This window comes from Vibrio sp. Vb1729 (genome assembly GCF_033338655.1).
Taxonomy (GTDB): Bacteria; Pseudomonadota; Gammaproteobacteria; order Enterobacterales; family Vibrionaceae; genus Vibrio; species Vibrio alginolyticus.
This window is the reverse complement of sequence record NZ_JAWOTB010000007.1, coordinates 1-99,599: the sequence shown is the minus strand read 5'-3', so window position 1 is coordinate 99,599 and position 99,599 is coordinate 1. Positions and strand designations below refer to the sequence as shown.

At 44.9% G+C, this 99,599-nt stretch carries 86 protein-coding genes, 1 tRNA gene and 1 riboswitch; of the genes, 53 read left to right on the top strand and 34 right to left on the bottom strand.

Annotated elements, in window-relative coordinates; genetic code table 11:
* Window positions 1-818 precede the first annotated feature (818 nt).
* Window positions 819-2,150, bottom strand: a complete 1,332-nt coding sequence (locus R7E29_RS03640) for a cation:proton antiporter (RefSeq protein ID WP_171343301.1) — start codon at window positions 2,148-2,150, stop codon at window positions 819-821.
* Between the two features lie 191 nt (window positions 2,151-2,341).
* On the opposite strand from R7E29_RS03640, the gene metH reads away from it, so the two are divergent.
* Complete coding sequence (metH, locus tag R7E29_RS03635; protein ID WP_213906773.1) at window positions 2,342-6,022, top strand: methionine synthase; 3,681 nt, start codon at window positions 2,342-2,344, stop codon at window positions 6,020-6,022.
* Between the two features lie 86 nt (window positions 6,023-6,108).
* Here metH and lysC read toward each other — a convergent pair whose 3' ends face one another.
* A complete protein-coding gene (gene lysC / locus R7E29_RS03630; RefSeq protein ID WP_017821324.1) occupies window positions 6,109-7,461 on the bottom strand; it encodes a lysine-sensitive aspartokinase 3 in 1,353 nt (450 codons plus the stop codon).
* A 101-nt stretch (window positions 7,462-7,562) separates the two neighbouring features.
* A riboswitch (Lysine riboswitch) is annotated at window positions 7,563-7,741 on the bottom strand.
* Between the two features lie 220 nt (window positions 7,742-7,961).
* Between lysC and R7E29_RS03625 the strand changes: the two genes are divergently transcribed.
* Window positions 7,962-9,083: a pyridoxal-phosphate-dependent aminotransferase family protein gene (locus R7E29_RS03625; protein ID WP_054575331.1), complete on the top strand. Its 1,122-nt coding sequence runs from the start codon at window positions 7,962-7,964 to the stop codon at window positions 9,081-9,083.
* A 59-nt stretch (window positions 9,084-9,142) separates the two neighbouring features.
* On the opposite strand, the gene R7E29_RS03620 is transcribed toward R7E29_RS03625, so the two are convergent.
* From R7E29_RS03620 to R7E29_RS03605, 4 genes are all read right to left on the bottom strand, one after another.
* Window positions 9,143-10,924, bottom strand: coding sequence for a PglL family O-oligosaccharyltransferase (locus R7E29_RS03620; protein ID WP_054575330.1), 1,782 nt, complete (start codon window positions 10,922-10,924; stop codon window positions 9,143-9,145).
* Between the two features lie 67 nt (window positions 10,925-10,991).
* Window positions 10,992-13,814 (bottom strand): excinuclease ABC subunit UvrA, encoded by a 2,823-nt coding sequence (gene uvrA / locus R7E29_RS03615; RefSeq protein ID WP_206958318.1) that lies wholly within the window; start codon window positions 13,812-13,814, stop codon window positions 10,992-10,994.
* A 149-nt stretch (window positions 13,815-13,963) separates the two neighbouring features.
* Window positions 13,964-14,836: a UTP--glucose-1-phosphate uridylyltransferase GalU gene (gene galU, locus R7E29_RS03610; RefSeq protein ID WP_005381239.1), complete on the bottom strand. Its 873-nt coding sequence runs from the start codon at window positions 14,834-14,836 to the stop codon at window positions 13,964-13,966.
* Between the two features lie 159 nt (window positions 14,837-14,995).
* Window positions 14,996-15,640 (bottom strand): LuxR C-terminal-related transcriptional regulator, encoded by a 645-nt coding sequence (locus tag R7E29_RS03605; protein WP_033907423.1) that lies wholly within the window; start codon window positions 15,638-15,640, stop codon window positions 14,996-14,998.
* Window positions 15,641-15,917: 277 nt separating this feature from the next.
* On the opposite strand from R7E29_RS03605, the gene R7E29_RS03600 reads away from it, so the two are divergent.
* The 26 genes from R7E29_RS03600 (at window position 15,918) to tldD (ending at window position 46,512) form a co-directional block, all read left to right on the top strand.
* A complete protein-coding gene (locus R7E29_RS03600; RefSeq protein ID WP_005381235.1) occupies window positions 15,918-16,457 on the top strand; it encodes a single-stranded DNA-binding protein in 540 nt (179 codons plus the stop codon).
* Window positions 16,458-16,699: 242 nt separating this feature from the next.
* Entirely contained in the window at window positions 16,700-18,709 is a 2,010-nt protein-coding gene (gene csrD / locus R7E29_RS03595) for an RNase E specificity factor CsrD (RefSeq protein WP_005381201.1), read from the top strand.
* A gap of 11 nt (window positions 18,710-18,720) precedes the next feature.
* Window positions 18,721-20,166 carry a hypothetical protein gene (locus tag R7E29_RS03590; RefSeq protein WP_005387799.1) on the top strand — a complete coding sequence of 482 codons (1,446 nt, stop codon included), beginning with the start codon at window positions 18,721-18,723 and terminating at the stop codon, window positions 20,164-20,166.
* Window positions 20,163-20,813, top strand: coding sequence for a type II secretion system protein GspM (gene gspM, locus R7E29_RS03585; RefSeq protein ID WP_005381197.1), 651 nt, complete (start codon window positions 20,163-20,165; stop codon window positions 20,811-20,813). Before R7E29_RS03590 ends, gspM begins: the two co-directional genes overlap by 4 nt.
* Entirely contained in the window at window positions 20,806-21,138 is a 333-nt protein-coding gene (locus R7E29_RS03580; protein ID WP_005381196.1) for a hypothetical protein, read from the top strand. The genes gspM and R7E29_RS03580 overlap by 8 nt, the downstream gene beginning before the upstream one ends.
* Window positions 21,139-21,158: 20 nt before the next feature.
* Window positions 21,159-22,799, top strand: a complete 1,641-nt coding sequence (mshL, locus tag R7E29_RS03575; RefSeq protein ID WP_005388471.1) for a pilus (MSHA type) biogenesis protein MshL — start codon at window positions 21,159-21,161, stop codon at window positions 22,797-22,799.
* 44 nt (window positions 22,800-22,843) lie between these two features.
* Window positions 22,844-23,689 carry an ExeA family protein gene (locus tag R7E29_RS03570; RefSeq protein WP_053303467.1) on the top strand — a complete coding sequence of 282 codons (846 nt, stop codon included), beginning with the start codon at window positions 22,844-22,846 and terminating at the stop codon, window positions 23,687-23,689.
* On the top strand, window positions 23,686-24,780 hold the full coding sequence (locus R7E29_RS03565) for a tetratricopeptide repeat protein (protein ID WP_318082403.1): 1,095 nt from the start codon (window positions 23,686-23,688) through the stop codon (window positions 24,778-24,780). The genes R7E29_RS03570 and R7E29_RS03565 overlap by 4 nt, the downstream gene beginning before the upstream one ends.
* Window positions 24,777-26,501 (top strand): GspE/PulE family protein, encoded by a 1,725-nt coding sequence (locus tag R7E29_RS03560; RefSeq protein WP_005381188.1) that lies wholly within the window; start codon window positions 24,777-24,779, stop codon window positions 26,499-26,501. The genes R7E29_RS03565 and R7E29_RS03560 overlap by 4 nt, the downstream gene beginning before the upstream one ends.
* A gap of 8 nt (window positions 26,502-26,509) precedes the next feature.
* Complete coding sequence (locus R7E29_RS03555) at window positions 26,510-27,733, top strand: type II secretion system F family protein (RefSeq protein WP_005381186.1); 1,224 nt, start codon at window positions 26,510-26,512, stop codon at window positions 27,731-27,733.
* Between the two features lie 3 nt (window positions 27,734-27,736).
* On the top strand, window positions 27,737-28,198 hold the full coding sequence (locus tag R7E29_RS03550; protein WP_031781206.1) for a hypothetical protein: 462 nt from the start codon (window positions 27,737-27,739) through the stop codon (window positions 28,196-28,198).
* 291 nt (window positions 28,199-28,489) lie between these two features.
* Window positions 28,490-28,963 (top strand): type II secretion system protein, encoded by a 474-nt coding sequence (locus tag R7E29_RS03545; RefSeq protein ID WP_115386317.1) that lies wholly within the window; start codon window positions 28,490-28,492, stop codon window positions 28,961-28,963.
* Between the two features lie 68 nt (window positions 28,964-29,031).
* The gene (locus R7E29_RS03540) at window positions 29,032-29,265 is read left to right on the top strand and encodes a type II secretion system protein (RefSeq protein WP_005388453.1); all 234 of its coding nucleotides are present in this window, start codon (window positions 29,032-29,034) and stop codon (window positions 29,263-29,265) included.
* Between the two features lie 115 nt (window positions 29,266-29,380).
* Window positions 29,381-29,860 (top strand): type II secretion system protein, encoded by a 480-nt coding sequence (locus tag R7E29_RS03535; RefSeq protein WP_213904081.1) that lies wholly within the window; start codon window positions 29,381-29,383, stop codon window positions 29,858-29,860.
* Window positions 29,857-30,456, top strand: coding sequence for a type II secretion system protein (locus tag R7E29_RS03530; protein WP_230238635.1), 600 nt, complete (start codon window positions 29,857-29,859; stop codon window positions 30,454-30,456). Before R7E29_RS03535 ends, R7E29_RS03530 begins: the two co-directional genes overlap by 4 nt.
* Window positions 30,456-31,169, top strand: a complete 714-nt coding sequence (locus tag R7E29_RS03525) for a PilW family protein (RefSeq protein WP_025504117.1) — start codon at window positions 30,456-30,458, stop codon at window positions 31,167-31,169. The genes R7E29_RS03530 and R7E29_RS03525 overlap by 1 nt, the downstream gene beginning before the upstream one ends.
* Window positions 31,159-31,593, top strand: a complete 435-nt coding sequence (locus R7E29_RS03520; RefSeq protein WP_064368795.1) for a hypothetical protein — start codon at window positions 31,159-31,161, stop codon at window positions 31,591-31,593. The genes R7E29_RS03525 and R7E29_RS03520 overlap by 11 nt, the downstream gene beginning before the upstream one ends.
* Window positions 31,594-31,597: 4 nt before the next feature.
* A complete protein-coding gene (locus R7E29_RS03515) occupies window positions 31,598-35,524 on the top strand; it encodes a DUF6701 domain-containing protein (protein WP_230238636.1) in 3,927 nt (1,308 codons plus the stop codon).
* A gap of 151 nt (window positions 35,525-35,675) precedes the next feature.
* The gene (locus R7E29_RS03510; RefSeq protein ID WP_005381144.1) at window positions 35,676-36,719 is read left to right on the top strand and encodes a rod shape-determining protein; all 1,044 of its coding nucleotides are present in this window, start codon (window positions 35,676-35,678) and stop codon (window positions 36,717-36,719) included.
* A 150-nt stretch (window positions 36,720-36,869) separates the two neighbouring features.
* On the top strand, window positions 36,870-37,766 hold the full coding sequence (gene mreC, locus R7E29_RS03505) for a rod shape-determining protein MreC (protein ID WP_005381142.1): 897 nt from the start codon (window positions 36,870-36,872) through the stop codon (window positions 37,764-37,766).
* Window positions 37,756-38,244, top strand: a complete 489-nt coding sequence (gene mreD / locus R7E29_RS03500; protein WP_005381141.1) for a rod shape-determining protein MreD — start codon at window positions 37,756-37,758, stop codon at window positions 38,242-38,244. The genes mreC and mreD overlap by 11 nt, the downstream gene beginning before the upstream one ends.
* A 4-nt stretch (window positions 38,245-38,248) precedes the next feature.
* Window positions 38,249-38,818 (top strand): Maf family protein, encoded by a 570-nt coding sequence (locus tag R7E29_RS03495; protein WP_005381139.1) that lies wholly within the window; start codon window positions 38,249-38,251, stop codon window positions 38,816-38,818.
* An 18-nt stretch (window positions 38,819-38,836) separates the two neighbouring features.
* The gene (rng, locus tag R7E29_RS03490) at window positions 38,837-40,306 is read left to right on the top strand and encodes a ribonuclease G (protein WP_005381138.1); all 1,470 of its coding nucleotides are present in this window, start codon (window positions 38,837-38,839) and stop codon (window positions 40,304-40,306) included.
* Between the two features lie 12 nt (window positions 40,307-40,318).
* On the top strand, window positions 40,319-44,200 hold the full coding sequence (locus R7E29_RS03485; protein ID WP_017636191.1) for a YhdP family protein: 3,882 nt from the start codon (window positions 40,319-40,321) through the stop codon (window positions 44,198-44,200).
* A gap of 33 nt (window positions 44,201-44,233) precedes the next feature.
* A complete protein-coding gene (locus R7E29_RS03480; protein WP_005381136.1) occupies window positions 44,234-45,055 on the top strand; it encodes a carbon-nitrogen hydrolase family protein in 822 nt (273 codons plus the stop codon).
* Between the two features lie 11 nt (window positions 45,056-45,066).
* Complete coding sequence (gene tldD / locus R7E29_RS03475) at window positions 45,067-46,512, top strand: metalloprotease TldD (protein WP_005381134.1); 1,446 nt, start codon at window positions 45,067-45,069, stop codon at window positions 46,510-46,512.
* A 66-nt stretch (window positions 46,513-46,578) separates the two neighbouring features.
* Here the strand turns inward: tldD and R7E29_RS03470 are convergent, their stop codons facing one another.
* Window positions 46,579-47,955, bottom strand: a complete 1,377-nt coding sequence (locus R7E29_RS03470; RefSeq protein WP_005381133.1) for a PhoH family protein — start codon at window positions 47,953-47,955, stop codon at window positions 46,579-46,581.
* Window positions 47,956-48,516: 561 nt separating this feature from the next.
* Here R7E29_RS03470 and rapA point away from each other — a divergent pair.
* Entirely contained in the window at window positions 48,517-51,426 is a 2,910-nt protein-coding gene (gene rapA / locus R7E29_RS03465) for an RNA polymerase-associated protein RapA (protein ID WP_005381132.1), read from the top strand.
* A gap of 109 nt (window positions 51,427-51,535) precedes the next feature.
* Here rapA and R7E29_RS03460 read toward each other — a convergent pair whose 3' ends face one another.
* A complete protein-coding gene (locus tag R7E29_RS03460) occupies window positions 51,536-52,801 on the bottom strand; it encodes an NRAMP family divalent metal transporter (protein WP_005381130.1) in 1,266 nt (421 codons plus the stop codon).
* A 342-nt stretch (window positions 52,802-53,143) separates the two neighbouring features.
* Here R7E29_RS03460 and R7E29_RS03455 point away from each other — a divergent pair, with 342 nt between their 5' ends.
* Together R7E29_RS03455 and R7E29_RS03450 are read left to right on the top strand one after the other, a co-directional pair.
* Entirely contained in the window at window positions 53,144-53,896 is a 753-nt protein-coding gene (locus R7E29_RS03455) for a pseudouridine synthase (protein WP_054577141.1), read from the top strand.
* Between the two features lie 103 nt (window positions 53,897-53,999).
* On the top strand, window positions 54,000-54,962 hold the full coding sequence (locus R7E29_RS03450) for a D-2-hydroxyacid dehydrogenase (RefSeq protein WP_054577140.1): 963 nt from the start codon (window positions 54,000-54,002) through the stop codon (window positions 54,960-54,962).
* Window positions 54,963-55,051: 89 nt separating this feature from the next.
* On the opposite strand, the gene yjgA is transcribed toward R7E29_RS03450, so the two are convergent.
* Window positions 55,052-55,579: a ribosome biogenesis factor YjgA gene (gene yjgA, locus R7E29_RS03445; protein WP_005381124.1), complete on the bottom strand. Its 528-nt coding sequence runs from the start codon at window positions 55,577-55,579 to the stop codon at window positions 55,052-55,054.
* A gap of 110 nt (window positions 55,580-55,689) precedes the next feature.
* Between yjgA and pmbA the strand changes: the two genes are divergently transcribed.
* Entirely contained in the window at window positions 55,690-57,033 is a 1,344-nt protein-coding gene (gene pmbA / locus R7E29_RS03440; RefSeq protein ID WP_054577139.1) for a metalloprotease PmbA, read from the top strand.
* 64 nt (window positions 57,034-57,097) lie between these two features.
* On the opposite strand, the gene mgtE is transcribed toward pmbA, so the two are convergent.
* The 11 genes from mgtE to R7E29_RS03385 form a co-directional block, all read right to left on the bottom strand.
* Window positions 57,098-58,456: a magnesium transporter gene (gene mgtE, locus R7E29_RS03435; RefSeq protein WP_005381121.1), complete on the bottom strand. Its 1,359-nt coding sequence runs from the start codon at window positions 58,454-58,456 to the stop codon at window positions 57,098-57,100.
* A 148-nt stretch (window positions 58,457-58,604) separates the two neighbouring features.
* A complete protein-coding gene (locus R7E29_RS03430) occupies window positions 58,605-58,880 on the bottom strand; it encodes an HPr family phosphocarrier protein (RefSeq protein ID WP_005381120.1) in 276 nt (91 codons plus the stop codon).
* Window positions 58,881-58,882: 2 nt separating this feature from the next.
* On the bottom strand, window positions 58,883-59,746 hold the full coding sequence (rapZ, locus tag R7E29_RS03425) for an RNase adapter RapZ (RefSeq protein WP_054577138.1): 864 nt from the start codon (window positions 59,744-59,746) through the stop codon (window positions 58,883-58,885).
* Window positions 59,747-59,760: 14 nt separating this feature from the next.
* Window positions 59,761-60,207, bottom strand: coding sequence for a PTS IIA-like nitrogen regulatory protein PtsN (gene ptsN, locus R7E29_RS03420; protein ID WP_005381116.1), 447 nt, complete (start codon window positions 60,205-60,207; stop codon window positions 59,761-59,763).
* Between the two features lie 2 nt (window positions 60,208-60,209).
* Entirely contained in the window at window positions 60,210-60,497 is a 288-nt protein-coding gene (gene hpf, locus R7E29_RS03415; protein ID WP_005381114.1) for a ribosome hibernation promoting factor, read from the bottom strand.
* A gap of 24 nt (window positions 60,498-60,521) precedes the next feature.
* Entirely contained in the window at window positions 60,522-61,991 is a 1,470-nt protein-coding gene (locus R7E29_RS03410) for an RNA polymerase factor sigma-54 (protein ID WP_005381112.1), read from the bottom strand.
* 50 nt (window positions 61,992-62,041) lie between these two features.
* A complete protein-coding gene (gene lptB / locus R7E29_RS03405; RefSeq protein WP_005381111.1) occupies window positions 62,042-62,767 on the bottom strand; it encodes an LPS export ABC transporter ATP-binding protein in 726 nt (241 codons plus the stop codon).
* A 1-nt stretch (window position 62,768) separates the two neighbouring features.
* Window positions 62,769-63,263, bottom strand: a complete 495-nt coding sequence (lptA, locus tag R7E29_RS03400; protein ID WP_005381109.1) for a lipopolysaccharide transport periplasmic protein LptA — start codon at window positions 63,261-63,263, stop codon at window positions 62,769-62,771.
* Window positions 63,244-63,807, bottom strand: a complete 564-nt coding sequence (gene lptC / locus R7E29_RS03395) for an LPS export ABC transporter periplasmic protein LptC (RefSeq protein ID WP_005381106.1) — start codon at window positions 63,805-63,807, stop codon at window positions 63,244-63,246. Before lptC ends, lptA begins: the two co-directional genes overlap by 20 nt.
* Window positions 63,808-63,893: 86 nt before the next feature.
* On the bottom strand, window positions 63,894-64,865 hold the full coding sequence (gene kdsD, locus R7E29_RS03390; protein ID WP_005381104.1) for an arabinose-5-phosphate isomerase KdsD: 972 nt from the start codon (window positions 64,863-64,865) through the stop codon (window positions 63,894-63,896).
* 29 nt (window positions 64,866-64,894) lie between these two features.
* Window positions 64,895-65,860, bottom strand: coding sequence for a calcium/sodium antiporter (locus tag R7E29_RS03385; RefSeq protein WP_005381102.1), 966 nt, complete (start codon window positions 65,858-65,860; stop codon window positions 64,895-64,897).
* Window positions 65,861-66,234: 374 nt separating this feature from the next.
* Here R7E29_RS03385 and mlaF point away from each other — a divergent pair, with 374 nt between their 5' ends.
* The 8 genes from mlaF to R7E29_RS03345 all read left to right on the top strand — a co-directional run bounded on the left by mlaF (window position 66,235) and on the right by R7E29_RS03345 (window position 71,676).
* On the top strand, window positions 66,235-67,038 hold the full coding sequence (gene mlaF, locus R7E29_RS03380; protein WP_054577137.1) for a phospholipid ABC transporter ATP-binding protein MlaF: 804 nt from the start codon (window positions 66,235-66,237) through the stop codon (window positions 67,036-67,038).
* The gene (mlaE, locus tag R7E29_RS03375; RefSeq protein ID WP_005381100.1) at window positions 67,028-67,819 is read left to right on the top strand and encodes a lipid asymmetry maintenance ABC transporter permease subunit MlaE; all 792 of its coding nucleotides are present in this window, start codon (window positions 67,028-67,030) and stop codon (window positions 67,817-67,819) included. The genes mlaF and mlaE overlap by 11 nt, the downstream gene beginning before the upstream one ends.
* 2 nt (window positions 67,820-67,821) lie before the next feature.
* Complete coding sequence (gene mlaD, locus R7E29_RS03370) at window positions 67,822-68,310, top strand: outer membrane lipid asymmetry maintenance protein MlaD (protein ID WP_005381099.1); 489 nt, start codon at window positions 67,822-67,824, stop codon at window positions 68,308-68,310.
* Between the two features lie 2 nt (window positions 68,311-68,312).
* Window positions 68,313-68,951 (top strand): phospholipid-binding protein MlaC, encoded by a 639-nt coding sequence (gene mlaC, locus R7E29_RS03365; protein ID WP_033907408.1) that lies wholly within the window; start codon window positions 68,313-68,315, stop codon window positions 68,949-68,951.
* The gene (locus R7E29_RS03360) at window positions 68,951-69,271 is read left to right on the top strand and encodes a lipid asymmetry maintenance protein MlaB (RefSeq protein ID WP_005381093.1); all 321 of its coding nucleotides are present in this window, start codon (window positions 68,951-68,953) and stop codon (window positions 69,269-69,271) included. The genes mlaC and R7E29_RS03360 overlap by 1 nt, the downstream gene beginning before the upstream one ends.
* Before the next feature lie 3 nt (window positions 69,272-69,274).
* Entirely contained in the window at window positions 69,275-69,529 is a 255-nt protein-coding gene (gene ibaG, locus R7E29_RS03355) for a BolA family iron metabolism protein IbaG (protein WP_005381092.1), read from the top strand.
* Window positions 69,530-69,538: 9 nt separating this feature from the next.
* The gene (gene murA, locus R7E29_RS03350) at window positions 69,539-70,795 is read left to right on the top strand and encodes a UDP-N-acetylglucosamine 1-carboxyvinyltransferase (protein ID WP_005388419.1); all 1,257 of its coding nucleotides are present in this window, start codon (window positions 69,539-69,541) and stop codon (window positions 70,793-70,795) included.
* A gap of 155 nt (window positions 70,796-70,950) precedes the next feature.
* Window positions 70,951-71,676, top strand: a complete 726-nt coding sequence (locus R7E29_RS03345; RefSeq protein ID WP_005381088.1) for a 1-acylglycerol-3-phosphate O-acyltransferase — start codon at window positions 70,951-70,953, stop codon at window positions 71,674-71,676.
* Between the two features lie 85 nt (window positions 71,677-71,761).
* On the opposite strand, the gene R7E29_RS03340 is transcribed toward R7E29_RS03345, so the two are convergent.
* The 6 genes from R7E29_RS03340 to arcA form a co-directional block, all read right to left on the bottom strand.
* Window positions 71,762-72,151: a RidA family protein gene (locus tag R7E29_RS03340; protein WP_005381087.1), complete on the bottom strand. Its 390-nt coding sequence runs from the start codon at window positions 72,149-72,151 to the stop codon at window positions 71,762-71,764.
* A 130-nt stretch (window positions 72,152-72,281) separates the two neighbouring features.
* A complete protein-coding gene (pyrI, locus tag R7E29_RS03335) occupies window positions 72,282-72,743 on the bottom strand; it encodes an aspartate carbamoyltransferase regulatory subunit (protein ID WP_005381086.1) in 462 nt (153 codons plus the stop codon).
* Window positions 72,744-72,758: 15 nt separating this feature from the next.
* Window positions 72,759-73,688 (bottom strand): aspartate carbamoyltransferase, encoded by a 930-nt coding sequence (gene pyrB, locus R7E29_RS03330; protein WP_005381085.1) that lies wholly within the window; start codon window positions 73,686-73,688, stop codon window positions 72,759-72,761.
* A gap of 86 nt (window positions 73,689-73,774) precedes the next feature.
* Window positions 73,775-73,870, bottom strand: a complete 96-nt coding sequence (locus R7E29_RS03325; RefSeq protein WP_005381084.1) for a hypothetical protein — start codon at window positions 73,868-73,870, stop codon at window positions 73,775-73,777.
* A 99-nt stretch (window positions 73,871-73,969) separates the two neighbouring features.
* A complete protein-coding gene (locus tag R7E29_RS03320) occupies window positions 73,970-74,974 on the bottom strand; it encodes an ornithine carbamoyltransferase (protein ID WP_318082401.1) in 1,005 nt (334 codons plus the stop codon).
* Window positions 74,975-75,130: 156 nt separating this feature from the next.
* Window positions 75,131-76,351 carry an arginine deiminase gene (gene arcA, locus R7E29_RS03315; protein ID WP_005381082.1) on the bottom strand — a complete coding sequence of 407 codons (1,221 nt, stop codon included), beginning with the start codon at window positions 76,349-76,351 and terminating at the stop codon, window positions 75,131-75,133.
* 583 nt (window positions 76,352-76,934) lie between these two features.
* Between arcA and rraB the strand changes: the two genes are divergently transcribed.
* Both rraB and R7E29_RS03305 read left to right on the top strand, forming a co-directional pair.
* Window positions 76,935-77,348: a ribonuclease E inhibitor RraB gene (gene rraB / locus R7E29_RS03310; protein WP_054577136.1), complete on the top strand. Its 414-nt coding sequence runs from the start codon at window positions 76,935-76,937 to the stop codon at window positions 77,346-77,348.
* A gap of 154 nt (window positions 77,349-77,502) precedes the next feature.
* Window positions 77,503-78,303, top strand: coding sequence for a glycosyl hydrolase 2 galactose-binding domain-containing protein (locus R7E29_RS03305; RefSeq protein ID WP_054577135.1), 801 nt, complete (start codon window positions 77,503-77,505; stop codon window positions 78,301-78,303).
* Window positions 78,304-78,322: 19 nt separating this feature from the next.
* Here the strand turns inward: R7E29_RS03305 and R7E29_RS03300 are convergent, their stop codons facing one another.
* The 5 genes from R7E29_RS03300 to pepA all read right to left on the bottom strand — a co-directional run bounded on the left by R7E29_RS03300 (window position 78,323) and on the right by pepA (window position 84,979).
* Window positions 78,323-79,228, bottom strand: coding sequence for a bifunctional helix-turn-helix transcriptional regulator/GNAT family N-acetyltransferase (locus R7E29_RS03300; protein WP_213886860.1), 906 nt, complete (start codon window positions 79,226-79,228; stop codon window positions 78,323-78,325).
* Between the two features lie 115 nt (window positions 79,229-79,343).
* Window positions 79,344-79,748, bottom strand: a complete 405-nt coding sequence (locus R7E29_RS03295) for a DUF2061 domain-containing protein (protein WP_005381078.1) — start codon at window positions 79,746-79,748, stop codon at window positions 79,344-79,346.
* Window positions 79,749-79,950: 202 nt separating this feature from the next.
* Entirely contained in the window at window positions 79,951-82,809 is a 2,859-nt protein-coding gene (locus R7E29_RS03290) for a valine--tRNA ligase (RefSeq protein ID WP_054577134.1), read from the bottom strand.
* Window positions 82,810-82,905: 96 nt separating this feature from the next.
* Window positions 82,906-83,355 (bottom strand): DNA polymerase III subunit chi, encoded by a 450-nt coding sequence (locus R7E29_RS03285; protein ID WP_031777270.1) that lies wholly within the window; start codon window positions 83,353-83,355, stop codon window positions 82,906-82,908.
* 115 nt (window positions 83,356-83,470) lie between these two features.
* The gene (gene pepA / locus R7E29_RS03280) at window positions 83,471-84,979 is read right to left on the bottom strand and encodes a leucyl aminopeptidase (RefSeq protein ID WP_005381073.1); all 1,509 of its coding nucleotides are present in this window, start codon (window positions 84,977-84,979) and stop codon (window positions 83,471-83,473) included.
* Window positions 84,980-85,180: 201 nt separating this feature from the next.
* On the opposite strand from pepA, the gene lptF reads away from it, so the two are divergent.
* Together lptF and lptG are read left to right on the top strand one after the other, a co-directional pair.
* Window positions 85,181-86,281 carry an LPS export ABC transporter permease LptF gene (gene lptF / locus R7E29_RS03275; RefSeq protein ID WP_005381072.1) on the top strand — a complete coding sequence of 367 codons (1,101 nt, stop codon included), beginning with the start codon at window positions 85,181-85,183 and terminating at the stop codon, window positions 86,279-86,281.
* Window positions 86,282-86,284: 3 nt separating this feature from the next.
* Complete coding sequence (lptG, locus tag R7E29_RS03270; RefSeq protein ID WP_005381071.1) at window positions 86,285-87,355, top strand: LPS export ABC transporter permease LptG; 1,071 nt, start codon at window positions 86,285-86,287, stop codon at window positions 87,353-87,355.
* Between the two features lie 86 nt (window positions 87,356-87,441).
* Here lptG and R7E29_RS03265 read toward each other — a convergent pair whose 3' ends face one another.
* Window positions 87,442-87,921: an RDD family protein gene (locus R7E29_RS03265; protein WP_005381070.1), complete on the bottom strand. Its 480-nt coding sequence runs from the start codon at window positions 87,919-87,921 to the stop codon at window positions 87,442-87,444.
* A 184-nt stretch (window positions 87,922-88,105) separates the two neighbouring features.
* Complete coding sequence (locus R7E29_RS03260; RefSeq protein ID WP_005385537.1) at window positions 88,106-89,374, bottom strand: DUF2254 domain-containing protein; 1,269 nt, start codon at window positions 89,372-89,374, stop codon at window positions 88,106-88,108.
* Window positions 89,375-89,601: 227 nt separating this feature from the next.
* Between R7E29_RS03260 and R7E29_RS03255 the strand changes: the two genes are divergently transcribed.
* Both R7E29_RS03255 and R7E29_RS03250 read left to right on the top strand, forming a co-directional pair.
* Window positions 89,602-90,267 carry an SDR family NAD(P)-dependent oxidoreductase gene (locus tag R7E29_RS03255; protein ID WP_054577133.1) on the top strand — a complete coding sequence of 222 codons (666 nt, stop codon included), beginning with the start codon at window positions 89,602-89,604 and terminating at the stop codon, window positions 90,265-90,267.
* A 190-nt stretch (window positions 90,268-90,457) separates the two neighbouring features.
* Window positions 90,458-90,542: transfer RNA gene (locus R7E29_RS03250), tRNA-Leu, on the top strand.
* Between the two features lie 246 nt (window positions 90,543-90,788).
* On the opposite strand, the gene R7E29_RS03245 is transcribed toward R7E29_RS03250, so the two are convergent.
* Window positions 90,789-92,072, bottom strand: a complete 1,284-nt coding sequence (locus R7E29_RS03245) for a carbohydrate-binding protein (protein ID WP_054577132.1) — start codon at window positions 92,070-92,072, stop codon at window positions 90,789-90,791.
* Between the two features lie 247 nt (window positions 92,073-92,319).
* Between R7E29_RS03245 and R7E29_RS03240 the strand changes: the two genes are divergently transcribed.
* The 7 genes from R7E29_RS03240 (at window position 92,320) to R7E29_RS03210 (ending at window position 99,006) form a co-directional block, all read left to right on the top strand.
* Window positions 92,320-92,625, top strand: coding sequence for a PTS sugar transporter subunit IIB (locus R7E29_RS03240; protein ID WP_025767645.1), 306 nt, complete (start codon window positions 92,320-92,322; stop codon window positions 92,623-92,625).
* 87 nt (window positions 92,626-92,712) lie between these two features.
* The gene (locus tag R7E29_RS03235) at window positions 92,713-94,047 is read left to right on the top strand and encodes a PTS sugar transporter subunit IIC (protein ID WP_005381064.1); all 1,335 of its coding nucleotides are present in this window, start codon (window positions 92,713-92,715) and stop codon (window positions 94,045-94,047) included.
* A gap of 51 nt (window positions 94,048-94,098) precedes the next feature.
* Window positions 94,099-94,410, top strand: coding sequence for a PTS lactose/cellobiose transporter subunit IIA (locus R7E29_RS03230; RefSeq protein ID WP_031777269.1), 312 nt, complete (start codon window positions 94,099-94,101; stop codon window positions 94,408-94,410).
* Window positions 94,411-94,422: 12 nt separating this feature from the next.
* On the top strand, window positions 94,423-95,745 hold the full coding sequence (locus R7E29_RS03225) for a 6-phospho-beta-glucosidase (protein WP_213906775.1): 1,323 nt from the start codon (window positions 94,423-94,425) through the stop codon (window positions 95,743-95,745).
* An 18-nt stretch (window positions 95,746-95,763) separates the two neighbouring features.
* Entirely contained in the window at window positions 95,764-96,519 is a 756-nt protein-coding gene (gene chbG, locus R7E29_RS03220) for a chitin disaccharide deacetylase (RefSeq protein WP_054577130.1), read from the top strand.
* A gap of 104 nt (window positions 96,520-96,623) precedes the next feature.
* Entirely contained in the window at window positions 96,624-97,622 is a 999-nt protein-coding gene (locus tag R7E29_RS03215; protein WP_017636173.1) for a LacI family DNA-binding transcriptional regulator, read from the top strand.
* 130 nt (window positions 97,623-97,752) lie between these two features.
* Complete coding sequence (locus R7E29_RS03210) at window positions 97,753-99,006, top strand: HD-GYP domain-containing protein (protein WP_005381029.1); 1,254 nt, start codon at window positions 97,753-97,755, stop codon at window positions 99,004-99,006.
* Window positions 99,007-99,599: the final 593 nt, after the last annotated feature.

Genomic DNA, 99,599 nt, shown 5'->3' with positions numbered 1-99,599 from the left:
GGTAGTTCAGTTGGTTAGAATACCGGCCTGTCACGCCGGGGGTCGCGGGTTCGAGTCCCGTCCACTCCGCCACTTATATTAAGCCTCAGTCGAAAGACTGAGGCTTTTTTCGTTCTGGTTCCCCCGACTTACCTGAAACTCACTTTCATATTGAAACCTTGCATCTAGAGTTACGCTACCCTCTTCACATGGTTTTAATATCGTCGTGAACGAGCTAGCATGTAACTCTGTGCCTTAGTCTTAGCCTTATTCCGATACCAAGCTCTAACCAAAGCTCCTTTTATTCGATATTAGAAAATCTAGTTATATGACAGAGCTTAATTGTTTGAGGTGTCGCTTGTTTCTAATTTGAAAACAGGAGGACTTTGAATACAAGTTTAGTCTCACTGAGTTCAAGAGGGAAGGGATTTAAACTTCCGTTAAGGCTTTGCTACCTGGGTGCTAGCTCAGTTTTATCTCGGTGAGGTTTCTAACCCGTTTGGGTTCTGAACGCAATCACCCTAAATGTCTCTTTCTCATAAAAACACAAACTCGCTCATTGCTAAGTATTGTGGAAGTTTAACTTTGATGTTTGCGAGGAGCCTATATTGCCAAGGGAAGAGAAGTGATACAGATGAAAATGGGCAAATTAAAAGACTCGTTTATGAATACTATCTATCGGCAATAGTTAGTATCTATGAAAGTGTAGCGTAGCGATTCTTAGTATATTTGAAGGTATATCAAAGAATAAGGAGCATTCGTCCTTGAAGGGGAGTCTGAAAATTAGTTATGAAAAAAGCAGCTAGGTAGCTGCTTTTTATCTATTAAGTAACGTGTCTTTAAGAGTCCACTGGCTCCGTATGTTCCGGAGTGGTTATTGCTTGGTTATTCTCTTCCATCTTCTTCTCTTCTGCTTTTGCTTTTTCAATCATTGGGGTGATTGTTGAGCCTTGAATGAGGATAGAGAAAACAACGACGGAGTAGGTCATTACAAGAATAATCTCTTTTACATCGATTAACTTATCTTGAATCACCCAAATACCAGATGGAATGGAAAGTGCCATTGCCAATGCAAGGCCCCCGCGTAAGCCGCCCCACGTCAAAATACGTACTGACCACGGGTTATATTTTCTGTAACGCTTAAAGCCAATGTACGAGAGAAATACGCTTAAATAGCGAGCTGCTAGTACAAGAGGGACTGAAATAGCCATCATGATCCAGTCTTCTTTGTGGAATTCAAACAGCAGCATCGACATGCCGATCAGTAGGAATAACACGCCATTCAAGAACTCATCAACAAGCTCCCAAAAATGGTCAAGGTGATCTTCACTCTCTTTTGAAAAGCCAATAAAGCGTGTCCAGTTGCCAATCATAATACCGGATACAACCATTGCGAGTGGGCCTGATACATGGATGTATTCAGCAAATGCGTAACCTGCTGTTGGGACACCAATGGTAAGTAACAATTCCATTGAGTGATCATCGGTGGCACTGATCAAGTAGTGGAATAGCAAACCGAGGACGAAACCATATGTGATACCACCGATAGCTTCTTGGATGAAGAGTAAGGTGACACTACCTACAGTTGGTGCCTCAGTGCCAAATGCAATCGTAAATAGAGTGACGAAGATAACCAAACCGAAGCCATCATTGAAGAGCGATTCTCCTTCAATCTGAGTGGAGATACGTTTAGGAGCATCGAGTTTTTTCACAATAGCCAATACAGCGATTGGGTCAGTTGGCGATATTAGAGCACCAAATAGTAAGCAGTAGACCAAATCAAATTGGATGCCAATTAACTGACAAAACCCATACAGCGTAAATCCAATAAAGAACGTAGAAAACAGTGTAGCTCCAAGGGCTAAAACAGTGATCTCCCACTTTTGATCTTTAAGGTTCGGGAGTTTGATGCCTAGTCCACCAGCAAATAGTAAGAAGCCAAGAATGCCTTTGAGCAAGAAATCTTCGAAGTTAATCCTTGTGACCGTCTCCGTCGCAATTTCGGTGAGATGGAACCAGTTGTTTTGACCCGCAATTAAGATTAGAAGTGAAAGCACCATTGAACCTGCGGTAATCGCAATGGTGGTTTGCATCTTTCCTATCTTGCTGTTTACAAAAGCAATTAGCATCGCAGCTGCGGATAGAAAACATAAAGTATGATAGACCGACATAGAGCTCTCTATTTGTAACATTTTATGAATGGAATTCTCGGCTGATGCTGCTTAAATAGCAAACATTTTTTCGTGATTATTTTGCAAGTTAAGAAGGATATAAAATAATCATTAATTCTACGTTTAGACGTCTAGACTCCTGAAGTTTGTGTGATAGGATGGAAAGATAACTAAAGGAATGAGGCTGTACTGTGGGAAGTAACGTAAGACAACAGATTGAAGCTCAATTGAAGCAACGTATTCTTTTGATTGATGGTGGTATGGGAACCATGATTCAAGGGTACAAACTTGAAGAGCAAGACTATCGAGGAACGCGCTTTGCGGATTGGCATTGTGATCTAAAAGGTAACAACGACCTGTTGGTTCTAAGTCAGCCTCAACTTATCAAGGAAATTCACGCTGCATATTTAGAAGCGGGTGCAGATATTCTTGAGACCAACACGTTTAACGCAACAACCATTGCGATGGCTGACTACGAGATGGAAAGCCTAAGTGAAGAAATTAACTTTGCAGCTGCCAAGCTTGCACGTGAAGTTGCAGACGAATGGACCGCAAAAACACCCGATAAACCGCGTTATGTCGCAGGGGTTTTAGGGCCGACAAACCGAACTTGTTCTATTTCTCCTGATGTAAATGACCCCGGATATCGAAATGTTTCTTTCGACGAGTTAGTTGAGGCTTACTCTGAATCGACTCGTGCTCTAATTAAAGGTGGTTCTGACCTTATTCTTATCGAGACCATCTTCGATACGCTTAACGCTAAGGCTTGTTCATTTGCTGTTGAAAGTGTGTTTGAAGAGATGGGGATTGAGTTACCTGTGATGATCTCGGGGACTATTACTGATGCTTCCGGTCGGACATTATCCGGTCAAACCACAGAAGCGTTTTACAACTCATTACGTCATGTTAAACCGATTTCGTTTGGTTTGAACTGTGCACTTGGTCCAGATGAGCTGCGTCCTTATGTTGAAGAGCTCTCTCGTATATCAGAATCTTTTGTTTCCGCTCACCCAAATGCTGGGCTTCCGAATGCATTCGGCGAATACGATTTGTCGCCAGAAGATATGTCTAAGCATGTTAAAGAGTGGGCTCAAAGTGGCTTTTTAAACTTGATTGGTGGGTGTTGTGGTACAACTCCTGAGCACATTCGCCAAATGGCACTCGCGGTTGAAAATATCGCCCCTCGTCAATTACCTGAACTTCCCGTTGCTTGTCGCTTGTCTGGCCTAGAGCCACTCGCTATTGATAAAGACTCTTTATTTATCAATGTCGGTGAGCGTACGAATGTAACCGGTTCTGCGCGTTTTAAGCGCTTAATTAAAGAAGAGCTGTACGATGAAGCGCTCGATGTGGCTCGTCAACAAGTTGAAAATGGCGCTCAAATTATCGATATCAACATGGATGAAGGCATGTTGGATGCACAAGCTTGTATGGTTCGCTTTTTAAACCTTTGTGCGTCAGAACCTGAAATCTCAAAAGTACCAATCATGGTTGACTCTTCCAAGTGGGAGGTTATTGAAGCCGGTCTTAAGTGCATCCAAGGCAAAGGCATTGTTAACTCGATCTCTCTCAAAGAAGGCAAAGAGAAATTCGTTGAACAAGCTAAGTTGATCCGCCGTTACGGTGCGGCTGTGATTGTGATGGCGTTTGATGAGATTGGGCAAGCAGATACACGTGAGCGCAAAGTAGAAATTTGTACCAACGCTTACCGAATTCTTGTTGATGAAGTGGGCTTTCCACCAGAAGACATCATTTTTGACCCAAACATTTTTGCCATTGCTACGGGGATCGAGGAGCATAATAACTACGCGGTGGATTTCATTGAAGCCGTTGGCGATATCAAACGTGATTTACCACATGCGATGATCTCGGGTGGTGTTTCTAACGTCTCATTCTCTTTCCGTGGCAATAACTATGTACGTGAAGCGATTCACGCGGTGTTCCTCTACCACTGTTTTAAAAATGGTATGGATATGGGGATTGTGAATGCGGGTCAGTTAGAAATCTACGATAACGTGCCTGAAAAATTGCGTGAGGCTGTGGAAGATGTCGTTCTTAACCGTCGTGATGACGCCACTGAGAGATTGTTAGATATCGCGGCGGAATATGCAGGCAAAGGGGTAGGTAAAGAGGAGGATGCCTCTGCACTTGAGTGGAGAACTTGGCCTGTTGAAAAGCGCTTAGAGCACGCGTTAGTGAAAGGAATAACTGAGTTCATCGTTGATGATACCGAAGAGGCTCGTGTCAACGCTTCAAAGCCATTAGAGGTGATTGAAGGCCCATTAATGGATGGGATGAACGTCGTCGGAGACTTGTTTGGTGAAGGTAAAATGTTCCTTCCTCAGGTCGTAAAATCTGCACGAGTGATGAAGCAAGCAGTCGCGCATCTGGAGCCCTACATCAATGCAGAAAAGCAGGTGGGACAAACAAACGGTAAGATTTTGCTAGCGACGGTCAAAGGTGATGTACATGATATCGGGAAAAATATCGTTGGCGTTGTATTGCAGTGCAATAACTACGAAATTATCGATCTTGGTGTCATGGTTCCTTGCGAAAAGATCTTAAAAGTAGCGCAAGAAGAAAACGTCGATATTATTGGTTTATCAGGGTTGATCACGCCTTCATTAGACGAAATGGTGCATGTTGCAAAAGAGATGGAGCGTCTCGACTTTAACTTACCTCTTCTCATCGGTGGCGCAACAACGTCAAAAGCCCATACAGCAGTTAAGATTGAGCAAAATTACAAGCATCCAGTGGTTTACGTGAACAACGCCTCACGTGCAGTGGGCGTATGTACTTCTCTTCTGTCAGATGAACGTCGCCCTGAGTTTGTTGAAAAACTTGAAGCTGATTACGAACGAGTACGTGATCAACATAATCGAAAGAAACCGAGAACCAAACCAGTGACATTAGAAGCGGCTCGAGCGAATAAAGTTGCTATCGATTGGGAAGCTTACACCCCTCCAGTGCCTGTTAAGCCTGGCATTCATATCTTCGATGATTTTGATGTGGCTATATTACGTCAATACATCGATTGGACACCATTCTTTATGACTTGGTCACTTGTGGGTAAGTATCCAACAATTTTCCAACATGAAGAAGTTGGTGAAGAAGCAAAACGTTTATTCGAAGATGCCAACGAGTTACTTGATCGAGTTGAGCGAGAAGGCCTGTTAAAAGCGCGTGGAATGTGTGGCTTATTCCCTGCTGCGAGCGTGGGGGACGACATTGAAGTTTATGCTGATGAAACTCGTACCGACGTTGTGAAAGTATTACGTAACTTGCGACAACAGACCGAGAAACCAAAAGGATTCAACTATTGTTTATCCGACTACATCGCACCTAAAGAGTCGGGTAAACATGATTGGATAGGGGCATTTGCTGTCACTGGTGGTATTGGTGAACGAGAGCTTGCTGATGAATACAAAGCACAGGGAGATGATTACAACGCAATTATGATTCAAGCGGTGGCGGATCGCCTAGCCGAAGCGTTTGCTGAGTATTTGCATGAGCGTGTCCGTAAAGAAATTTGGGGTTATGCAGCTGATGAAGATTTATCTAACGATGATCTCATTCGTGAAAAATACCAAGGTATTCGCCCTGCGCCGGGTTATCCCGCGTGTCCTGAACATACTGAAAAAGGACCGCTTTGGGAGTTACTTAATGTGGAAGAGAACATTGGTATGACTCTAACCTCCAGCTATGCAATGTATCCGGGCGCGTCAGTCTCTGGTTGGTATTTCTCTCATCCTGACTCACGTTACTTTGCGATCGCACAGATCCAAGAAGATCAGCTAGAGAGTTACGCCGATCGTAAGGGGTGGGATAGGATCGAGGCTGAAAAATGGTTAGGGCCAAACATTAACGGTTAAATTGATGTTTACCTCGTCCAAATGTAACAACTAATGAAACGACAAAGGGCTGCAAATACGCAGCCCTTTGTTTTATTGAGTTGAACTTACTTCTCAAACAACTCAGTGTGGAGTTTTTGTATGGCTTGTTTCGATACCGATTCATGGAGCAAGAAGCATAAGTTGTGAGGGCTAGCGCCATAACAAATCATGCGTAGGTTAAAATCTTCTAGCGTGCCAAAAACCTGTTTCGCGTAGCCTTTACTCTCACTCATGTTGTTTCCAATGAGAGCAACGAGGCATAGGTCATGTTCAACTTCTACCTTACATAACTCTTCTAACTCTTCTCGTGCAGCTTGCGGCAGCTGTGGTGCTCCGCCAGAGGTATCAGTTTGATCAAGTGTTAACGATACACTGATTTCAGATGTCGTGATCAAATCGACAGAGATCTTATGCTTTGCAAGGATCTCAAAGACCTTTGCTAAAAAACCGTATGCGTGGAACATATTGGCGCTGCGTAGCGTTACCATGGTTTGGTTACAACGCAAAGCTAGCGCACGGAATAACGGTGAGCTTTCGACTTGGTGGCGAATCCAAGTTCCCCCTTTTTCTGGCTCTTTCGATGACCCTACAAATACCGGAATGTCGTGGCGCAATGCAGGTACTAGCGTAGAAGGGTGAAGGATTTTAGCGCCAAAGTTAGCCATTTCTGAAGCTTCACTAAAGCTGATCTCGGGAATTGGTGAGGCTTTTGGTGCAATTCGCGGGTCTGTTGTGTAGATTCCCGGAACATCAGTCCAGATTTCTAGCCCTGCCGCTTTAACGCTCTCAGCAATTAAGGCGGCGCTGTAATCGCTGCCCCCTCGACCTAATGTTGTTGTATTACCGGCTTCGTCAGATCCTATGAAGCCTTGAGTAACAACAACGGATTGTTGGCAAAGTGGTACGAGTTTATCTTGCGCAAGCGTCGAAATTGCTTCAATGTTTGGCTCCGCGCGACCAAAGTTGTCATCAGTACGCAGCACATCGCGGATATCAAAGCGCACTGCTTGAATGCCTCGCTCACACATTAACTGAGTTAGAATGTGCGTCGACATGAGTTCACCACATGCGACTAAATGATCGGTTAACTTCGCACTAGCTTGGATAGATGCAGCCTCGGCCAGGCTGGTTACGGTATCTAATATGCCATACACCTCGGCAGCAGTTTTCGTGCTGTCTTCGAGCTGAGTTAAAATGGCGTCATGAATGTTGGCCAGATTTTGCAGCAGCTCAGTACGGTGCGTTTGATCCTGAACGCCGTTGGCGAGTTCTACCAATAGGTTGGTGACGCCAGAGCAAGCGCTGCTCACGACCAGGCGAGTATTTGGATTGTTTTCGATAATGGTGGCGCAACGACTCATTGCCTCAAAGTTGGCAACACTGGTTCCACCGAATTTAGCTACGTTAAATGCGCTCACTGCGTTCTCCCACGACTTCCTAAAAAATTGTACATCCAATGTTTAGTGAGAAAAGGAACAGAGCAAAAAGAGAGGTATTTAGAATGCTATTTGAAAAATTTACCCTCAGAAGCCCTTCATCAGACTGCGCTGATGACAGTTGATGGGATTCAGCCCAATTCAACCGACAAGTCAAATCCTGCAACTTTGACTTACCTCGGCACTACTCCCCCTCAATGATTGGTGTTGGAATTGCGGTTCCACAAATCATCTACCTGGGTAGCGCTCCTCTTCTACATAAAGCTCAAACATTGAACGGTTTTGAGGCCTTAATGTCAATCAATATTTCAACCTTTATAGTGTTTTTTATTAACGATTTTGTGACACTGGTTTGACCTCCATACTTACGGCTAATTGCTGATAGAGGAAAAATCTATTAGGGTGAAGAACCCTACACCTGAGCCATGTTATTGAATAGAACTTTTAGAATGCTCAGGATAAAAGATAATCAAGGAGCTGACATGTCGATCCAAAGCTTTATTCCACCTCACCGTATTTTAATGGGACCTGGTCCTTCTGATATTTATCCTCAAGTGTTACAAGCACTAAGCCGTCCTACTGTAGGTCACCTTGATCCTCTGTTTATCGGTATGATGGATGAGCTCAAGCAGCTATTGAAGTATGTCTTTCAAACTGACAATGAGTTCACTATTGCGGTTTCAGCGCCAGGTAGTGCAGGGATGGAAACCTGCTTTGTAAACTTGATCGAGAAAGGCGATAAAGTGATCGTCTGCCGTAATGGTGTATTTGGTGAACGCATGCGCGAAAATGTCGTCCGTGCTGGTGGTGAAGTTGTTATCGTCGATGATGAATGGGGGACGCCTGTTTCCATTGATAAAGTCGAGCAAGCATTCGAACAGCACCCAGATACAAAAGTTCTTGCTTTTGTGCATGCGGAAACCTCAACTGGTGCAGTCAGTGATGCTCAAGCATTGGGTAAGCTGGCGAAACAGCATAATGCATTATCTATTGTTGATGCGGTGACATCGCTTGGTGGTGTGCCGTTAAAAGTGGATGAATGGCAACTGGATGCGGTTTACTCTGGTAGTCAAAAATGTTTGTCATGTGTACCTGGGCTCTCACCAGTGACGTTTTCTCCTGCCGCGATTGAAAAGATTCAAGCAAGAACAACACCAGTACAGAGTTGGTTCCTCGATCAGAGTTTAGTTTTGGGGTATTGGAGTGGAGAAGGCAAGCGTAGTTATCATCATACGGCGCCAGTTAATAGCTTGTATGCGCTTCATGAAGCTTTATTGATACTGAAAAATGAAGGATTAGAAAACGCTTGGGCTCGTCACCAACTGATGCATGAAAAACTCAAAAATGGCTTACAAAAGTTAGGCTTTGAATTTGTTGTGGACGAAGCCCATCGGTTGCCACAATTAAATGCGATTTACGTGCCTGAAGGAATTGATGAAGCAAAAGTTCGTGCTCACTTGCTAGAAACCTATAACCTAGAAATTGGTGCAGGCCTTGGGGCATTAGCTGGTAAAGCGTGGCGTATTGGCTTAATGGGTTACGGCGCTCGATCTGAAAACGTTGCGCTGTGCTTAAAAGCGTTAGAAGAGTCACTCACTGAATAAAATCATACAGCAATGAGATGAAGAAAAGCGAAGGTCATCCCTTCGCTTTTTTGTACTTATTACTCTTCACCTGAAGTGGGGGCTGGTGAGGCAGAGATTGCTTGAGAAGGTGGTTGGTAATTGACGTCACTGAAATCAATCTTCGGGAACAAAAACTGCGCTTCAGCTCTAATTTGCTCCGCTTTACTTGAGTCATCTAAGCCTTGGTAGGCCAAAATCAAATTATTATAAAATGCAGGGCGAGGCTTATCTTTGATGATTTTTAGCGACCAATCGATATAAGGCTGAATCAAGGTTGCGTCTTGTTGGTACAGCCCAATGTTTAAAAACGTGCTATAAACATCCCAATCAAATCTGTCTTTCCAAACCACAGGGTTACTGACTTGATTCAGAATATCAGGATTAGTTGGCCTAGTGGTCTCAAACTTCGTCAATACATAGTTCGTATGCAATGCGCTTACCATGTAAAACGTAAACGCAACGGGAAGTACCAAACTAAAAACACGCAGCAAGCTTTTGGTTACATTACTAAAGCCGACTTGTCGATAACGAGAGACGCGCTGATCGACCCAGTACAGCAGGATAACGAAGATCAACCAATGCACGAGAGAGTGGTAGAAAGGGTATTCCAGTTGCGAGTGCAATACGATAGGTATAAACAAGGCCAGCAACGCAAGACGAGTTCCGCGTTTGGCTTGATAGATTCGATACAGTACCAGTGCCATCGCTAAGAAGATGCCGAGTATTGGCAGCAAGCCACCTTCTACTCCCCAGTAAAGCAGCTCGTTATGCGGATGATCCATGGCTGGCAAACCAGCTGGGTAATTCTCATTTAGGGCATGTTGACGAGCCGTATACAGCATGTACTCAGATTCAAACTTACCATATCCATAACCAGTAAAAGGCTTTTCAATCACCATGTCTAATGTTTGCGGAAAAGTATACGCTCGAGGAGACTCCATATTTACTTTTTCTGCGGCTAACCCACCTCCATCAGGAAAGGCAAGATGCATGACAACGACTGAGAGTAAGAGCCCACTTACAAGTGACACAACCCAGCGGATAAAGCGCCCTTTGGTTGCAAAGCGGTACATGTATGGAATGACCAACAACACGGCGATGACCGAGGCTAACCAACCAGTGCGTGAAGCCAACGCCACAATTAGTGGTAAAGTTAAAACTGGTACGGCATAGAGAAGGTAAACATCGCTTAACTTACGATCGTATTTGTAGGGCTGACGTGCAAGTAAATAGCTGGCAATCACCAACCCTGTCGCAAGAAAGCTGGCCATTACATTGGGCTGTTGGAAAATACCATAAGGACGATTGGCCACCGTGTCGTAACCAAACGGATTGCCTGGTTTGAGATACAGATATTGTGTCAAACCAAAAATGGCTTCGATAACAACCGCAAGGACAATGAACCATAATAGGCGTTGGCGATGTTTATTACTGAAATGAAATTGTTGTAAGACAATAAAGAACAGGACACCACACCACAGGCCAATGAGCTTATTGGCAGCCAAACTGCTATTCGCATTTGGGTACAGAATGGGCACCGTCATGATAAGAGCACTAATGAACAAGCCGATGGTTAGTTTTGAGTAACGTAGTACTCGATTATTCGCAAGTTGGTAACACCCAATGCCTAATGCAAAGCTAAAAGCAATCCAAGTTGTCGCATTGAACGAAAGCGAAAGCCCCGAACCGCCGGGGTTGGGCATGAAAAAGTGCATTGCCAACACAAATAGTGTTGCCAAGGCAATGAGAAACTTGCGATTGAGGGGAACCTGTACTTTTTCGGGAGAAAGCTTTGTTCCACTTACATGTATAGTAGCCATAGTTATTGCGTTGTTTTGAATGAAAAAAGACCAGCACTTGCTGGTCTCGATACTTTACCTGTTTTTTCTACTTCAACATAGGCTTGAGGAAGTGAGCTGTGTGCGAACCCTCGATTTGCGACACATCTTCCGGAGTGCCTTGAGCGATTATCTCGCCGCCACCCTGACCCCCTTCAGGACCAAGATCGATAATCCAGTCCGCAGTCTTAATGACGTCCAGGTTATGCTCGATCACCACGACAGTATTTCCGTGGTCGCGAAGTCTGTGCAGTACAGTGAGCAACTGCTGGATATCATGGAAGTGAAGGCCGGTTGTTGGTTCATCCAAAATGTACAAGGTTTTTCCTGTATCACGTTTGGATAGCTCTCGCGCCAGTTTCACACGCTGTGCTTCACCACCGGAGAGTGTTGTTGCCGCTTGACCCAATCGTATGTACGACAAACCGACATCCATCAGTGTTTGTAGTTTGCGAGCGATGGCAGGAACTGGATCGAAGAAGGTGCGTGCATCTTCGACCGTCATTTCTAGCACTTCATCAATAGTTTTACCTTTGTAACGTACTTCGAGCGTTTCACGGTTGTAGCGTTTACCTTTACACACATCACATGGCACATAAACATCTGGTAGGAAATGCATTTCTACTTTGATAACACCGTCACCCTGACAGGCCTCACAACGACCACCGCGTACGTTAAAACTAAAACGGCCCGGTTTGTAACCGCGAGAACGCGACTCCTGTGTGCCTGCAAACAGTTCACGGATTGGTGTAAAGATCCCCGTATAGGTTGCAGGGTTAGAGCGAGGTGTACGGCCAATTGGGCTTTGATCGATATCGATGACTTTATCGAAGTGCTCTAGACCTTTAATCGATTTATAAGGTGAAGGCTGAGCCGTTGTCGCTCCGTTAAGTTGGGTATGCGCAATTTTAAAGAAAGTATCATTAATCAGCGTTGATTTACCTGAGCCAGATACTCCTGTAATACAGCTGAATAACCCAACAGGAATTGAAAGATTAACGTTTTTAAGGTTATTACCTGTAGCGCCTAATAGCTCAACCGTTTTTTTCGGATCTCGCGGCGTGCGATCTTTCGGTACTGCGATTTCTTTAACACCACTTAAGTACTGACCTGTCAGAGAATTCGGATTCGCGACTATCTCTTCCATGGTGCCTTCCGCAACAACATTACCACCATGTACGCCAGCACCAGGACCAATATCTATGACATGATCTGCACAGCGAATCGCATCTTCATCGTGTTCTACCACAAGTACGGTATTACCTAAATCGCGCAAATGAGTCAGTGTTTTTAGGAGTCGTTCGTTATCACGCTGGTGGAGGCCAATCGACGGTTCATCTAAGACGTACATGACACCAACAAGACCTGCACCAATTTGGCTTGCTAAACGAATACGTTGAGCTTCACCGCCTGATAAGGTTTCTGCACTGCGTGATAAGTTTAGGTAGTTCAAACCGACGTTAACTAAGAATTGCAGGCGGTCGTTGATTTCCTTCATCACTTTTTCAGCGATTTGGGCGCGTTGACCTTCCAGTTTCAAGGAATGGAAGAATTCCAATGCATCAGCAATGCTGAGTTCAACAATCTCAGGTAGTGTCGTATCAGCAATAAACACGTTACGTGCTTCAAGGCGTAGACGAGTACCGCCACAGCTTGAACAAGATTTAGTGGAGATGTATTTTGCAAGCTCTTCACGGACAGAGTTGGATTCTGTATCACGATAGCGACGTTCTAGGGTATTCAGAATACCTTCGAATGGATGGCGTTTAACGCGAATATCGCCACGATCGTTGATGTATTTAAACTCAATCTCAGTACGACCTGAGCCCTTTAGAATGACATCTTGCGTTTTCTTTGGCAGAGAATTAAAAGGGGCATGGAGGTCAAAACCATAATGATCGGCCAATGAGGTGAGCATTTGGAAGTAGTAGTAGTTCTTTTGATCCCAACCGCGAATCGCACCTTGTGCCAAGCTTAATGAATCATCTTGAATGACTCGGCTTGGATCGAAGTATTGCTGCACACCCAAACCATCACAAGTGCCACATGCACCAGCAGGGTTGTTGAATGAGAAAAGTCGCGGCTCTAACTCTTGCATGCTGTAACCACATTGTGGACAAGCGAAGTTGGCGGAGAAAATAATCTCTTCACCGTCGCCATCCATTGGCGCGACAACTGCAATTCCGCCTGATAATTCGAGTGTTGTCTCGAAAGATTCGGCCAAGCGCTGTTGTAAGTCTGGACGAACTTTAAAGCGGTCTACCACAACTTCAATGGTGTGCTTTTTATGTAGTTCAAGGATTGGAGGATCGGAAAGATCGCAAGTTTCTCCATCAATACGCGCACGAATAAAGCCTTGAGCCGCTAAGTTCTCAAGCGTTTTAACATGCTCACCTTTACGTTCTTTGACAATAGGCGCCAATAGCATCATTTTGCTGCCTTCCGGCATCTCTAGGACTTTGTCCACCATTTGGCTGATGGTTTGCGCAGCAAGAGGGGCATGGTGCGTTGGACAGCGGGGTTCGCCCACACGAGCATACAATAGACGTAAGTAGTCGTAGACTTCGGTAATTGTACCGACGGTTGAACGCGGGTTATGAGAAGTAGATTTCTGTTCAATAGAAATCGCAGGTGATAACCCTTCAATGTGGTCGACATCGGGTTTTTCCATCAGAGACAAAAACTGACGAGCGTAGGCAGAGAGAGACTCTACGTAGCGTCGTTGGCCTTCTGCATACAATGTATCGAAAGCGAGAGAAGATTTACCGGAGCCACTTAGTCCAGTAATGACAATCAGTTTATCGCGAGGGATTGTAAGATTAATGTCTTTAAGGTTATGGGTTCGGGCACCGCGAACTTCTATTTTATCCATCGTTTTTGCTCTATGTATAACCAAGTGGGGCAAGTATTACATAGTGTGAGAAATGTGCAAAGAAAATTACTGGATAAAAAAACAGTAAAGTAAAAAGCCCAGCGTTGTGCTGGGCTTTCGATACAGTAATTTCGTACTATAACGATGCTTTATACTGCTTTTTGTGTTGCGTGCTTACCTAGCTCAGAGGTTTTTTCATCTTTTAGATACAGGTTTTCAAAACAATAGTTAGTTGCTTCGATGTAACCTTCAACGCTACCACAGTCAAAGCGTTTGCCCTTGAATTTGTAAGCCAATACACAGCCCGCTTTTGCTTGTTTTAGCAGCGCGTCAGTGATTTGAATTTCACCACCTTTACCTGGTTCGGTGTTTTCGATCAGTTCAAAAATATCGGGAGTCAGGATGTAGCGACCAATGATCGCAAGGTTGCTAGGTGCCGTGCCTTTCTCTGGTTTTTCTACCATGTCGTCTACGCGGTAGATGTCGTCTTTGATCATTTCACCAGAGATAACGCCGTATTTGTGCGTTTCTTCGGCTGGTACTTCTTGCACTGCAACGATAGAACAGCGGAACTGTTTAAATAGTGCCACCATCTGAGCCAGTACGCCCTCTTGCTCGTTCACACAAAGGTCATCAGCAAGAACAACAGCAAATGGCTCATCGCCTACCAATTCTCGTCCAGTTAGAATCGCGTGGCCCAAGCCTTTCATTTCGCGTTGACGTATATAAGTGAAGTTTGCAGATTCAATGATTTCACGGATATCTACCAACAGCTCTTCTTTGTTGGTACCGCTAATCTGATGTTCCAGTTCGTAGTTCTTATCAAAGTGGTCCATGATCGAGTGCTTGCCACGACCTGTCACAATACACATGCCGTTCATACCAGCTTGGATTGCTTCTTCGACACCGTATTCAATAAGCGGTTTGTTCACGACTGGCATCATCTCTTTTGGCATAGATTTCGTTGCCGGTAGGAAGCGTGTGCCATAGCCTGCAGCAGGGAACAGACATTTTTTTATCATTGGGGGAATATCCTATCTCGTTTTTATCAAGAATCTGCGCATAACTTTAACACGAGAGGTATCAATGAATCATGAATAAAGTAGGAAAAAATGTGAGACTCGGTGCGGAAAAAAGATGAGCGACTCGTCATTTCAGTTATCAGAGCCGCTCACATTGCATCACGACATTAAGTTTTGGTCTGCCCAGGCGATTGCCTGTACTCGGTTCTTTACGGATAGCTTTTTGAATATCTGATACAAGTGCGATTTGATGGTGAATTCACTGACGAATAACTCTTCGGCCATCTGACTGTTCGAGGCGCCAGCTTGTAGGCAACGCAGTACTTGTAGCTCACGAATGGTTAGGTCTACCGTAGCTGGTGCAGTATGAGTATTAATGACATTGCGGTAATAGTGTAAAAGTTGACTGGTTACATTACGCGGCAGCCAGTTTTGACCGTTAACAATGCCTTTTAACCCTTCTCCAATTTGCTCTAGCGTATCTTCAGAATAAAACACACCTTTTAATTGACCAAATGAAAGAAGTTCATCCGTGGTTAGTCTTTTAGGCACGTTGAAGACAACGGTTTCAAAGTTTTTCCATACAAGAGGCAAGTTTTTGATCGATTGAACAAGTGATTTATGTTCACTGAAGTCTATCAGTAGAATTTTATTACGGTGTTGTGGCTTGGCTTCCATGAGTGCTTCGGTTGAAATCACCGGGATGCTCATATCAATGTACTTTTCGAGTGCCGCCACTTTTTTTTGCGCATTATCTTCCATACTGATCAGAAATAGCTTTCTTGCGTAAGCCGACTTTCTCACGTGTTCCAATCTCCCTGGGTTCAATAGAAGCCATAAACTGGCATTAAAGAGAGGCCATAACCATCGCTTTACTGAATAAATGCGTTCGAATTCAAAGCTTCACGAAACGATGTCTGCAACGCGAATCAAAAATGCTACACACGTAAGTTGAAATACGATTTGGGTTCTAGAGGGTGACTCAATAGATCACAATGGTATTAGACTTTAATCAAAACATTAAAGCGTGCTATTCTAATGCGCTAAAATTTTATATATCCAGAGTGAAACGGAGCACATCATGGCCAGCCGTGGAATTAACAAAGTTATTTTGGTGGGGAATCTAGGTAACGACCCTGAAATTCGTTACATGCCGAATGGCGGTGCAGTAGCAAACATTACTATTGCGACTTCTGATTCATGGCGTGATAAAGCGACTGGCGAACAGCGCGAAAAAACGGAATGGCACCGTGTTGTGTTGTTCGGCAAACTTGCGGAAGTAGCAGGTGAGTACTTGCGTAAAGGCTCTCAAGTCTACATTGAAGGGCAACTGCAAACTCGCAAATGGCAAGATCAAAGTGGTCAAGATCGCTACTCAACTGAAGTCGTTGTTCAAGGCTTCAATGGTGTGATGCAAATGCTTGGCGGTCGTGCTCAAGGTGGCGGCGCACCTATGGGCGGTCAACAGCAGCAACAAGGTGGATGGGGTCAGCCTCAACAGCCAGCTCAGCAGCAGTACAATGCGCCTCAGCAACAGCAACCACAACAACAGGCTCCGCAGCAATCACAGCAGCAGTACAATGAGCCACCAATGGATTTTGACGACGATATCCCGTTCTAAATTCTGCTTATGCTTGAATCGAAAAGGCCGCGAATATCGCGGCCTTTTTTATTGTCGCAATCTAATGATCTCACAGGCTTATCTTGGCAAGGTTAGGCGTAACAATAAAACTTATCAATGAGTGTGATTTTCTTTATGCTCCAGCCTCTCACTATCAGACTAATCCGATTGTTTGATGAACTCTTATCAAGTATAAATATTTCAATAAGGTATATGATGAATAAAAAAGGAATTTGGTATTCATGAGGTATACCCCAACTCTTAAGTTAAGCACACGGCTGGTGGCCTTCGTCACCATGATCGTTATCTGCGCCATGTTTATCTTGTTTGTCGGTGGCACCCTCTCTTTTAAACGTCTTGGGCAGGAATATCTCACCCATTATTTAGAAGGGATCGTAGAGGTGGTCGACAAGGAGATGGAAGATCCTGACGCCGCTTATTCTATGCAGCGCTGGATGCCGAAAATGCTGCAGGCTTCCAATATTGTCGAAATGACGTTGTCGACCAACAACGCCGTTGTTTATCGCTTCAAAGATACTTCTCATCAAATGGAAGCGTCAGTCTTGTTTGAGGCTGAGTACCAGTTGACTCACAATCAAGATTACACGATTCACTTTAAAGCAATTCCCCCTTACTTAGGTTACAGCTACTCAATGCAGGCGCTTTGGTCGATCACGCTTGCCGTTATATTGATCATCTTCTGCTTAATGCGCGGCGTGGCATGGCTTAAGGAACAATTAGAAGGCTCCGAAATGCTCGAAGAGCGAGGCAGAATGATCCTGGCTGGTAGGGTGGAGCAGTATGCCAAAGGTGACAAAAAAGAATGGCCTTACACCGCCAGTGAAGCGCTCGATGTATTAATCGAAGAGTTACAAGATGCGCGTCAAGAGCGAAGCCGATTTGATACCTTTATTCGAACTCAAACCTTCCTTGATAAGCTAACCGGTACCGCTAACCGAGTGTTATTTGATAGCAAGTTGGAATCGGCGTTACTAGAAAGTGGGGCTCGCGGCGCCGTGTTGCTAGTTCGTATTCAAGACTGGAAACTGGTTGAAGAAGAGCAAGATAAGCAAATTACGGATGAGTTTATTGTTGAAGTTGGGAGTTTATTGTCCAATTTAGTTCAACGATACCCAGATGTTGTATTTTCCCGTTATTACGATGCTGATTTTGCGCTTTTTCTACCGCACCAAAGTGCGAAAGATGTGGCTAACCTCGCCTCGCAATGCATTCGCCAGTTAGAAAAGTTAATGCCGCCAGAGCCACTTGATCCAGACAACTGGTGCCATATTGGCATCACCACTTATAAAGAAGGTGAGCGACACAGCCAAATCATTGATGAAGCCGAGACTGCTTTGCGTAGTGCGCAACTACAAAATAACAATAATTGGAGTCGCTTCAAAAAATGGAACCACGATGAAGAAGCTCGCGGAAGTGTGAGGTGGAGAACGTTATTTGACACAGCACTTACACCTGAAAGTGTGATACTCTACGCACAATCTGTGCACCCAATAAGTGACGCGACGCATAAAAAATCATTATATGAAGAGTTAACATGTCGGATTCGCGATCCTGAGAATGGGATTGTTAAAGCGTCTCGGTTCATTTCTGCGATCAGACAGGTTGGTTATGAAGCGCAAATGGATAAGTCGGTTATTAATAAATTCTTAAGAGAGTTTAAGGATAATTTTGATAACTCAAGATCGTATGCGCTCAATTTGAATGTAACGCCATTTTCTAACCGAGAGTACTTTAAATGGTTTCGTGATGAACTCTTACAGTTGTCACGTGAGCAGAGAAAGTGTCTCAGTTTTGAGTTTGTTGAAGCACAATTTGTAAGACACTTAGACTTTATGCGACCAGTCGCTAAAATGCTGGCCGGTTTAGGGTGCCACTTAATGGTTGGGCAGGCTGGGCGTACCATCGTCAGCACTCACTATTTAAAAGAAGTGGACATTCGTTACCTTAAACTTCATCGCAGTTTAGTAGCAAAAATCGACCAACGACATGAAAACCAGCTATTTGTCCGCAGTATGCTAGGTGCGGCGGCAAACAGTAAAACTAAAATTATAGCAGTGGGAATTGAGAATCAGAACGAGCTCAACACATTAATTGAGCTCGGGGTTTATGGTGGGCAAGGGCGTTACTTTTCTGCGGAGCAGCAGTTTCTTCCTCGTCCCCAAGCGTTGCCGAATTCTCAATCAGAATCCCAAGTTAAATTGGGAAGACGAAATCGCTGGCGGAAAAAATAAAGATAATAATCATGGATTTCAAAGCACTATTCGACAAGCTTAAGCGATCATCTAGTGGTGATCGCTCCTGCTTTTTGGTTATTCAGCCAGACGCCGTTTATTTATCATCTTCAATCAAAAGTAGTCGTCCATACCAATTTGATATTTCTGAGTCCAATTGGGAAAAAGCCGTTGAGCAAGCATTGAGCGTTGCAGCGAGTGCGTATGATTCATTAACGGTTATTCTTTCTCATAACTATTACCAGATGTACCAAATCGACAAACCGGTCATGCCGCGTCAAGAATGGCCAGCCGCATTACCGTTTTTGTTGAAAGAACTGATCTCTGAGCGTGCTATCGACATTATTGCCGATGCGGTCGAGTTACCGAATTCAACCAAAGTGCAAGCATACGTCTTATCGCGAAAAATATTGGATAAGATTGTGTTACTGGCCAGTCGAGCCCAGTTACCATTAGAAGCCATTCTTCCTGAAGACGATATTTGGGGAGAGACTGCTGGTGAACTAGGAAACTTCCTATTATTACAACGCAGTGTGCGTGGTCATTTCCGTATAAGCGCTTTTGTCGAAAATACTATTGCGTTCCACCGCTCTATTCGCAGTGTGACGCCACCGTTAACGGGGGTTCCGTCTAGCGATTTACAGATGGACAGTCTGTCGTTAGAACTGCAACGTTCGATTGATTATCTTTCATCTCAGTTACGCCACGTGCAATTACATCAATTGAAAGTGTGCTGCGATGAAGAGGATGAGAGCGAGCTTGTTCAGGCTCTGAACTACCGTTTAAGTACTAAGGTTTCACCGTTATTACCACCAGAACATGAGCTATCAGGACATGTTTTGGCTGACACTGCGGCTACTTCAAATACTCGACGCGTCAACTTATATCCCGATTACTTAAAGCCGAAAAAAGAGCTCCTGACGCTAAAAAATATCGCGTTATCTTGGGGCGTTGCGGCGGCTGCAATTCTATTTTCTTACGGTTATGTCACTTGGCAGAGCAGCGGTTTGGAAGATGAGATTGCTATTGTAAAAAGTAAAGGCGATATCATGAAGTCAGAGCTTGAACGTTATCAAGTCAAGCTACGTAAGCATCAACCTGACAATAATAAGCTGGCAGCTAAAGCCCGCTTAGAGCGTGAAGTCAAGGCGAAGCGAGACTCGCTTAAAGCTGTCGGGAAATACGATGACTCGCAACGCACGGGTTACTCTGGCGTGATGCAATCATTAGCGAAGCTAGGAAACCAAGAAATTTCTTTGTCCGAAATTCGAATCAATACCCATACCTTAGACCTGAAGGGACTAGCGAAAAAACCGAGCTCAGTGCCAAATTGGGTCAGCCAATTTAAAAATGAAATTAGCTTGGTTGGCCGAACGTTTGACGACGTCAAAATAGGTCGAAATGATAAGGATATTGTGACGTTTGAACTAAAAACGCGCGAGGATAAAGAGAAATGAACGAATTCTGGCTCTCATTAGAAGGGCGCTTTGGCGAAATGAGTACGCGTGAAAAAGTGCTCACCGCATTGTGCGGTTTAGTTGTCGTGATCATGTTGCTCTTTACGCTGGTATTGGAGCCAAAGCTTAACGAGATCATCAGTAATGAGAGGCAACTAAGTAATTTAAAGCAAGCCAATCAAAAGATTGAAATCGATACGCTACGTATTCAGGCGCAACTTAAGAAAGATCCAAATGCTGAGATTGATCGCGCGATATCTAATCTGTTAGCTGAGAGTCAGCATCTTTCGATGCAATTAGCGGAGATCATCGAGCATCTTATTACACCTTCGCAAATGGCTGAGCTGCTTGAAAATGTGTTGGAGCAGCAAAGTGGCATTCACCTTTTGTCTCTGCAAACCTTGCCATCTGAGCCAATAACGGAAGATAAAGAAGCATCGCAATACTCTGGTTACTACGTGCATCCTGTTCGTATGGAACTGACTGGTGACTATTTTTCTATTGCTAATTATCTGAATAAATTGGAGAGCCTTCCTGCGAGTTATTACTGGCGCAGCTTTAGTTATAAAGTCGAAGAGTACCCGAAAGCGAAGCTTGTGTTAGAAGTCTACACACTAGGATCTAGAGAGGAGTTTATTGGTGGTTAACAAACTCATCATCTCATTGCTTGTTATGGCAGCGGCAGGAACCGCTTGGGCAAACCAGGACCCAACGGCCCCACTTGGTTGGGAAAAGCCAGCGGTTGAAACGTCAGCGAAACCAAAAGTTAAACGGTACCGACTGCCTAAGCTCAACAGTATTGTGTGTAAGCCAAGTACTGATTGTATCGCGATTATGGATAACAAACTTGTCGAAAAAGGCGAGCTATTTAAGGGTTATCGCGTCGCGAGCATTAATAGTGAATTTGTAACTTTAAAGCGTGGTAACCGTCAGTGGGACCTAGAGCTTTTTGATTTAAACGTAAAACAATAATAACCAGAGCCCGATCAGATATGCGCAAATTAGTTGTAGGAATAACGATTGCTTCTTTAATGGGATGTTCAATGGGTCATCGGAATCCAGTGGAAGTTAAAGAAGCGCTCAATGAATCGATCAATCAAGCGAACAGCCGCACATTGGAAGAAATCCCTTCTTCTGTTGAGGCAGACTTGATGCCAAATTTAGACTCGAACGTTGCATCAGAGCAAGGCACCTCGAAGCGTTTTCGTATTCAGGCGAATGCGGTCGATGCAAGAAGCTTTTTCGCCTCATTAGTGAAAGGCACTGAGTACAGCGTGGCGATTCACCCATCGGTACAAGGTAATATCACTGTCAACTTGTCAGATGTGACATTGGATGAAGTTCTGAATGTCGTACAGAATATGTATGGCTATGACGTGGTGAAGTCTGGCAAAGTTATTCAAATCTACCCAGCAGGTATGCGTACTGTGACCATTCCAGTCGATTACCTGCAGTTCAAGCGTTCTGGTCGCTCATTAACCAGCATTGTTACGGGCTCTGTAACCTCGGCTGGTACGTCTAATTCTGGTGGTAGCTCAGACAGTTCTGACTCGTCAGACTCTAACAATGGAAACAACAACGATAGCTCGACCACATCTACGGGTGGTACACGCATTGAAACCATCACTGAGAGTGACTTCTGGCCTATGCTGCAGCAAGCTGTTGCGAATCTAATTGGTTCAGGCAAAGGGCAAAGTGTGGTTGTAACGCCACAAGCGGGAGTTATTACGGTTCGAGCATTTCCTGATGATATTCGCGAAGTACGCGAGTTCTTAGGTGTATCGCAGGAGCGCATGCAGCGCCAGGTCATTCTTGAAGCTAAAATCCTAGAAGTGACGTTGAATGATGGCTACCAACAAGGCATCAACTGGTCAAACTTATCGGCGTCAATTGGTAACTCGGGTAGTATCGTAGTCAACCGCCCTGCGTCGACATTACCACCATTGGATGCGATTGGCACGCTATTGGGCGGTCAAACTAACGTGACTATTTCGGATGGTAACTTCAATGCAGTGTTGAGCTTCATGTCTACGCAAGGTGACTTGAACGTCCTTTCGAGCCCTCGTATTACCGCTGCCAACAACCAAAAATCTGTCATCAAAGTGGGTACCGATGAGTACTTTGTTACCGAGCTATCGAGCAATGCAGGCAACGGTGAAAACTCAAATGCAGTTCCTGAAGTGGAACTGACGCCATTCTTCTCGGGTATTTCCCTCGATGTGACTCCGCAAATTGATAACAAAGGCAATGTGTTCCTGCATGTTCACCCCGCAGTTATTGAAGTCACGGAAGAAGTGAAGCAATTGAACTTGGGCGGAGATTTCCAAAACATCCAACTGCCATTAGCGAAAAGCTCTATTCGTGAATCAGACTCGGTTATTCGTGCTAAAGATGGCGATGTTGTGGTTATCGGCGGTCTGATGAAACAGCAAAATCGTGAGCTTGTTTCTAAAGTCCCATTTTTGGGCGATGTACCAGCACTGGGGCATTTGTTCCGCAACGTGAATAACGTAACTGAGAAAACAGAATTGGTCATCTTGCTAAAACCGACCGTAGTTGGCGTGAACTCTTGGCAGAAAGAGCTAGAGCGCTCTCGTGATCTGCTGCAAGAGTGGTTCCCAGATGCGCAATAAGCGCTGGGAAAGGTTCTGTTTTTCAATAGGTTTGTGATTCGAGTATGTACTTGTCACACTTTGGATTCCGAGTTCAGCCTTTTTCGTTAACCCCAAATACAGAAATGTTCTTGGGGTTAGTCCCTCACTATGAGGCGATCCAAACCATCCTAGCTGCCGTGCAAATGGGAGAAGGGGTGATTAAGGTGACGGGAGAAGTAGGCACTGGAAAAACCATGGTATGCCGTAAGCTGATCGAGCAGATTGAATCTGAAGTTGAGCTTATTTACTTACCCAATCCAGTGTTGAATGGGGAACAGTTGCAGTTTGCTGTCGCCAGAGAGTTGGGTATCGAGAACGATGATCCGCTGCGTATCGTTTCCCTCATTCAAGAGCACTTGATTCAAGTACATTACTTGGGAAAGAAAACCGTCTTGATCGTTGATGAAGCGCAAGCTCTTTCCCCACAAGCTTTAGAAACATTACGTCTATTTGGCAACTTAGAAACGGAACAAGATAAGCTCATTCAATTGGTGTTATTCGGACAACCTGAGTTGGATGAAAGATTGGCTAACCATGAGCTAAGGCAGTTTCGTCAACGCATTACGTTTAGCTGCCAGTTACGTCCTCTCTCTATCGATGAAGGCGTGGCTTACATCAATAATCGTTTAGATAAAGCAGGCAATGGGGCGCACATTTTTTCTATTGAACAGAAAAAAGCGATTTGGCGTTCATCCATGGGGATTCCGCGCTTGATAAACCAAATTAGCCACAAGTCGTTGCTTGCTGCATTTAATGAGCGTTGCACACTATTGAAAAATCATCACGTTTACGCCGCTATGCACGATACGTTTGATGCCCGTAAACCTAAGTTTAAAACACCCGTATTTTGGGGATGGAGTCAACCTTGAGTGCCATCAATAAAGCATTATCAGAACTTGCTGAAAAAACATCGCCGTCAGAGCTTACTTGTGCGGAGATTCCAAGAGTCTCACGCAGTAAACCTTGGCTTTGGCTTGTCGCCGGTTTTTCGTTAAGCCTTGCGGTTGGTAGCTGGGCGGTCTCTCGCGGTCCTGTCCCGTCAGGCGAGCTATCACAGTTTCAAACCGACGCTATGCCACTGTCGTCTGTGAATGTCTCACCAATTGTTTCATCGGAGCGCACTCACTCGCCAACGAGTAAAATGACGCCCGATACAACTCAAGTGGTTTACACCAAACCAGCCACACAGCCGGTAGCGCAACAGCCTCACATGCAAGAGACTGATAGGTTCACGCTAAGATCTGAGATAAATATCGCCTCTGAAGATGAAGTTTTACTCGCGCAGTTAGCAACGATGCCGAGCGAGGAGCAATACGATCACGTAACCCGCACGACATCAGAAAACAGCTCAATGCGTATTGAGCAGGTTGAGCTTACACATCGTCAATTATCTCTTAAAGCGGTTAGCCGAGCGGAAAAAGCACTGGATGCTAACGATATGCAAACGGCGTTATCGGCTTATGCCGAGGCGTTGCGTTATGAGCCAATGAATGCAGACACGCGTCAAAAGTTATCAGCGTTGTACTTTGGTAAAGGTGACACGCGTAAAGCATATGAGATTATTCAAGAAGGCATCAACCTAGATACGAACAACCAAGTACTCCGCTTGGCCTTGTCTAAGTTGTTAGTGAAAGCTAATCAACCTGAAGCGGCGCTGAGCCCGCTTGTTCATTTGCCTCCAGTACCAAGTCGAGATTACTTGGCGATGCGTGCGGCATTGGCACAAAAACACAAGCAAAATGACATTGCGCTTGAGAGCTATCAACTCCTAACTCAGCGTGAGCCGGAAAACGCGCGCTGGTGGTTAGGTTTGGCTATTCAACAAGAGCGCGCCCTGGCTTTTACTGCCGCGATTAACTCTTACAACCAAGCTCTGGGTAAAGTTGGCATTTCGAATCAATCGCAAGCATTTATCCGTGACCGTTTGAGCATCTTGAAAGAGTTGGAGAGCGCACAATGAAAATTCAGTTGAGAAAACGCTTGGGCGATCTTCTGGTTGAGGAAGGTATCGTCTCTGAAGAACAAATCCAGCAAGCACTAAACGCACAACGCAGTACCGGGCAGAAGTTAGGGGATGCGTTAATTGACCTTGGCTTTATTACTGAAAAGCAAATGTTGGACTTCTTGTCTCAGCAGCTTGGTTTGCCACTGATCGATCTTGGTCGTGCACCTGTGGATGCCGAAGCCGTGCAGATTTTACCTGAGGTACACGCTCGTCGCTTACGTGCGATGGTCGTTGCTCGAAATGGGGACACCCTGCGCGTTGCTATGAGCGACCCTGCGGACTTGTTCATTCAAGAATCATTGATGAACTTGTTAGGTCAATACAACCTTGAGTTCATTGTTGCTTCAGAGCGTCAGCTTATTTCAAGCTTTGACCGTTATTACCGCCGTACTAAAGAGATCGCCTCCTTTGCTGAACAGCTGCATGAAGAGCATAAAGATGTACAAAGCTTTGATTACGGTATTGATGAAGCCGATAGTGAAGAGGTTACCGTTGTAAAGCTGGTTAATTCCATGTTTGAAGATGCGGTACAGGTTGGAGCTTCGGATATTCATATTGAGCCAGACGATCAAGTGTTGCGTTTGCGCCAGCGTATTGATGGCGTATTGCATGAAACGCTCTTAAATGAAGTGAACATTGCATCGGCTTTGGTTCTTCGACTGAAGTTGATGGCACACCTAGATATTTCTGAAAAGCGCTTGCCACAAGATGGCCGATTCAATATCAAAGTTCGTGGCCAATCAATTGATATTCGTATGTCGACGTTACCAACGCAGTACGGAGAATCTGTGGTAATGCGTCTGCTTAACCAGTCCGCTGGTTTGCGTCCGTTAGAAGAGTCAGGCTTGCCGCCAGACTTGCTTGCTCGCTTACGTCGACAGTTGGCGCGTCCGCACGGCATGATTTTGGTTACCGGGCCGACAGGTTCCGGTAAAACCACCACGCTTTACGGCGCATTGAGTGAGCTCAACGAACCTGGGAAAAAGATCATTACAGCAGAGGACCCGGTTGAATATCGTCTGCCTCGCATCACTCAGGTACAGGTTAACAGCAAGATCGATCTAACTTTCTCGCGTGTTCTTAGAACCTTTTTACGTCAAGACCCAGACATAATTCTTGTTGGTGAGATGCGTGACCAAGAGACGGTAGAAATTGGTCTGCGAGCTGCACTAACGGGGCATTTAGTATTGAGCACTCTCCACACCAACGATGCTGTCGACAGTGCGTTACGCATGATCGATATGGGGGCGCCGGGGTACTTGGTTGCTAGTGCGGTTAGAGCCGTGGTGGCGCAGCGTCTTGTGCGCCGAGTTTGCCCAGATTGTAAAACAGAAGACCACTTAGATGAGTCTCGCCAGCAGTGGTTAGCTGGGCGTTTCCCAAATCAAGTTAGCACCATTTTTTATAAAGGCGCAGGTTGCCAAAACTGTAACTTGACTGGTTATCGAGGCCGAATCGGTGTGTTTGAAATGCTCGAACTTGAGCAAGAGATGATGGATAAATTGCGAGCCAATGATGCGGTTGGTTTTGCGCAAGCCGCGCGCCGCTCAGAAAACTATAAGCCACTGCTTGCTTCTGCAATGGAACTGGCGCTACAAGGCACCGTCAGTTTGGATGAAGTGATGACCCTAGGTGAGGGTGATGCTTCTGGTAAGACTGATCCCATTTTCATATAGGTAAGTGAATGCCAACTTTTCGTTATCAAGGCCGCACGCTAGACGGCTCATCCACTAACGGCAAAATCGAAGCAGTGAACTCAGAAGCTGCGGCGGAAGCATTGATGAACAAAGGGGTCATCCCGCTCAATGTACGGTTAGAGAAAGAGTCGGCAAAAAGCCAAGTGAGCTTGTCTAAGCTGTTTGTGCCTGCTATTCCGTTGGAAGTAATTATTCTTTTCTCTCGCCAGTTGTTTAGTTTGACTAAAGCTGGCGTACCTTTGCTGCGCTCTATGCGTGGCTTGTTGCAAAATTGCGAAAACAAACAGCTCAAAGAGGCGCTAGAAGATGTCGTTTCTGAACTGAGTAATGGCCGAGGTTTGTCTTCTGCGATGCAGCAACACAGTAAAGTATTCAGCCCACTGTTCGTTTCTATGATCAACGTCGGTGAGAATACGGGTCGGCTTGACCAAGCGCTATTGCAACTGGCGAATTACTACGAACAGGAACTTGAGACTCGCAAACGCATTAAAGCGGCGATGCGTTATCCGACGTTTGTTATTATCTTTATCACCATCGCCATGTTTGTATTGAATATCTTGGTGATCCCTGAGTTTGCATCGATGTTCACGCGCTTTGGGGTTGAGCTACCATTGCCGACGCGTATTTTGATCGCGACTTCTAATTTCTTTGTTAATTATTGGGTGTTGCTGGTTGTGGCAATGATTGGCGCGTTTACTGTATTCAGAGCGTGGGTGGCGACGGCTGATGGTCGGGAGAAGTTCGATAAGTTTCGGCTTCGGCTGCCAATTGTAGGCGATATCGTTAATCGTGCGCAGCTTTCTCGTTTTGCCAGAACCTTCTCGTTGATGCTGAAATCAGGGGTGCCACTTAACCAGTCTTTGGCTTTGGCCGGGGAAGCCTTAGGGAACCGTTTTTTAGAAAACCGAATTCTTGAGATGAAGTCTGCAATTGAAGCGGGTAGCACCATTTCAGTGACGGCCATCAACAGTAAAATATTCACCCCATTGGTGATTCAGATGATTGCAGTAGGTGAAGAAACTGGTCGTATTGATGAGTTGCTGCTGGAGGTGTCGGACTTTTACGATCGAGAAGTCGATTACGATCTAAAAACGCTGACCGCAAGAATAGAACCATTACTTTTGGTGATTGTCGCAGGCATGGTCATGGTGCTGGCATTGGGTATCTTCCTACCAATGTGGGGAATGCTCGACATTATCAAAGGCGGCTAATAGGTGGTTGAAAATCAAAGCCGAGCAACGCTTATTGTGTTTGGGGTTATTGCTACGATTATGGCGGTGGGTTTGGCGGTCAAATTACGTCCTGTGACCGAGCAAGCACAAGTGACTGGGGCTAAGTTGGCGAGAGTTTGGATGCAAGATAGTGTTCAGCGTTATCGTCAAGCTTGGCTAGTACAAGGCGAGCCAGAACATATGCTGATGGATGGTTTTAACCTTACTATGACTGAGGACGGGTTAGTGTCTCCCTTTACTCAGCAAGGTGTATTAGATTGTGGTTATTGGCTAGCGGTGCATTACCCCCAACGTAAAATAATGACCAACAAGTTAATAGATATCAGTGGAGCCATCAAAACTGATCGTTATGTCTGTCACTACACTTATGAAAATGGTCAGTCGATTGTAGTTATCTCAACTGCTAATCAACTGAAAATAGACGTCGAAATGTCGGCAGAGTGAATTTTTTGACACCTAATCACTATAATTGGTAATGAAAGTCGGTATAATGCAATCATTACCATAAGTAACAGGCTGTAATAGTGGGTAAACAATAATGTGTTTTTCTCATTGCAGCATGAACTGAATAATGGCGAATCGTCATTCTGCTCAAGCGGTAGATACAGTATCCACTTCACGGTCAGTTTTAGTGAACGTTGCTGCCCCAAACCGTTTTGACAATATCCAAAATGGTCGCGTGACCTAAACAAAACTTTGCAGTTGTACTGCATGCTTACATAGAGAGAGTAAACAATGAAAAGACAAGGTGGTTTCACCCTTATCGAATTGGTAGTGGTAATTGTAATCCTAGGTATTCTAGCGGTAACTGCAGCACCACGTTTCCTTAACCTACAAGATGATGCTCGAGCTTCTGCACTTCAAGGTCTGAAAGGCGCGATTGATGGGGCTTCAGGCATTGTATATGGTAAGGCAGCAATCAAGAGCCAAGAAACTGGTGAAAATGGAGCGATTAGTGTTGCTGGCTCAACTTTACAGCTGGATTATGGTTACCCTGAAGCAACTACAGAGGCTCTTAAGCTAGCGGTCGATGGTATTGATTCTGGAGACTGGGAGCTTATTGCAGACAATAGCGATAAAGATCCTGCAAACATGGTATACGGCATTAAAGGCTACAGTAAGAGCTGTGTTAGATACACTGCTGCTACAGGTGATAACACTCCAGCGAAAACTGAGATTGTTGCTAGTTCTGCAGTATGTACTAAGTAATACATTGATAAAAGGCCAGCTAGTCTGGCCTTTATCTCTCTACTTTGGTTAATTTCGGAATAGTTCATATGCGTAAATCATCGGGTCTTAGTGCAATAGAGTTTGTCGTTGTGCTGATTATCTTAGGTGTGATCGGTTATGTGGTATTACCAAGATTTATCAGTTTTGAACCAGAAACTTATGAAGCAAAGTGGGAGCAAACTAAGCAAACCGCCGAGCACGTTTCTGAAACGCTAAGCAACAAAGAAACGTACGATCGAATTGAAGAAGAGATTGGCCGTTCAAAAGGGCAAAATAACTAGACATTGGTTGTTTGTTCGTCTGTTCACACTTCGAATCGAAAAGTTACAAACCTATCATTAATCTCATAATTTCATCGTATACTTATTTCGCTTGTTCTAAGCCTAAGGTTGGGTTATGAAAATTCGCAGCTCTGCATTAGGGTTCACGTTAATGGAGTTAATCCTCGTGATTGTTCTCCTCTCTATCCTTTCACTTTTTGCAGCCAGCCGTTTTATGGGCTCAGGCAGTTTTTCTGCATATGCATTACAAGAACGCGTGATTTCTGTGATTCGCCAAGTGCAGGTGAATCGTATGCAGTCGAATGCTACAAGTCCTGATAACAACTTTCGTTTACAAGTTTCTAGCTCATGTGTTGGTTCGGTTGCTGCCTGTGCACTAACAGGCAGTGCACGAGATGCTCGTAGTGACGTGGTTATCGATAAGTCCGCAAGGTTTTCCGTTATCAGCGGTGCCGCAAATACAATTAATTTTAACCTTCTCGGCAATCCTGTAAGTGGTGCTGTAAACATCTTAATTGAAGATAAGCATGGTCGAAGCCGCTGCCAAGTTGAAATTAATTCTCAAGGTTATGTTTCTAAAGGTACATGCTCATGAAGAAATCTAGTGGCATGACTTTAATAGAAATGATCATCGCGATTGTTTTGATGGGCATTGCGATGGTGGCGTTTACTTCTTTTCTTGTCCCTCAAATTCGAGATTCCGCCATCCCTCATTATCAAACCCGCGCGGCCGCATTAGGCCAAGGTTTCATGTCACAGATTCTTTCACGAGGCTTTGACCAGTGGAGTGACTTTGATGGTGGTACTGTTCGATGTGGTGAGTCTAAAGACAGCCCTCATCCCGATAATCCTTTGAATTTATGTTCTTCGACTTTAGGTGTGGATACTGACTACGGAGAGGATGCATCAAATCCGAGCTCTTTCAACGATGTCGATGACTATATCGGGTGTTGGAGCACATCTACAACGGCTTCTCAGTGTGATGGTATCCCTAGAGGGAATATTAGTGATGTACTTGGTGAGGATAGTACTGAGCAGTACAAAAACTTTAGATTAGAAGTTAGCGTTGCCTATGATGATCTGACGGATAAAACTCCCGATGAAATAACCGAATACAAAAAAGTAACATTACGGATTTTTGCGGGGAACACGCAGCCTCTTACTTTAACAGCTATTAAGGGGAACTACTGATGAAAGATCGTGGTTTCACCTTAATGGAAATGATAGTTACGATTGTGGTCGGCAGTTTCATCATGTTGGGGATAGCTGGCTATGTCCAGTTAGGAATGAAAGGATACGCTGATACTATCGATCGCCAACGAATACAAACGCAGGCTCAGTTTGTTTTAGAAAAGATGACGCGTGAAATCCGCCATGCTGTACCTAATAGTTTTCATGTTCCAAAGGATGCTTCCCATTGCTTAGAGTTTGTTCCGATTGAGTATTCTGGTTTTTACACGTTTAAGAATAATGACTTAGAGTTTTTGCTAGGTAATGACTCAACGCTTAATCCTATTCCTGCGAATCGCAGGATGGTGATCAATCCAAGCCGATATGAAGATTTGCAATCAACTTCTTCGCAAAATATAGCCATTGGTGGTTTAGCTAAAACAGGTAAGGTTTTTGTTGTTACAGGGGCGGCAAGTACGATTACGGGCTCCTCTGTTTCTAGCCGTCTTTATATTTATCAAGATAAGTCGGAGGTTCGCTACTGTTTCGATGCCAAGCAAGTTACGCGAAATGGTATTACGGTTGCGGATAGTGTCGATACGTCCGTAAGTGGTATGCGTTATCTAGAGCCTACTCTGCAACGAGGTGGTTTAGTTCATATAAATCTAGAGTTTGAGCAGGATGGTGAACGTAGTGTGTATCAACAAGATGTGCAGGTGCTCAATGTCCCATAGAAGAAACTCCAGCGGAAATGTACTAATCATCGTGTTATTCGTCATTATTGTAATGGGATATTTGGCTTCCTCTTTAATGAAAGTGACATGGTCGAATCAAAGCGGATTAACAAGAGAGTTTTTGGGAACAAAAGCTTGGTTTGTTGCTCAGTCTGCAAATGAGTGGGCATTGACCAAGATGTATCCGTTAAATGCCAGTACAACAGATATCGCGACCGTATGCAGTGGGGAGGTCAGCGGTGCCGTTCCGCTGGTAGCTGTGGGAAGTGGGTGCAAGGTTAATGCGATGGCATGTACAAATATAGGTACTTTCAATGAGGGTACCCCTGATGCTGAATCTCTTTTTAAGGTGCAGGCCACGGCAACGTGTGGTTCTGGGGCTACACAGGTACAGCGCCAGCAAGAGGTTTGGGTAAAGGATTAGAATAATGAAAAAGACCATACTATTTTTAATTTCGCTATCACTGTCTGCCTTTTCGTATGCTAAGGCAGTGACACATGATTTGGCCGACTTGGGGGTCAATATTTGTGATGATAGTGGTGCTGGTCAACTCGATGGTACGGTTTACCGCTGTAGCACCGGTAGTCTAACGCTGAGGAATGGTGACTCCGTCATCTATAGTGGTAACTCTGGCGGTAAACCGATCACACTAGAAGTTATGCATGGTGATATTATGCTTAAAGGTAATAATAGCGTAGGGAGCAAGCAGCAGAGAATCAACCTGAAAACTTCAAGCGCATCTTCGAGTTTGCAAGTGATGAAGCCATCTGAAAATAAAAAGAAAGACTCAAATGGCCATAGAGACATAGGAATTAAAAATGGCAGCACAGTCTGGGGTGACATATATGCTCACAACGATGTGACGATCCAAAACAGTGTTATCCGGGGCAACATCACCTCTGATGGTGGTGATGTAACCACTAAAGCTTCCGGGAATAAGATCTTTGGTAACGTCACGGCTTTACATGCGGTTACTATCAAGCAAGCCTTAGTCTGTGGCACGCTGGAATCTAAAGGGCACACGGTTACAGTTAAAAACTCAAAAAGTAATGGTAAAGGCAGTCAAAAAGGTGTTTTTGCCTTACGCGATGCTATTAAGTCTCATAGACGTCCAGTACTCAAACAGGCAGACATCTGCGGCTCGATTAACCCAACTACAAGTCCTGATAAGCAGAGTGACATTTATTGTGGAGTGAATGAGCCTGATTGCGATTATGCTCCCAATAAGTGCCCAGTTTTATATGTTAAATCGATTTGTGGTTGGGATCCGGAACCAGAGCCGGAACCACTTCCCGAACCAAAACAATGTATTGATGTTGAGGTCTTTGAGCAAGAATCTGACCTTGAGAAAAAATGGGCAACTATGGGTTACTTTAGCGGGGATTATGATGGACAGGATGGTGCAGAGCCTAAACCATTTATTCACAAGAATCGGTTGAGAATAACCAACAATGTACAGGGCCAAGCTGCGGTTGGCGCATACAACTATATATTTCCATCAAGTAACAACATTGTTGAAGTTGAATTTGACCATTTTGCGTACGATGGTAACCGTAACAACACTGGTGCAGACGGGGTTGCGATTGTTTTTTCGGATGCAAGTGTTCTACCATCTACTGGTGCATTTGGTGGGCCGTTAGGGTATGGAGTGAAACCTGACGACGGCGGTATCGAAGGATTTGCTGGAGGGTGGATTGCTTTTGGTATTGATGAATATGGTAATTTCTCTAACGAAGGCAGCTATTATCAAGATAAAAATCCGCTTGATAGCAGTCCGGGACAGAATGACCATTCAATAACAATACGAGGCTCGGGTGAGAAAAAAGGCCCTGGCGAATATATTGATACGAGCAACCATCGTATAGGTACGTTCCCTGAAGGATGGTTCGGTGGATATCGCTTTATTAAAAAGAACAGTAAGGTTGGCAAGCTCGATGATGAGTCAAAGGACGAAATTCACCGTTATCGGATGACGATTGATTCACGGGCTATCGATGGTAGAGATGCCGGGGTTTATGTCTCTATCAAAAGAGCCAGCTACCAAGGTAACCTCAAAGTTGATGTTGATGATAGAGGGAAACTAAAAAGCGATAACCTAAATTGGGAGGACATTATTGATTCTTTCAATATCATGCAAGGTTTTGCTCAATCGACTGCTCCAAGTGAATTTCGAGTGTCTGTAGCGGGCTCTACTGGGTTAGTAAAAAATGTGCATGAAATTGATAACTTTCAAATATGTGCTGATGAGTTCCAACCACTAACAGAAGGTATACATCATTTTGAGTTTGATTATTCTGGAGTTGGCAGCACATGTCAGCCGTCTGATGTAATTCTACGAGCATGTATGGATAAAGACTGTGATACGCTTTATCCTGGTTCAATAACCGATGCCGAAGATTTGCAAGTGACCCTTTCTCCTAGTGCGGGTCATGAGGTTGCTAATTGGGTACAAAGTTCACCGATTAGCTTTAAGGGGTCAACTCACCTTCAGCTGCAAGGCGCAAAAGCGGGTTTCGTGACCATCGGCATTGCAAATACCCATGGTGTTCACCAGTTCGGTTTTGAGGATACACGTTGTCGAATTAATGGCGATGAGCTTTCGGCTGAAAAATGTAAGATTGAATTCCATGGTAATACGTTATCTATCGTTGCTGAAGATGTTATTGCTAACAAGGAGTCTTCAGATAGCAACTATTTTGAATTTTGTTCATCTAGTTCAGCAACAAACACTACTCGTGATATTAAGTTGAGCATGACGTATGACGTTGCTCCTAAAGAGCAACCAAGTGTTACGCTAAATTATAAAAAGAGCGACGGGAATAGTACGCCTGTTTGGAGCTCTGACCAAACTATTTCAGGCCCAGAGGATGATCCCGCCTATCTTAGAGATGTTTACTTTGATAATAATGGTCGAGCTAAGTTTAAGTTTACCTATCCTGAAGCAGGTAAAGTTTCGTTTAATGCATCTGTTGAAGGAATCGAAGACTCCAAAGGAGTTGGCACATTTGTAAGCTATCCACATCGCCTCCAAGCAACCGCAAGTGGGCGGTGCGGTAGTAAATCTGGGTGTGATAGAGGGTTTATCGCCGCTGGTGAGGAATTTACTATAAGCATCACTGCTTTGCAGTATAGTGAAGATGGTAAAGGTGGCATGCCAGCTAAAAATTACAAAGAAGAACAAATGGTTGTGTCAAATGAAGTAGTATATCCTGCTATAAGCGCCGGCGGGAAAAAAGCAGAACTTCTCACAGATACATATCAACATATCGCCTCTGATGATGCCAAAACGTCATTTTCTCAAACTGTGTCTGAGGTAGGTGCGTTCAAATTTTCAATAAGTGCTCCTGAAGGTAATGTTGAAAATACGTCTCTCTACCTTAGTAAGAGCTCATTCTTGATTCAACCAGCGACCATTACTCTCGGGCGTTTCTATCCGAAGTTCTACAAGTTGCGTGGGCAACATTGGGACTATGCAGGAAGTCAAAGCTTTAACTATATGAATCAAAACTTTGATTCTATGTGGTATGAAGTAGAGGTATTGGCTGGTGGGGATGCTCCAAAATCAGTAGAAAATTATAAATACTTCAACAAAGAACATGTAGCATCTTTTGAGTTGAGTGATTCGTTGAATCGGTTTAATGCTCAGGGTAATTTAACACCTTCTTGGGTAGACGCTTTGGGAAGCATTCAACGCTTCACACTGACTCCCCCATTAAGTGGTAAATGTAATGCGATAGAAGGCTTATGTTGGATGAAAAAGACTCCTGCTGCAGGTTACGAAGATGGACCTTTTAATCTTAATGGCAACACCATAAAAGCGACAGATATAAAGGTTGGCGTGGCAATAGAGCCAGATCCTATATCGGTGTATGGTAATCCAGTTCTTTCTATTCAACCCGACATCCGCTTTGGTCGCGTTGATCTAGATGATGTCGGTGGCAACCAGAGTTCGACGTTGAGAGTGCCACTTCGAGTTGAGTACTGGAATGGTAGCCGTTTTATTGCTAACTCTGATGACAGCCAAACTAAAGTGTTTGGAGAAATTGAAGATGACTCTCAGGTGCACATTTGGCCGACAGATAATAGTGCAAAAGAGGTAACTCTAGGCGATGGCGGGACTGTTTCTTCAGGTTCTTCTCGCTCTATTACTGCAACTCAAGCTGAATCATATCGCCAGCAAACGCGCGTTTGGTTAGATCTTGATGATTCAAAAAATGGCTTACCTTGGCTCAAGTACAACTGGGACAATAAGAAAGCTGGTGAAGAAAACCCATCCTCCGTCGTCACCTTCGGTATTCATCGAGGTAACGATCGCGTGATTTACCGTGGTGAGCCAGGGTTAACCGGACAGTAACAACTTAGGTTTTTGCCCTTAAGTTAGGAAACTGCAAGAAATTGAGGCTTTCTGCTCATGTTTGTGTACCAATACCTTGCTGTGACAGCGAGGCATTGGTACATTTAGAGCAATTTTTGTCTTCTATATTTTTGCAGGATGAGCGAAGAGTATGTTTAAGAAACTTCGTGGCATGTTTTCTAACGATCTATCTATCGATTTAGGTACAGCCAACACTCTAATTTACGTAAAAGGGCAAGGAATTGTCCTTGATGAACCTTCTGTAGTTGCTATTCGTCAAGATCGTGTAGGTTCTGCAAAAAGCGTTGCTGCAGTCGGTCACGCAGCAAAACAGATGCTTGGTCGTACACCTGGCAACATTTCCGCTATTCGCCCAATGAAAGACGGCGTAATCGCTGACTTCTACGTAACCGAAAAAATGCTTCAGCACTTTATCAAGCAAGTGCACGATAACAGCATCCTAAAGCCAAGCCCACGTGTTCTTGTTTGTGTTCCTTGTGGTTCTACCCAAGTTGAACGTCGCGCAATTCGTGAATCAGCACTTGGTGCTGGTGCGCGTGAAGTTTACCTAATCGACGAGCCAATGGCGGCGGCAATTGGTGCTGGTTTACGCGTATCTGAGCCGACAGGTTCAATGGTGGTCGATATCGGTGGTGGTACAACTGAAGTTGCCGTTATCTCTCTAAACGGTGTGGTTTACTCATCGTCTGTACGTATCGGTGGTGACCGCTTTGATGAAGCTGTGATCAACTACGTACGTCGTAACTACGGCAGCTTGATTGGTGAAGCAACGGCTGAAAAGATCAAACACGAAATCGGTTCTGCTTACCCTGGTGATGAAGTTCAAGAGATTGAAGTTCGCGGTCGTAACCTTGCAGAGGGTGTGCCACGCAGCTTTAGCTTGAACTCAAACGAGATCCTAGAAGCGCTTCAAGAGCCGCTATCTGGCATCGTATCAGCAGTCATGGTTGCACTAGAACAGTGTCCACCAGAGCTTGCTTCAGACATTTCTGAAAACGGTATGGTACTAACCGGTGGTGGTGCACTACTTAAAGACCTAGACCGTCTACTAATGGAAGAAACTGGTATTCCTGTGGTTATCGCGGAAGATCCACTAACGTGTGTTGCGCGTGGTGGCGGTAAAGCACTAGAAATGATCGACATGCACGGTGGCGATCTGTTCTCTGAAGAATAAAGGTTTAGGTGAAGCTCATGTCGGGCTTCACCTTCATTTCTGCTCTCTCTGTAATTCAAACATGCTCCATACCTAAAAGTATTTAGTTAAGTATTTTTAGGTTGCCAAGTAAGGCTCAATAATCATGGAAGCAATCAGGTCAAAAACAAGATGAAACCGATTTTCGGCAGAGGTCCGTCTCTGCAATTACGTCTGTTTTTTGCTGTCATCGTGTCGGCGAGCTTAATGCTGGCCGATAGTCGTCTAGATACGTTTTCCAACGTTCGATACCTACTAAACAGTATGGTTGCACCGATTCAGTACGCAGCGAATTTACCTCGTAGTATGTTCGATGGCGTATTTGAACGTTTTAATTCTCATCAGGCATTGGTTGAAGGCAATCGCAGCTTAAAGCGAGAAGTGCTACGTCTGAAAAGCGAGCTTATCTTGCTCGACCAGTATAAAGAAGAAAACCAACGCTTACGTAAGTTGTTAGGATCTTCATTTGTCCGTGATGAAAAGAAAGTCGTGACAGAAGTAATGGCGGTTGATACTTCACCTTATCGTCATCAAGTGGTGATCGATAAAGGCCGTATTGATGGTGTTTACGTTGGTCAGCCTGTTATCAATGAGAAAGGCATCGTTGGTCAGGTCACGTTTGTCGCAGCGCACAACGCACGTGTTCTGCTGCTAACGGACGCGAAAAATGCAATTCCTGTCCAGGTGATCCGCAATGATATCCGAGTGATCGCATCGGGCAATGGTGAAATGGATGAAATCCAACTGGAGCACATTCCAACCAGCACAGATATTCAGGTTGGTGATTTATTGGTGACATCCGGTTTAGGTGGTATTTACCCTGAAGGATATCCAGTCGCGACGGTTACCAATGTGGATCACGATACGCGTCAAGAGTTCGCCTCAATCAAGGCTGAGCCGGTTGTGGAGTTTGATCGCTTACGCTACCTACTGCTGATTTGGCCGAATGAAGACCGTCAACACAAAGTACTGCGGTCCAATGTAGATGAAGGGTTAGAGCAAGAACAAGAGGTAACCGATGGCCAATAATGTATTGAGTAGCCGAATGGTGATTGGCGTCAGTTTCTTCGTTGCGCTGGTACTGCAAACCATTCCATGGCCAGGTGTGTTAGATGTGTTACGTCCGTCATGGTTGTTCCTTGTCACGTGTTATTGGGTGTTGGCACTACCGCACCGAGTGAACGTCGGAACTGCGCTAGTGTTGGGCTTATTGTGGGATATCTTGATCGGCTCAACGCTTGGAATTCGTGGCATGATGATGTCGATCGTTATCTACCTTGTGGCGCTGAATTTCCTGTTGATTCGCAACATGGCATTGTGGCAACAGTCGATTTTAATTGCCTTTTTTACTGCGTTATTGGAAGTTTTGATATTCTGTGGGGAATATTTGAACCAGGACGTAGTATTTAATCCATTATCTCTGTGGACGGCGGCAATAAACTGTATACTTTGGCCATGGATGTTTTTATTAATGCGACGAGTTCGTCGTGCATGGCACGTAAGGTAAAGCGGTGAAGAAAAGCTTATCTCTCGTTCTCGCATCGGGTTCTCCGAGAAGAAAAGAGCTGCTTGCTCAACTGGGTTATGATTTTGAGATCGTATTGCCTGATATTGAGGAAGCCAAACAGGCTCATGAGCAAGCACGAGATTACGTGTTGCGTCTTTCTTTGGAAAAAGCTCAGGCAGGCTTAGCGTTGGCTAAGCCTGATTCCGTTGTATTGGGCTCTGATACGGTCGTAGTATGCGATGACCGTGTGCTAGAAAAACCAAAAAGTTTTGAAGATTCAAAGCGTATGCTTACTGACTTATCGGGTCGTCGTCATCAAGTGATGACTGCGGTGAGCGTTGTATCATCGGAACAACAACATTCAGTGGTCGTTACCACTGACGTGTGGTTCAAACCACTGACTCACGAAGAAATCGAACAATATTGGCAGTCAGGAGAGCCATGCGATAAAGCTGGAAGTTATGGTATTCAGGGACTCGGAGGGCGATTTGTCACCCGAATCGAAGGCAGTTATCACGCTGTAGTAGGCTTACCTTTGTTCGAAACCGATCAGCTAATTCAAGAATTTTTATAATTGTTTTGAGGTGTGCACATGAGTGCAGAATTGCTGCTTAACGTGACCCCGAGTGAAACTCGTGTGGCCATGATTGAAGGTGGAGTACTACAAGAAATACATATCGAGCGCGAATCGCGTCGCGGTATTGTGGGCAATATATACAAAGGCAAAGTAAGCCGAGTGTTACCAGGTATGCAGGCGGCTTTCGTCGACATTGGTTTAGATAAAGCGGCGTTTTTACATGCGTCAGATATTGTTCCTCATACCGAATGTGTGGCAGAAAACGAAAAACAGCAGTTTCAAGTCCGTGATATCTCTGAGCTGGTACGCCAGGGACAAGACATTGTTGTGCAAGTGGTCAAAGATCCGCTCGGCACAAAAGGTGCGCGTTTAACGACGGATATCACCTTACCTTCGCGTTATCTTGTTTTTATGCCGGGGGCCAGCCATGTCGGTGTTTCGCAGCGTATTGAAAGTGAAAAAGAGCGCGAGCGTTTGAAAAAGGTGGTGAACCATTACTGCGATGAGCACGGTGGTTTTATCATTCGTACCGCGGCAGAAGGCGCTGATGAAAAAGAGCTATCTCAAGATGCGGCATTTCTAAAGCGTTTGTGGCTAAAAGTCATGGAGCGTCGCTCAAAATACAAAACGCGTTCAACACTTTACGGTGAACTCGGCTTAGCTCAACGCATTCTGCGTGACTTTGTTGGCACAGAGCTCGATAAGATCATGGTCGACTCCCGCCTTGAATACGAGAACCTGAAAGAATTCACTTCTGAGTATGTACCGGAGTTAACAGATAAGCTTGAGCTTTACGAAGGTGACAAGCCAATCTTTGACATGTACGACACCGAAAACGAAATTCAGCGTTCTTTAGAGCGCAAGGTCGAGCTAAAATCGGGCGGCTATTTGATCATCGATCAAACCGAAGCCATGACCACCATCGACATCAACACGGGTGCATTTGTTGGCCGTCGTAATCTCGAAGAGACTATCTTCAATACCAATATAGAGGCAACGCAAGCTATTGCGCGTCAGCTACGTTTACGTAACCTCGGCGGTATCATCATTATTGATTTTATCGATATGGCATCCGAAGAGCATCGTCAGCGAGTACTTACCTCACTGGAAACGGCGCTGGCGAAAGACCGAGTAAAAACCAACATCAACGGCTTTACCCAGCTTGGCTTAGTTGAAATGACGCGCAAGCGCACACGAGAAAGTATTGAACATATCTTGTGTTCTGGCTGTCCTACTTGTGAAGGCCGTGGCAGCGTGAAAACGGTCGAAACCGTATGCTTTGAGATATTACGCGAGATTACTCGTGTGAACCGTGCTTACGACGCCGATAATTTTGTCGTGTACGCATCGCCGTTTGTTGCTGAAGCGCTATTGGGCGATGAGTCTCATGCGTTGGCAGAGCTCGAAGTATTTATTGGCAAGCAAGTGCGAGTTCAGGCTGAACCCCTGTACATTCAGGAACAGTTTGACGTCGTAATGATGTAATTTGGAACATTTGTGAATTCTGGTGTTAACCGTTTTGGGCGTTTTTGTGCGTGGAGTTTAGTTACTGTATTGGTGTTATTAGCCATATTAGTAACCACGCTTCGCGTCACACTGCCGCAACTTAACCATTTCCAAGATGAGATCAAAACCTGGGTCAAACAAGGCACAGGTTTTGACGTTTCTATTGCTAATGTCGCAGGGACGTGGCGCAATAATCATCCCTCAATTGCGTTACTGGGTTTAGAGGCAAATCTACCAAACGTGCAAGATGCACGCTTCGCTGTTGAAGAAGTCCAAATTGAGTTCGACCTTATTCAATCTCTTTTTCAACTTAAACCTGTAGTTGCAGACCTTACCATTCATAACCTCGCTTTAGACATTCACACGGTAGACATTCTGCCGACTTCTCATCGTCAAGATCCGAAGCCTGAAGTGGATAAGAGCGAAGTGAAACTCATTGACCAACTCGACTCACTTCTTTTACGTCAGTTCGAAGACTTCACTATTAGCGATTCACGGATTTGGTATAAGTCGGTGTCTGGTGAAACTCGCCGTTTAGATATTGAGCAGCTTCGTTGGAGCAATCAAGGGAAACGTCACGTAGCCGAAGGCACGGTTAGCATTGCCGATGTTCGCCTGAACTCATTGTTAGTAAGCGCTAACTTTAAAGATCATGGCTCGTTGCGCGATGTATCTGGTGAGTTTTACGTGAGTGCTCAAGATGTCTCGGTCACACCTTGGCTGACCACTTACATGCAAGAAGAGTCAGGAGCAGAGTCGGGTAAAGTCAGCTTAAATACTTGGCTAACGCTCAAACATAGCCAACCGCATGATGCTTATGTTGAATTGCTGCCTTCCGAGTTGGTGTGGAATGAAGATGGACATCATGAGCTGTTTATTGAGTCTGGAATTTTCAATCTTCGACCAGATAAACAAGGCTGGAAAGTAAATGGTCACTCACTTCAGATCAGAACCGATAATACCCCTTGGCCAGAGCTAGACGTCGCGTTTGATTGGCAACCAAACGGCTGGATGCTTAATCTCTCTCAACTCGACATAGAAGCACTCATTCCGCTCATCAAGCTGGCTCCAGAGTCAGAGTCGACCAGTGACCTTATTAACAAACTAGCACCGAAAGGTCGGGTCGAAGATGTCCGATTGTCAATGAACGGTGGTTTAGACACCTTACGCTACTCGGCTGAACTGGATGAACTCGCGATGACACAATGGGAGCTCCTACCCGGGTTTCATCACGTACAGGGCAGCGTATCGGGGGATGTGAATCAAGCTAAAGCAAAAGTCACCGTCATTGATGATGTCTTTCCGTACGGCGATGTATTCCAAGCTCCGCTGAATATCAAACAAGGTGAAGTCGATATTATCTGGCAGCAAGATGATGCGGGTTGGCGTTTGTGGGCGGATAAAGTGACGGCAGCAACGCCTGATCTTCAAGTCTTGGGGGCATTCCGTCTTGATTTTCCAAAAGAACAAAGCCCATTTTTATCGTTCTATGCCGAAGCGGATCTCTACAACGCGGGTGAGACATGGCGCTATCTACCGACTCTGGCACTTGGACAAGACTTGACCGACTATCTTTCGACCGCGATTCAGGGCGGTAAAGTGAACACAGCGAAATTGTTGTGGTATGGCGAGTTAGGTGATTTTCCTTACAAAGAACATAATGGCATGTTCCAAGCTTGGGTTGGATTAAAAGACGCGAAATTTAGCTTTGATACGGCATGGCCAACCATCACGGATTTGCAGCTAGACTTGCTGTTTGAAAATGATGCCATGTATTTGGATTCAAAATCAGCCACACTAAATGGCGTTCATGCCAAGCGTATCACTGGGCGAATCCCTGAGTTGGCAGAAGGTGGACACATCGAGATTGAAGCGAAAGCAAGCGCGCCGGGTAATGAAGTCCGTGACTACATGATGGCGACGCCATTAGTGGATTCAGTCGGTGCCGCATTGACAGCGCTGCAAGTGAGTGGGCCCGTTTACTCTGAGTTTCAACTCAACATACCGTTTGATTTTGAGAAAGACTCTCGCGCTTGGGGTTATGCCGATTTAACAGAAAATCGTGTTGATATTGAAGCGCCGCCAATGACGCTTGAAAACGCCACAGGACGTATCACCTTCGACAATGATGTGGTTACCACATCGGGTTTGTCGGCCGAATTATTACAACAGCCTATCTCTCTTGATTTCCATGGAGAGAGTGCGGAGCAAGGCTACAACGTGACAATTAATACACTAGGAGATTGGGATGTCGAACCGCTCAAACCCTATGTCGGTGAGCGTTGGTTAAACCTTGTTTCTGGCCATGCGCCGTGGCAAATGGATATTGACTTGCAACTCAATGATGTTGGTTTCACTTATCAGCTTGAAGTGCTGGCGCAGCTAAATCGTCTGGCTAGTCAATATCCTTATCCTTTAGCGAAAAAAATTGGTGAGTCTGGGCAAGCGAAACTGCAAGCATCCGGCAACCAAGAGAGTATTTCAGCACGACTACAGATCCCAAATGTGAAGTATCAAACTGAGATAGATATCGCTGGCGATGTCCCGGTTCTGACTGCGACTCATTTAATGGTTGGCAAAGGTGGCTTCCGGATTAGTCCTATTGTCGGGTACGATGCTTCGGTGCGTGTCGAAGAACTGAATTTAGACCAATGGGCGGAGCTTGCGCAGGTCTCTGAGAGCAAGCCTTCATCGTCTGTTTTGGCAAGCATGAAAACGCCGACCATTCCATTGCCGACACGCATTGAAGTTGAAACGCCAAACTTACAGCTCGGTGGGATTGAGTTTCATGATGTGGATTTTTCAGCAAGCAAGAAAAATTTGAGTTGGCAACTCGATGTGGACAGTCAAGAGGTTAAAGGGAAAGCTAACTATCTGAAACCCTATGATCTATCGGTCTCTTTAGAGCACTTGCATCTGTACATCCCAGGGTTTGAAGAGATGACCAAAGAGCGCAGCTCAATCTTTGCGAGTGAAGATCAAAACGCACCTTTGATTACCAATTTTGACCGCAAGTTTCACGCTGAGATGCCAAACTTAACTTTGAACATTGATGATTTTTGGCTGCAAGGCTACAAAGTGGGCAAAGTGAATGTTGATTTGCAGCGTCGCCAGAACCGCTTGGAGTGGAAAAATATCACCTTTAGTAGCGGCAAAAACCGCATTGATATGAGTGGTTGGTGGGACCTGACGAAAGAGAGTAGTCATTCCAACTTAACCATGAAAATGAAAGGTGATAACAACACCGATCTTATGGAGCGCTTTGGTATTACATCAGGCATTCAACAAGCACCATTTGAGATCAATGCCAATATGGAATGGGACGGCGCACCTTGGTCAATGAAGACACAAACCTTGCAAGGAAACGTCTCAACGGAATTTGGTAAAGGCGTGATCAGTGAAGTTAGTGGTGCGGCACGCTTGTTAGGCTTGTTTAGCTTGGATTCTATCATCCGTAAGATGCAGCTCGACTTTACCGACGTATTCGATAAAGGCATGGCATTCAACTCGATCACGGGAACGGGCAAAATCCAAGACGGTGTGTTTATCACCAATGATATCGTAATGGATGCGTTAGCAGGGGAAATGCAAATCCGCGGCATCGCTAATATGAACAGCAGAATGGTTGATGCGGAAGTGAAATTCACACCAGACATCACATCAGGCCTACCAATGCTGACCGCGTTTGCCGTTGCGCCTCAAACTGCTTTGTATGTCTTGGCCATCTCTACGGTGATATCTCCGGTGGTTGAGGTCTTCACTCAAGTCAATTATGAAGTGAAAGGCCCACTAGATTCACCAACGGTGAAAGAAATTTCGCGAAGTAAAGGTGAATATAAGCTGCCAGAAAAACTGCGTGAACAGGCCAAATAACTCACCGAATATAATGGAATAGGGAGGAAACACATGGAGCGTGTTGGCATTATTCAAATGACTTCGGGTCCGGATATTAACGCGAATTTGGACTTCATTGAAAAACAGTGTGCTTTAGCGAGCAAGCAAGGTGCCAAACTTGTTCTTACTCCTGAAAATACAGTGCTATTTTCCAGTCGCGAAGCTTATCATCAACATGCAGAGCCACTTGGCAGTGGCATGATTCAACAGCGGCTCTGTGAAATCGCTAGAAAGAACCAGTTAACGCTAATTGTCGGAAGCATGCCCATTCAAACCGCAAAAGGTGTCACCACCACAACACTTGTATTTCCGCCGCACGGTAAATGCATTGCTCACTATGACAAACTGCATATGTTTGATGTCGACGTAGCCGATGGTTATGGTAGTTATCGTGAGTCGGATACGTTTATGGCGGGTAATCAAATAGTCGTTGCGGAAACTGATATCGGCAGTGTTGGATTGAGTATTTGTTATGATTTACGTTTCCCAGAACTTTATAAAGTATTGCGTCAAGAAGGGGCGGATATCATTGTGGTGCCCGCTGCGTTTACCGCTGTGACGGGGCAAGCTCACTGGGAAGTATTATTGCGAGCTAGAGCGATTGAGACACAATGTTGGATTTTGGCAAGCGGACAAACTGGAACGCATCCATGTGGACGAAAAACATGGGGACACTCAATGGTCGTTGACCCTTGGGGACGTATCCATAAACAGCTTCAGGATGAAGTAGGTTTATTGGTGACTGAGATAGATTTGTCACAAAGCCAACAAGTAAGGCAGAATATGCCGCTGACTCAACACAGTCGCTTTCAAAATGAATTGAGACGGAAATAAAAGAGCTAACTATGAGCACAAACCAAATAGAACAGGCACTCCTTGCCCCAAATGGTCTGACAGAACAAGACATTGCTGACACGCTTGCCAGCATTGCGACGCGCCAGATCGATTATGCGGACATTTACTTTCAGTCCAGCTGGCATGAGTCTCTGGTTCTAGAAGACAGCATCATCAAAGATGGCTCTTTTAACATTGATTGTGGTGTTGGTGTCCGTGCAGTAACTGGCGAGAAAACAGGCTTTGCCTACTCTGATCAAATCCAGCCTGAAGGCCTGAAGCAGAGTGCAATGGCGGCGCGCGGTATTGCTCAGCAAGGGCAAAATGGCAAAGTCCAAGCGTTTAAACGCACCGAAAACCAAGCGTACTACGCGGCTGTGAATCCACTAGCTGAATGGGAAAAGCAGCAAAAAACAGAATTACTCAAATCTCTAGATGCTTACATCCGCACTAAAGAACCATTGATTAAAGAAGTTTCGATCAGCATCAGCGGTGTGCATGAGCAGATGCTTGTTGCGGCAACAGACGGTACTTATGCAGGCGATATTCGTCCTTTGGTGCGTTTGTCTATTAGCGTGCTCGCACAAAAAGGTGAACGACGTGAACGCGGTAGTGCTGGTGGCGGCGGCCGTTTCGGTTACGATTTCTTTTTAACGGAAAGCAATGGTGTGAAACAAGCTTTTCATTACGCAGACGAAGCGATTCGCATGGCGTTAATCAACCTTGAAGCAGAAGCCGCACCAGCTGGCATGATGCCAGTGGTATTGGGTTCTGGCTGGCCTGGCGTGTTGCTACACGAAGCGGTAGGTCATGGCCTAGAAGGTGACTTTAACCGGAAGGAATCTTCGGTTTTCTCTGGCAAAATGGGTCAACAAGTGACGTCTTCGTTGTGTACCATCGTCGATGATGGCACGTTAAAAGACCTTCGTGGTTCACTGAATGTGGATGATGAAGGGGTAAACGGTCAGTACAACACGCTTATCGAGAATGGTGTGCTGAAAGGCTATATGCAAGACAAGCTAAACGCGCGGCTAATGGGTGTAAATCCAACGGGTAACGGTCGTCGTGAATCGTATGCACACTTGCCAATGCCTCGTATGACCAACACCTACATGCTTCCAGGTGAACATACGCCAGAAGAAATTATCTCGACGGTCGAGAAAGGGTTGTATGCGCCAAACTTTGGTGGCGGCCAGGTGGACATTACTTCGGGTAAGTTTGTGTTCTCTGCATCGGAAGCGTACTTGATTGAAAACGGTAAAATTACGCGCCCTGTTAAAGGTGCGACGTTGATTGGCTCAGGTATCGAAGCAATGCAGCAAGTGTCTATGGTCGGTAACGACCTAAGTATCGACAAGGGCGTTGGCGTATGTGGTAAAGCAGGTCAAAGTGTGCCAGTTGGTGTTGGTCAGCCGACCTTGAAGCTGGACTCACTGACAGTGGGTGGCACGGAGTAACTCAGTCGAATCGTTATAAAAAGAGCGCTCATTAGAGCGCTCTTTTGCTTTGTGAGTCGGTGTCAATTACAGGTTTTCTTCAGCAAATTCCGCCAAGCGGCTACGAACCACGCCGTTGAGGTGAATATTTGCGCTGCCTTCAAAGTTCTTGAAGCGCTCAACCATGTACGTCAATCCTGATGTCACTGGGGTGAGGTAATGAGAGTCAATCTGCGCCAAGTTACCGGAGCAGACGATTTTGGTTCCTTCGCCACAGCGGGTAATGATGGTTTTGATTTGTGATGCAGTGAGGTTTTGACACTCATCAAGCAGTACAAACGCATTTTGAATCGAACGGCCACGCATAAAGTTGATCGATTTAAATTGAATGTTGGCTTTATCGCAGATGTACTTCAATGAGCCTTCAGTGCAGTGATCGTGTTTATGTAGTGCTTCCAAGGTATCGGTCACCGCCGCTAACCACGGCATCATTTTCTCCTCTTCGGAGCCGGGTAAGAAGCCGATGGATTCACCGATATCTGGCGTGTTACGTGTTACGATAATTTTATCGAACATGCTTTTTTCAATGGTTTGCTCCAATGCTGCTGCCATTGCCAGTAATGTCTTACCACTACCCGCCGCACCCGTTAGAATCACCAAGTCAATTTCTGGATCGAGTAAGGCATCTAACGCCATTCCCTGGTAGATATTTTTAGGTGTGATGTCCCAAGCCTTACGATGCATTAGACGTTCGCGGCTCAGGTCGAGAAGCGTTAGCTTGTCTTCATTGATGGTTTCTACGCGACCAGCAAAGTCACTGTCTTCATCAATAACGTATTGGTTGATAAAGGTTGGGTCGAAGGGTTCGCGACTGAGTTTGTGGTAAGTTTTTCCGCCCAGAGCATAGCTTTCTACTTCCTCAATACCGCTCCAGAAATCACCTTCACGCAATTGAAAGCCTTTGGTTAGGTATTGAATGTCGTCAATCAGTTGGTCGGTTCTATAGTCCTCAACAAAGCGTACACCAGCCCCTTTGGCTCGCAGACGCATGTTGATGTCTTTCGTGATCAGTACCACTTCACGTGGTGCACGTTTATTTTGCAGATAAAGCACCGCGTTGAGAATACGGTTGTCACCGGCTTTGTCGGCGAAGGCTTTGACAGTTTCCTGCAGTTCAAAATCCGCCAAAATGGAAATAGTACCTTGGTCGGGGTTGTCTTTAGAAACAGGAATGCCTTCAGAGATTTCATCTGGCGTTGCTTCTTTAAACAAATCTTCCAAGGTGCGAATAGCCACGCGCGCATCTCTTGCAACGTCGCGCTTACTGTCTTTGATTCGGTCGAGTTCTTCCAACACGGTCATGGGGATAACGACATCGTGTTCTTGGAAAGAGAAGATGGCAAAGGGTTCATGAAGAAGAATGTTGGTATCGAGTACAAACAGTTTCCGATCGGTATCGCCCATAGCGTCTCCTTGCCGTAGTACGGCTCTGCATGCGAGTTGTTAGGTCGTTTCCAAATAGGTGTGAAGTGACCTAACTCTGATTGCTTGCAATAGAGGTTGTCGGGCTGATGTCGGCTAGTGTGCAACCGAGTAGCAAGACAACTTACTGCAAACCCGTGTTGATCCTAATCGTGTACTAACGCGCTTAAATCATATGCAATGGTTTTAAACGCCCCTCATTAGAAGTATACGTAATATTTACGTTCTACAACTTAATAATTGGCATGAGTATTTTACAATTTGATTGCATTTAGAGTTTGGGAAAAAAAGTTTCTGCTTGGTGCGGTTTCGGCGTGACCTAAATCACAGCTTCAAGTAAGATTAGCGACCTTTTTCTGCGTATAGGCTACGTCCGATTTATCATGTTGAGCTGGCTTAAAAAATACTCAGTTCATACTGAAATGACGAATGCTATCGGCATAGCAGAAGCCAGAATCAGATCTAAACTATTATCCATGCCCACGGGCATGAGTAGACCAACAAGAAACACGAATCAAGAACTAATAACGAGGTAGTCAATTCATGACATTTGCTTTGGGGCAGCGCTGGATTAGCGATACGGAAAGCGATTTAGGTTTAGGTACCGTTGTAGCAATGGATGCTCGTACTGTGACATTGATGTTTGCAGCGTCAGAGGAAAACCGAGTTTACGCACGTAACGATGCACCTGTTACCCGAGTCACCTTTAATGTTGGGGATGTCATCGATTGCCAAGAAGGTTGGTCTCTAAAAGTAGAAGAAGTACTGGAAGATGAAGGTCTTTACACCTATTTCGGTACTCGTGAAGACACGCAAGAAACCGCTGTTGTTCTGCGTGAGATTTTCCTTAGCAACCAAATTCGTTTTAACAAACCTCAAGATAAGTTGTACGCCGGTCAAATCGACCGTATGGACAACTTTGTTCTGCGTTACCGTGCGCTAACCAACCAGTTTGAGCAGCATAAGAGCCCAATGCGTGGCCTATGTGGTATGCGTGCAGGTTTGATCCCTCATCAGCTTTACATCGCGCACGAAGTTGGCCGTCGTCACGCGCCACGCGTCTTGTTGGCGGATGAGGTAGGTTTGGGTAAAACCATCGAAGCGGGCATGATCATCCACCAACAAGTTCTGTCTGGTCGTGCCGAACGCATTTTGATTGTGGTGCCTGAAACACTGCAGCATCAATGGCTGGTTGAGATGATGCGTCGTTTCAATCTGCATTTCTCTATCTTTGACGAAGAGCGCTGTATCGAAGCGTTTGCGGATGCAGAAAACCCATTTGATACTCAGCAATATGTGCTGTGTTCTTTGGATTTCCTACGCAAGAGCCGCAAGCGTTTTGAACAAGCACTGGAAGGTGAATGGGACCTACTGGTTGTCGATGAAGCGCATCACCTTGAATGGAGCCAAGATAAACCGAGCCGTGAATACCAAGTGGTAGAAGGCTTGGCTGAACGTACTCCAGGTGTGTTGCTACTGACTGCAACGCCAGAGCAGCTTGGTCGTGAGAGTCACTTTGCTCGTCTGCGTTTGTTGGATCCAGACCGCTTCTATGATTACGAAGCATTCGTTGAGGAAGAAGAGCAATACGCACCCGTAGCAGATGCGATTACTTCACTCTTTTCCGGTGAAAAGCTACCTAATGAAGCAAAAAACCAGATCACTGAGTTGTTGTCTGAACAAGACGTAGAACCACTTTTCCGCATTATCGAAAGTGAAGCGGACGAAGAAGCTAAAGCGTCGGCACGCCAAGAGCTGATCGATAACTTGATGGATCGTCATGGTACAGGGCGTGTTCTGTTCCGTAACACGCGCGCGGCCATCAAAGGCTTCCCTAAGCGTAACGTGCATCTGATGCCAATGGATATTCCACCGCAATACACTACATCAATGCGTGTTGCTGGGATGATTGGCGGTAAGATGAGTTCTGAAGCACGTGCGATGAAGAACCTTTACCCGGAAGAAATTTTCCAAGAATTTGAAGGCGATGACGCGAGCTGGTGGCAGTTTGACTCGCGTGTGAATTGGTTGCTTGAAAAAGTAAAAGAGAAGCGCAGCGAGAAAATCCTCGTGATTGCTTCTCGTGCGAGTACCGCACTGCAATTGGAGCAAGCACTGCGTGAGCGTGAAGGTATCCGCGCCACCGTTTTCCACGAAGGTATGTCGATTCTTGAACGTGACAAAGCGGCGGCTTACTTTGCGCAAGAAGAAGGTGGAGCACAAGTTCTTATCTGTAGCGAAATCGGCTCTGAAGGTCGTAACTTCCAGTTTGCCAACCAACTTGTCATGTTCGACTTGCCATTCAACCCAGACTTGCTTGAGCAACGTATTGGTCGTTTGGACCGTATCGGTCAAAATCGCGATATCGACATTCATGTTCCTTACTTGAAAGGCACATCGCAAGCGATCCTAGCACGTTGGTTCGATGAAGGCCTGAACGCTTTTGCGGAAACCTGCCCAACAGGCCGTGCTGTTTACGATAAGTACTCCGATGATCTGATTGAAATTCTTGCCTCTGGTGATACCAGCACGCTAGATGAGATCATTGAAGCGTCAGCAAAAATGAATAAAGAGCTGAAATCCCAATTGGAGCAAGGCCGTGATCGCCTATTAGAAATGCATTCAAATGGCGGGGAAAAAGCACAACAAATCGTTGAGAAAATTGAATCAACCGACGGCGATACCAATCTGGTCACCTTCGCACTTTCTCTTTTTGACACGATTGGCTTGAATCAAGACGATAAAGGTGAAAACGCCCTGATTGTGACCCCATCTGAGCACATGATGGTGCCAAGCTACCCAGGTCTGCCATACGAAGGAGCGACGATCACGTTTGATCGTGATACAGCGTTATCTCGTGAAGATATGCACTTTATCAGTTGGGAACACCCAATGATCCAGGGTGGTATCGATCTTCTTATGAGTGAAGGGGTGGGGACGTCTGCGGTATCTCTATTGAAAAACAAAGCGTTACCAGTCGGGACTATTCTTCTTGAGTTGATTTACGCGGTAGATGCGCAAGCGCCAAAACGCAGTGGTATCGCGCGCTTCTTACCGAAAACGCCAATCCGTTTAATGATGGACTCGCGTGGTAATGATTTGTCTGCTCAAGTGGAGTTTGAAAGCTTTAACCGCCAACTCAGCCCTGTAAACCGTCACTTAGGTAGCAAGTTGGTTACGTCGGTACAGAAAGACGTACACCGCTTAATTGAAGCCGGTGATGTTCTTATTGAAGAGAAGGTCGAAGAAGTACGCAAACAAGCTCATCAAGATATGCAGCACAGTTTGAATGCAGAGCTTGAGCGTTTGCAAGCACTGAAAGCGGTGAACCCAAATATTCGTGACGAAGAAATTGAAGCTATCGACGCACAAATTAAAGAGCTTACTGGTTATATCAACCAAGCTCAGGTTCAGCTCGACTCGCTGCGTTTGATTGTGGTGAGCCACAACTAAGTAAGTATTTATTGCTCATTAAAAAAAGGTCTTCAGTTGAAGACCTTTTTCTTTATTTACGGTTTAGTTTCTTTATGCGGAATGCATTAATCACTGATAGCTATCTCATTTACATCAACCACTTCCACCAGATAAATACAGCCAAGAAGCCAAACAAGTAAATCAGGCCTGCAATCGACAACCACTTTAGTTTAGGTCCAACAGCCAAAGGCTCAGGTAACTCAGTTTTGCTCACTAAGGTGTAATTTAGCAGAGCAAAGAATGGCGTGGTCATAAAGGCGAGGATCATCGCAAAGTTCAGCATAGGCAATAACGCAGAAGCCCAGAAAACCACAATACCCAATGCAAGTAAGGAGACTACCAGCATGATCGCTGAAGTGGTTTTAGGGTTAGTGTCTGGTTGCGAGCGCAGTAGGCGTTGAGAATCCGAAATAACGCGCGAGTAGCCATCAATAACGGTAATCGTGCTGCCAAAGATACAGAAAAACGCAATTACCGCGATCAAGTAACGAGACCATTCGCCAATCGTTGCCGCATATAAGCCAACCAATTGGTGGGAGAAGCCAACACCAGAGCTTTCAAGCGCAACGCCAGATCCATAAAGCATCAAAGAGCCTAGCGATACAAAGATAATGGCAAGAAACGCCGTGCCAATATAACCGACATTAAAGTCAAATAGAGCAGAGCGGTATGTTACTTCTTGCTGGCTTGATTGGCGTTTTAGCCATGCTGAGGTTAAACAGGAGATCTCTATCGGTGCAGGCATCCACCCCATTGTCACAACGATAAAACCAATAGCCGCAATAGACCAAGGTGACGGCGGCTCGAAGTTGGCTACTTGCTCAACAGGGTTACCAAAGGCGATAGAAACAGCGAGTAAAGTCGCGATGGTTAACACCGACATGATCACCTTAGATAGCGTATCGAGCGCTTTGTAATGGCCAGCAAATAATATGATCAGGCAGGTGACAATCACAATGATGCTGAGTGATGCCATTGATAGTGAAAACGGAATGAAGTAGCCCAGCAAGCTAGCGCTAAACATCAACAAAGCGGCGGTATTGATGACGGCCGATACCACGCTAAGAAATAGAAATAGCCATAGATAAGGCCGACCTAATTTCGCGTAGCCCTCAACCAAGGTGAGCCCTGTCCCCATGGTGTACTGTACGCCCGCTCGGAAAAAAGGGTATTTAAACAGGTTTACGAGCAGAATCAGTGCAGCCAATTGCCAACCATAAATCGCACCAGCCTTGGTTGATGCCACGAGGTGAGAGCCACCGACCGCAGCAGATGCCATTAATATGCCGGGGCCTAGCGAACGAAAAAATAAGGAAAGTTTGGATTGGGGTTTATCTATAACGGCGGAGTCCATTGCTGATTGTCCTTTTTATCTTATGTATCTTTCTAAAGAGATACATACCGCAGTACATGACAAGCTGAGCGATCGCCCTATACTGCGCAACGGTAATGTCTTTTAAATGCTGTGTTTTGGTGTATTTATTTTAAGTATTCTTTGCGAATACCATGCTGTGTGCATCTAGCACTCTATTCAGTTATGCGTCTTGTTGTCAAACTAAATTTACAACGTGCTATTTTTAGTTTTTATGCTAAAGGATTGACTTTGTTTTATTGGGTTGAACTTTTCTTCAGAATCCTGCATCTGGGTGCTATTTGGGTATATAATCGCGGCGTTTTTATTTTGTAGAGATCTCCCATGGCAATGCTTGAATATACCCCTCCCACCGACCCTTGGGTTGATATCGTTTTTGAGGATGACGACATTCTGGCAGTGAATAAGCCATCAGGGCTGCTGTCTGTCCCTGGCCGCCTTGCAGAGCATTACGACAGCATGTGGAGCCGCCTCAAAGAGTTGCATCCAGAAATTCAAGTTGTGCATCGCTTGGATATGTCGACATCAGGGTTGATGTTGCTGGCGAAAAACAAACCCGCGGAGCGAGCATTAAAAAAGCAGTTCCAATATCGCCTCACTCACAAGGTGTATTACGCACGTGTTTGGGGGCATGTTGAGCCGCAAGAAGGGAATATTGATCTTCCATTAATTTGTGATTGGCCAAATCGTCCACGACAAAAAGTATGTTTTGACGACGGCAAACCATCTCAAACTTTATTCCAAGTAGTGAAGCGTGAAGTGCACCCTGATGGCACCCATACGACCGTTGTGCGACTACTGCCCATTACTGGTCGATCGCATCAGTTACGCGTGCATTTGATGGCGATTGGTCATGCGATTATTGGTGATGAGTTTTATGCAACTGAAGAGGCGTATCAGTTTTCAGAGCGTTTAGAGTTGCACGCTGCGGAGTTAAGTTTTTATCACCCAGTCACAGAACAGTTGAGCAGTATTTTTGTACCCTGTGACTTTTATCCTGAAGCCGAGGCGATGATCTTTAACTATTTTTCGCCAGAGCGTACATTGCCTGATTATAAAACGTTGCCACACCCTTAATGCCAATTGCACTCAACAGCGGTTCTTTCTAGTTCGCTATTTTTGGCTATTTCGTTACTGTGGTTGATGTATCCTGTCTTTCAGCCGTGAACAAGGAGTTGTTATGTCTTTGCCAAGCATCGTATTTTTAGACCGAGCGACCATCCCAGAACATATTGAGGTCCCACGACCTGGCTTTCCGCACCACTGGCGTGAGTACGACCTAACTGCGCCTGAGCAGGTAATAGAAAGGTTAGCAGATGCCGATATCGTGATTAGCAATAAAGTCCTGCTTGACCAACATGTATTAGAGCAACTACCAAAATTACGGATGATCGCGGTTGCCGCAACTGGTTTTAACAACGTCGATGTGAACTACTGTGCTAATCATGATATTGCGGTTGCTAATGTACGTGGTTACGCGACGCGTTCGGTGCCCGAGCACGTGATGGCAATGTTATTCGCTTTAAGACGGAATTTATTTGGGTACCACCAAGATATTGCCGCAGGTGAGTGGCAGCGTAACCAGCAGTTTTGTTTTTTTACTCACCCAATCGGGGATATTGGTGGTAGCACGTTAGGTGTTGTTGGTAGTGGGGCACTAGGGCAAGCGACGGCGAATCTGGCTCAAGCGTTAGGAATGACCGTCTTGTTTTCTGAGCGTAAAGGGGCGGCAGAATGTAGACCAGGTTATGTGTCGTTTGAGGAAGTATTAAAACGCTCCGATGCGCTGACTTTGCATTGCCCACTCAACGATCATACTCAGAATTTAATTGGTCAAGCAGAGTTGAAACAAATGAAGTCCAACGCCATTTTGATTAATACAGGGCGTGGAGGTTTGGTGGATGAGAGCGCACTGGTGGATGCCTTAAAACAGCAAGAAATTGCAGCGGCTGGTTTTGATGTTTTTACACAAGAACCGGCTGATGAGAGTAATCCGCTGATTGCCAATATGAGTTTACCTAATTTGTTACTGACACCGCATGTTGCATGGGGCAGCGACTCATCTATCCAACGTTTAGCGGAAATCTTGATTGAGAACATTAACGCTTTCGAGCGCGGAGACCGCGTTAATCGCTTAGTGTAACGCTGACTGTAAAACCAAAGATAAAAAAAGCAGACATTGACGTCTGCTTTTTGCGTTTAAATCGAATGCTCATTGCTTGAGCCCTCGAATTAAAACTCCTCTTCGTTTAGACCTTTAAGGATCTGAAAGATTTCGCGGTACGCTTTTGCTGGTTTCCCAGCTTTTTTCTCTTTCGCTGCTTGGCGAGCAAGTTGGCGTAGACGCTGACGATCCGCTTCTGGGTACATTTCCATTACGTCATCAATGGCTTTGTCACCTTCTTCCACTACGCGATCACGCAACGCTTCAAGTTTGTGGAATACCGCCGTTAATTGAGAGTGCTTATTACGAATTTTATCCAGTGCGGCTTGGATTGGCTCTGGATCTTCGTAACGCATCAATTTACCGATACGTTGTAATTGGCGACGACGCGCTTCATTTTTAAAGCGTTGCGCGTCAGCAATTGCTTCTCGCAAATCTTCGCTCAATGGAAACTTTTCTAGAACTGAAGGTTTGAGGCCGACAAGCTCCTCACCTAGCTTTTGCAGTTCTTCCATGTCTCGCTTCATCTCGGATTTACTTACCCAGATGATCTCTTCTTCTGGTTCCCATGGCGCTTTTTGATTCTTACGTGCCATTTCAGTTGCCTGTGTTTTGATTAATATTATGACTATTTTAACAAGAATCATGGGGAGAAAGCGAAATTCTTGTTATCCTATTGTTCATCAAAGACAAGATGTGAAAGACAATGGATATTAAACAGCAGGTTGCTGAGCAACGTACCGAGCTAGAGCAAGCCGTAGCAAGAGCTTTAAAGCTTGCATCGGCAAAATCTGACGCCGCCGAAGTCGCAATTACTAAAAGCACTGGTTTAAGTGTTTCAACTCGTATGGGTGAAGTAGAAAATGTCGAGTTCAACAGCGATGGTGCGCTGGGCATTACCGTTTACCGAGGTCAACGCAAAGGCAGTGCTTCCACGTCTGATTTAAGTGAAGCTGCAATCGAGCAAACCGTTATAGCGGCGCTAGATATTGCACATTACACATCTGAAGACCCATTTGCAGGCCCTGCAGCAAAAGAATACATGGTGCAAGAGATCCCTGAGCTTGATCTTTTCCACCCAGACGCACCCGATCCAGACTATGCTGCCAATGTGGCGATTGCAGCAGAAAAAGAGGCGCTAAGTTATAACAATGCAATCAAGCAAAGTGATGGCGCGAGTTATGATAGTCATTACGGCGTGAAAGTGTATGGCAATAGCCATGGCTTATTAGCTAGTTATGCGTCTAGCCGCCATAGTACTAGCTGTTGTGTAATTGGCGTTGGTCAAAACGGCGAGATGGAACGTGATTACAGCTACACCGTGGCACGTCATCGTGATGACTTATGGACCCCAGAAACGGTGGGTCGTAAGGCGGCAGAGAATACGGTTAACCGCTTAGATGCGCAGCGTCTAAAAACAGGTCAATACCCAATCATGTTTGCGGCTGATGTTGCGACAGGCTTGATTGGCCATCTCGTTATGGCGATCAGCGGTGGTAACTTGTACCGAAAATCTTCTTTCTTACTTGACCATCTAGGCAAACAAGTGCTTCCTGAATGGTTCAATATCTCAGAACGTCCGCATGTATTGCGTGGTTTGGCATCAAGTCCATTCGATAGTGAAGGTGTGTACACTCAAGACCGTGAGATCATTACCGACGGTGTGCTAGCAACTTATCTGTTAACCAGTTATGCCGCACGTAAAATGAAGATGACGCCGACAGGTCACGCTGGTGGGATTCATAACTGGTACGTGAAGTCGACAGGCCAAAACTTCGAACAAATGCTTAAAGAGCTCGGTACTGGTCTTCTAGTGACTGAAGTCATGGGACAAGGTGTGAACGTGGTAACGGGTGATTACTCTCGCGGTGCCGCAGGCTTCTGGGTTGAGAATGGCGAAATCCAATACCCAGTATCAGAAATTACCATCGCAGGTAATCTAAAAGACATGTTCACCAAGATTGTGGCGGTTGGTAGTGATATTGAAACGCGCTCACAAATCCAAACGGGCTCTATCCTACTGGATACCATGAAAGTGGCGGGTGAATAAGCTTTTCTAGCAATTCAGAATCAAAAAAGCCTGATGTGTTCATCAGGCTTTTTCGTTTTTTCTGTTAGGTAATCAGTATTGTGGCAAGCCCTAAGAAGACAGATAAACCAATCACATCCGTCACCGTTGTTAATGCCATACCACCAGCTAAAGCAGGATCGATGTTCATTTTTTTCAATAGGATTGGAATCGTTACTCCTGCAATACCTGCGACCAATAAGTTGGTCAGCATGGCGGCGGAAATGATTCCTCCGAGCATCCAGTTACCTTTCCAAGCAACAACAATACCGCCAATAATCAGCGCCCACATGATGCCGTTAAGTAAGCCGATCGAGGCTTCTTTCATTAACAGTTCGCGTTTGTTTGAGTCACCGATATGACCAAGAGCAAGACCACGAATCACTAGTGCGACGGTTTGGTTACCAGCGACACCACCCATGGACGGAACAATCGTCATCAATACCGCAATGGCCGCCATTTGATCTAATGTGGCCTCAAACATGTTAGAAACGGAAGCAGCAGCAAGGGCGGCTAATACGTTAGCGCCAAGCCAGATACTGCGTTTGCGAGCTGATTTTACAACAGGCGCGAAAGTATCTTCGTCATCGTCCATACCCGCCATACTCATCATCGAGTGTTCCGCGTCTTCACGAATAACGTCAACCACGTCATCGATGGTGATACGGCCGACCAAATGCAAGTTTTCATCAACAACAGGTGCAGATACCCAATTACGGCGTTCGAACAGACTCGCAACATCTGAGTCGCTAGTATCGACGGTGATGGCCTCGTCCGCGTCTTCCATTACATCAATGATTTTTACGTCTGGCTGAGTGGTAATAAGCGTCGTGATCGGCAGTTCACCGATGAGCTTACTCTCTTCATCGATCACATACAGGGCATCCGTAGCTTCTGGAAGCTCGCCTTTCATACGTAGATAACGCAAAACTACGTCCACATCGACGTCACCACGAATTGTGATGACGTCGGTGTTCATCAGTCCACCCGCGGTGTCTTCTGGGTAGGATAGGGCAGTTTCGACCCGTAGACGGTCAGAGGAGTCCATTTGCGACAGGACTTCGCGTGACAGGTTGTCAGGCAAGCTACGCAGTACGTAAGCCACGTCATCGGTATCCATGCCTTCTGTCGCTTCTGCAAGCGCTTCTGGTGCCATTTTGGATACGAGGCTGTCTTTGACGTCTTCGTTCAGCTCGTCAAGGATTTCACCATAATCTTCAGGGTCGGTGAGTTGCCAAAGAACTTCACGGCTCTTACGTGGGGAGGCTTCTAAAAGGTGAGCGATATCCTCAGGTTCCATGTCCTGTAATTGACGACGAACATGGACGAAGCGGCCATTTTCTAGCGCTTCTGTGACTTCTTGGAGGGCTTGGTGAGCTTGGTCGAATTCAATTTGCTCTGCCATTCATTCCTCCCAATTCCTGATATTTACAATGCGTTGAATAATAACTTAATTCTAGGCGCCTTTTAATAACAACTTATGATACTAAGCAAATTTATTTATTAGGTCAGGGAAGAGAAAGATAATGGGAGGTAAGAAAAAAGCGAGTAAACTACTCGCCTTCATCAAATTTATCTTCGATCAAGTGGCAAACGGCATCCAGTGCTTCTTCCGCTTGCCCACCCGTTGCGTGGATCGTGACGTATTGTCCTTGAGCGGACTCTAGCATTAACAGGCCCATTACGCTGTCTGCTGTGGCGGTTTTGTCTTCTTCATTGTCGATGGTGATGACCGCTTCAAAGCTCTGTGCCAGTTCGACCAGTTTGACTGCTGCACGAGCATGTAAGCCAAGGCGGTTTTGAATCAATACTTTACGACTTAACTCCACGGCTACTCCTTAGCGTTTTTCTCTAGTGAGGTATGGCGAATTTGTACTTGGTGTCCTTTGTTGGAGAAGTATTCACCGATTTGCTGAGTTAAGTACACCGAGCGGTGCTTACCACCAGTACAACCGATTGCAACGGTCAGGTAGCTGCGGTTGTTTTTCTCAAGCAGAGGTAACCAATTCTCTATAAAGCTTTCAATTTGATATTTCAAACTTAACACCGATTGGTGTTGCTCTAAAAATGCGGCGATAGGAGCATCCAGACCTGTAAGCGGGCGTAGTGCTGGTTCCCAATGTGGGTTAGGTAAGAAGCGAACGTCGAATACGTAATCGGCATCGGAAGGCAGGCCGTATTTAAAACCAAAAGACTCAAATACCATAACGAGCCCTTTGCGATCTCTGCCTTCAACGCGCATACGCACGGTTTCACTCAATTCATGCAAAGACTGCCCACTACTATTTAGGACCAGATCTGCATGCGCTTTGAGTGGCGTCAAAATTTGTTTCTCACGCTCGATGGCTTGATCGAGCGAGAGGGAGGTGCCACCTAAAGATAACGGGTGAATTCGGCGTGTTTCGCTGTAGCGTTTGAGTAGCGTTTCTTTATTAGCGTCCAAGAAAAGCACGGTCACATCAAGCTCAGTTTTTAACTGTTCTAGTGTACTCGTCAGTTCTTTTAGCTTTTTAGGAATATTACGAATATCAATGCTGACTGCAACATTCTGTTTGCTGTCAGCAACAGAATGAACAAATGCGTCCAGCAAGTTAACTGGCAGGTTATCAACACAGTAGTAACCTAAGTCTTCCAGTACACGAAGCGCAATACTTTTACCGGCACCTGAGTGCCCGCTAACAACGATTAGTCGCATGGAGTTAGTCCTGCTTATTGGTGAATCATGATGTCGTAAAGTTCTTCATCACTCTGAGCATTACGCAGTAGTTTTAATACTTGCTTATCGCTCAGACGTTCTGCCATAGAGGATAGAGTCTTGAGGTGCTCTTTGCACTGTTCTTCTGGTACAAGGAGCGCAAAAAGAAGATCGACAGGTCGATTGTCAATCGCATCAAATTCGATTGCTTCATCACATTGCAGTAAGACAGCAATGGCCTTGTCGCTTGATTGCATTCTCGCGTGAGGGATCGCAATACCGTTTCCGATACCGGTACTGCCCATTTTTTCTCTATTGAGCATGCATTCGAACAGCTCGGTAGAATCTTGGCCCGTTTGATCAGCCACGATACGGCTGATCATTTCAAGGGCGCGTTTTTTACTCGTGCAGTGGACCGCACTTTTGGTGCAGTCCAATGACAGTATTTCGCTCAGTTGCATGATTAATGACTGTTTAGTTTTTCTTTGTGCTTATTAAGTTGGCGAACCAATTTATCTACCAGCGAATCGATCGCGGCATACATATTTTCGTCATCGGCTGATGCGTGGATTTCGCCTTGATTTATGTGAAGCGTAGCTTCCGCGATTTGAGTAATTTTTTCAACTTTTAGTACAACATGCACTTGATTGATATGGTCGAAGAACCTTTCGAGCTTCTGAAACTTAGAATTTACATAGTCTTGCATTGAATCGGTAAGATCAACGTGATGGCCTTGAATATTGATTTGCATAGACTTTCCTTTTCAGTTAGTGCCTTATAATAGGCGTTTACGCTGACTTGAAGGGGCAATTCCCAAGGATTCGCGATATTTGGCTATCGTACGTCTTGCGACCTGAATCCCTTGGTCAGCCAGAAGAGCAGCAATCTTGCTATCACTCAGTGGTTTGGCAGTATTCTCTGCTGCGACCAGTTTTTTAATGAGTGCACGAATTGCTGTTGACGAACATTCTCCGCCGTTGTCAGTACTAACATGGCTAGAGAAGAAGTACTTCAATTCAAAAATACCACGTGGTGTATGCATAAATTTTTGCGTTGTTACACGAGAAATCGTGGATTCATGCATGTCCACAGCCAAAGCGACATCATTGAGCACCATTGGCTTCATGGCTTCCTCACCATACTCGAAGAAATCTTGTTGATGTTCAACAATACATCTTGCAACTTTGAGTAGCGTCTCGTTTCTACTCTCTAAGCTCTTAATTAACCATTTTGCCTCTTGCAAATTGCTGCGGATGTACTGGCTATCCGCGCTATTACCTTTGCCTAATTGAGCATATTGTTGATTTACTTTTAATTTTGGCACGCTATCCGGGTTTATAGAAACGGTCCATTTGCCATTGTCTTTAAAAACGGATACGTCTGGGATTACGTACTCGGTATCATCAGGAGTGATGCGACTACCTGGACGAGGATCTAACTGTTGGATAAGCTTTAAGACTTCACGAAGATCGGCTTCTTTCAGCTTAGTCTCTTTGATGACGAGCTTGTAGTCTCGGTTGCCTAGGTGATCAATGTGATCCGCAAGTATCATTTTGGCTTCAGCAAGCCACGGCGTGTCTTCTGGGAAGGTCGTCAATTGCAGTAACAAACATTCTTGTAAGTTACGCGATGCTACGCCAAGAGGATCGAATTGTTGAATGCGTTTACGAACTGCTTCTACTTCGTCTAACTCTATCTCTTCATTATCGAAGCTCTCATGAATCTCTTCAGGCGACAAAGTTAAATAGCCGTAGTCGTCAACAGCGTCAATAATCGCTAATGCAATCGTGCGGTCGGTTTCACTGAATGGTGTTAGGTCAAGCTGCCACATGAGGTAATCATGTAATGATTCAGTGGTTTCGCCCTGGTAGACGGGCATATCATCATCAAGAGCTAAGCCGGTGCTACCAGTATTCGCGCTGTAGACGTCATCCCAAGTCGTGTCGATTTCAAGTTCAGAGCTAATTTCTGATTTCTCTATCACATCGGAGCTATCTGGAACGTCAATTTCTGTTGGTTCGCTAGCACTGTTGCTATCAGCAGCCTCGACCGCTGACTTATCTTCACCGTTTGCTAGAGGCTCGTCTTGGCCTTCTTCAACTTCCAATAATGGGTTTGAGTCCAACGCTTCTTGGATTTCTTGTTGAAGATCGAGTGTCGACAATTGCAATAAGCGAATCGCTTGCTGCAACTGTGGCGTCATGGCTAACTGCTGACCTAGCTTGAGTTGTAATGAAGGTTTCATTCAGTGTTACTTACCTTGTAATGCTCAGAATCTTACCGTTCCTAATATAATCATAGACGGAATTGTTCGCCGAGATAAACTTGTTTCACCTGTTCATTATTGAGAACTTCTGCCGGAGTTCCCGATGCAATTAGGTGCCCTTGGCTCACGATATAGGCTTTTTCACATACGTCCAGTGTTTCACGTACATTATGGTCAGTGATTAACACTCCGAGACCACGATCGCGCAGATGCTCAATGATTTTCTTGATGTCATTAACCGAAATTGGGTCAACACCAGCGAAAGGTTCATCCAATAAAATGAACTGAGGGTTGGCCGCTAAAGCTCGAGCGATTTCCACCCTGCGTCGCTCACCCCCTGATAGTGCCATACCAGCACTGGTTCTGATGTGCTGGATGTGGAATTCTTCCAACAAATCTTCCAGTTTATCTTGGCGCTCTTCCCTCGTCATTTCTTGACGAGTTTCAAGTACGGCCATGATGTTATCTTCTACTGAAAGCTTACGGAAAATCGACGCTTCTTGCGGAAGATAGCCAATGCCAAGTCGTGAACGGCTATGCATCGGCAAAATACTGATGTCATTGTCGTCAATGGTAATGGTGCCTTCATCGCGAGGTACTAAGCCGACAATCATGTAAAACGAGGTGGTTTTACCCGCACCGTTTGGACCGAGTAGCCCAACAATCTGACCAGATTCAACTTCTAAGCTAACATCAGTGACGACTTTGCGTTTTTTGTAGCTTTTCGCCAAGTTTTTCGCACTCAGTACTGCCATATTAGTTCTCTATCTGATTGGGTTGCAAAATGGTCGTAACGCGCTCTTCCTTAGAGCTATCTGCGACTAGCTTTTGTTTACCAATTTGGTAACGAATCGAAGAACCTTTGATGGTGTTGTTGTCTTGTGCCAGCTGCGCTTGACCTTTCATGGTCAGTTCGTCTGTAGAAATACGGTAATCCAACTCCGTAGCTTGACCACTAAGTGTTTTACCATCGTCCATCAGCTGAGAAAACTTCGCAGGTTTACCAAATGCTTGAATCTGTTTAATTGCTTCGGTTTTAGGATCGCGAGTTACCACGATTCTATCAGCATCGATATTGATGCTCCCTTGCTTAAGAGATACATCGCCTTCAAAAACAACCTGGTTACTCTTCATATCAACCTGTTGGGTGTCAGAGTTTATGTAAACCGGCTGTTGAGTATCCGACTTGAGTGCCAGCGCTTGAGGCGCCGCCAATACCAGTGCCAGTAGGCTAAGGTGTAACGGTTTCATATCGACCTTGAACTTCATCTGTCAGAGTCGCAGTATGCTGTTTTAAGTTGCCTTGCATTGCGCCTCCAGTAGTTTCAAATTGTGGTCCAACCAACATCACTTGTTGGTCAGCTTTAAAATCACGATTGGTTAGATTAATGACCAGTTTGTCTGTTGCCATGGTATCAAAACTCGCACCAGGCAGAAGATTTTGCATTAAGACTTTGTCATATAAAGTCAAAACTTGGTCTTCATCTAACACTGCTCTTGTGGCAGTCACCTTCCATTCAATGACGCTACCTTCACGGTAAACCATCAAAGTCGGGTTATTAAAAATAGTATCTCCACTCTTAGCATAATGGTCTAAGTTAGTGGAGCGAATGATGTAACTGCGGACACCATCTTCACCGTAGGTGATGTTTTCTAATCCAGAACCACTGAACATGGGCAGTTCAGAATCTGGTGCTACTTGAATTGCGTCGTTGCCTTTAGGGGTTAGTAGGTAATAACCGCACCACGCTACAACGAAGATCAAGAGCAAATAAATAAGGCGAGTAAAACTCATATAATGAAGGCCTATCGTTTAGCTCAGTACTTCCCTGACCATTGCCTTTATTCGTCTAATAAATGATTTAAATGTTTGTGCTGATATTACATCACGCCAGCTTTTAGTAAATCGTGCATGTTCAGTGCACCCACAATTTTTTCGTCTTTACATAAAATCAGAGCGTTAATGTTTTTATTCTGCATCAAGTTCAAACCTTCAACCGCCAGCATATCAGGGTGTGCTGTGGTTGGGTTTGTCGTCATGACCTCGCCAATTGCCGTCGTATGAATATCGATACGCTTGTCTAAGGTACGACGTAAATCACCATCGGTGAATATACCAAGCATAGCATCGTGCTCATCGACGATGGCTGTCATGCCTAACCCCTTTTCTGAAATTTCAAGAAGGGCATCGCGAATTAATGCGTCAGGAGAAACTTTAGGTAACGCTTCTCCAAAGTGCATAATATCAGACAACTTAAGTAGCAGTTTTCTCCCCAGTGCACCACCTGGGTGAGACAGGGCAAAATCTTCGGCAGAAAAACCACGAGCTTGAAGCAGAGCTACGGCTAATGCATCTCCCATTACCAATGTGGCAGTCGTACTGCTAGTCGGCGCCAGGCCTAACGGACAAGCTTCTTGAGGTACCGTAATTTGCAGGTGTAAGTCAGACAGCTTGGCCATATTTGATTCTGGCTTACCTGTCATGCTGATTATCTTAATATTCAGGCGCTTTAATACTGGAAATAGAGATAGAATTTCGTTTGATTCACCAGAGTTAGAAATTGCCAGCACGATGTCACCAGGGCTGATCATACCCAAGTCACCATGTGCGGCTTCGCCTGGATGAACGAAAAACGCCGAAGTCCCAGTGCTTGCCAGAGTGGCGGCAATCTTGTTACCAATATGGCCTGACTTGCCAATACCCATAACGACAACTTTGCCGTTGTTGGAAAGGATAAGTTCACACGCTTTTTCAAATTGATCATCAAAGTAGGTATCTAGCTCTTGCAGAGCAGCAACTTCGATATCAAGAACTTGTTTAGCAGCAGCGCGAAAATCAAATTGATTGGACATATCAGATCTCTACTTATTGATCGTGGTAATTAAGCGGTCATGTTTGCGAATAAGTACACTTGGTAACCTAAGAAGCACACAAACAAGATGGCACCTTCAATACGGTTAATACTGCGTGATTTACCCAAACACATCGCGACAAGTAACAATGAAACGCCTAACATGACCCAGAAGTCACGTCCCATCGCGTACTCACTGAGCACCGATGGATTAATGATGCCAGGAATCCCCATTACCGCCAGAATGTTAAACACATTCGAACCGATAATGTTACCGACAGCCATGTCGTCTTCACCCTTTAAAACTCCCGCAAGTGATGCGGCTAGTTCTGGCAGGCTAGTGCCAATGGCGATAATAGTTAGACCGATAACAAGGTCGCTCATACCAAAGTGTTTAGCAATAATTACCGCGTTATCAACCAGCATGCTGGCTGCCAAAGGAAGCAGTATCAAGCCAATAACCACCCACATGATTGCTTTAGGGTTACTGACGCCTTCTGGGATCTCTGACTCTTGGTCATCAAGAAAAACATCACCTGATTTTTGCTCTTTGCGGCTGATTTGCAACATAGCAAATAAAAATGCCCCAAAGAGTACAAACAATAAGACACCCTCATAAAAACCGAGATGGCTATTCCAAAGCAGAATACCAGCGAGTACGGTTACGGCTATCATGAGTGGAAGTTCTCGGCGGATGACGGCGGAGCTAATCGACAAAGGCTTGATCAGCGCTGTAATACCTAGGATTAACGCAATGTTCGCTATGTTTGAGCCTAATACGTTACCCACCGCTGTATCTGTTTTACCATCCCAAGCAGCGGTTGCAGATACCATCATCTCAGGGGCAGATGAGCCCATCGCAAGGATTGTCATGCCGATGACAAGCGGGGAAATACCGACGTTGCGGGCTATCGCTGCAGAGCCAAAAACAAGTTTATCTGCACTCCAAACAAGCAAAACAAGACCGACTATAAGCAACGCAACGGCTTCGAGCATGAGAATTCCTAAGTATTAAATAAGTAAAATGAATAACCGCTAATTTTGACCTTTTGCGGCCTAAAATGGAAGATAAACGAAGAATAAATTAAAGGTTAGTAACGAAAATGTATGTAAATCTCACTCATTTAAATGAGCAATTCTGGTCTAGGATTTAAACACTTCGTGCTAATTAGGTCATAAACCATGAGAAATTGCAGGGATATAGTCGACTTTATTTAATTGAACAGTGCTTTAAATTCAACGCCAATGTGCTTATGATTGCAGCCTAATAAATGTACCAACGTTACTTTATTAAACGTAGAATTCAACTCCGATGAGTATCTGCTTGATGATTCCGTGAGTTGCAACGCTCCTACAGTAGAAGAGATGATATGTCGAACAACGATTTAGTCACCGTGAACAACCTCACTTTTTCACGGGGAGAACGCATGATCTTTGATGATATTGATCTGCATGTTCCTGAAGGCAAAGTGACGGCCATTATGGGACCATCGGGAATTGGTAAAACAACACTGCTGCGTTTGATTGGTGGTCAGTTGTATCCCGAGCAAGGAGAGATCTGGTTTGATGGCGACAATATTCCCTCTCTCTCTCGTAAAAAACTCTACCATGCTCGAAAGAAAATGAGCATGTTGTTCCAGTCAGGGGCTTTATTCACTGATTTGAATGTTTTTGATAATGTCGCCTTTCCATTGAGAGAGCATACCGATTTATCGGAAGATTTGATTCGCACCATGGTGTTACTCAAGCTCGAAGCTGTCGGTCTACGCGGCGCGGCGCAATTAATGCCGAGTGAGCTTTCAGGTGGTATGGCAAGACGCGCTGCTTTGGCTCGTGCAATCGCACTTGATCCTGACCTGATCATGTACGATGAGCCGTTTGTGGGGCAAGACCCAATCACTATGGGCGTTTTGGTTGAGCTAATTAGCAATCTAAACCAAGCGTTAGGTTTGACCTCTATTGTGGTTTCTCACGACGTACCTGAAGTCATGAGTATTGCTGACTGGGTATACCTGATGGCCGATGGAAAAATCATCGCCTATGGTACGCCAGAAGAGCTGACTCAAAACTCTGATCCTCGTGTCCAGCAGTTCTTACAAGGTGATGCCGACGGTCATGTACCGTTTCGTTTCCCTTCTCAAAGTATCGAAAAGGACTTATTTGATGGTCGATAACTTCATTCACTTTGTCGCCTCGTTGGGTCGACGCACGCTTTCTATTTGCGGAGCATTTGGTCGTGCGACTTTCATGTTGATTGGGGCGCTATTTTCTAAGCCACAACCGATCAGAAGCTTTCCTCTGCTTGTTAAGCAACTTTATTCTGTTGGTGTTCAGTCGCTAGCGATCATCGTCGTATCTGGTCTGTTCATTGGAATGGTTTTGAGTCTACAAGGCTATGTTGTGTTGGTGGATTACGGCGCAGAAGGCAGTTTGGGGCAAATGGTAGCGCTTTCGTTACTCCGTGAATTAGGACCCGTTGTTACTGCACTTTTGTTTGCTGGTCGTGCCGGTTCTGCGTTAACCGCAGAGATAGGTCTAATGAAAGCAACGGAACAACTGTCTAGCCTTGAAATGATGGCGGTAGACCCATTGAAACGAGTGATTGCACCACGGTTTTGGGCTGGGGTTATCTCAATGCCTTTACTGGCTATGATTTTCATGGCTGTGGGAATTTGGGGCGCTCAGCTTGTTGGTGTTGACTGGAAAGGCGTTGATCACGGCAGTTTTTGGTCAGCGATGCAGTCCTCTGTTGAGCTAGGGCAAGACATTGGTAACAGTATGATCAAATGTTTTGCGTTTGCAATTACGGTTACTTGGGTCGCTCTATTTAACGGTTATGATGCTATTCCAACATCGGAAGGGATCAGCCGAGCAACTACGCGCACTGTTGTGCATTCTTCTTTAGCAGTACTAGGATTAGACTTTGTACTGACCGCATTGATGTTTGGGAATTAATCATGCAACAAACACGTAAAACTGAATTATGGGTTGGCAGCTTTGTATTAGCGGGAATTTGCGCGATTCTTGTGATGATTTTTCAAGTTGCTGACGTAAAAAGCATTGGCTCTGGTGATACTTATACCCTCAAAGCCGAGTTCGATAATATTGGCAGTTTAAAAGTTCGTTCTCCCGTAAAAGTGGGGGGCGTTGTGATTGGTCGAGTAAGTAGTATTTCGCTTAACCCAGACAACTTATTGCCAGTTGTAACACTATCTATCAATAGCAAATACAATCAGTTCCCAGAAACGTCGAGCGTACAAATTTTGACATCTGGCCTGATTGGTGAGCAATACATTGGTTTAGTACCTGGCTTCGTTTTTGATGATGAAGTCATGCTGGTGGATGGTGATACCATCGAAGACACCAAATCGGCGCTTGTGCTTGAAGACTTAATTGGTCAAGTACTCTACAGCGTAGGTGGTTCAGACGACTCAAGTAAGGAATAACTATGTTAGCGAGATTACTACTTTCAGTTTGTGCTGTGTTTAGCGTCTTTGGAACAACAGCAGCAGAGGTGGATAAAACTGAACCTTATAAGATGATGAAGCAGGTAGCTGAAGTCACGTTCGAAAGATTGAAAGCCGAACAGCCGAAAATCAAACAAGATCCAAATTTACTTAAAGTGATCGTTGAAGAAGAGCTAATGCCTTACGTCAACTACCGCTATGCAGGGTTAAAACTTCTTGGTCCAAACTTAAAAGGTGCTAAGCGTGAAGATGTACTTGAGTTTATCGATGCATTTCGTGCTTACCTGATTGCGTCTTATGCACAAGTGTTGACGCAATACTCTGACCAAAAAATTGAGTTTGGCCCTGAGCCTAGCATTGATGACTCTAAGCGTATTACAAGCATTAAAGTTGATATCATCGATACTCCGCGTCCAAACATCAAACTTGAGTTTAAACTGCGTAAAGACAACCAGTCTGGTGAGTGGGAAGCATTCGATATGATTGCAGAGGGCATTAGTTTGCTTTCTAGTAAACAATCCGAATGGAACAGTAAAATTCGTCAAGAAGGCATTCTATCTGTTGCTAAAGACCTAGAAAAATTGGCCGCAGAACCGATCCGCTTCGAGGCGAAGAAATAATGGCCCAGACTCCCGCTCAGTGGCAATTGGATCAAAACATTCTTAAGCTAACAGGGGCACTTGATAGAGATACAGTGCCTTCATTGTGGGCGTATGCACAGCAATGGCAACCTGCTCAATCGGAGCTGGAATGCTCGCTAAAAGAGATAGAGCGCGTCGACTCTGCAGGAATGGTGATGTTAATCCACTTATTAGAGCATGCAAAAAAGCAAAACTGTCATATAATGCTCAGTTTCGTGCCGGCGCAACTGCGCACTTTGTTTCAACTGAGCAATGTTGAATCTTTAGTGGCCAAACACATACAGAATTATCAGGGGTAAATTGTGGATAGCGCAAAAGTACAACAGTTATTAGAAGAAGCACTAAACCTTCAAGAAGTGCATGTGAAAGGTGAAGGTAGCCACTATGAAGTGGTTGCTGTTGATGCTTGTTTCGATGGAATGAGCCGCGTTAAGAAGCAGCAGCTAATTTATGCTCCTCTGATGGAATACATCCAGCGTAACGACATTCACGCATTATCAATCAAAGCGTTCACACCAGAAGAGTGGGCTCGTGATAAGAAATTGATGTCGCTTTAAGGTTTATTGATGGAAAAGTTTCGAGTTATTGGGTCAGATAAACCACTAGTTGGTGAAGTGACCATTTCAGGTGCAAAAAACGCAGCACTGCCGATTTTATTTGCGTCTATCTTGGCGGAAGAGCCAGTAGAAGTGGCAAACGTACCACACCTTCGTGATATCGACACAACCATGGAATTGCTTAAGCGTTTAGGCGCGAAAGTAAGCCGCAATGGCTCTGTTCATGTTGATCCAAGCAGTATTACAGAATACTGCGCGCCTTATGATTTAGTGAAAACCATGCGTGCTTCTATTTGGGCTTTAGGTCCTTTGGTGGCGCGCTTTGGTCAAGGTCAGGTTTCTTTACCAGGCGGTTGTGCCATTGGTGCCCGTCCTGTGGATCTGCATATTTCTGGTTTAGAGCAGCTTGGCGCAACCATTACATTAGAAGATGGTTATGTGAAAGCAGAAGTGGATGGTCGTCTAAAAGGCGCGCACATCGTGATGGATAAAGTCAGCGTAGGCGCGACGATTACCATCATGTGTGCCGCAGCGCTGGCGGAAGGCACAACAACACTAGATAACGCTGCGCGTGAGCCTGAAATCGTCGATACCGCTGATTTCCTAAATAAGCTTGGCGCAAAAATCTCTGGCGCTGGCACAGATACCATTACGATTGAAGGTGTTGAGCGCCTAGGCGGTTGTAAACACAACGTGGTTGCTGACCGTATTGAGACGGGAACATTCCTTGTCGCAGCAGCAGTATCTGGCGGTAAAGTGGTATGTCGCAACACTAATGCTCATTTGCTTGAAGCGGTTCTCGCCAAGCTGGAAGAAGCTGGCGCGCTTGTCGAAACGGGTGAAGATTGGATCTCCGTTGATATGACCGACCGCGAGCTAAAAGCGGTAAGTGTACGTACTGCGCCACATCCTGGTTTCCCGACGGATATGCAAGCTCAATTTACGCTTCTGAACATGATGGCGAAAGGTGGCGGCGTGATCACAGAGACTATCTTTGAAAACCGCTTTATGCACGTACCAGAACTCATGCGTATGGGCGCTAAAGCTGAGATCGAAGGCAATACGGTTATCTGTGGTGATGTTGAGTCACTCAGCGGTGCGCAAGTGATGGCAACCGATCTACGAGCTTCGGCTAGTTTGGTTATTGCAGGTTGCATTGCTAAAGGCGAAACCGTCGTTGATCGTATTTACCATATCGACCGTGGTTACGACAAAATCGAAAATAAACTGGCTGCACTTGGCGCAAATATTGAGCGAGTGAGCTAGGCAAGTTAAACTGCACCGCAGGTAACTTGGATATCAAGAGAGCCGAAACCTGAGTTTCGGCTTTTTTATATCACTCTCATGACCATATTTTCCCTTTATGGAAAGAGAGATATTAATAGCTGTATCTGGCAAAAGCCGGTTCCTGGAGAACAAGAATGATTGCACTGTTACGTGTATTTGCTGTCGCTATCTTTGCGATTGTTATGTTTATTGGTGGTTGTGGTTACTGCCTATTAAGCCCTAGAAACCCTAAGCACGTTTTCACTTTTGGCCGTTTGTTTGCCAAGATGTCTCGTGTGTTTGGGATTAAGTTAGAGTTGCGTATCCCTGAAGATGCGTATTCACGCGGCCAACATGTTTACATTGCTAACCACCAGAACAACTGGGACATGTTTACTGTTTCTGCGGCTGTGACTCCGAAAGTTGTGACAGTAGGTAAAAAGAGCTTGGCTTGGATGCCACTGTTTGGTCAGCTTTACTGGCTTACGGGTAACATTCTGATTGACCGAGCGAATCGTTCTAAAGCAAAAGGTACTATCGATCAGGTCGTGAGCAGCATGAAAGAAAGTGATGTTTCGGTGTGGATGTTCCCAGAAGGCACGCGTTCTCGTGGACGTGGTTTGCTGCCATTCAAAACAGGTGCTTTTCATGCGGCAATTGGTGCAGGTGTGCCAATCATTCCTATCGTATGTAGCTCGACGAATAAAATTAAGCTGAACCGTTGGAACAATGGTCATGTGATTGTTGAAATGCTACCTCCAATCAGCACTGAAGGCTATGGTAAAGAGGGCATTCGCGAGTTAGCGAATATCTGTCGTGAACAGATGAAAGAGAAGCTTGAATCGTTAGATGAAGAAGTCAAACAGCGCAACGCTGCTTAAGTTTTACTGCGATATCATCACGAAAAGACAATAAAAAACGGGTAGCCTGAGCTACCCGTTTTTTTATGTTTGTCAGCAAGTGCAATTATTTGCGAACAGCGATTGCTTCAATCTCGATGCCAACATCTTTTGGTAGGCGAGCCACTTCTACACAAGAGCGTGCAGGGTAGTTTGCTACGCCGTGCTCATCAAAGAACTTGCCGTAAACTTCGTTCACTGTGCCAAAGTCATTTAGGTCTTTAACAAAAACCGTTAGCTTTACAATATCAGATACTTTAAGACCTGAAGATTCAACTACAGCCTTTACGTTTTCTAGAGACTGACGAGCTTGTTCTGCGATATCAGCAGACACTTCACCTGTCGCTGGGTTTACTGGGATTTGGCCTGAAGTAAGAACCATGTTACCTAGATCTACGCCTTGAACGTAAGGACCGATTGCTGCTGGTGCAGACTCAGTGTGAAGTACTTTCGTCATTTGATTTTTTCCATCAGTTGTAGGGAATAAAGATTCTCAGTTTGCCTCTAAACCCTCGGTAGGTAAAGAGCAAAATACCCTGACATTGCAGGGTATTTTAAACGTATCACAGCCTAGTCGTGCGGCGTGTTTATCGCTCGGTTACGATCTCGCGTGAGAACACTTTCTCGCAGTATTTACACTTTAGGCGGATTTCTTGTTTCTTCTCGAACACGCTAAAGCTGCTTTCTACTGGTTCATTATGAGAAATACAGTTTGAATTCGGGCATTCAAATACATCATTGATGCGCTCAGGAAGCTCTAACGCGAGCTTTTTCACCACTTCATAGTTCTCGATTTGATTCACGGTCGCGTGAGGAGCATACAACGCTAGCTTGCTCGCTTGCTCTTCATTGATAAACACATTTTCGATTTTGAGTAGATCTTTATGACCGAGTGCTGATGATGGCAAGTTCAGTCCAATCGTTACGCGTTGTGATGAATTGTGCATATCGAACAGTCTTAATACTTTGATGCCGATTTGCGCAGGGATGTGGTCGATGACCGTACCATTTTTGATTGCTTCTACCTGCAATTGAGTTTCTTTAGCCATGATTTTTCCCCTCGATTACAGTGTTTCGTTTAGAACAAGCGCCAGCAGTGCTTGGCGAGCATACACGCCATTTTGAGCTTGCTGGAAGAAGTAAGCATGAGGCGTTTTATCAACATCAGTTGTGATTTCATCCACACGTGGTAGTGGGTGCAGTACTTTCAAGTTCTCACGTGCGCCTTCTAGTAGTGCCGCCGTTAGGATGTAAGCCGACTTAATATGTGCGTATTCCGATTCGTCAAAGCGTTCTTTCTGTACGCGTGTCATGTACAGAATATCCAGTTCAGGAATCACACTTTCCATGTCTGTGTGTAGGCTATATTGAATGCCAGCTTCGTCTAGTTCTTCGCAGATGTAATCTGGCATTGCCAGCGCATCTGGTGCAACAAAGAAGAAGCGGATGTTGTTAAACTTTGCTAAGGCTTGAGTCAGTGAGTGCACTGTGCGGCCATATTTTAGATCACCTACGAATGCGACGTTCAGGTTGTCTAGACGCCCTTGTGTTTCCGCGATGGTGTATAGGTCGAGTAGCGTTTGAGTTGGGTGTTGGTTTGCACCGTCGCCCGCGTTGATCACTGGCACGCCATTTGAAAATTCAGAGGCCAAGCGAGCGGCGCCTTCTTGTGGATGACGCATCACAAAGGCATCGACGTAAGAAGAGATGACTTGTACTGAATCTGCGAGTGTTTCGCCTTTTTTCGCCAGAGAGGTATTACCATCATTATCAAAGCCAATCACGTCACCACCAATGCGCTGAATCGCTGTTTCAAACGATAAACGTGTACGTGTTGATGGTTCAAAGAAACAACTTGCAACGACTTTGTTTTTAATCAGTTCTGGTCGAGGTGCTTTTTTAAGGCTACCTGCTGTTTCTACGATAAGTTCCAGTTCTTCGCGTGAAAGCTCTGGAATAGAGATGATGTGCTTCTGGTAAAGCGAGTTCGCCATGATCTTCTTCCCTATAACATTGATGACTACATCCAAATAACCGAAAGGAATTTTGGACATAAAAAAACCTCCCCAATGGGGAGGTTTTAAAATTCAATAGAATTAACGAAAATAACACCACGTAAGCGTAGTCGCTTAGCGAGAGCAAATCGCGTTTTTACGTCAGCAATCAGCGTGGTCATTTCTTAATCCTCAGACAAATTGCCGAGCATTATACGCTTAACTTTCGTGAGCGCAAGCGATTACATCATGGTTTTTATCGGCTGTTTTTGCGCACTGGTTTAGCTTCCTAGCGTCGCAACCATCACGGCTTTGATGGTATGCATACGGTTTTCAGCTTCGTCGAATACGATGGAGTATTCCGATTCAAATACCTCTTCTGTTACTTCAAGGCCTTTCATACCGTATTTTTCAGCGACTTCTTTGCCGACGGTGGTTTCATCATTGTGGAAAGCTGGAAGGCAGTGCATGAATTTCACATGTGGATTACCCATTTGCTCAATCACGTCCATATTGATTTGATAAGGTGTCATTAACGCTACACGTTCATCCCATGCCTCGGCAGACTCACCCATAGACACCCAAACGTCGGTGTATAGGAAGTCACAACCTTTCACACCTTCCTCAACGCTTTCTGTTAACGTGATTTTTGCACCGGTTTGTTGCGCGATAGTTTGACAAGTTGCCACGAGCTCTTCTTCAGGCCAGAACGCTTTTGGCGCGACAAGGCGAATATCCATGCCCATTTTCGCTGCGCCCACCATAAGTGAGTTACCCATGTTGTTGCGCGCATCACCTAGGTAAGCGAAGGTTATTTCATGCAGCTGTTTACCACGGCCGTGCTCTTGCATGGTCAGGAAGTCAGCAAGGATCTGGGTTGGGTGGAACTCATCCGTTAAACCATTCCACACTGGAACACCAGCATAAGTACCAAGCTCTTCAACAATGGATTGGCCAAAGCCTCGGTATTCAATCCCGTCGTACATACGACCAAGAACACGAGCTGTGTCTTTCATCGATTCCTTATGACCGATCTGCGAGCCAGAAGGGCCGATGTAAGAGACTTGAGCACCTTGGTCAAAGGCAGCGACTTCAAACGCACATCGGGTACGAGTCGAAGATTTCTCAAAGATTAGTGCGATGTTTTTACCTTGAAGTTTCTTCTGCTCTGTTCCTGCATATTTAGCTTTTTTCAGCTCTGCAGACAGTTCGAGCAAAAACTGGATTTCTTTGGTTGAGAAGTCCAATAGCTTCAAAAAGTTGCGGTTACGTAAATTGAAAGCCATAGCTCGTCCCTTAGTACATGTGATTAGATTAATAGAATTTATTAAAACATATAAATGCTTTTATTGTGAATAATTATTTTTAATTAAAGCTAAAAAAGGTTGATGTATTCACATCAACCTTAGTTTTGATTCACCTAATGTAAAGGGACGAGTAAGTTATATATCGTCTCGTTCTATTGGACAGCTCATACAGCGAGCGCCACCGCGACCACGACCAAGCTCGTTACCAGGTACTGTCAGTACTTTGATGCCAGCTTTATCGTATTTTTCGTTGGTGTATACGTTGCGTTCGTAACCAATTACTACGCCCGGTTTTACAGTTAGAACGTTATTGGCATCATTCCATTGTTCGCGTTCCGCTTCATAGCTGTCGCCACCAGTGGTGATGATTTTCAGCTGATCTAAGCCAAGAGCGGACTCAATCGCGTGCAGATAGTTATGTGAGGCTTCAACATGCATTTCACCGTTGCCTTTTGGTGTTAAGCGCCATGTGTCGAGATCTTTGCGCATGATCTCTGGGTAAACAGAGAAAGTATCTACATCCATATGGGTCATCACGGTGTCTAAATGCATACATGAGCGGTGTTTAGGCAGATCAATTGCAATCACCTCGGTAGCTTGGCCTGCTTTAAATAGGCTTGCTGCAAGGTTCTCTACACCTTGTGCAGTCGTACGCTCAGACATACCGATAAGAACTGCACCTTTACCAATAACCAACACATCACCGCCTTCGACATTCGCATTATCATAATGCAGATCATCGTCACCGAAGTATTTGATAAAATCTTGGCCAGCAAAAATTGGGTGCCAACGATAAATCGCACGTAGGTGGTTTGTTTCACGTTGGCGTGCAGGCATCATCATCGGGTTAAGAGAAACGCCGCCATAAACCCAACATGAGGTATCACGAGTAAAGAGGTGATTAGGCAGTGGCTCAATAACAAAGTCGAGAGGACGCTTCATTTTTGGCAGCATAGAAGATGAGGAGATCGGTAGCTCTGAGTATGCTAAGCCACCTAAAAAGATGCAGGCAAGATGTTCATCATCCATTTCTGAAAAGTATTGGCGTAGGTCTCGCGCAAATGTTGGCCCGTAGCGAAAGTCAGAAATCTGAGTGTTCAGCAGCCATTGTTTTGCTTCTGGAACAGCGAGGGTTTCGACCAGTAAATCGTGGAGGAGAAGCACTTCAACGTCTTGCTCGCGCAGCGTACGTGCGAATGCATCGTGCTCTTCACCTGCCGCTTCTACAGCAAGAACGTCATCAAATAGCAACTCATGACAGTTTGACGGAGTTAAGTGGGTTAGGGCGCGTTCAGGGCGATTTAATAGAACTCGTCGAAGTTGACCAACTTCTGATCCAACGTACAGCTTGCTCATTTTGTATCCTTACAAATTTTCCAGCCATTATTTATGACAAGCTTCCTAGAAAGATGCAAGTTATCAAGCTTTGTTTATATTCTGGTGTTTCTGGTTTTGTGAGTTTTTTATTTTTATTTTGATTCTTATGAAATTTATTATTAGATATAAATGCTATTTTACTAAAATTAGAGTGCGTGCGTTTTTATTCTAATTTTCCCGTTGAGAAAGAATACACGCACAGTGCATAAAACGTGCATTTTTATTCTAAATTATGCATTATTAAAGTGAATTTATTCGTTATGCTTCTTCGTTTTACACGTGAGTGTATTCAAGAAAGCATCATAAACACGCATAGAAAGAGAAAATAACCACATTAAGTGTCAATTAGGATGTTCTGAATATTAAAAAATGCCATTCTTTGTTAATTTTTTGTTTCTTTGTGTGGTCGGTTTAATATTTAGATTCAAATAACCGATAAGAATCGCAGTGGTATGATGTTTGTTTGTGGCTTTTCATCGCAATCCATGCCATATTTCACCGGATCAGCATACTCAGTATCGGGTATTGTGTTTCCATCAAGTAACTAATCTGGAGCCAAAACATGTCTCACGAAGATGAATATCTATCAGTAGAAGAATTAATTGAGATTCAAAAGGAAGAGACTCGCGATATCATTGCAGCATTGCTAGAAGATGGCAGCGATCCAGATTCGCTATACGAAATTGAGCACCACCTGTTTGCAGAAGATTTTGACACGCTAGAAAAAGCGGTAGTTGAAGCATTCAAGATGGGCTTTGAAGTTCTTGAAGCAGAAGAAACTGAAGATGAAGATGGTAACAAGTTGCTTTGCTGTGATGCGACTATGGAGTCCGCACTAGACGCAGAAGCGATTGATGCGCAAGTTGAAAAATTGATTTACTTGGCAGAAAAATACGACATCATCTATGACGGTTGGGGTACGTACTACGAAGGCGAAGATGCGCTTTACCCTGAAGAAGATGAAGACGACGAGTAATCAAAGCTCACTACTTTTGGAAAAACCAGCGTTTAACGCTGGTTTTTTTATACCTTGAAAAACTGACGAATGTGGAGGCGATAAATAATTCACATTGAGTTTATAGGGGATTTCTCCCTATAATGCGTGAAAATTGATCTAGCTCAAGGTGTATATGCAACTCTCACTCGCCGGTTTATGGCAAGTCTCTCCACTGACGGACCTTTCTATCCCACAGGATGACATTACTTTCCCTGCTCCTTTGAGTCAGGTATTGCCAGCTGAACTGACAGAAGAAGCAATTCGTCAGCAAGAGTGGCACCTGATGCATGACATTGAAGTGGACGAATCCATGATGGCATTCCCAGCGGTAGAAATGGTGTTGGGTGGTGTGGATTACCATGCAGAAGTGCGTTTGAACGGAGTAGCATTGTTCGACTGTGACGGTTCTCAAAATGTCTACAAGAAAGACATTCGTCCGTTCATGCAAATGGGGCGTAACCGCTTTGAAATCTTGTTCTTAGAGGAAGAAGAGGATCTTCTGTTTGATGAAGATAGACCTGAGCTGTGCTCTCTGTCCGATCATGAATATAAAAAAAGTGATGAGCGCTTAGGGGTATGGCAAGAACCGTATCTGCAGTTCATTCGCAATGTACGTTTAGACCGCGTGGCAACCGAGCAGATTTGGCACCACGGTGGTGGTTGCGAGTTTAAAGTAGACTTGTACTATCAAACTTTTGCGCCGGGTCTGGTCTCTGCATCGGTTAAGTTTAATGGTATGACTTACCATATTCCTATTGATGTCCGAGCGGAGCATGCGAGCGCTTTATTCCAGATAGAAGCGCCAAAGTATGCCGATCTTACTGATCCTGATCCAAGTGATCTCTACCAGTTGTCTGTTGAGTTGGATGGGCAGCACCAAAACTTCACTGTTGCCTTGAGCCAGGAGCTTTGTGTTACCCATGTTGTGCTTTAACGTCTAATAATATTATCTATTACAGCATCTTAAGCATTACGACTTCACATGCATCATGCCCTGTTTGTCCAAGCGGGGCATCGAGATGCTCAAAGCCTAGCTTTTCATACAAGCTTACCGCTTCTCTCAGACATTCAGTTGTCTCTAAATAGCACTGCTGATACCCAAATTGTTTCGCCAATTGTAAGCTCAATGCGACGATGCGTTTGGCTAAACCGTGTCCTCGTGTTTGAGGTAAGAAGTACATCTTTTGTAGTTCACACACATTTGGCTCGCCAGCTAAAGGGGCAAAGCCACCGCCACCAACGATCTCTCCGCGATGTTCAATGACCCAATAGGCGGCCCCGCATTGATTGTAAACCGAATACATATCATCAAGCGTTGGATCGGCCACACCATAACCTTTGTCTGCGGTTAAGCCGTATTCTGCAGAGACTTTACGAATCACATCTGCGACTTGCGGGTTGTCTGCTTTAGTAAGAGGTCGAAGAACGTATTCCTCAGACTGACACACTTTTGTTAGCCCTTTTAGGTAAGTCTCTAGACCAAGTTTGAGTTGCTCTTGCTCGCTGTCATCGAGTTGGGTAAGCAGTTGTTCAAAGAAGTGGTTTTGCTGTTGGTCCAGTTGTGATAACGCCTGCTGGCCTTGCTCTGTAATCGCTACGAGTTGACTACGTTTGTCTTTTGGGTTTTCGATGCTCTCGACCAAACCTAATTTAATCAAACCAGTAACGGTTCGGCTCGCGTTGGACTTGTCGACATTAAGCTGCTGTGCCAGCTGATTGATGGTCAATGGCTGCAATTGGATTTCACCCAATGCGTGCGCTTGCACTGGAGTGAGAGCGACATCGCCGCATTGTTTATCAAGTATACCAAGCAATCGGACGGCTTGACGGGAGTAGTGTCGAAGTTGACGAGCGTTCATTATCACTTACCTCTAAAAATAAAGTTGCGCACCGCAATTAAATTAATTGCGGTGCGCAACCTTGTCAATGGTAAATGTCATTTTTCTCGTTAGGAGACGTAGTGAGCCTCCATGTTTAAGCGTGGTGATGTAAACAAAACTGCGGTGCTGGAGCTTTTTCTGATGATTTACGCATCCATACTTTCTCGTGGAAGTAGTAAGCCACCGTGTTCAAACTCGGCTCTAGCATCGCCATTACGCCGCCGACGAATGCATCACCTGTTAGTAAGTAAACCACTGTAAAAGCGACGCTGAAGTGCACGGTCGCAAAGCTTGCGGTTTTTAATTTGGTCATCCACTGACGAGCTTTAAGTGCTGGGACTTTTGCCCATGCCTTTTCATGAAAGTAGAAGGCTACGGTGTTCACTGAAGGCTCAATCATGGCAATTAAACTACCAATTAGAATGTCGCCTGTGAGTACGTAAGCGACACTAAATGCGATAGTAAAATGCAGTGCTGCGAAAGTTAGTGTCTTTTTCATGATAATTACTCAATCGTGTTTGTTTCGATGAGTTTATTATCGATAATAATTCTCATTAATGCTAATGGGTAATGAGTATTGTTGTGATAGGGGGAAGCTATTGATGATGGTTTTGGTGAAATGTATACAAAAAAGGTTGGCCATGATGACCAACCTTTTGAACCAAAAGTGAGAAGTGTTAGTTCTTCTCTTTCACTGAGGCTTAAAGTGCAGCGATCGTTGTCTTCTGCTCTTCTAGCTTAGCTAGTGTCTCTTTGTAGCCTTCAAGCTTCTCACGCTCTTTAGCAACAACTGCTTCAGGTGCTTTCGCTACGAAGCCTTCGTTACCTAGTTTGCCTTCGATACGCTTGATTTCGCCGTGAGTCTTCTTGATTTCGCCATCTAGACGAGCAAGCTCAGCATCTTTGTCGATCAGACCTGCCATTGGGATCATCAACTCAGACTTACCAACCAGTGCTGTCGCACATGCAGGAGTTTTTTCGCCAGTTTCAAGCACGCGTACTGCTTCTAGCTTCGCTAGTGACATCAGTACTTGCTTGCTTGCTTCTAGACGAGAGGCATCTTCTGCATTTGCTGCTTTCAGCATAACGTCAAGCGGCTTACCAGGGTTGATGTCGTATTCAGCACGTAGGTTACGGATGCTGGTAATGAACGCTTTCACCCATTCAATGTCGTCTAGCGCTTCTTGGTTGAAGTTTGCTTCGTCGAATTGAGGCAGTGCTTGCAGCATGATTGTCTCGCCTTCTACACCTTCAACTAATGGCTTGATGCTTTGCCAGATAGTTTCAGTGATGTAAGGAATCACTGGGTGAGCTAGACGTAGAGTCTTCTCAAGTACCGTGATTAGTGTACGGCGAGTACCACGCTGTTGCGCTTCAGTACCTTTCCATAGAACGGGTTTAGTTAGCTCTAGGTACCAGTCACAGAATTGGTTCCAGATGAATTCGTAAAGCGTGTTCGCAGCCATATCTAGACGGAAGTTGTCGATATGGTTGTTGAACGCTTTCGCTGCAAGTTCAAACTGAGACTCGATCCATTTGTCTGCTAGTGAGTATTCAATCTCACCACCGTTGAAGCCACAATCTTGCTCTTCTGTGTTCATCATTACGTAACGGCTTGCGTTCCATAGTTTGTTACAGAAGTTACGGTAACCCTCAAGACGCTTCATATCCCAGTTGATATCACGACCTGTTGATGCCATTGCTGCAAGAGTGAAACGCAGTGCGTCTGTACCGTATGCTTCGATACCGTTTTCAAACGTCTTACGAGTGTTCTTCTCGATCTTCTTCGCTAGTTGAGGCTGCATCATGTTGCCACAACGCTTCTCTACGAGAGACTCTAGGTCGATACCATCGATCATGTCGATTGGGTCAAGTACGTTACCTTTCGACTTCGACATCTTGTCGCCGTTTTCGTCACGGATTAGACCAGTAACGTAAACCGCTTTAAATGGTACTTGTGGCTTGCCGTTTTCGTCTTTCACGAAGTGCATGGTCATCATGATCATGCGCGCAACCCAGAAGAAGATGATGTCGAAACCAGTTACTAGAACGTCTGAAGGGTGGAATACTTTCAGATCGTCAGTTTGCTCTGGCCAACCTTGAGTACCGAACGTCCATAGTGCAGAAGAGAACCACGTATCCAGTACGTCTTCGTCTTGGTGAAGTTCAATGACTGACTCTAGGTTGTTGTTCTTACGAACTTCTTCTTCAGTGCGACCTACGTAAACATTACCTTGGTTGTCGTACCAAGCTGGGATGCGGTGACCCCACCATAGCTGACGAGAGATACACCAGTCTTGAACGTCACGCATCCAAGAGAAGTACATGTTTTCGTACTGCTTAGGAACGAATTGGATGTCGCCGTTTTCTACTGCTTCAACTGCGGTTTTCGCTAGAGGCGCAGTACGTACGTACCATTGGTCAGTTAGCATTGGTTCGATAACCACGCCACCACGGTCGCCGTAAGGAACTTGTAGATCGTGATCTTTCACTTCTTCAAGTAGGCCTAGCTCGTCGAATTCAGCAACGATAGCTTTACGAGCGGCAAAACGCTCCATACCGTGGTATTTAGCTGGTAGCTCAGTGCTGTAAGCGTCGCTTGCTTCGCCGTTAGTGTTGAATACTTCTGCTGAGTCGCGGATGTTCGCGTCGAAAGTCAGAATGTTGATCATTGGTAGCTGGTGGCGCTTACCTACTTCGTAGTCGTTGAAGTCGTGCGCAGGTGTGATTTTCACACAGCCAGTACCTTTTTCCATATCTGCGTGCTCATCGCCCACGATTGGGATGCGACGATCAACGATAGGAAGGATGATTTCTTTACCGATAAGATCTTTGTAACGTGGATCTTCTGGGTTAACTGCAACACCTGTATCGCCTAGCACGGTCTCTGGACGAGTCGTTGCAACAACGATGTAGTCTTTGCCATCCGCTGTTTTTGCGCCATCTGCTAGTGGGTAGCGGAAGTGCCACATGTTGCCTTTAGTGTCTTTGTTCTCTACTTCTAGATCTGAAATCGCTGTGTGTAGCTTTGGATCCCAGTTAACTAGACGCTTACCGCGGTAGATTAGATCGTCTTCGTATAGACGTACGAACACTTCTTGAACGGCGTTAGATAGACCATCGTCCATCGTGAAGCGTTCACGATCCCAGTCTACAGATGCGCCAAGACGACGAAGCTGCTTAGTGATAGTGCCGCCAGATTCGCCTTTCCATTCCCAGATTTTGTCGATGAAAGCTTCACGACCGTAATCGTGTTTTGTTTTGCCTTCTTCTGCAGCGATCTTACGCTCAACAACCATCTGAGTTGCGATACCAGCGTGGTCAGTACCTACTTGCCAAAGGGTGTTTTTACCCTTCATACGTTCACAACGGATAAGCGTATCCATGATCGTATCTTGGAACGCGTGGCCCATGTGTAGGCTACCAGTGACGTTCGGTGGCGGGATCATGATGCTGTATGATTCTTTAGTAGTGTCACCGTGTGGCTTAAAGTAGCCTTTCTCTTCCCAAGTCTGATACAGAGCTTGTTCGATTGAAGTTGGGTTGTATGTCTTTTCCATAGCGCTCTTTTAATGGATACGTTGATGGTTGAATCTTAGTCAATCTTTATAAGTGAGGGATCTTAACAAGATCGCCTTAACTATAAGGATTGACCGTTAAGGATATTGAATTTCGATCGTTTGCAGCTGGTAACCTGCTTGACGGTAAATTTTATATCTTTCTCTTGCGAGTTGTTTAGCTTTTTCTTCGCAGGGCACGAAGTCTACCACTTGAGCAAACTTGTTCGCAAAGGTTGTCTCATTTTCCGCCAAATTAATTACCAGCTGACGGTTCCAATTAGGTTTTACACCTTCATGGCCGATTTCAATGTTGGTGGCGTATTTCGGTCCCTCGCCTACGAGGTTATGTGCCATGAACTTGTCTGCATCAACTTGCCAAAAGGCTTCAGCGAGCTGCTCGGCGTGTGGTTTGTCTTGGCAGTTTAAATACACTTTAGCGCCTTGGCGAGCAAAGTGCTGAGCCAAAAACACGATGTATTCTTCAAAGCCAGCCACCGTTGCTTGCGGGCTCTCTTCGTTAATGATGTAGAAGGTTGCAGTTTGCATCATTCTCTCACTTGCCTTGGGGCTCTTCCTAAGACCATCTTAAGTCCCACTTTCATTTTAGAAAATTAGGATAATAAAAAAGGGCCTTGCGGCCCTTTTAGATTCTGTTCAGAAATTACTCTTCTGTCTCTTGGCCGCTGCGGTTCAAAAGGAATTGGACAAGCATTGAGACAGGACGGCCCGTTGAGCCTTTCGCTGCGCCTGATTTCCACGCGGTACCTGCGATATCGACGTGTGCCCAGTTATACTTCTTCGCGAACTTAGATAAGAAGCAACCCGCAGTAATTGTGCCACCAGGGCGACCACCAATGTTTGCCATATCCGCAAACGGGCTCTTCAACTGTTCGTGGTACTCGTCTGCCATTGGTAGACGCCATGCACGGTCACTCGCTTGCTCAGAAGCGTTTACTAGCTCATGAGAAAGAGGGTTGTGGTTAGAGATTACGCCGCTGATATGGTGGCCTAGTGCGATAACACAAGCACCAGTTAGCGTTGCAACGTCAACCACGCAGTCTGGTTCGAAACGCTCTACGTAAGTCAGTGCGTCACAAAGAACAAGACGGCCTTCAGCATCCGTGTTCAGAACTTCTACAGTTTGACCAGACATGGTCGTTAGGATGTCACCTGGACGGTAAGCGTTGCTGCCAGGCATGTTTTCACAGCCCGCTAGAACACCAATAACGTTGATTGGTAGGTTTAGCTTCGCCAGCGCTTTCATTGTACCGAATACCGATGCCGCACCACACATGTCGTACTTCATCTCATCCATACCTTCACCCGGCTTTAGAGAGATACCGCCTGAGTCGAAGGTTAGACCTTTACCTACGAGCACAATCGGTTTTGCATCTGAGTCAGGGTTACCTTTGTACTCGATGATAGACATCATAGATTCGTTTTTAGAACCACGGCCTACTGCTAGGTAAGAGGTCATACCCAGCTTTTCCATCTCTTGCTCACCAATAATTTTGGTGGTTACGGTTTCGTAGTCGTCCGCTAGACGACGAGCTTGAGAAGCAAGGTAAGCTGGATTAGCTACGTTTGGCGGCATGTTGCCAAGGTCTTTTGAGGCTTTGACACCTGATGCGATAGCAAGACCATGAGTGATTGCTTTTTCACCCAAGTTCAATTCACGACGCGTTGGTACGTTGAAAACAAGCTTGCGCAGTGGGCGGCGAGTCTCAGGTTTCACGCTCTTGAATTGATTAAATGTGTATAGACCATCTTTAGTCGCTTCTACAGCCTGGCGCACTTTCCAGTATGTATCACGACCCTTAACATGCAGTTCAGTTAGGAAACATACCGCTTCCATTGAGCCTGTCTCGTTAAGTGTGCTGATCGTCTTTTGAATGATTTCCTTGTACTGGCGCTCGCCAAGTTCACGCTCTTTGCCGCAACCGACAAGTAAAACGCGCTCTGACAAAACACCTGGTACTTGATGCAGTAGCAGCATCTGACCAGGTTTACCCTCTAGATCACCACGGCGAAGTAGTGAACTGATGTAACCGTCACTGATTTTATCAAGTTGTTCGGCTACTGGAGAAAGGCGACGTGGTTCAAACACACCAACAACGATACATGCGCTACGTTGTTTCTCTGGACTGCCACTTTTTACACTGAACTCCATGCGTACTCCTACATCCTGAAGACAAATTGCTCTAAATGTTAGATAATGATCGCTTACTTGTTGAATTTTAGCTCCAGACTTAACATGCAGAGCTGATTAAGCGACTAACATCTAGTTTATAATTTTTAAAAAAATAAATGGTTCAACGGGAAACTATAGTGATTCGACCAAAAAAACAAGTTTTGTATAGGTAATTTCAGCGTGATTATTGTTAGATATTTGATCCGCGAAACACTCAAGAGCCAATTTGCGATTTTTTTCGTACTTTTTTTGGTGTTTGTAAGCCAGAAATTCATAAGTGTTCTTGCTGATGCTTCTGATGGGGATATTCCTGCTGGATTGATTTTCTCTATTGTTGGTTTGAACATGCCAGCAATGGGTCTGTTAATGCTGCCTTTAAGTCTGTATATCGGCATATTGATCACATTTGGTCGTCTGTATGCAGAGAGCGAAATTGTCGTAATGAACGCGACAGGTATTGGTAATAAATTCTTAGTTCAAGCGGCCTTATACCTAGCGTTGATTACTTCAGCGGTGGCGGCTTTCAATGCGTTGTGGCTATCGCCGTGGTCTCAAGACCGCGTTGAGCAGCTTTATGAGCAGGTAGCGTCAGAAAACAGCGTTGACCTACTTAAAAAAGGTCAGTTCCAAGGTACACCAGACGGTTCATCGGTTGTGTTCATCGATGACATTAAAGACAATACCTTGAGCAACGTTTTTGTTGCGCAGATGCGCCCTCGAGATTCAGTGTTACCGAGTGTGATGTTCTCATCTTCTGGTGAAGTAAAAGAGCTTTCGGACGGTCGTCAGATCATCACTATGAAAGAAGGTACGCGTTATGAAGGTGTGCCTACTCGCGTTGAATATATGATCACGAAATTCGATGAATACGAAGGTGTTATCGGCCAACGTGAGGTCAAAAAGAAAGGGCGAGACTGGGAAGCATACCCAACGGTTGACTTGATAGGTCACCCAGATCCAGAGGCGCAAGCGGAGCTACAATGGCGAATTTCGTTATTTGTGTGTATTCCACTCTTAACAATGCTCGTTATTCCTTTGTCTGCGGTGAATCCGCGTCAGGGACGGTTTGCCAAAATGGGGCCTGCGATTCTGATCTATCTAGCGTATTTCTTGGCGATCAGTGCAACCAAATCTGCATTAGAAGATGGTGACATCCCGGCTGCTATTGGTATGTGGCCAATCAATGCGATGTTGCTGATTGTTGCTATCATGGCGAATATGATGGACAGCGTTGCTGCTAGACGAATAAAAGACAAATTCCGCAAGAAGAGGCTCGCGTAAGCTGTGTTCAAAATCTTAGACCTTTACATCGGTAGAACCATCATCTCTACCACTGCCTTGGTTTTAGCGACGTTTGTTGGCTTATCGGGCATCATCAAATATGTAGAACAGCTACGTAAAGTAGGGCGAGGTGTGTACGACCTCACTCATGCGTTGTACTTTGTGTTACTCAGTGTGCCGCGTGATATCGAAATGTTCTTTCCAATGGCGGCATTACTCGGTGCCCTGATCGGCTTAGGTATGTTGGCTTCAAGCTCTGAGCTGGTGGTGATGCAAGCTGCTGGTTTCTCTAAGCTGGATATCGGGTTATCGGTACTAAAAACGGCCGTCCCGCTCATGATTGTCGTTATGGCGTTAGGTCAATGGGGCGCTCCTGAGGCCCAGAAGATGGCCCGTGACTTACGTGCGTTTGCGATATCAGGTGGTAGCATTGTGTCTGTGCGCTCAGGTGTGTGGGCTCGTGACGCAAACGACTTTATCTTTATAGGTAAAGTCGAAGACGACAAGCTTTATGCTTTAAATATGTGGCGTTTTGATGATGATAAGAATCTACAAAAAGTTATTTTCGCCGAAGAAGTCGACTACCAACAAGATAACAACTGGCTGATGCGCTACGTACAAATTACGGACATGGAAAATGAAAACGTAATTTCAAAGCAAGACATCGAACAGATGGAGTGGCACACCTCTTTGGCACCAGATAAGCTAGCTGTGGTGACCGTGAAGCCAGAAGAACTGTCGCTGAGCGGTTTGTATGATTATGTGACTTACCTGAAAGCATCGGAACAAGATGCATCTCGCTATGAGTTGGCGTTTTGGCGTAAGTTGACTCAGCCGCTTTCAATTGCTGTGATGATGTTAATGGCGCTATCTTTTGTTTTCGGTCCACTCAGAAGCGTGACCATGGGGGCAAGGGTATTGTCGGGCGTGGTTGCCGGGTTTACTTTTTACATATCCAGTGAGTTCTTTGGTCCATTAAGCTTGGTGTATGGCATATCCCCAGTGTTTGGTGCTTTGGCCCCGAGTTTGGTGTTCTTAGCTATTGCGATTGCACTACTACGAAGAAAGCTATAACTGAAGCATCATCGAATAAACCAAGTTTTACCGAACCAAATGTAAAGGAAGGCATTACGCCTTCCTTTTTTGTGTTCCTAGACAAGTTAGTTTGCCTTAGGTAATACAACAACCTCTGTTTTGGCCCAAATGTCGTGGAAACCACGTTTCTTCGGATCAATCGGTACAGTCAAATTTGCCAAGCCAAAGCCAGATGTCGAAATACGAATCAGAGCTTGAGTTACCGTAATTGGTGCTCCGTCTTTGGCATTGCGAACTCGAAGCTTCCAAGCGCGCATCCCAAGAGTTTGTCCTGCTCGCGTCCAGAAGAACACAAAGAAATATATCCACACACCCGCAAGATAAAGTGTAAATAGAGGGCTCAATACAGGGTGCTTTCCGAGCATATCTGCGGCATCAGCGTACTCGCCATAGCTCAACAATCCTGCTGCATTTAGTGCAAACACAACGGCCATAACAATACCTGCGGCCATCATTTCAATTGCGATAATAATCAATGTGTCGTAAATCAACGCTGCAAGTCGACGAAAGAGACCAGCAGGTGGAAGAGTTGTAGACGTTGTCATTATTCCATCACTTACCTTAAAAATTGTGCGTCAGAATATAGATTCCCTCACCAAGAGAAAAGAGACCTAACGCACAGAGTCTTTAATTGTGTATAAACGAAGAGACTTTTCTGCCCTACGTTATCAGCACATGTCATGATACACGAGGCCGTGCAGCAATATGTTTCAACTGAATTCGACTCTCTTAACCATTGGCTTTTTGGTCTGTGACCAGATTAGATAGCTGAGAGAGTTGGTGTTTCTCATCTTCGGTATAATGTTGGCTTAATGAAAGCTCTAAAGCTTTTTCTGACAGCTTGATTGCTGGTGACAAAAATAACTTAGGGTGCATACTAGAGAGAGCTAGCAAGGCCTTTTGTAGGCGAATCTGTATTTGGAGTTGCGCTGCACCATCGTGTGCTATCGGCAAAAAGACATCATCGAACAAATCCTGGCAGCTCAATGCGGGCACAAATAGTCTAGGATATCGAGTTTTGGTAGGAGGCTCACTGAGTAGGTCTCCCCATAATGAAAGTGCTCGTACAGAACGCCCAAGAACGTCAATTGCGGTGCCATTATCATTTACAGCCGGAGATAGTGCTCGTGAGGCGATTTCCGCCATAACGACTAAACCAAAGCGAGGGTCCTGATCATATGAACGCTCCGTTCGAATCGTGAAGGCTGCCGTTACTTCGCTTTCGTCTGGCAATTCTCCACAAACCCAAGCCAATGGTTGACCTACGTACACAAAACTTCCCGGTTGTCGCTCAAGATAGATGGTGCATTGGTTTGCTTCAGCAATACTATCGAGATGATGCATATCAACATGCTGTAAGTAGCCAATTTCTTGGCTCAAAATAGGTTTACTTCCTCTGGGTTTATGTTCTGGGTGGCTCCACGGGTGAGCACCTAGCCAACGCTCTTTGCCCCGTTTTCTTATCGCATCTAACAAGGCTTGCTCCACGTATGAAGTGGTTTCACTGACCCTTCCTAGTACGGAAAGGTGCTGAATCCAACGTAGCAGAGTGAGTATGATCATCACGATTACGGCGATAGTCACGATGAACAGATAAATTTGTGCTTGTTGATGATAGGCCCCAATACCTAGCGCGATAATTCCTACCAAACTAAATAGAAAAGAGCCAAGAAAGGTTGCTAAGGCATTTTGTGTTGTGCTGTCTTCCATCAACAGTTTTGTCGCTCGCGGCGTTACCCCTGCACTAGCGGCACTGTACGCTGAGACCATAATATTGAGAGAGAATGTAGTCACTGCAAGCATCGAGGTTGCGAGGATATTTAATATGTTGTTCAACAAATCCTTGCTGACGTTGATGGCAGGGGGCAGAGTAATGAACTGGTTTAAAACAATCGACATTAAGGCGGTAGCAACAGCTAGTAATGCGTAGAGTGACGTCCGGACCCACAGTTTTCGTGTCATCTGTTTCAGTAACCACTGCCATTTTGACCCAGTCATTCTTTGCTCCTATTCAGTTCTCACTAGAAAGTCGATAGAAAATTCAGAAAGTTATTCTTGCTTAAGCATAGGTTAAATGCCCGTCGTTCTGCTTGATATTTCATGCATCACGAAAGTAAGAAAGCTGCTTGCTTCAAAGAATGGTGCTCTTGAGGTGTGAATTACCACGATTCTGTTACCTTAATTGATAGATGAATTAAAAGTATGTGATTGAAAAGAGGTAGCGCATGATTGTAGTTACAGGTGCAAGTAGCGGTTTAGGGGCGGAACTAGCAAAGCGTTATGATGCGGAAGGCAAAGAGACGTACGTAATAGGAAGAAACACAGAAAAACTATCCGCACTAGCAAAACAACTCTCTCATAACGTCGGCTATCAAGCTTGCAACCTCTCATTACATCAAGGTGTGAAACAGCTCTTTGATGGGATGAAACAGCCGCCTGAAATGGTCATTCATAGTGCAGGAAGTGGTTATTTTGGCTTACTGGAAGAGCAGGAGCCGGAAGAGATTCAAAAGTTGATTGATAACAACCTGAATTCTGCGATTCATGTGTTAAGAGAGTTAGTAAAGCGTTACAAAGATCATCCAATAAAAGTGGTCATGATCATGTCCACAGCCGCGCAACAACCTAAAGCGCAAGAGTCTACGTATTGTGCAGTGAAATGGGCCGTCAAAGGATTAATTGAGTCGGTTCGTTTGGAGCTAAAAGGAAAACCTATGAAAATTATCGCGGTTTATCCTGGTGGAATGGATACGGAATTCTGGAAAACAAGCGGCAATACGATGGACACGAGTCACTTCATGCAAGCAGAAGATGCCGCAGAGATGCTCCATAATGCGTTGTCGAGCATTGGGAATGGTTATGTTTCTGATATTACAGTGAATAGAACTTAAAAAGAGTTTCGTATACTCATTTTCATCTGGAAGAGTAGTAGAAAATGGAGCGTACGTTTCTTATGAGTACAGCTTTGTCACACTTTGTGGCGAAATTATCAGCAAACGATAGTTATTTAAGGTATTTATGCTTGCGCAGGTCAAAAGCTTACGTATAATGCCAACCATCAAAGGGCAATAGCCCAAAGATGCCGGTGTGGTGAAATTGGTATACACGACGGATTCAAAATCCGTTGCCTTCGGGCGTGGCGGTTCAAGTCCGCCCACCGGTACCATATTAGAAAGGTCGCTTTTATAGCGGCCTTTCGTCGTTTTAGGTGCTCGTAAATATCAAAAGGAAGTTAGCGTTGCCTTCGCGGTGGCGGCAGGGATGCCAGTCCAATCAACTCCGTCCACCGGTACCATATTTTAAGACAGAGCCTCGATGAAAGTCGGGGCTTTGTTGTATCTGGATCTTCAAAACAAAAAAGCGCGAGGGGTATGCCTCGCGCAAACTACTACATGGTGATAGTAGGAACAGCCTATAGAGCTGTGAACAAGGTATTTTGAGTGTTCGGAGTCCAGTCTGCTTGGGACACGTGCGGTACATCAACTAGATAACGCAAACCTTGATAAGTCACCACATCGCCTTGTTTATAGGAAACATTTTGAGTCCAGTTAGTGGCTGGGTCCGCATTTGTCCAGAGGCTAGAGGTTGGAGACGGTGCCCAATCTTGTTGTGCAGCATGGTTTGTTACAGCCTGGTATACAGTACCTAGGTGTAAGACGTAATCGCCAGCGTCGTAGTTATGACCAACTTGCCAGTTCGGTGTGTAGTTATCCATTGTGTCGAAGTCATAACCCGCTTGTTTTGCTAACTGTATAAACTTAGCGAGCTTAGGTAGGTTTTGCGTTGCACCCATGCCACGCTTACCATCTTCAAATAGGAACTCGTGAGTTAATACGATAACTTTATCGGCGTGTAAAGGTGTACCACATGGGAACTCTTGAGCTTTGGAGTTGATCGGGTTAATCGTTGTTGGTGCACAAGTGTTTAACGCGGAATCCACATATCCAAGAAATGCTTCTGCTTCTGTAAGGCTGTTTGCTGGCATTTCAATGCCCCAATTTTCAGGTGCCCAGTCCACATCCCAACCATGAGTTTGATAGCCGTTATTCGCTAGGATATTTTGAACCTCGATAGCTGCTTTTACACTGTTGGATGGGTTGGATGTATTGCACACATATCCTGGTTCCCAAGGTTTCAGGTCATCAGACGTGGCACATAACCCATCTGCTTTGAAGTCTTTCGTCACTCGCCAACCGTTGGTGTAGGGCAGTCTAGCAAATTCTGTTGCCTTGTAGTTCGGGTAGCTTGTAATGTTCGGCAAATACTTTGCTAACACAGATAAGTTTTCCGTAAACATGGAGGCGTCGTAAACAGGGTCTTGATACGAGTTAAGCTGGTGGTCCCCGGTCGCATTACACTCCGCAGCACTGTTCGGTCCAAATTCATCCACGCAGTTGTGCACCATGTGATCGTAACTGTGGTTCGCAACAATATGACCAGTGTCTAATGCGAGCTTTAAGGCTTCTAGGGAACGGTCTTCATTCTCATCACCAATTCCATCTAAATGCCAAGCATTAAAGTAAAACGTCGCTTTGATATCTTCCTGGTTAAGTACTTGAATAACGTCAATAGATGCATTGATTGGTCCATCATCAAACGTTAGATAAATGGTGCCTTTAGAGCCGGTTTGAGCAAATGAGTGTTGTGATAGTGCGGCACTTACAAGCGTTGCAATAGCCAATTTATTAAATTTCATTCTCTATTCCTTTTAAGAAATTAATAACGACGTTGTCAGTAGTAAAATATTGATAATTTGAAACTTAATGTGATGTCTTAAAATATTTTATGACTTTTATCCTAGACCTAAATAATTACAAAAAAATAGGTGGTATTTTCTAAATTGGGATTGTGTTCACGAATGATGCAACCGGTTGCGCTTTTTTGTCTTGGTTATTTTTGCTACAGTTTTTATAGGTTGAAATTTACACAACGGGAGTAAGGCTATGAAAAAGATCCTTTTATGCTGTAGCGCAGGGATGTCCACCAGTATGCTTGTTAAGAAAATGGAGCAAGCTGCTGAAAATAAAGGAATTGAGTGCAAAATTGATGCAATGTCAGTGAATGCGTTTGAAGATGCAATTAAAGAGTACGATGTTTGTCTTCTCGGGCCTCAAGTACGTTTTCAGCTAGAAGAGCTAAGAAAAACGGCGCAAGAGCATGGTAAAAACATTGATGCTATTTCTCCTCAGCATTATGGAATGATGAAGGGAGAAGAAGTACTAGAGCAAGCATTAGAATTAATTAACTAAACCATAGTTTTAAATTAAAAAGATAACTGTACATCAAATATAAATATTTGATGCGGGATTCTTTTGCCTAAAATAAGGATGGACTCTATGAAGCTTTATGACGCAATTATAGGCGCAGTCGAAAAGCATATAGCCCCTATAGCAGCTAAAGTGGGGAATCAGCCCCATGTTCGCGCAATGAGAGACGGTTTTATTGTCGCAATGCCGTTTATTATTGTCGGTAGTTTCATTTTGATTTTTGCATTCCCCCCATTTGCCGAAGATACAACCTTTACTTTTGGTCGAATTTGGCTCGATTTCGCCACTACACATTTTGATACCATAATGATGCCCTACAACATGTCGATGGGGATCATGACCATTTTTGTTTCGCTGGGCGTTGCTTATAGTTTAGCTAAGGCTTACAAGATGGATGGGATCACGAGTGCTGTATTGTCACTAATGTCTTTTTTACTCATTGCGGCCCCAGCTAAAGATGGCGCGTTGTCTATGTCTCACATGGGCGGAACCGGGATCTTCACCGCAGTGATGTGTGCATTTTTCTCGGTGGAGCTCTACCGTTTTATGAAAAAGCACAATATTACGATTCGCATGCCAGAGCAGGTGCCACCGGCGATTGCGCGATCATTTGAAGTATTGCTACCAGTCTTAGCGATATTCATTACCTTATATCCACTTAGCCTTTTCGTACAAACCCAGTACGACATGCTGATTCCAGACGCTGTTATGGCTATCTTTAAACCGCTAATTAGTGCGTCTAACTCATTGCCTGCCATTATTGGCGCTTTATTGCTTTGCCAGCTGCTTTGGTTTGCGGGTATTCATGGTGCTGCAATTGTTGTTGGACTGCTTTCTCCAATCTTTTTGACCAACATTGGTGCCAACATTGAAGCCTTTGTTGCAGGTGAACCGATTCCAAACGTATTTACTCAACCGTTCTGGGATTTTTACATCTTTATTGGCGGCTCTGGTGCAACACTTGCTCTTGTTATGCTGATGTCGTTTAGCCGTTCTGTTCACCTTAAGAGCATTGGTCGAATGAGTGCGGTGCCTGGCTTTTTCCAAATCAACGAACCTGTGATCTTCGGTAGCCCAGTTGTGATGAACCCGACCTTGTTTATCCCGTTCGTCTTCGCTCCAGTCATCAACGCTACGATTGCGTATTTTGCTGTGCATGTCGGCTTTGTGGGTATGGGTGTCGCTACAACACCTTGGACAACACCGGCACTGATAGGTGCTTCGTGGGGTAGCGGTTGGACCTTTGCGCCAGTATTGCTCGTCATTGGTTTATTAATTCTTGATCTAATCATCTACTTCCCATTCTTCAAAATGTTTGAGAAGCAAATGTTGGAGCAAGAACTACCAACGACGAAGGAAACTAAAGGTGACACGCAGCCGTCAGGCGAAGGCGTTACTGCTTAACTGTACTTAATGGGCCGCAATTACCGCGGCCCGATTTTCGGAGAGAAAATGATGGAACAAGAATTGGTTGTAATGGAGATCATTTGCAATGCTGGTGAAGCCAGAAGTTTAAGCTACGAGGCATTGCGTTTATCTCGAGAACAAGATTTTGAAGCGGCTGATGAGAAGCTCTCTCAAGCAAGAGAGTGCATTAATAAAGCCCACTTAATACAGACTCAGCTTATTGAAGAAGATCAGGGAGAAGGGAAAGTCCCGATGACGTTAGTGATGGTGCATGCTCAAGATCACCTAATGACTACGATTTTGGCTCAAGAGATGGCTGTAGAAATCGTCGCACTGAACAAAAAAATCTCGAACAAATAAAGGGGGATGAAAATGTCTAGAGAGGCGATCAAACTTGCCATTATTGGCGGTGGTAGTAGCTATACCCCGGAATTGGTTGAAGGGGTTATTAAGCGCTTAGAATATTTACCCGTTAGGAAGATTCATTTTGTGGACATTGAGTCAGGAGCTGAGAAGCTTGAGATCATCAAAGGATTGGCTCAGCGAATGGTCGATAAAGCCGGAGCAAAAATTGAGATAAAAGCCAGTTTCGATCGCCGTGCTGCGATAAAAGATGCGGATTTTGTGATGACGCAGTTTCGTGTTGGTGGCCTTGCTGCTCGCGCTAATGATGAGCGAATCCCAATCAAGTACGACGTCATCGGCCAAGAAACAACGGGCCCTGGTGGTTTTGCTAAAGCACTGCGAACCATTCCGGTCATTCTTGATATCTGTAAAGACATTGAAGAGTTGGCTCCAAACGCATGGATGCTCAATTTCACCAACCCAGCGGGTTTAGTTTCCGAAGCGGTCAGTAAGTACACCAAAGTAAAAAGTATTGGTTTATGCAATGTGCCCGTTTCAATGGAAATGATGACTGCAGAAATGATGGAGTGCGAGCCAAAAGAGCTACAACTTGAGTTTGCTGGGTTAAACCATCTCGTGTGGGTACACAAAGCATGGCTCAATGGGGAAGATATTACTCAAACGGTATTAGAGAAAGTTGGTGATGGTGCCAACTTCAGTATGAAGAATATCTGGGAAGAGCCGTGGGATCCGGCATTTCTAAAAGCACTGGGGGCGATACCATGTCCTTATCATCGTTACTTCTACCAAACTGATGCCATGCTTGCTGAAGAGAAACAAAGTGCCGATGAAAAAGGCACTCGTGCTGAGCAGGTAATGGAAACAGAAAATGCGCTATTTAAGCTCTATCAAGATCCTACCCTCGATCATAAGCCGAAAGAGTTAGAGGAGCGGGGTGGTGCTTATTATTCTGATGCATCACTGAACCTAGTTGATTCAATTTATAACAATCGTAATAGTATTCATGTTGTTAACGTTTTAAATAATGGAGCGATCAACGGCCTACCTGACGATGCTGTGATTGAATGTAGTGCCGTGATTGGTAGCTGGGGGGCGAAACCTCTTGCGGTTGGCGAGTTGTCAAACAATATCAAAGGATTACTCCATCAAGTTAAAGCGTATGAGCAGCTAACAATAGAAGCTGCTGTCGAAGGTAATTATGACAAGGCGCTTATGGCATTAACCAATAACCCATTGGTGCCTGACATTGGCCGCGCCAAGTCAATCCTGGATGATATCCTAGCGGTGAACGCTCCGTATTTACCTCAATTTAAACTAACGACGTTGTAAGACTAAGGAAGGGCGCCGATGAAAGTCATTTTTAATGCTGATGATTTTGGTTTAACGAGAGGTGTAAATAGCGGCATCGTTAAAGCTCATCAGCAAGGTGTGGTTCATTCAACCACCATGATGGTGGGTATGGATGCTGAGCAACATGCCTTAGAACTAGCTCGCCATAATCCAGACTTGAAAATTGGCGTTCATCTTAGGTTTACAGCAGGTGTGCCTATAACGAAGCATCCTAACTTGACCAACGGCCGAGCGCACTTTATCAACTATGACGAACTTTGGAGTAAGCAGGACTTCGAAACTCAGGTCATTTATGATGAAGCAAAAGCTCAGGTGGAACATTTTTTATCGCTTGGGTTAGAGCTAAGCCACTTAGATAGCCATCATCACGCGCATACTCACCCTCAAATTTTGCCCGTTATTAAAGAAGTAGCGAATGAATACAGAGTGCCACTGCGGGGCACTGGCTTGTGTCAAGAATCGATGACAATCAGATATATCTTTACTGATGAGTTTTATGATCAAAAAGTGAGCTTGGATGGCTTAATGGCACATCTATTGAGCTTAAAAGCTGACTATGACTTGGTTGAGGTGATGTGCCACCCGGCAGAGGCCGATCAGGCGCTTATCTTAAAGAGTGGCTATGCGCTTCAGCGAGAGCTAGAGTTACAAGTTCTTACCTCTCCCATTTTAAAAGAACAGTTAGCTCATCATGGTATAACTGTCACGGATTACTCTGAGCTTGTTTCTACCAATCAAACGGTCGGTGTATGATTAAAGGCTGCCAGCTTCGCCCCCTATAGCACCTTACGAATTGCTGGCAGCCGTTCTACACAAACGAATATTTAATAACAATTGCAGTTGGACCCAATAGCATTATGGCAAGGATTAAAGATGTAGCCGAACTCGCCGGTGTAAATCGCTCTACCGTTTCTCGAATTATTAATGGAGAGGGGAAATTTCGCGAGGAAACTCGAAAAAAAGTAGAGCAAGCTATGGCGCAATTGAATTATCGTCCCAGTGCAATTGCTCGTTCACTCGCAACCTCATCCAGTAATATGGTTGGGTTATTGGTGACTTACTATACGGGGGGCTTCTTTGGCGAGATGATGGAGCAGGTTCAAACCGAGCTAGATATTCATAAGAAGTTTTTGATTACAGCTCAAGGCCATCATTCTGCACAAGGTGAAAAAGAGGCAATTCAGCGTTTTAATGATTTACGTTGTGACGGCTATGTACTTCATAGTCGTTATTTGTCAGATGATGACTTACGTGAATTAGCTAAACAGCCAACACCTTTCGTTCTCCTGGATCGCTACGTGGAAGGAATAGAAGAGCGTTGTGTTATCTTTAACCATCATCATGCAAGCCGTATTGCCGTTGAGCACCTTTTAGCTGGTGGTCATCGAAAGATTGCTTGTATTGCCGGTCCATCCCAACGTCATAACAGTGTATTGAGAAAGCTTGGGTATATTGATGCAATGAAGGATGCTGGTATAGATATTGATGAAAGCTGGTGTGAAGAAGGGAATTATGGCCGGCAAAGTGGTTATGATGCAATGGCTGCAATTTTACAACGACACCCTGATGTGACGGCTGTCTTTTCGTGCAGTGAAGAAATGACGGTTGGCGCAATGCAGTACTTACACGAGCACAGTATTTCTGTACCAGAGCAAATCTCATTAACTAGCTTTGACAGTGTTGATCTTTGTGAAAGTCTTTACCCTACAGTATCAGCAGTGCACTTTCCTATCAGTGACATGGCCCGTGTAGCGGTACAAACGTTAATGGGACTAGTCAAAGGTCAAGAAGTAATAGACAAGCCTGTGTTCGAGGCCAAGCTTAAAATACGCAAAGCAGATCGCTCCTTAAAGTAGCTTACTTCTATCTAATCAAGTGAGTCGCTTAGAAATAACGGTTTGATGTTTTGATAGTTACTGATGAATTTATTCACAAAATTTACTAGTATTCTAACTCTCTTAAGAAATATAAATCAGTAGTGAATAAGTGGCAGCCATTAAACTAACGGTCGATCGTATTCAACCCGGATTACATATCCGTCTTCCGCTAAAGTGGAACGATCACCCCTTTCTACTCAATAGCTTTAAGATTAAAGACCAAGAGCAAGTCGAGATGATCCGCCACCTCGGCGTAAAGTTCGTTTACTTTAATCCAGAGCAAAGCGATGCCGTTCCACTCCCTGTTGATCAAAGACAAGCTGACAGAGTAACAAATGAAGCGTCGTTAGATCATGAAACTCAAAAAATGTGGCAAGAAAAACAAAACCGCATAGAAAAGTTAAGTGCATACCGTCGACGCGTGATTCAGTGTGAAAAAGAGTTTGAGCGCTCTCTGGCACGTATGCGTTCAGTCATGACTAAAATCCGTAACCGTCCGACAGCAGCAGTTGATGAAGCAAAGCTTCTTATTGAAGATATCGTCGAGAAGTTAATGTGCGATGATAATGTTACGTTACATCTGATGAACGGAAAAAATGAGTTTGAAGATATTTATTTCCACTCATTGAACGTGGCTGTTATCTCGATGATGATTGGCCGTGCTAAAGGGTACTCAGCAGCACAGTTGAAAGAGCTTTCCTTCTCCGCACTATTCCATGATATCGGGAAAATAAAAATCCCGACTGCAATATTAAGAAAGCAACTACCTCTAACAGAGCCAGAAACCAACTACTTAAAGTTGCACACTAAATATGGCGTCGATCTTGCGAGTCAAATCGAGGCTTTTCCCGAAGTCGCGAGAATTGTGATCGCGCAGCACCATGAGCTAAGAGATGGGTCTGGTTATCCTAAAGGCCTGAAAGGAGATGAGATCAACGAGTTTGCTCAAATTATTGCTGTAGCCAATGCGTTTGATAACTTGTGTCATACACCGATAGTCTCAGATCAAAAGATTCCTTATACCGCACTCTCTCATTTATATAAGAACTGTAAACACCTATATAAAGAAGAGAACCTGAACATCCTAATTAAGTTTATGGGCGTGTTTCCTCCGGGTACCGTAGTTCAGCTTTCTAATAATATGGTCGGCCTGGTTATCTCAGTGAATGCATCGCATTTATTATTCCCGAATGTCTTGGTTTACGATCCATCAGTACCAAGGACGCAAGCGCCAATCATTGATCTTGCCTCAAAAGATATAAAGATAGTTAACGCGATTCATCCGTCAAAATTACCGGATAAAGTAAAAGAGTATCTAAATCCGCGTTCGCGTATTTCTTATTTCTTTGATAGTGATGAGTAGTTATCCACAGCTTTTTGTGGGTAAATTGTATAAATCCTGAGTGTTATTTCTGGGTAATTTTAGGGTTGGATGGAAAGTATCCATTTGGCATGTTTTTTTAGAAAAAATGCATTTTTAGTATTGCCAAAGAAAATCTTCTCCCTATAATGCGCATCCATCGACACGGCAGACGCCACAAGGCTTTAGCAGGGTCGAAGAGGTAAAAAGCTTCTACAAAAAATTAGTTTAAAAAAGTGTTTGACACTAACAACTAAATCGCTAGAATGCACCTCCGCTTTGAGAGAAAAACTTCTCGCAAAGCAAGCTCTTTAACAATATAGACCTATCAATCTGTGTGGGCACTCGTTGATGATAATCCAATTCGATACTTCGGTATCAAATTAGGTTTCAATGAAACGAAGTGACCATTTGAATTGGGAAGCAGCCTTGAGCTGTTTTGTTTTACTTTTTCAAAAGTAAAAACCAATAAGAGCACAGTCAATTCAAACATTACTTCTGCTATTTATTAGCGAAAGGAATGTTCAGTATTCATTGAGCCGACAAAATCTTAAATTGAAGAGTTTGATCATGGCTCAGATTGAACGCTGGCGGCA

What these genes read in the sequence shown, in the direction of transcription:
- R7E29_RS03640 (WP_171343301.1), bottom strand. Translation starts at nt 2,150, where the DNA reads ATGTCGGTCTATCATACTTTATGTTTTCTATCCGCAGCTGCGATGCTA.
- R7E29_RS03625 (WP_054575331.1), top strand. Translation starts at nt 7,962, where the DNA reads ATGTCGATCCAAAGCTTTATTCCACCTCACCGTATTTTAATGGGACCT.
- R7E29_RS03620 (WP_054575330.1), bottom strand. Translation starts at nt 10,924, where the DNA reads ATGGCTACTATACATGTAAGTGGAACAAAGCTTTCTCCCGAAAAAGTA.
- uvrA (WP_206958318.1), bottom strand. Translation starts at nt 13,814, where the DNA reads ATGGATAAAATAGAAGTTCGCGGTGCCCGAACCCATAACCTTAAAGAC.
- galU (WP_005381239.1), bottom strand. Translation starts at nt 14,836, where the DNA reads ATGATAAAAAAATGTCTGTTCCCTGCTGCAGGCTATGGCACACGCTTC.
- R7E29_RS03600 (WP_005381235.1), top strand. Translation starts at nt 15,918, where the DNA reads ATGGCCAGCCGTGGAATTAACAAAGTTATTTTGGTGGGGAATCTAGGT.
- csrD (WP_005381201.1), top strand. Translation starts at nt 16,700, where the DNA reads ATGAGGTATACCCCAACTCTTAAGTTAAGCACACGGCTGGTGGCCTTC.
- R7E29_RS03590 (WP_005387799.1), top strand. Translation starts at nt 18,721, where the DNA reads ATGGATTTCAAAGCACTATTCGACAAGCTTAAGCGATCATCTAGTGGT.
- gspM (WP_005381197.1), top strand. Translation starts at nt 20,163, where the DNA reads ATGAACGAATTCTGGCTCTCATTAGAAGGGCGCTTTGGCGAAATGAGT.
- mshL (WP_005388471.1), top strand. Translation starts at nt 21,159, where the DNA reads ATGCGCAAATTAGTTGTAGGAATAACGATTGCTTCTTTAATGGGATGT.
- R7E29_RS03570 (WP_053303467.1), top strand. Translation starts at nt 22,844, where the DNA reads ATGTACTTGTCACACTTTGGATTCCGAGTTCAGCCTTTTTCGTTAACC.
- R7E29_RS03560 (WP_005381188.1), top strand. Translation starts at nt 24,777, where the DNA reads ATGAAAATTCAGTTGAGAAAACGCTTGGGCGATCTTCTGGTTGAGGAA.
- R7E29_RS03555 (WP_005381186.1), top strand. Translation starts at nt 26,510, where the DNA reads ATGCCAACTTTTCGTTATCAAGGCCGCACGCTAGACGGCTCATCCACT.
- R7E29_RS03545 (WP_115386317.1), top strand. Translation starts at nt 28,490, where the DNA reads ATGAAAAGACAAGGTGGTTTCACCCTTATCGAATTGGTAGTGGTAATT.
- R7E29_RS03540 (WP_005388453.1), top strand. Translation starts at nt 29,032, where the DNA reads ATGCGTAAATCATCGGGTCTTAGTGCAATAGAGTTTGTCGTTGTGCTG.
- R7E29_RS03535 (WP_213904081.1), top strand. Translation starts at nt 29,381, where the DNA reads ATGAAAATTCGCAGCTCTGCATTAGGGTTCACGTTAATGGAGTTAATC.
- R7E29_RS03530 (WP_230238635.1), top strand. Translation starts at nt 29,857, where the DNA reads ATGAAGAAATCTAGTGGCATGACTTTAATAGAAATGATCATCGCGATT.
- R7E29_RS03525 (WP_025504117.1), top strand. Translation starts at nt 30,456, where the DNA reads ATGAAAGATCGTGGTTTCACCTTAATGGAAATGATAGTTACGATTGTG.
- R7E29_RS03520 (WP_064368795.1), top strand. Translation starts at nt 31,159, where the DNA reads ATGTCCCATAGAAGAAACTCCAGCGGAAATGTACTAATCATCGTGTTA.
- R7E29_RS03515 (WP_230238636.1), top strand. Translation starts at nt 31,598, where the DNA reads ATGAAAAAGACCATACTATTTTTAATTTCGCTATCACTGTCTGCCTTT.
- R7E29_RS03510 (WP_005381144.1), top strand. Translation starts at nt 35,676, where the DNA reads ATGTTTAAGAAACTTCGTGGCATGTTTTCTAACGATCTATCTATCGAT.
- mreC (WP_005381142.1), top strand. Translation starts at nt 36,870, where the DNA reads ATGAAACCGATTTTCGGCAGAGGTCCGTCTCTGCAATTACGTCTGTTT.
- mreD (WP_005381141.1), top strand. Translation starts at nt 37,756, where the DNA reads ATGGCCAATAATGTATTGAGTAGCCGAATGGTGATTGGCGTCAGTTTC.
- rng (WP_005381138.1), top strand. Translation starts at nt 38,837, where the DNA reads ATGAGTGCAGAATTGCTGCTTAACGTGACCCCGAGTGAAACTCGTGTG.
- R7E29_RS03480 (WP_005381136.1), top strand. Translation starts at nt 44,234, where the DNA reads ATGGAGCGTGTTGGCATTATTCAAATGACTTCGGGTCCGGATATTAAC.
- tldD (WP_005381134.1), top strand. Translation starts at nt 45,067, where the DNA reads ATGAGCACAAACCAAATAGAACAGGCACTCCTTGCCCCAAATGGTCTG.
- R7E29_RS03470 (WP_005381133.1), bottom strand. Translation starts at nt 47,955, where the DNA reads ATGGGCGATACCGATCGGAAACTGTTTGTACTCGATACCAACATTCTT.
- rapA (WP_005381132.1), top strand. Translation starts at nt 48,517, where the DNA reads ATGACATTTGCTTTGGGGCAGCGCTGGATTAGCGATACGGAAAGCGAT.
- R7E29_RS03460 (WP_005381130.1), bottom strand. Translation starts at nt 52,801, where the DNA reads ATGGACTCCGCCGTTATAGATAAACCCCAATCCAAACTTTCCTTATTT.
- R7E29_RS03455 (WP_054577141.1), top strand. Translation starts at nt 53,144, where the DNA reads ATGGCAATGCTTGAATATACCCCTCCCACCGACCCTTGGGTTGATATC.
- R7E29_RS03450 (WP_054577140.1), top strand. Translation starts at nt 54,000, where the DNA reads ATGTCTTTGCCAAGCATCGTATTTTTAGACCGAGCGACCATCCCAGAA.
- yjgA (WP_005381124.1), bottom strand. Translation starts at nt 55,579, where the DNA reads ATGGCACGTAAGAATCAAAAAGCGCCATGGGAACCAGAAGAAGAGATC.
- pmbA (WP_054577139.1), top strand. Translation starts at nt 55,690, where the DNA reads ATGGATATTAAACAGCAGGTTGCTGAGCAACGTACCGAGCTAGAGCAA.
- mgtE (WP_005381121.1), bottom strand. Translation starts at nt 58,456, where the DNA reads ATGGCAGAGCAAATTGAATTCGACCAAGCTCACCAAGCCCTCCAAGAA.
- rapZ (WP_054577138.1), bottom strand. Translation starts at nt 59,746, where the DNA reads ATGCGACTAATCGTTGTTAGCGGGCACTCAGGTGCCGGTAAAAGTATT.
- ptsN (WP_005381116.1), bottom strand. Translation starts at nt 60,207, where the DNA reads ATGCAACTGAGCGAAATACTGTCATTGGACTGCACCAAAAGTGCGGTC.
- hpf (WP_005381114.1), bottom strand. Translation starts at nt 60,497, where the DNA reads ATGCAAATCAATATTCAAGGCCATCACGTTGATCTTACCGATTCAATG.
- R7E29_RS03410 (WP_005381112.1), bottom strand. Translation starts at nt 61,991, where the DNA reads ATGAAACCTTCATTACAACTCAAGCTAGGTCAGCAGTTAGCCATGACG.
- lptB (WP_005381111.1), bottom strand. Translation starts at nt 62,767, where the DNA reads ATGGCAGTACTGAGTGCGAAAAACTTGGCGAAAAGCTACAAAAAACGC.
- lptA (WP_005381109.1), bottom strand. Translation starts at nt 63,263, where the DNA reads ATGAAACCGTTACACCTTAGCCTACTGGCACTGGTATTGGCGGCGCCT.
- lptC (WP_005381106.1), bottom strand. Translation starts at nt 63,807, where the DNA reads ATGAGTTTTACTCGCCTTATTTATTTGCTCTTGATCTTCGTTGTAGCG.
- kdsD (WP_005381104.1), bottom strand. Translation starts at nt 64,865, where the DNA reads ATGTCCAATCAATTTGATTTTCGCGCTGCTGCTAAACAAGTTCTTGAT.
- R7E29_RS03385 (WP_005381102.1), bottom strand. Translation starts at nt 65,860, where the DNA reads ATGCTCGAAGCCGTTGCGTTGCTTATAGTCGGTCTTGTTTTGCTTGTT.
- mlaF (WP_054577137.1), top strand. Translation starts at nt 66,235, where the DNA reads ATGTCGAACAACGATTTAGTCACCGTGAACAACCTCACTTTTTCACGG.
- mlaE (WP_005381100.1), top strand. Translation starts at nt 67,028, where the DNA reads ATGGTCGATAACTTCATTCACTTTGTCGCCTCGTTGGGTCGACGCACG.
- mlaD (WP_005381099.1), top strand. Translation starts at nt 67,822, where the DNA reads ATGCAACAAACACGTAAAACTGAATTATGGGTTGGCAGCTTTGTATTA.
- mlaC (WP_033907408.1), top strand. Translation starts at nt 68,313, where the DNA reads ATGTTAGCGAGATTACTACTTTCAGTTTGTGCTGTGTTTAGCGTCTTT.
- R7E29_RS03360 (WP_005381093.1), top strand. Translation starts at nt 68,951, where the DNA reads ATGGCCCAGACTCCCGCTCAGTGGCAATTGGATCAAAACATTCTTAAG.
- murA (WP_005388419.1), top strand. Translation starts at nt 69,539, where the DNA reads ATGGAAAAGTTTCGAGTTATTGGGTCAGATAAACCACTAGTTGGTGAA.
- R7E29_RS03345 (WP_005381088.1), top strand. Translation starts at nt 70,951, where the DNA reads ATGATTGCACTGTTACGTGTATTTGCTGTCGCTATCTTTGCGATTGTT.
- R7E29_RS03340 (WP_005381087.1), bottom strand. Translation starts at nt 72,151, where the DNA reads ATGACGAAAGTACTTCACACTGAGTCTGCACCAGCAGCAATCGGTCCT.
- pyrI (WP_005381086.1), bottom strand. Translation starts at nt 72,743, where the DNA reads ATGGCTAAAGAAACTCAATTGCAGGTAGAAGCAATCAAAAATGGTACG.
- pyrB (WP_005381085.1), bottom strand. Translation starts at nt 73,688, where the DNA reads ATGGCGAACTCGCTTTACCAGAAGCACATCATCTCTATTCCAGAGCTT.
- R7E29_RS03325 (WP_005381084.1), bottom strand. Translation starts at nt 73,870, where the DNA reads ATGACCACGCTGATTGCTGACGTAAAAACGCGATTTGCTCTCGCTAAG.
- R7E29_RS03320 (WP_318082401.1), bottom strand. Translation starts at nt 74,974, where the DNA reads ATGGCTTTCAATTTACGTAACCGCAACTTTTTGAAGCTATTGGACTTC.
- arcA (WP_005381082.1), bottom strand. Translation starts at nt 76,351, where the DNA reads ATGAGCAAGCTGTACGTTGGATCAGAAGTTGGTCAACTTCGACGAGTT.
- rraB (WP_054577136.1), top strand. Translation starts at nt 76,935, where the DNA reads ATGTCTCACGAAGATGAATATCTATCAGTAGAAGAATTAATTGAGATT.
- R7E29_RS03305 (WP_054577135.1), top strand. Translation starts at nt 77,503, where the DNA reads ATGCAACTCTCACTCGCCGGTTTATGGCAAGTCTCTCCACTGACGGAC.
- R7E29_RS03300 (WP_213886860.1), bottom strand. Translation starts at nt 79,228, where the DNA reads ATGAACGCTCGTCAACTTCGACACTACTCCCGTCAAGCCGTCCGATTG.
- R7E29_RS03295 (WP_005381078.1), bottom strand. Translation starts at nt 79,748, where the DNA reads ATGAAAAAGACACTAACTTTCGCAGCACTGCATTTTACTATCGCATTT.
- R7E29_RS03290 (WP_054577134.1), bottom strand. Translation starts at nt 82,809, where the DNA reads ATGGAAAAGACATACAACCCAACTTCAATCGAACAAGCTCTGTATCAG.
- R7E29_RS03285 (WP_031777270.1), bottom strand. Translation starts at nt 83,355, where the DNA reads ATGCAAACTGCAACCTTCTACATCATTAACGAAGAGAGCCCGCAAGCA.
- pepA (WP_005381073.1), bottom strand. Translation starts at nt 84,979, where the DNA reads ATGGAGTTCAGTGTAAAAAGTGGCAGTCCAGAGAAACAACGTAGCGCA.
- R7E29_RS03265 (WP_005381070.1), bottom strand. Translation starts at nt 87,921, where the DNA reads ATGACAACGTCTACAACTCTTCCACCTGCTGGTCTCTTTCGTCGACTT.
- R7E29_RS03260 (WP_005385537.1), bottom strand. Translation starts at nt 89,374, where the DNA reads ATGACTGGGTCAAAATGGCAGTGGTTACTGAAACAGATGACACGAAAA.
- R7E29_RS03255 (WP_054577133.1), top strand. Translation starts at nt 89,602, where the DNA reads ATGATTGTAGTTACAGGTGCAAGTAGCGGTTTAGGGGCGGAACTAGCA.
- R7E29_RS03245 (WP_054577132.1), bottom strand. Translation starts at nt 92,072, where the DNA reads ATGAAATTTAATAAATTGGCTATTGCAACGCTTGTAAGTGCCGCACTA.
- R7E29_RS03240 (WP_025767645.1), top strand. Translation starts at nt 92,320, where the DNA reads ATGAAAAAGATCCTTTTATGCTGTAGCGCAGGGATGTCCACCAGTATG.
- R7E29_RS03235 (WP_005381064.1), top strand. Translation starts at nt 92,713, where the DNA reads ATGAAGCTTTATGACGCAATTATAGGCGCAGTCGAAAAGCATATAGCC.
- R7E29_RS03230 (WP_031777269.1), top strand. Translation starts at nt 94,099, where the DNA reads ATGGAACAAGAATTGGTTGTAATGGAGATCATTTGCAATGCTGGTGAA.
- R7E29_RS03225 (WP_213906775.1), top strand. Translation starts at nt 94,423, where the DNA reads ATGTCTAGAGAGGCGATCAAACTTGCCATTATTGGCGGTGGTAGTAGC.
- chbG (WP_054577130.1), top strand. Translation starts at nt 95,764, where the DNA reads ATGAAAGTCATTTTTAATGCTGATGATTTTGGTTTAACGAGAGGTGTA.
- R7E29_RS03215 (WP_017636173.1), top strand. Translation starts at nt 96,624, where the DNA reads ATGGCAAGGATTAAAGATGTAGCCGAACTCGCCGGTGTAAATCGCTCT.